General features: G+C 60.7%; 112 protein-coding genes, 1 tRNA gene and 4 pseudogenes (1 of these 117 running past the window's edge). 89 read left to right on the forward strand and 28 right to left on the reverse strand.

Annotation, left to right across the window (positions count from 1 at the left end; translation table 11 throughout):
- On the forward strand, positions 1–602 hold the 3' portion of the coding sequence (locus QOS90_RS09610; protein ID WP_027592700.1) for an SLC13 family permease. Its footprint begins 1228 nt before the window's first position; the window shows 602 of its 1830 coding nt (coding positions 1229–1830); its start codon lies off the left edge, out of view; it ends in the stop codon at positions 600–602.
- A gap of 138 nt (positions 603–740) precedes the next feature.
- Positions 741–2165: a GGDEF domain-containing protein gene (locus QOS90_RS09615; protein ID WP_027592701.1), complete on the forward strand. Its 1425-nt coding sequence runs from the start codon at positions 741–743 to the stop codon at positions 2163–2165.
- Between the two features lies 1 nt (position 2166).
- Here QOS90_RS09615 and QOS90_RS09620 read toward each other — a convergent pair whose 3' ends face one another.
- Entirely contained in the window at positions 2167–2928 is a 762-nt protein-coding gene (locus QOS90_RS09620) for a sulfite exporter TauE/SafE family protein (protein WP_027592702.1), read from the reverse strand.
- Positions 2929–3026: 98 nt separating this feature from the next.
- Here QOS90_RS09620 and QOS90_RS09625 point away from each other — a divergent pair, with 98 nt between their 5' ends.
- A complete protein-coding gene (locus QOS90_RS09625) occupies positions 3027–3932 on the forward strand; it encodes a LysR family transcriptional regulator (protein WP_027592703.1) in 906 nt (301 codons plus the stop codon).
- Positions 3933–4064: 132 nt separating this feature from the next.
- On the opposite strand, the gene QOS90_RS09630 is transcribed toward QOS90_RS09625, so the two are convergent.
- Both QOS90_RS09630 and QOS90_RS09635 read right to left on the reverse strand, forming a co-directional pair.
- Positions 4065–4259 carry a hypothetical protein gene (locus QOS90_RS09630; RefSeq protein WP_027592704.1) on the reverse strand — a complete coding sequence of 65 codons (195 nt, stop codon included), beginning with the start codon at positions 4257–4259 and terminating at the stop codon, positions 4065–4067.
- A 417-nt stretch (positions 4260–4676) separates the two neighbouring features.
- Positions 4677–5030: an SH3 domain-containing protein gene (locus QOS90_RS09635; protein ID WP_085273059.1), complete on the reverse strand. Its 354-nt coding sequence runs from the start codon at positions 5028–5030 to the stop codon at positions 4677–4679.
- Positions 5031–5239: 209 nt separating this feature from the next.
- On the opposite strand from QOS90_RS09635, the gene QOS90_RS09640 reads away from it, so the two are divergent.
- The 5 genes from QOS90_RS09640 to QOS90_RS09660 all read left to right on the forward strand — a co-directional run bounded on the left by QOS90_RS09640 (position 5240) and on the right by QOS90_RS09660 (position 7639).
- Positions 5240–6286, forward strand: a complete 1047-nt coding sequence (locus tag QOS90_RS09640; protein ID WP_097151330.1) for an alpha/beta fold hydrolase — start codon at positions 5240–5242, stop codon at positions 6284–6286.
- A gap of 335 nt (positions 6287–6621) precedes the next feature.
- Positions 6622–6807 carry a hypothetical protein gene (locus QOS90_RS09645; protein ID WP_027592707.1) on the forward strand — a complete coding sequence of 62 codons (186 nt, stop codon included), beginning with the start codon at positions 6622–6624 and terminating at the stop codon, positions 6805–6807.
- Positions 6808–6897: 90 nt separating this feature from the next.
- Complete coding sequence (locus tag QOS90_RS09650; protein ID WP_027592708.1) at positions 6898–7104, forward strand: DUF6434 domain-containing protein; 207 nt, start codon at positions 6898–6900, stop codon at positions 7102–7104.
- Positions 7105–7189: 85 nt separating this feature from the next.
- Positions 7190–7405: a hypothetical protein gene (locus QOS90_RS09655; protein WP_256577383.1), complete on the forward strand. Its 216-nt coding sequence runs from the start codon at positions 7190–7192 to the stop codon at positions 7403–7405.
- A 54-nt stretch (positions 7406–7459) separates the two neighbouring features.
- Positions 7460–7639, forward strand: coding sequence for a hypothetical protein (locus tag QOS90_RS09660; protein ID WP_085273057.1), 180 nt, complete (start codon positions 7460–7462; stop codon positions 7637–7639).
- Positions 7640–7847: 208 nt separating this feature from the next.
- Here the strand turns inward: QOS90_RS09660 and QOS90_RS09665 are convergent, their stop codons facing one another.
- The 5 genes from QOS90_RS09665 to QOS90_RS09685 form a co-directional block, all read right to left on the reverse strand.
- The gene (locus QOS90_RS09665) at positions 7848–9119 is read right to left on the reverse strand and encodes an OprD family porin (protein ID WP_085273056.1); all 1272 of its coding nucleotides are present in this window, start codon (positions 9117–9119) and stop codon (positions 7848–7850) included.
- A 401-nt stretch (positions 9120–9520) separates the two neighbouring features.
- Positions 9521–10216: a hypothetical protein gene (locus QOS90_RS09670; protein WP_085273055.1), complete on the reverse strand. Its 696-nt coding sequence runs from the start codon at positions 10214–10216 to the stop codon at positions 9521–9523.
- 16 nt (positions 10217–10232) lie between these two features.
- The gene (locus QOS90_RS09675; RefSeq protein ID WP_027592712.1) at positions 10233–11126 is read right to left on the reverse strand and encodes a fumarylacetoacetate hydrolase family protein; all 894 of its coding nucleotides are present in this window, start codon (positions 11124–11126) and stop codon (positions 10233–10235) included.
- A 3-nt stretch (positions 11127–11129) separates the two neighbouring features.
- Entirely contained in the window at positions 11130–11930 is an 801-nt protein-coding gene (locus QOS90_RS09680) for a 2-keto-4-pentenoate hydratase (RefSeq protein WP_027592713.1), read from the reverse strand.
- Positions 11931–11935: 5 nt separating this feature from the next.
- Positions 11936–12730 (reverse strand): IclR family transcriptional regulator, encoded by a 795-nt coding sequence (locus QOS90_RS09685; protein ID WP_027592714.1) that lies wholly within the window; start codon positions 12728–12730, stop codon positions 11936–11938.
- A gap of 363 nt (positions 12731–13093) precedes the next feature.
- On the opposite strand from QOS90_RS09685, the gene QOS90_RS09690 reads away from it, so the two are divergent.
- From QOS90_RS09690 to QOS90_RS09705, 4 genes are all read left to right on the forward strand, one after another.
- Positions 13094–14524, forward strand: a complete 1431-nt coding sequence (locus QOS90_RS09690; protein ID WP_085273054.1) for an MFS transporter — start codon at positions 13094–13096, stop codon at positions 14522–14524.
- A gap of 160 nt (positions 14525–14684) precedes the next feature.
- Entirely contained in the window at positions 14685–15509 is an 825-nt protein-coding gene (locus QOS90_RS09695) for a shikimate dehydrogenase family protein (protein WP_085273053.1), read from the forward strand.
- A 302-nt stretch (positions 15510–15811) separates the two neighbouring features.
- Positions 15812–16810: a Gfo/Idh/MocA family protein gene (locus QOS90_RS09700; RefSeq protein WP_027592717.1), complete on the forward strand. Its 999-nt coding sequence runs from the start codon at positions 15812–15814 to the stop codon at positions 16808–16810.
- A 29-nt stretch (positions 16811–16839) separates the two neighbouring features.
- Positions 16840–17634, forward strand: a complete 795-nt coding sequence (locus QOS90_RS09705; protein ID WP_027592718.1) for an IclR family transcriptional regulator — start codon at positions 16840–16842, stop codon at positions 17632–17634.
- A gap of 80 nt (positions 17635–17714) precedes the next feature.
- Here QOS90_RS09705 and QOS90_RS09710 read toward each other — a convergent pair whose 3' ends face one another.
- Entirely contained in the window at positions 17715–18524 is an 810-nt protein-coding gene (locus QOS90_RS09710) for a sugar phosphate isomerase/epimerase family protein (protein ID WP_027592719.1), read from the reverse strand.
- 20 nt (positions 18525–18544) lie between these two features.
- Here QOS90_RS09710 and QOS90_RS09715 point away from each other — a divergent pair.
- The 4 genes and pseudogenes from QOS90_RS09715 to QOS90_RS09730 form a co-directional block, all read left to right on the forward strand.
- Positions 18545–19249: pseudogene (locus QOS90_RS09715) on the forward strand (SDR family NAD(P)-dependent oxidoreductase); the annotation flags it as partial.
- Positions 19250–20543: 1294 nt separating this feature from the next.
- A complete protein-coding gene (locus tag QOS90_RS09720) occupies positions 20544–20762 on the forward strand; it encodes a hypothetical protein (protein ID WP_256577382.1) in 219 nt (72 codons plus the stop codon).
- Positions 20763–21234: 472 nt separating this feature from the next.
- Positions 21235–22605: an AlbA family DNA-binding domain-containing protein gene (locus QOS90_RS09725; protein WP_085273052.1), complete on the forward strand. Its 1371-nt coding sequence runs from the start codon at positions 21235–21237 to the stop codon at positions 22603–22605.
- A 51-nt stretch (positions 22606–22656) separates the two neighbouring features.
- Complete coding sequence (locus QOS90_RS09730) at positions 22657–23925, forward strand: PIN domain-containing protein (RefSeq protein WP_085273051.1); 1269 nt, start codon at positions 22657–22659, stop codon at positions 23923–23925.
- A 51-nt stretch (positions 23926–23976) separates the two neighbouring features.
- Here QOS90_RS09730 and QOS90_RS09735 read toward each other — a convergent pair whose 3' ends face one another.
- Positions 23977–25014, reverse strand: coding sequence for a phage portal protein (locus tag QOS90_RS09735; RefSeq protein WP_085273050.1), 1038 nt, complete (start codon positions 25012–25014; stop codon positions 23977–23979).
- Positions 25014–26768: a terminase ATPase subunit family protein gene (locus tag QOS90_RS09740; protein WP_085273049.1), complete on the reverse strand. Its 1755-nt coding sequence runs from the start codon at positions 26766–26768 to the stop codon at positions 25014–25016. The genes QOS90_RS09735 and QOS90_RS09740 overlap by 1 nt, the downstream gene beginning before the upstream one ends.
- A gap of 151 nt (positions 26769–26919) precedes the next feature.
- On the opposite strand from QOS90_RS09740, the gene QOS90_RS09745 reads away from it, so the two are divergent.
- From QOS90_RS09745 to QOS90_RS09875, 27 genes and pseudogenes are all read left to right on the forward strand, one after another.
- A complete protein-coding gene (locus QOS90_RS09745) occupies positions 26920–27774 on the forward strand; it encodes a GPO family capsid scaffolding protein (RefSeq protein WP_085273048.1) in 855 nt (284 codons plus the stop codon).
- A 43-nt stretch (positions 27775–27817) separates the two neighbouring features.
- The gene (locus tag QOS90_RS09750; protein ID WP_085273047.1) at positions 27818–28834 is read left to right on the forward strand and encodes a phage major capsid protein, P2 family; all 1017 of its coding nucleotides are present in this window, start codon (positions 27818–27820) and stop codon (positions 28832–28834) included.
- 4 nt (positions 28835–28838) lie between these two features.
- Positions 28839–29540, forward strand: coding sequence for a phage terminase small subunit (gpM, locus tag QOS90_RS09755; RefSeq protein ID WP_085273046.1), 702 nt, complete (start codon positions 28839–28841; stop codon positions 29538–29540).
- Between the two features lie 101 nt (positions 29541–29641).
- Positions 29642–30103, forward strand: coding sequence for a head completion/stabilization protein (locus tag QOS90_RS09760; RefSeq protein WP_085273045.1), 462 nt, complete (start codon positions 29642–29644; stop codon positions 30101–30103).
- Positions 30103–30315, forward strand: coding sequence for a tail protein X (locus QOS90_RS09765; protein WP_085273044.1), 213 nt, complete (start codon positions 30103–30105; stop codon positions 30313–30315). The genes QOS90_RS09760 and QOS90_RS09765 overlap by 1 nt, the downstream gene beginning before the upstream one ends.
- Positions 30316–30348: 33 nt before the next feature.
- Entirely contained in the window at positions 30349–30663 is a 315-nt protein-coding gene (locus QOS90_RS09770) for a phage holin, lambda family (protein ID WP_085273043.1), read from the forward strand.
- On the forward strand, positions 30660–31499 hold the full coding sequence (locus QOS90_RS09775; protein ID WP_085273042.1) for an N-acetylmuramidase domain-containing protein: 840 nt from the start codon (positions 30660–30662) through the stop codon (positions 31497–31499). Before QOS90_RS09770 ends, QOS90_RS09775 begins: the two co-directional genes overlap by 4 nt.
- Complete coding sequence (locus QOS90_RS09780; protein WP_085273041.1) at positions 31496–31708, forward strand: hypothetical protein; 213 nt, start codon at positions 31496–31498, stop codon at positions 31706–31708. Before QOS90_RS09775 ends, QOS90_RS09780 begins: the two co-directional genes overlap by 4 nt.
- Positions 31705–32082 (forward strand): annotated as a pseudogene (locus QOS90_RS09785) (hypothetical protein); the annotation flags it as partial. The gene QOS90_RS09780 and the pseudogene QOS90_RS09785, both read left to right, overlap by 4 nt.
- A complete protein-coding gene (lysC, locus tag QOS90_RS09790) occupies positions 32003–32269 on the forward strand; it encodes an Rz1-like lysis system protein LysC (RefSeq protein WP_218190599.1) in 267 nt (88 codons plus the stop codon). The pseudogene QOS90_RS09785 and the gene lysC, both read left to right, overlap by 80 nt.
- Positions 32253–32702 (forward strand): phage tail protein, encoded by a 450-nt coding sequence (locus QOS90_RS09795; RefSeq protein WP_085273039.1) that lies wholly within the window; start codon positions 32253–32255, stop codon positions 32700–32702. Before lysC ends, QOS90_RS09795 begins: the two co-directional genes overlap by 17 nt.
- Positions 32695–33150: a phage virion morphogenesis protein gene (locus tag QOS90_RS09800; protein WP_085273038.1), complete on the forward strand. Its 456-nt coding sequence runs from the start codon at positions 32695–32697 to the stop codon at positions 33148–33150. The genes QOS90_RS09795 and QOS90_RS09800 overlap by 8 nt, the downstream gene beginning before the upstream one ends.
- A 61-nt stretch (positions 33151–33211) precedes the next feature.
- Entirely contained in the window at positions 33212–33784 is a 573-nt protein-coding gene (locus QOS90_RS09805) for a phage baseplate assembly protein V (protein WP_085273037.1), read from the forward strand.
- Positions 33781–34125, forward strand: a complete 345-nt coding sequence (locus QOS90_RS09810) for a GPW/gp25 family protein (RefSeq protein ID WP_085273036.1) — start codon at positions 33781–33783, stop codon at positions 34123–34125. Before QOS90_RS09805 ends, QOS90_RS09810 begins: the two co-directional genes overlap by 4 nt.
- A complete protein-coding gene (locus QOS90_RS09815; RefSeq protein WP_085273035.1) occupies positions 34122–35039 on the forward strand; it encodes a baseplate J/gp47 family protein in 918 nt (305 codons plus the stop codon). The genes QOS90_RS09810 and QOS90_RS09815 overlap by 4 nt, the downstream gene beginning before the upstream one ends.
- Positions 35036–35671 carry a phage tail protein I gene (locus QOS90_RS09820; protein WP_256577381.1) on the forward strand — a complete coding sequence of 212 codons (636 nt, stop codon included), beginning with the start codon at positions 35036–35038 and terminating at the stop codon, positions 35669–35671. The genes QOS90_RS09815 and QOS90_RS09820 overlap by 4 nt, the downstream gene beginning before the upstream one ends.
- Positions 35661–37655 (forward strand): sialate O-acetylesterase, encoded by a 1995-nt coding sequence (locus tag QOS90_RS09825; protein WP_085273034.1) that lies wholly within the window; start codon positions 35661–35663, stop codon positions 37653–37655. Before QOS90_RS09820 ends, QOS90_RS09825 begins: the two co-directional genes overlap by 11 nt.
- A gap of 24 nt (positions 37656–37679) precedes the next feature.
- On the forward strand, positions 37680–38504 hold the full coding sequence (locus tag QOS90_RS09830) for a hypothetical protein (protein ID WP_085273033.1): 825 nt from the start codon (positions 37680–37682) through the stop codon (positions 38502–38504).
- Positions 38505–38515: 11 nt separating this feature from the next.
- Positions 38516–39715: a phage tail-collar fiber domain-containing protein gene (locus QOS90_RS09835; protein ID WP_085273032.1), complete on the forward strand. Its 1200-nt coding sequence runs from the start codon at positions 38516–38518 to the stop codon at positions 39713–39715.
- Positions 39712–40236 carry a phage tail assembly chaperone gene (locus QOS90_RS09840; protein ID WP_085273031.1) on the forward strand — a complete coding sequence of 175 codons (525 nt, stop codon included), beginning with the start codon at positions 39712–39714 and terminating at the stop codon, positions 40234–40236. The genes QOS90_RS09835 and QOS90_RS09840 overlap by 4 nt, the downstream gene beginning before the upstream one ends.
- A gap of 90 nt (positions 40237–40326) precedes the next feature.
- Entirely contained in the window at positions 40327–41496 is a 1170-nt protein-coding gene (locus QOS90_RS09845; RefSeq protein WP_085273030.1) for a phage tail sheath protein, read from the forward strand.
- Positions 41497–41511: 15 nt separating this feature from the next.
- Entirely contained in the window at positions 41512–42027 is a 516-nt protein-coding gene (locus QOS90_RS09850) for a phage major tail tube protein (protein ID WP_085273029.1), read from the forward strand.
- 24 nt (positions 42028–42051) lie between these two features.
- Complete coding sequence (locus QOS90_RS09855; protein WP_085273028.1) at positions 42052–42432, forward strand: phage tail assembly protein; 381 nt, start codon at positions 42052–42054, stop codon at positions 42430–42432.
- An 8-nt stretch (positions 42433–42440) separates the two neighbouring features.
- Complete coding sequence (locus tag QOS90_RS09860; RefSeq protein WP_085273027.1) at positions 42441–42560, forward strand: GpE family phage tail protein; 120 nt, start codon at positions 42441–42443, stop codon at positions 42558–42560.
- The gene (locus tag QOS90_RS09865; RefSeq protein WP_085273026.1) at positions 42550–45180 is read left to right on the forward strand and encodes a phage tail tape measure protein; all 2631 of its coding nucleotides are present in this window, start codon (positions 42550–42552) and stop codon (positions 45178–45180) included. The genes QOS90_RS09860 and QOS90_RS09865 overlap by 11 nt, the downstream gene beginning before the upstream one ends.
- A 6-nt stretch (positions 45181–45186) precedes the next feature.
- Positions 45187–45627: a phage tail protein gene (locus QOS90_RS09870; RefSeq protein ID WP_085273025.1), complete on the forward strand. Its 441-nt coding sequence runs from the start codon at positions 45187–45189 to the stop codon at positions 45625–45627.
- Between the two features lie 29 nt (positions 45628–45656).
- Positions 45657–46895 carry a phage late control D family protein gene (locus QOS90_RS09875; RefSeq protein WP_085273207.1) on the forward strand — a complete coding sequence of 413 codons (1239 nt, stop codon included), beginning with the start codon at positions 45657–45659 and terminating at the stop codon, positions 46893–46895.
- A gap of 338 nt (positions 46896–47233) precedes the next feature.
- Here QOS90_RS09875 and QOS90_RS09880 read toward each other — a convergent pair whose 3' ends face one another.
- Together QOS90_RS09880 and QOS90_RS09885 are read right to left on the reverse strand one after the other, a co-directional pair.
- Positions 47234–47704: a hypothetical protein gene (locus QOS90_RS09880; RefSeq protein ID WP_085273024.1), complete on the reverse strand. Its 471-nt coding sequence runs from the start codon at positions 47702–47704 to the stop codon at positions 47234–47236.
- An 81-nt stretch (positions 47705–47785) separates the two neighbouring features.
- Positions 47786–48109: a helix-turn-helix domain-containing protein gene (locus tag QOS90_RS09885; RefSeq protein WP_085273023.1), complete on the reverse strand. Its 324-nt coding sequence runs from the start codon at positions 48107–48109 to the stop codon at positions 47786–47788.
- An 85-nt stretch (positions 48110–48194) separates the two neighbouring features.
- Between QOS90_RS09885 and QOS90_RS09890 the strand changes: the two genes are divergently transcribed.
- From QOS90_RS09890 to QOS90_RS09945, 12 genes are all read left to right on the forward strand, one after another.
- Positions 48195–48395: a DNA-binding protein gene (locus QOS90_RS09890; protein WP_085273022.1), complete on the forward strand. Its 201-nt coding sequence runs from the start codon at positions 48195–48197 to the stop codon at positions 48393–48395.
- Positions 48396–48424: 29 nt separating this feature from the next.
- Entirely contained in the window at positions 48425–48907 is a 483-nt protein-coding gene (locus QOS90_RS09895) for a YmfL family putative regulatory protein (protein WP_085273021.1), read from the forward strand.
- Positions 48904–49206, forward strand: a complete 303-nt coding sequence (locus tag QOS90_RS09900; protein WP_085273020.1) for an Ogr/Delta-like zinc finger protein — start codon at positions 48904–48906, stop codon at positions 49204–49206. The genes QOS90_RS09895 and QOS90_RS09900 overlap by 4 nt, the downstream gene beginning before the upstream one ends.
- Positions 49203–49571, forward strand: a complete 369-nt coding sequence (locus QOS90_RS09905) for a hypothetical protein (RefSeq protein ID WP_085273019.1) — start codon at positions 49203–49205, stop codon at positions 49569–49571. Before QOS90_RS09900 ends, QOS90_RS09905 begins: the two co-directional genes overlap by 4 nt.
- A 77-nt stretch (positions 49572–49648) precedes the next feature.
- The gene (locus QOS90_RS09910) at positions 49649–49891 is read left to right on the forward strand and encodes a hypothetical protein (RefSeq protein WP_085273018.1); all 243 of its coding nucleotides are present in this window, start codon (positions 49649–49651) and stop codon (positions 49889–49891) included.
- An 11-nt stretch (positions 49892–49902) separates the two neighbouring features.
- Positions 49903–52632 carry a toprim domain-containing protein gene (locus QOS90_RS09915; RefSeq protein ID WP_085273017.1) on the forward strand — a complete coding sequence of 910 codons (2730 nt, stop codon included), beginning with the start codon at positions 49903–49905 and terminating at the stop codon, positions 52630–52632.
- Positions 52633–52681: 49 nt separating this feature from the next.
- Positions 52682–53494, forward strand: coding sequence for a hypothetical protein (locus QOS90_RS09920; protein WP_085273016.1), 813 nt, complete (start codon positions 52682–52684; stop codon positions 53492–53494).
- Positions 53495–53555: 61 nt separating this feature from the next.
- On the forward strand, positions 53556–54143 hold the full coding sequence (locus tag QOS90_RS09925) for a Mu-Gp12 family protein (RefSeq protein WP_085273015.1): 588 nt from the start codon (positions 53556–53558) through the stop codon (positions 54141–54143).
- A complete protein-coding gene (locus tag QOS90_RS09930; protein ID WP_085273014.1) occupies positions 54140–54505 on the forward strand; it encodes a hypothetical protein in 366 nt (121 codons plus the stop codon). The genes QOS90_RS09925 and QOS90_RS09930 overlap by 4 nt, the downstream gene beginning before the upstream one ends.
- Positions 54506–54564: 59 nt before the next feature.
- Positions 54565–54843, forward strand: coding sequence for a hypothetical protein (locus QOS90_RS09935; protein ID WP_085273013.1), 279 nt, complete (start codon positions 54565–54567; stop codon positions 54841–54843).
- Positions 54833–55072 (forward strand): hypothetical protein, encoded by a 240-nt coding sequence (locus QOS90_RS09940; RefSeq protein WP_085273012.1) that lies wholly within the window; start codon positions 54833–54835, stop codon positions 55070–55072. The genes QOS90_RS09935 and QOS90_RS09940 overlap by 11 nt, the downstream gene beginning before the upstream one ends.
- A 142-nt stretch (positions 55073–55214) precedes the next feature.
- Complete coding sequence (locus QOS90_RS09945; protein WP_085273011.1) at positions 55215–56384, forward strand: site-specific integrase; 1170 nt, start codon at positions 55215–55217, stop codon at positions 56382–56384.
- 121 nt (positions 56385–56505) lie between these two features.
- Here QOS90_RS09945 and QOS90_RS09950 read toward each other — a convergent pair.
- Positions 56506–56593, reverse strand: a tRNA-Ser gene (locus QOS90_RS09950).
- 133 nt (positions 56594–56726) lie between these two features.
- Between QOS90_RS09950 and QOS90_RS09955 the strand changes: the two genes are divergently transcribed.
- From QOS90_RS09955 to QOS90_RS09990, 8 genes are all read left to right on the forward strand, one after another.
- Positions 56727–57398 carry a Bax inhibitor-1/YccA family protein gene (locus QOS90_RS09955; protein ID WP_003251184.1) on the forward strand — a complete coding sequence of 224 codons (672 nt, stop codon included), beginning with the start codon at positions 56727–56729 and terminating at the stop codon, positions 57396–57398.
- Positions 57399–57577: 179 nt separating this feature from the next.
- Positions 57578–58957, forward strand: coding sequence for a nucleobase:cation symporter-2 family protein (locus tag QOS90_RS09960; protein WP_085273009.1), 1380 nt, complete (start codon positions 57578–57580; stop codon positions 58955–58957).
- A gap of 117 nt (positions 58958–59074) precedes the next feature.
- Positions 59075–59467, forward strand: a complete 393-nt coding sequence (tusD, locus tag QOS90_RS09965; RefSeq protein WP_085273008.1) for a sulfurtransferase complex subunit TusD — start codon at positions 59075–59077, stop codon at positions 59465–59467.
- 1 nt (position 59468) lies between these two features.
- Entirely contained in the window at positions 59469–59828 is a 360-nt protein-coding gene (gene tusC, locus QOS90_RS09970) for a sulfurtransferase complex subunit TusC (protein ID WP_027592722.1), read from the forward strand.
- On the forward strand, positions 59828–60124 hold the full coding sequence (gene tusB, locus QOS90_RS09975) for a sulfurtransferase complex subunit TusB (protein WP_085273007.1): 297 nt from the start codon (positions 59828–59830) through the stop codon (positions 60122–60124). The genes tusC and tusB overlap by 1 nt, the downstream gene beginning before the upstream one ends.
- On the forward strand, positions 60121–60456 hold the full coding sequence (locus QOS90_RS09980; RefSeq protein ID WP_085273006.1) for a TusE/DsrC/DsvC family sulfur relay protein: 336 nt from the start codon (positions 60121–60123) through the stop codon (positions 60454–60456). Before tusB ends, QOS90_RS09980 begins: the two co-directional genes overlap by 4 nt.
- The gene (locus tag QOS90_RS09985; protein WP_085273005.1) at positions 60453–61454 is read left to right on the forward strand and encodes a glycosyl transferase family protein; all 1002 of its coding nucleotides are present in this window, start codon (positions 60453–60455) and stop codon (positions 61452–61454) included. The genes QOS90_RS09980 and QOS90_RS09985 overlap by 4 nt, the downstream gene beginning before the upstream one ends.
- A 94-nt stretch (positions 61455–61548) precedes the next feature.
- Positions 61549–62511, forward strand: coding sequence for a glutathione S-transferase family protein (locus tag QOS90_RS09990; RefSeq protein WP_085273004.1), 963 nt, complete (start codon positions 61549–61551; stop codon positions 62509–62511).
- A 115-nt stretch (positions 62512–62626) separates the two neighbouring features.
- Here the strand turns inward: QOS90_RS09990 and cysG are convergent, their stop codons facing one another.
- From cysG to QOS90_RS10020, 6 genes are all read right to left on the reverse strand, one after another.
- Positions 62627–64018, reverse strand: a complete 1392-nt coding sequence (gene cysG, locus QOS90_RS09995; RefSeq protein ID WP_027592727.1) for a siroheme synthase CysG — start codon at positions 64016–64018, stop codon at positions 62627–62629.
- Positions 64019–65299: a serine--tRNA ligase gene (gene serS / locus QOS90_RS10000; RefSeq protein ID WP_085273003.1), complete on the reverse strand. Its 1281-nt coding sequence runs from the start codon at positions 65297–65299 to the stop codon at positions 64019–64021.
- Between the two features lie 30 nt (positions 65300–65329).
- A complete protein-coding gene (crcB, locus tag QOS90_RS10005; RefSeq protein ID WP_085273002.1) occupies positions 65330–65704 on the reverse strand; it encodes a fluoride efflux transporter CrcB in 375 nt (124 codons plus the stop codon).
- Positions 65701–67026, reverse strand: a complete 1326-nt coding sequence (locus QOS90_RS10010) for a replication-associated recombination protein A (RefSeq protein WP_085273001.1) — start codon at positions 67024–67026, stop codon at positions 65701–65703. The genes crcB and QOS90_RS10010 overlap by 4 nt, the downstream gene beginning before the upstream one ends.
- A 12-nt stretch (positions 67027–67038) precedes the next feature.
- Complete coding sequence (lolA, locus tag QOS90_RS10015; RefSeq protein WP_027592731.1) at positions 67039–67662, reverse strand: outer membrane lipoprotein periplasmic chaperone LolA; 624 nt, start codon at positions 67660–67662, stop codon at positions 67039–67041.
- A gap of 61 nt (positions 67663–67723) precedes the next feature.
- Complete coding sequence (locus QOS90_RS10020) at positions 67724–70135, reverse strand: DNA translocase FtsK (RefSeq protein WP_172960345.1); 2412 nt, start codon at positions 70133–70135, stop codon at positions 67724–67726.
- A 403-nt stretch (positions 70136–70538) separates the two neighbouring features.
- On the opposite strand from QOS90_RS10020, the gene aat reads away from it, so the two are divergent.
- The 3 genes from aat to infA all read left to right on the forward strand — a co-directional run bounded on the left by aat (position 70539) and on the right by infA (position 72304).
- Positions 70539–71219 carry a leucyl/phenylalanyl-tRNA--protein transferase gene (aat, locus tag QOS90_RS10025; protein ID WP_085272999.1) on the forward strand — a complete coding sequence of 227 codons (681 nt, stop codon included), beginning with the start codon at positions 70539–70541 and terminating at the stop codon, positions 71217–71219.
- A 56-nt stretch (positions 71220–71275) separates the two neighbouring features.
- Positions 71276–71983 carry an arginyltransferase gene (locus tag QOS90_RS10030; protein WP_027592734.1) on the forward strand — a complete coding sequence of 236 codons (708 nt, stop codon included), beginning with the start codon at positions 71276–71278 and terminating at the stop codon, positions 71981–71983.
- A 102-nt stretch (positions 71984–72085) separates the two neighbouring features.
- Positions 72086–72304 (forward strand): translation initiation factor IF-1, encoded by a 219-nt coding sequence (infA, locus tag QOS90_RS10035; RefSeq protein WP_002553999.1) that lies wholly within the window; start codon positions 72086–72088, stop codon positions 72302–72304.
- A 169-nt stretch (positions 72305–72473) separates the two neighbouring features.
- On the opposite strand, the gene clpA is transcribed toward infA, so the two are convergent.
- Entirely contained in the window at positions 72474–74744 is a 2271-nt protein-coding gene (gene clpA / locus QOS90_RS10040) for an ATP-dependent Clp protease ATP-binding subunit ClpA (protein WP_027592735.1), read from the reverse strand.
- A 30-nt stretch (positions 74745–74774) separates the two neighbouring features.
- Positions 74775–75137, reverse strand: coding sequence for an ATP-dependent Clp protease adapter ClpS (clpS, locus tag QOS90_RS10045; RefSeq protein WP_003251220.1), 363 nt, complete (start codon positions 75135–75137; stop codon positions 74775–74777).
- Positions 75138–75367: 230 nt separating this feature from the next.
- On the opposite strand from clpS, the pseudogene cspD reads away from it, so the two are divergent.
- Positions 75368–75626, forward strand: a pseudogene (cspD, locus tag QOS90_RS10050) (cold shock domain-containing protein CspD); the annotation flags it as partial.
- A gap of 71 nt (positions 75627–75697) precedes the next feature.
- On the opposite strand, the gene icd reads toward cspD, so the two are convergent.
- Positions 75698–76954: an NADP-dependent isocitrate dehydrogenase gene (gene icd / locus QOS90_RS10055; protein WP_027592737.1), complete on the reverse strand. Its 1257-nt coding sequence runs from the start codon at positions 76952–76954 to the stop codon at positions 75698–75700.
- A gap of 414 nt (positions 76955–77368) precedes the next feature.
- Between icd and QOS90_RS10060 the strand changes: the two genes are divergently transcribed.
- The 14 genes from QOS90_RS10060 (at position 77369) to QOS90_RS10125 (ending at position 93549) form a co-directional block, all read left to right on the forward strand.
- Positions 77369–79594 carry an NADP-dependent isocitrate dehydrogenase gene (locus QOS90_RS10060; protein ID WP_027592738.1) on the forward strand — a complete coding sequence of 742 codons (2226 nt, stop codon included), beginning with the start codon at positions 77369–77371 and terminating at the stop codon, positions 79592–79594.
- 200 nt (positions 79595–79794) lie between these two features.
- A complete protein-coding gene (locus QOS90_RS10065) occupies positions 79795–80235 on the forward strand; it encodes an NUDIX hydrolase (protein WP_027592739.1) in 441 nt (146 codons plus the stop codon).
- A 59-nt stretch (positions 80236–80294) separates the two neighbouring features.
- Complete coding sequence (gene mnmA / locus QOS90_RS10070; protein WP_027592740.1) at positions 80295–81419, forward strand: tRNA 2-thiouridine(34) synthase MnmA; 1125 nt, start codon at positions 80295–80297, stop codon at positions 81417–81419.
- A complete protein-coding gene (gene hflD / locus QOS90_RS10075) occupies positions 81416–82042 on the forward strand; it encodes a high frequency lysogenization protein HflD (RefSeq protein ID WP_027592741.1) in 627 nt (208 codons plus the stop codon). The genes mnmA and hflD overlap by 4 nt, the downstream gene beginning before the upstream one ends.
- A 236-nt stretch (positions 82043–82278) precedes the next feature.
- Positions 82279–83649, forward strand: coding sequence for an adenylosuccinate lyase (gene purB / locus QOS90_RS10080; protein WP_085272998.1), 1371 nt, complete (start codon positions 82279–82281; stop codon positions 83647–83649).
- An 81-nt stretch (positions 83650–83730) separates the two neighbouring features.
- The gene (locus tag QOS90_RS10085; protein ID WP_027592743.1) at positions 83731–84897 is read left to right on the forward strand and encodes a ribosomal protein uL16 3-hydroxylase; all 1167 of its coding nucleotides are present in this window, start codon (positions 83731–83733) and stop codon (positions 84895–84897) included.
- On the forward strand, positions 84890–85318 hold the full coding sequence (locus QOS90_RS10090; RefSeq protein WP_027592744.1) for a GNAT family N-acetyltransferase: 429 nt from the start codon (positions 84890–84892) through the stop codon (positions 85316–85318). The genes QOS90_RS10085 and QOS90_RS10090 overlap by 8 nt, the downstream gene beginning before the upstream one ends.
- A gap of 167 nt (positions 85319–85485) precedes the next feature.
- Positions 85486–87444: a DNA topoisomerase III gene (locus tag QOS90_RS10095; protein ID WP_027592745.1), complete on the forward strand. Its 1959-nt coding sequence runs from the start codon at positions 85486–85488 to the stop codon at positions 87442–87444.
- Positions 87445–87608: 164 nt separating this feature from the next.
- Positions 87609–88898, forward strand: a complete 1290-nt coding sequence (locus QOS90_RS10100) for an NAD(P)/FAD-dependent oxidoreductase (RefSeq protein WP_085272997.1) — start codon at positions 87609–87611, stop codon at positions 88896–88898.
- Entirely contained in the window at positions 88891–89442 is a 552-nt protein-coding gene (locus QOS90_RS10105; RefSeq protein ID WP_027592747.1) for a helix-turn-helix domain-containing protein, read from the forward strand. The genes QOS90_RS10100 and QOS90_RS10105 overlap by 8 nt, the downstream gene beginning before the upstream one ends.
- 15 nt (positions 89443–89457) lie before the next feature.
- The gene (locus QOS90_RS10110) at positions 89458–90804 is read left to right on the forward strand and encodes a glutamine synthetase family protein (RefSeq protein ID WP_027592748.1); all 1347 of its coding nucleotides are present in this window, start codon (positions 89458–89460) and stop codon (positions 90802–90804) included.
- Positions 90805–90993: 189 nt separating this feature from the next.
- A complete protein-coding gene (locus tag QOS90_RS10115) occupies positions 90994–91824 on the forward strand; it encodes an alpha/beta fold hydrolase (RefSeq protein ID WP_085272996.1) in 831 nt (276 codons plus the stop codon).
- 145 nt (positions 91825–91969) lie between these two features.
- Entirely contained in the window at positions 91970–92719 is a 750-nt protein-coding gene (locus QOS90_RS27585) for an RHS repeat-associated core domain-containing protein (protein ID WP_081717451.1), read from the forward strand.
- 50 nt (positions 92720–92769) lie between these two features.
- Positions 92770–93549 (forward strand): TSUP family transporter, encoded by a 780-nt coding sequence (locus QOS90_RS10125; RefSeq protein ID WP_027592751.1) that lies wholly within the window; start codon positions 92770–92772, stop codon positions 93547–93549.
- Here the strand turns inward: QOS90_RS10125 and nudC are convergent.
- Both nudC and QOS90_RS10135 read right to left on the reverse strand, forming a co-directional pair.
- Entirely contained in the window at positions 93517–94347 is an 831-nt protein-coding gene (nudC, locus tag QOS90_RS10130) for an NAD(+) diphosphatase (protein WP_085272995.1), read from the reverse strand. The genes QOS90_RS10125 and nudC overlap by 33 nt on opposite strands.
- 34 nt (positions 94348–94381) lie before the next feature.
- Complete coding sequence (locus tag QOS90_RS10135; protein ID WP_085272994.1) at positions 94382–95194, reverse strand: crotonase/enoyl-CoA hydratase family protein; 813 nt, start codon at positions 95192–95194, stop codon at positions 94382–94384.
- A 150-nt stretch (positions 95195–95344) separates the two neighbouring features.
- Here QOS90_RS10135 and nhaB point away from each other — a divergent pair, with 150 nt between their 5' ends.
- The 5 genes and pseudogenes from nhaB to QOS90_RS10155 all read left to right on the forward strand — a co-directional run bounded on the left by nhaB (position 95345) and on the right by QOS90_RS10155 (position 99291).
- Positions 95345–96847, forward strand: coding sequence for a sodium/proton antiporter NhaB (gene nhaB / locus QOS90_RS10140; RefSeq protein WP_027592754.1), 1503 nt, complete (start codon positions 95345–95347; stop codon positions 96845–96847).
- 92 nt (positions 96848–96939) lie between these two features.
- On the forward strand, positions 96940–97491 hold the full coding sequence (locus QOS90_RS10145) for a lipocalin family protein (RefSeq protein ID WP_085272993.1): 552 nt from the start codon (positions 96940–96942) through the stop codon (positions 97489–97491).
- 82 nt (positions 97492–97573) lie between these two features.
- Positions 97574–97873 (forward strand): annotated as a pseudogene (locus QOS90_RS27590) (NIPSNAP family protein); the annotation flags it as partial.
- Entirely contained in the window at positions 97868–98314 is a 447-nt protein-coding gene (locus QOS90_RS27595) for an NUDIX hydrolase (protein WP_027593177.1), read from the forward strand. The pseudogene QOS90_RS27590 and the gene QOS90_RS27595, both read left to right, overlap by 6 nt.
- A gap of 17 nt (positions 98315–98331) precedes the next feature.
- Complete coding sequence (locus QOS90_RS10155) at positions 98332–99291, forward strand: ribonuclease Z (RefSeq protein WP_085272992.1); 960 nt, start codon at positions 98332–98334, stop codon at positions 99289–99291.
- A gap of 340 nt (positions 99292–99631) precedes the next feature.
- Here the strand turns inward: QOS90_RS10155 and QOS90_RS10160 are convergent, their stop codons facing one another.
- Both QOS90_RS10160 and QOS90_RS10165 read right to left on the reverse strand, forming a co-directional pair.
- On the reverse strand, positions 99632–100915 hold the full coding sequence (locus tag QOS90_RS10160) for a Zn-dependent hydrolase (RefSeq protein ID WP_027592757.1): 1284 nt from the start codon (positions 100913–100915) through the stop codon (positions 99632–99634).
- Positions 100916–100945: 30 nt separating this feature from the next.
- Positions 100946–102436, reverse strand: a complete 1491-nt coding sequence (locus QOS90_RS10165) for an NCS1 family nucleobase:cation symporter-1 (RefSeq protein WP_085272991.1) — start codon at positions 102434–102436, stop codon at positions 100946–100948.
- 625 nt (positions 102437–103061) lie between these two features.
- Between QOS90_RS10165 and hydA the strand changes: the two genes are divergently transcribed.
- The 3 genes from hydA to preA all read left to right on the forward strand — a co-directional run bounded on the left by hydA (position 103062) and on the right by preA (position 107251).
- Complete coding sequence (gene hydA / locus QOS90_RS10170; RefSeq protein WP_027592759.1) at positions 103062–104501, forward strand: dihydropyrimidinase; 1440 nt, start codon at positions 103062–103064, stop codon at positions 104499–104501.
- A 107-nt stretch (positions 104502–104608) separates the two neighbouring features.
- The gene (locus tag QOS90_RS10175; protein WP_085272990.1) at positions 104609–105976 is read left to right on the forward strand and encodes an NAD(P)-dependent oxidoreductase; all 1368 of its coding nucleotides are present in this window, start codon (positions 104609–104611) and stop codon (positions 105974–105976) included.
- Positions 105977–107251: an NAD-dependent dihydropyrimidine dehydrogenase subunit PreA gene (gene preA / locus QOS90_RS10180; RefSeq protein ID WP_085272989.1), complete on the forward strand. Its 1275-nt coding sequence runs from the start codon at positions 105977–105979 to the stop codon at positions 107249–107251. It abuts the gene before it with no gap.
- A gap of 80 nt (positions 107252–107331) precedes the next feature.
- On the opposite strand, the gene QOS90_RS10185 is transcribed toward preA, so the two are convergent.
- Positions 107332–107589 (reverse strand): hypothetical protein (locus QOS90_RS10185; protein ID WP_283600547.1); only part of this gene is annotated, 258 nt, incomplete at its 5' end.

Here is a 107589-nt window from a genome sequence, read left to right on the forward strand (position 1 = left end):
TCGCCCCGGCCCGCACTCGCGCGCCGCAGGCCTTGTTGAGCCTGGCGGTGATGGTCGGGCTGATGGTCAGCGGCGCGGTGCCCAATGTGATCGCCGCGCTGATCGGCTGCCTGCTGATGGGCGCAGGCCGGTGCATCGACATGAACAGCGCCTACCGGGCAATCCATTGGCAGAGCCTGGTACTGATCGTCGGCATGCTGCCGTTCGCCCAGGCCCTGCAAAAAACCGGCGGCATCGACTTGGCCGTGACCGGGCTGGTCAGTGTGCTGGGCGGGGCCGGCCCCAGTGCCATTCTTGCCTGCCTGTTTGCCGTGACGGCGGTGATCGGCCTGTTCATTTCCAACACCGCCACTGCCGTGCTGATGGCGCCGGTGGCAATCAGCACGGCCACGCAACTGGGCATGTCGCCCTACCCCTTCGCCATGACCGTGGCCCTCGCCGCATCGGCTGCGTTCATGACGCCCGTTTCGTCACCGGTCAACACCCTGGTGCTGGGCCCGGGGCAATACCGGTTCGGTGATTTCGTCAAAGTCGGCGTGCCATTCACCTTGCTGGTGATGCTGGTGACTGTGGTGATGGTCCCGTGGTTCTTCGGCTTGTAAGGAAATCGACTGGGGATACCGGCAATTTGGCATTATCTTGCAGGATCGCGGCAGATTGACATCAAGTACCCTGTCGAAACACACTGACACGTAATTGCCCCAGGTGCTTCAAGCCGTTGTCCTGGATTTCGTTTCCGCTTGCCGGTCGAGTTCATGGTTTTTCCAGCCCAATCGCGCTTGTTGCCCTATGTCGCGCTGCTTTGCCTCACGTTTGCCCTGACCCTCGGCGGCATCCTGGCACGCCCCATCGAGTCCCTCTCCCTGTTCTGGCCGGTGAATGCGGTATTGGTCGGCGTGCTGTTGCGCTACCCCCGCCAGGCCAACGCCCTCGGCTTCATGCTGGTGTGGCTGGCCATGGTGCTGGCCGACCTGCTGTGCGGCAGCGCCTGGAAGCCGGCGTTGTGGTTCAACCTGTGCAACCTCGGCATGGTGTTCACCGTGTGGCAGTTGTTGTCACGCGTGCCGCGCCTGCACCGACGCATGCGCAGCCCGCATGGCGTACTCAGTGTGTTTGCCGCGTGCGCCGCTGGCGCAATGGTTGCCGCGAGCCTGGCCTCGGTGATGGCCGCACCGTGGTTCGAGCAATCGCTGCAGGCCACCTGGCTGGCCTGGTTCAGTGAACAGTTCTCGACCGGCGTACTGGTGCTACCGGTGCTGCTGTCGGCGCCCTCGGTGCGGGCGATGGTGCGCAGTGGCGCCCAGGCAGTGCGTTTGCCGCCGCTGCTGGTGCTGCTTGGCTCGCTGGCCTTCAGCATCGCCTTCGGTGGGCCAGGGGCGATTGCCTTCCCGATCGCCGCCCTGCTGTGGTGTGCCTGGACCTACCCGCCGTTTCTGGTCTCGATGCTGACGCTCACCGCCGGCAGCACCCTCATCGTCGCAGTCGCGCAAAACCTCATGCACTTCAGCGTGCCGCAGAGCGAACCCGGGGTCACCACCCTGATGTCGGCGCGCTTGGGCATCGCCATGCTGGTGCTCGGGCCGCTGGTGGTGGCCTGCGTCAGCCAGGCCAACCGCAGCCTGATGGCACGCCTGGCGCACCAGGCCACCATCGACCACCTGACCGGGGTACTGACCCGCAGCGCGTTCACCCGCCGCGCCAATGCACTGCTCGACAGCCGCCAGCAACATGCCCAAGCATTGCCGCTGACCTTGATGATGCTAGATATCGATCACTTCAAGGCGATCAACGACGCGCATGGCCACGCTATCGGTGATCAGGTACTGCGCCAGTTCGCCCGCACCCTGCAAGACCAGTTGCACGAAGGCGAACTGTTCGCGCGCATGGGCGGCGAGGAGTTCGTCGTGATCCTCCCAGGCCTTGCGCCAGATCGCGCCAAATTCACTGCCGAACGCCTGCGCCGGGCCGTACAGGACCTGCACGTGGTGCACGCCGACCATCGCCTGCAGATCACCGTGAGCATCGGCCTGGACGGCTGCGCCGCCGACACCCCGGCGCCGAGCCTGGACGAGCTACTGGCGCGCGCTGACCAGGCGCTGTACCGGGCCAAGGCGCATGGCCGCAATTGTGTTGAACAGGCCGAGGCACAGCGCCAGGTGGTCTGACTCAACCGGCCAGCAAATCCCAGGACAGCTTGGCAATCAGTACGCACAGCAAAATCAGAAACAGCCCACGCACGAAACCTGCGCCCTTGCGCACCGCCAGCCAAGTGCCGGTCAATGCACCGAGGATGTTGCAGGCCGCCATGGGCAAGGCGATGGCATACAGTACGTTGCCCGACGGCACGAAGAACACCAGCGCCGCCAAGTTGGTGGCGATGTTCACCACTTTGGCCGAAGCCGAAGCGTGCAGGAAGTCCAGGGCAAAAAAACGAATGAACAGGAAGATCAGGAAGCTGCCGGTCCCTGGCCCGAACAGGCCATCGTAAAAACCAATGGCCCCACCGATCAGCACCGCCAGGCATTGCTCCTTGCGGCCGATCTGCGTGGGCTTGTGCAACGTGCCGAAGTCCTTTTTGCAGAACGTATAGATCGCCATCAGCACGATCATCACCAGCACGGCCGGGCGCATCACGCTGGGCGGCACCAGCGATACCGTGGCGGCGCCGGCAAACGACATGACAAAGGCACTGAGCGCCGCGGGCACGATCAGCCCCCAGTCCAATGTGACCTTGCGGATGAACGAGCGAGCCGCAAAGGCAGTGCCGCACACCGAGGCCAGTTTGTTGGTGCCCAGCAAGGCCGCCGGTTGCGCGGTGGGCAGCACGTTGAACAGCGCCGGGATCTGAATAAGCCCGCCACCGCCTACGGCGGCATCGATCAAACCGGCGGCAAAGGCGAACACAGAAAGTACAGCGATATCCATCATGACGCGGCTCCAGGCAGTAAGACAGGCTGCAAGGCTAATCAAAGTGCCGCGCTTGTGTTGAAATGCCACATTGCGAAAACTGCAATGAGGAGCAGGCAATGGCCTTGGACATGCTGCGGGAGATTCAGGCGTTCGTCAGTGTTGCCCACAAGCGCAGCTTCGTCGCTGCGGCACGCGCCCTAGGGCGTTCACCCAGCGCAGTAACCCGAGCGGTGCAAACGTTGGAGGACAACGCCGGCAGTAAACTGCTCAACCGCAACGCCAACGCGGTGACCCTGACCGAAGCTGGCGAGCGCCTGCTCCCCCATGCCGAACGCTTGCTGGATGTGCAACGTGATGCAGTCGACGAGTTGGCCGCGCTAAGCGGTAGCGCCCAAGGCTGGATCCGTTTCGCCGTGCCGCAATTGCTCGGTGAGCATGTGTTGCCCCGGGTACTCGCTGAGTTTTCCCAGCGTCATCCACAGGTGACCCTGGACGTGCAGTACAGCGATGCCGCCCTGGACCCGCTGCTGGACAAGTTCGACTTCGTGGTGCGCGGCGCCTTTCCGCAATCCAGCGAACTGATCGGCTATCCGCTGTGGGGTTACCAACGCCATCTGTATGCAAGCCCTGCTTACCTGGCCAGCACCGGCAACCCGCAACACCCAGAAGACCTGGAGCGCCATGCACTGATTCTGCATACCGCCCCACGCATACTCAAAGCCTGGCATTTCTGCCGAGATGGCCAGATCACCAGCCTGCGCCCAACGCCACGGCTTCGGCTGGGTTCTGGCGATGCGGTGTACCACAGCACACTGGCCGGGGCCGGTATCGCCCGCCTGGCGGCCTGGGTGGGCGAAACTCAGGTCAAGGCCGGGCGCCTGGTGCGGGTGTGCCCGCAATACCGCTTGACCTCAAGCACCGGCCAAGACCCGCAAATGCACGCGCTGTACCCGGCCGGCGAGTTGCCCGCGCGGGTTCGTGAACTGCTGCAGGCCCTGCGCCGCGCCGGCCTGTCGGCGTGACGGCGAGGACTCAAAAGGACTGTTCAAATTCTGCTCAATTTAACAGAGCCCGCTTCCGGCTTGGCTTGCAGCATTTTATCCACAGACCTACCCACGTTTTTTGTGGACAGATTTCCCAGCGCAAAGAACGACTTATCGCACATGCAGCAACGCTGTATTGGCCAGCCTGACCAACTCGATCCACTCAAGCGTGCTGATCTCACCCGCCTGTTCCAATACGCCTGCGCTTCGCAGTGCCTCGTCGTACGCGTCCTCATCGAGCGTGCCTTCAGCGAGAAAACGGCTACGCCACTCCAGCATGGCTGAAGTGCCTTTCTTGCATTCCATGTGTGTTTCGACTCCAAGGCAAAAGACCGGCCCATCAACGTGGGCCGCAGGACGGCGGCGGGAGATTACACGAGCCATTCGCACTTGAGAATTACTTGCAGGTACCACTGATCAGTCATGGTGAATGAACGGGGTAGCCGGGGGCGCAGGCGGGTGGGCCCATCTGGCGAATCAGACGGGCCGCGAAGGGAGGAGTCGGGTGAAAGTCAGCTTGGCGGAATGGTGCCCAAAATACCTATCAGAATGGTCAGGAGCAGAAAACCACCCAGGAACAGCGTCAGCTTGCCCATCGGAACCTCTACAGTGTGATGCGGGGATGGGCCTATTGTCGGTCCATGGCTGATACGGTTACAGATGCAGGTTTGTAGAAAAAAAGCGGATCAGATGCCAGTGATCAGCACCGTGGTGCGCCCCACCTCAACTCAGTTGCTCCAGTTTTGCCAGCGGCAACCAACCGAACTCATCATCGTCATGGCGCCGGCACCACATCCAGCCATTGAGCGAGCGCACCTTCTGCACCAGTTGCCCGGGGTCGGCATCCAGCTCATGGGCCGAGTAGTGATCAAGCGCCCTGCCTTTCTCCACACTGAACCGCTCGATCAATTGCGCCGGCACCCACCCCGGCTCCTGCCCAGGGCATGAACACAAGTACCAGTCCTGCCAGCCCGGCTCCCCTTCATAGCGCGGGCCGATATCCAGCAGCGTGCCCTTGGCAAAACGAATCGGCCTTGGGTATTCGCTGCGGTGGCGCTCAATCACGACGTAATGCATAGGGCCTCTCCTTGGCCTGGGGAAATTATCGATCGTAGCAGAAGCGGTCTGACACGCTGCGACGGCATGGTTGTATCTTTATGTGTACAAACTGAGACCTGATACACAAGAACGTTTCCTACAGCTAAATCGGACATACCCTTGATACAGAGGTCCTCTTTACTGGCTTGCATCAACCCATACCTGCGGCCTTGCCAAGGAGATGCATGATGCTTGCCCACCCCTCGACACCTTCAAGCCACCCAACACGCCGCATCCGCCACCTCCTCGCCTGTGCCCTTCTTCCCCTTGGCCTGATGGCGACTGCCGCCTGTTCGGCTGCGTCAGCACCGGCTCAGGCAACGGCCACCCCAGCGGAGCGCTTCGGCCCACTCAAGCACGTTGAAGCTGGCGTTCTCGATGTGGCCTATGTCGAGCAAGGCCCAGCCGATGGCCCTGTGGTCATCTTGCTGCATGGGTGGCCCTACGACATTCACAGTTTCGAGGCGGTGGCACCGAAGCTCGCCGCAAAAGGCTACCGCGTGCTCGTGCCGTACGTACGGGGCTATGGGCAGACCCGCTTCCTTTCAGCGCAGACCCTACGCAATGCCCAGCCCTCGGCCCTGGCCAGCGACGTCATCGCCTTCATGGATGCCCTTCACATCCAGCACGCCGTACTCGCCGGTTTCGACTGGGGCGCCCGTACTGCCGACATCGTCTCGGCCCTGTGGCCCGAGCGGGTCAAAGCACTGGTGTCAGTCAGTGGCTACCTGATCAGCAGCCAGGAAGCCGCCAAGGCGCCGCTCCCGCCCAGTGCCGAACTGCAATGGTGGTACCAGTACTACTTCGCCACCGAGCGCGGCCAAGCCGGTTATGACAAGAACCGCCATGCGTTCGCCAAGCTGATCTGGCAAACCGCCTCACCCAAGTGGACCTTCGATGACACCACCTTCGAGCGCAGTGCCAAGGCGCTGGACAACCCCGATCAGGTTGCCATCACCGTGCACAACTACCGCTGGCGCTTGGGGCTGGCACAAGGCGAGGCCCGCTACGCCCCACTGGAAGCGAAACTGGCCACCTTCCCCAGCATCAGTGTGCCGACCATCGCCTTGGAAGGTGATGCCAACGGAGCACCGCACCCATCGGCAGAAAGCTATGCACAACGCTTTACCGGCAAGTACGCGTACCGCCTGATCAGTGGCGGCATTGGCCACAACCTGCCCCAAGAAGCCCCCGATGCGTTCGCTCAAGCAGTGATCGACGCGGACCACCTGTAGTCACCGACGTGTTTCCCGCGTCAGCAGCCCCTACTTCAGGGGCTGTAATTGCTACATAAGGTTTCACAACGTTCGGTGACCCTGCTTTACACCGCTGCTGGCGACGGCGCGACCTAAATTGCTCGAAACCCTTGAGCCTGGGGCGTTGAGAACCTTATGCAGCACACGATTTGAAACGGTCAGATGCGAAGTTTGTAGGATCTTTACCCGTACATCGTAGGAGAAATCCAAGCAGTGGCATTTCCCTGTATGAAACATCAGTTTCATCGGCAAAATCGAGCTGCTACGGTCCCATTTTCCTACAACGGCACGGATGCCCACCGCATGAGAAAAGCATGGACCCGTTCGACGCCTCGGCCCTGAAACTGCAAAAGAACCTGCTCAACCTGCGACAGTCGCGTGATCGATTTAGAAAGGAGGGCTATGACAAGGAAGCCGATGACCTTGATAAGTCGATCGCGCGAATAGAGGCGGTGTTGAGCAAGATGTCGGGCACCGTCAAACCACCGACCTTGCAGTAGCCCCTGTTCAGCCAGCGGCCAGCGCATGAGTGATTTGTAGCGTCTGCGCGGGTAAGCTCTTTGCTCATGCCTTCATACAGGAATAAGGAAATGAGCGTTGACTGGCACGCAGGGCCGATCACCAGAAGCACCCCACTGGACAAACACTACCGGAGCACGCAAAAAGTTCGACGGTTCCTAACGGATGAGTGCGGAAGCGCATTCAAGTTTGATCGCGCCTTCATGGCCTGGATCAAGAGCGGCGAGCCGTTGACGATGGGCGACGTGGCTGACGGGTGGATACGTACCCATCTTTGAAGCTGGCGCGCTGAGGGTGAGGGGTTAACTCAAGCAGATGTGTTCGGTAACTTGCGGCAATACACCAATGCCAGGTGGCGTCTTCGTGGGCCATTTCTTCGGCCTGAGGCACAGCTGGGCGAGCCAAGTGCAGATGTCATTTCAAAGCGTGGAAGACGTTCGGCGGCTTTCAGAGGGGCTTGAGGTTATCCTGTTGCGTGAAACGGAATCCCCTATGATCATCGATTCTGAATCCGTGAATTGGCATCGGATTGATGTGATCGTGCGCAAGGTGCATTCCGCCAAGGCTGACCAAGCCTAATGACCCGAACCGTATGCCCTTTACGCCTTTTGTCGTTCTCTGCTGGAAGCCCTAATGAACAAATTGATCCTGCCTGTCGCCATCTTCTTTAGCGTACTCATCGCTGGGAAAGCCTCCGAGCATTTCGGGCTGGAGGGCAGCTGGAAAATCGGCCTGCTCTGCGTTGTAGCGGCTGCCGTGCAGATCGCCGTGACCCGTTTCCAGCGCCTGCAACAGCAAAAAGTGCAACGCTGACCCTGCGACGGAACCGCCCTAGCCCGCCTTGGCGGGCTTTGTTTTGCCCGTTGAAATCAGAATCGATATCCCCGGTTCGCGAGAGCAAACAAAAGGGAATTGGCCTCACCATCAACCCAACTGTCTGCCTCAGCACCCGCACAGCCGGATGATCGCGGATCCATTTTGTACGTTCATTTCTCGAATGACGCCCACTGCTTTACGCAAATCAAAACAACGAAAGCGGGTAGTTAATGATTAGGCGGTTTTCATTGAAACTCGTATTAGTCCCCCACGCTCGACGCAGTGTCGAATTTCGCCATTTGACGTTCAGGTCTTTAAGTGCGCCAGATTGAAAAACATAAGCCAGTTCACTCTCCCTGCCCCACTCCTTGGCGTCAGTCTCAGTACCCACATGGATACCGCTTCCCTTGATGTACCGGTTCATAAGGGTCAGCCCGGGCACACCCAGTGCCGTGAAATTATAATCATGTCGCAACTGCCAAGAGCGCTCATTAGCATTTTCGTAGCTAGAGTTAAAGCTGTCATTGGCCAGTGAGCCACCCGACGTGCCGTTAACTTTCATCCAACCGTCCTGGCCAGAGACCTTTTGCAACCCGATATAAAATGTGTTTGCACCATACTTGGCGAAAAACAAACCAGATCCTGTACGGTTATCAAGATCTCCCGCCAGAGATCGCCCCTCATCCTTACCAGTGAACCATTGTAAATTGGCACCCAGCGTCCAGTCGCCAACGGATTGGCTATGGGTGAGCTGCACCATCTGCTGACTATAGATATCTTTCAACTCAGCCCCCCACACGCCGAGCATCGTCCGCTTGTCATTGAACGTATACTCGCCACCCAGGAAGTTGAACCGATCAGAGGTGACGCCCGGTTTCTGCGCGAGGAACATATCCTCCATGCTGGCATCATTTCGCGGGCTGTTAGCACGGAATTGCCCGCCGTAGAGGGTAACATTTTCGATTTCTCGAGAAGTAATCTGTGCACCGCGGAACGTCTGGGGTAACGACCGGCCGTCATCTGAACGCAAGATTGGCAGCGTGGGCATCCATTCGCCGACCTTGAGCTCTGTAGAAGAGAACCGCGCTTTACCTGCAATTGCCAAACGCCCGTAATCATCGGCCGCGCGGCCATCGTCATGAATGGGCAGCAATTGTGTTCCTCGGGTGCCACGCCCACTGTCTAACTTCACGGCGAACAGCCCCAGGGCGTCAACGCCAAAGCCCACCGGCCCCTGGGTAAAGCCCGACTTATAACTCATGATAAAAGCTTGACTCCACTCTTCTGCTTTGCCTTGAGTGGCAGAGTCGCTTACAAAGTTACGGTTAATGTAAAAATTACGTAGCGCCAGCGCAGCAGTTGAATCCCCTATAAATCCAGCCTCGGTTGCCTGCACGCAGACTGCCGTACTGAGAAGCGGCAGAACAAAAAATATCTTTGCGTTATTGTAAATATATTCGGATGCGCGGATTTTCATTTTTTATTATTTCCATCACAGACATTTAATATAAACGCAGCTTGTCACGCCGAGCATTCATTCAACGAGGTTTTGTACAACGCTTTCTATTAATTGACGCCCCCTTTAAGCAGAGGGTTCTTCCGTTTTCTATGAATAGCGCAAGCCTGCATGACCTCAGGCTTATTACTGCGCCTCCGTGGCGCAGCGCGTGGCTAAGAGCGGCGCGCTATTGTTGCGACATCCAGCAGACGGCGACGGCCGAGCCCGTTAATTCGTGAGCGCAGGCCAAACTCCCAGTACCCTCTATAAAGTCAAAACATGAGCACGCCAGAGACAAAGCGCATGACACTTGGCGAGGCGCGCCCAGAAGAGGAAAACGATCAAGCACTACCTGCAGTGTCGCTGCAGGTCAGCAAATCTCAACCCGCGCTGGAAGGTGTCTTGCAGCGGGTGTATTCCAGTTGGTAAAGCGTGGTGGCGAGCTGCTGCTCAGGGTCGTCCAGCAGGTTGCTCAACTCCGCGACCAGTCGCTCTCTGGTATGTCCGACATAGTCAGCGGCGCAACCTTCGATCATGATGATCCAGGATGGAATTTCAGTGCCCTCTGATCGGGCCTTCTTCTCCGCAGTTTCAACCTTGCTGACGGCTTCATCAGCGGTGCAGAAGTGGACACCGGTGATCCCTTGTGCATCGACCAGCGGGGGCAACATTCGATCGCGCAATGCTTGCAGAACGTCCGTGTAGCGCTCGACAGCGACATTGAAGCGCAGGGTCACCAAATAAGCGCCATTACCCACACCGGCCGTGTAATGAACGTCGCAAATCGATCGAGCGACATTACGGTATGACTGCACGACTTTCTGTGTCCATGGCGTCGGCGCATTTAGGCGAGCCAGGTAATCTGCCCCCCCCAGCACCTCGACAGAATCAGCCTCGTACAGATTGAAATAAGCAGGCCCAGCATCGAGCGCGATGTATCGTCGCCCCCGCTGAAATCCCGGAATCGCCGCGCGCTCTGGCATGTGTTCACGGTTATGCCATTCGTAGAACTCATCCCGCGCGTCGGGCACAAGATCATGCCAAATTGCAACCACACCTGTTCCTGCAAAGCTCATGTCTCATTCTCCGGCATTAATCAACGTTAGGATGACGGCCCGCAACCCAGGCAGCTCCCATTTCCGCTACATACGGCACTACCGCCTGAGACTGTTCGCCCAGCCCTGTGCCCCCTACGCGCATGACGTCACCCGCCTTGAGAAACACATTTGGTTTCTGTCCAAGCCCAACACCTGGTGGTGTCCCGGTGATAATCACATCACCCGGCATGAGCGGCATGAAACGGCTCAGGTAAGAAACGATGTGCGCGACACTGAAAATCATGGTCCGAGTGTTACCGTTCTGATAACGCTTGCCGTTCACTTCCAGCCAGAGGTCGAGGTTCTGCGGATCGGCGATTTCATCGCGAGTCACCAACCAAGGGCCAAGTGGCGCGAAGGAAAAGCTGCTCTTACCCTTGGTCCATTGCCCTTCGTACTCAAGCTGATAGGCACGTTCGGAGACATCGTTAGCCAGGCAGTATCCGGCCACATGATCCAGCGCCTTGCTTTCTTCTATGTGCCAGGCGGGTGAACCAATCACGATGGCCAGTTCAACTTCCCAGTCGAGCTTCTTAGAATCACCCGGCAGAATCACAGGGTCGTTTGCACCGCTGATAGAGCCTGTGTGTTTATTGAATACAACAGGCTGGCTCGGAATAGGCGTGTTGGTCTCGGCGGCGTGGTCAGAATAATTGAGGCCGATGCAGATCAGGTTCGGCACACTGCCCACACACGGCCCTAGACGCGATCCCGCAGGCGCGAACGGCAGACGCTCAATGTCGACACCGCGCAGCTTCTCGATGCTGGACGGCGACAGCGCCGCTGCATCGATATCATCGACGATGCCAGTGAGATCCCTGACCTGTCCTTGAGCATCCAAAATTCCAGGCAGTTCTTGTCCAGGCAAACCGAAACGAACCAAGCGCATACGTTACTCCTCAAGCGTTGAAAAAAAGACAGACAGTGAACCTGCCTCGCCGAACTGGATGTCCAGCGGCTGGTGAGTGGGAACTTCGAGTACCCCTGCATAGGAGCCGGTGATCACGACCTGACCCGCTTGCAGATCAATGCCCCGTGCAGAAAGAAAATTGGCAAGCCAGACGATCGGCGAGACGGGGTCTTGATCCGGGTGAGTGCCGGCAACGCTCACAGGCTCGACACCCGGATGACTAAGCGTTACATCAAGGTGAGTGGGCAAATTGTTCGAGGTTAGTGAAACGGCACGTGCCCCCAGGACTAGCCCCTGGTTGAACAACCCGTCAGCCAGCAACTGCTCAAACGTAACTTTTTGCGGATCGGTGTACCGACTGTCGATCACCTCCAGCGCAAGGTGTACCTGGCTGATAGAGCGCGTTATATCGTCGGCCGTGTAAGGCGCCGCGCGGGCAGGAAGGCCGGCCCCTAACACGCATGCAAGCTCAGGTTCGATTCGCACCTTGGAAGTTGCGAAGCCCAGGGAGTATTGGTCGCAGCTCACGATGCTATCGGTGTAGATAGGCGCGACTATCCACTTGCCGGGCTTGGGCAATGCGCATTTCCATCCGCCCACTTTTTTCCCGGCCAGCACACCGACATGCTGCTGTATCTCGAAGCCTTGCTCTAGGCTCAGTGAAATCTCATTGCATGGCAGGGCATCTAATTTATTACCCGTTTGGCGTGCGTTCACGAGGTGCGCGGCGGCTTGCAGAAGGATGGATTCAGGCGCATCGGCTGATTGACTGAACTTATCCATGCACTTCATCCCTGCACACTGGATTGCCGAGGCCATACCGTACCGAGCTTGTTCGCAGCATCCTCGAGCAATGCATGCAAATCCTCGTAGCGGTCTGGATGCATGCGCAACACCGGACCGGCGATACTCATGGTCCCGACCACAATTCCAGATGGGATGAGCCTCACCGGAACCGCGATTGCCCACACGCCGGCCTCAGCCTCTTCCACAACGAGTCCATAGCCCCGTGCTCTGGTCGCCGCCAAGTCGGAAAGTAAGCGTTCGACCGTATTGATAGCCCGAGGACCCTTGCCTGTACCCTGGTCTTTGCCCAGACCGTCGCGGATAGCAATCTCGACAGCTTGCTCGTCAGGCATAGATGCAAGCCAGGCTTTGCCATTAGCGGTGGTGTACAGATTGATAGGCTGATCCATGGCGGGCGAGTACATCAACCCAGGTGCAGCGCCTTGAGCCGAGGCCAGCCAGGACAAGCCGCCCTCGCAGACGACAGTCAGGCGTACCAGCTCATGGGATAAAGACGCTACATTTTCAATGATCGGCTGAACAAGCTCCGGCAATCCGATGCCGTTCAGATAACGCTGCCCCAAAAGCGCCAATTTGAGTGTCAGACGGTATTGGGACGTCGCCTCATCCTGCTCGGCCCACCCTTGCTCCACCAACTGCGCAAGCACACGGTGCGCAGGCCCCTTTTCCATCCCCAATTCACCTGCAATATCGGACATTCGCATCCAGCGGGCCTCACGAGCCAGCAGCTCGATAGCCTCAAGGCAACGATCAACAGCACCTTTAACGACTCTCATGGGATTATTCTCAGCTGGTTTTGAGCAGCGCCGACAAAAATGTCACGCCGTTCTATCTGGAACACAGTTACAATAGTAATCATCACGTGATCGTCAAGTCAACGCAAATACGTTCACTCGCTGGCCCGTCCCCTACTCCTTATCTATACCCGGCTCACTAGAAGTACAGCGATGAGGCTGCAACTCACGCTGGCGGGCCTACCGCTCCCATAAACAATGAATGGCTCGTGAACAGCCAGCCCAAGGGCTGGCCGACTCATGAACCTGAACCGTGCCAGCACGCTTGACAAAGGCAATGCGCGGGAACAACATTACAAATGGAACGACGTTACAATAACAAAATTACGGTACCGGAGACACTTCATGAGCCATGGCATCCCGAGCGATCCACACTCCAAGCGTCAGTCAAGGAAGGCCGCAGCTAGCGGCTGGATCGGCTCGGCGTTGGAGTACTACGACTTTTTCATTTATGCGACTGCCGCTGCCCTGCTTTTCCCGCAACTGTTTTTTCCAACGGACGATCCAACCGTAGGAATCATCGTTTCACTCGCTAGCTTCGGCGTTGGGTACATCGCACGACCTATAGGAGCAGTGGTGCTAGGGCACTTGGGTGACCGCCATGGCCGCAAGACAGTATTGGTCTACTGCATGTTCTTGATGGGCTTCTCGACCATGTGCATTGGCTTACTCCCGACCTACCAGCAGATTGGCGTGTGGGCTCCCGCAATACTGATTATCTTGCGCCTGATCCAAGGGTTCGCGGTTGCCGGTGAAGTGTCTTGCGCAAGTTCTATGACCATGGAGCATGCACCTGACGGGCGCCGTGGTTACTTCGCAAGCTTTACCCTTCAAGGCGTGCAAGCCGGGCAACTGCTCGCGGCGGCGGTTTTCCTGCCGCTCGCCCAATTCATGCCTGCGGATGACTTTGCGTCATGGGGTTGGCGAATTCCCTTCTTGCTTAGCGCTGTGGTGCTTGTGGTCGGATGGATCATCCGCCGCGAAGTACATGAGGCACCAGTCTTTGCTGAGGCGCGAGCACAGGACAAGCCTCGTAAATTGCCAGTAGTCGAGGTACTCACCGAAAGCTGGAAGGATGTGTTGCGTGTCATCTGCATGGCACTCTCTGCAGTACTTGCAATCCTCGCGTCCGTGTTCGGCGCCACCTATGCAGTCCAGCCAGCTTACGGTATTGGTTTTCCCTCCGGCTTGTTCATGTGGATTCCTGTCCTGGGCAATTTGTGCGCTGTGATACTTATCCCATTCGTCGGTAAACTCTCTGACAGAATTGGCCGTCGCCCCCCGGTGATCGTGGGCGTGCTCTGCGGCGGTCTCTTGTCGTTTGGGTACCTCTATGCAATCAGTATCCACAATCTCTGGCTGTCTTTGATTCTCTCGCTTCTGATGTGGGGCGTGGCCTACCAAGGGTTCAATGGTGTTTTCCCAAGCATGTTCCCTGAGTTGTTCCGCACACGGGTACGCGTCACTGGTATGGCCATCGGTCAAAACATCGGCGTGGCATGCACTGCGTTTCTGCCAGCCCTGTTCGTATCCGTTGCGCCGCCTGGCACCGAAAATATCCCCCTGAAAATTGGAGCGCTGACTTTCGGTATCTGTGCAATCTGCGCCATTGCAGCGTTTACTACCCGCGAAACGTTCCGTATTCGTCTGAGCGAACTGGGTGAACCCAACGCTGTGCCAATGTCGAAGGAGGAGTACGAACTGCTGCGGGAAAAATCCAATCCCAGATCGAGCACTAGCACCCCCAATCAAGCGCTCAAAAATCAACTCCAGTGATGCCCGACTGACAACCAGACCCATCACTCTCAACGTGTTGCGCAGTTGCTCTGCGCAGCACGTTAAGCACCCCGGCGATAAACGTGTGCGCCGCCAGCAAGAAAGTCCAACAGCTGCGAGCTGGCAATTGGCGTGCCCCCGTCAACTACAGTAGGTTCACATGCATCCACTCATCACCGGCACAACGCGCATCTATGGATTGATAGGTGATCCGCTCAAGAGCGCCAAATCCCCGATGCTGCTGAATAGGCTATTCGCCGAAGCACAGTCTGACGCCGTCTGCATTCCATTGGAGGTCGGTACGCAGGGCCTGGCCGAGTTCGTAAAAGGCGCGCGCACAATCCGCAACCTCGCTGGACTACTGGTCACCATGCCGCACAAGCAAACCATGCTTGAAGTCGTAGACATTCTTCACCCTACCGCGCGCCAGATCGGCGCAATCAATGTGGTTCGCTGCGACAAGGACGGTCGCTGGGAGGGAGCTGTGTTCGATGGGCTCGGCTGCGTACTGGGCATGCAGCGTCAGGGTGTTTCTCTACACGGGAAATCAGTTCTCCTGGTCGGAGCTGGGGGCTCGGGAAGGGCCATCGCTTTCGCCGTTGCCGCTGCTGGCGCTCGCTCACTGACCATTTCAGATTTGGATCCGCTCCGCGCCACTGACTTGGCGCAAAACGCTGGCAAAGAAGGGGCGTGCAACGTACAAGCAGGGCCTCCAGACCCTACAGGTCATGACATCGTTATCAATGCTACCCCGCTTGGCATGAACCCTGATGATCCGATGCCAATAGAAGCAGCGCGGCTGAACCCAGCTACGGTGGTGGTCGACATCATCACTCGAGCCGAGCCGACCGCTTTATTAATTGAGGCACAAACACGCGGATGCAAAACCCTTGACGGCCAGCCCATGCACGTAGGCCAGGCCTTGCTGGCTCTTAGTTTCCTGGGTTTTGAAGACATCGAGCGCCGCTACTCGACGGGATTGTAGCCTCCCATACCCCTCCCCTGACTGCCAGCCCGCACCCTCTTCATCACTCCAATCAGAACATTCCACGATGCGCATGCTTTCGGCATGCGCGCACCCCTCACGCCGACTGCTATTGCTCCACAGCGCCGGCACAGCGCTCAGCGACCGATCAAAACGTAACTTACTTCCGTTCATAACAGGGTCGTGATAGGCTGTTTTGCAACCTCAAAAATGTAGCTTGCGCGCTATTCTTTCGCGGTTCGATCCGTAACCTCCATGGCACCGCAGGTTTGTCAAACATACTTATTTATAAAGGTGGATGTTTGAAAGTCGTTCTCCTAGAAGTCAGCCACTGGCACACCCCGCTCTATCTCGATGCGCTTGAGCGCTTGCCTGATGTAACGGTCACGGCGGTGTCCGACGCAACGGGGTCGCGGGGCCCCGCTCTCGCCCAGCGTTTCGGAGCGCAACTTTACGATCACTGGGAAACCCTGCTGGAAAACGAGGAAGCCGATTTTGCCTTCGCCTTTGGCCCGCATGATGAGCTGTATGCCATGGGCGAGGCATTGATCGAGCAAAAGGTCCCCTTCGCGATGGAAAAGCCTTGCGGGCTAACCCAGCATGAGGTGCTGGACCTTTACCAACGCACCGAAGCCAACGGTCTGTTCGTGGCGGTGCCGTTGATATGGAGGCACAGTGAATTACTGAACCGCCTAAAACAAGAAGCCAGGCAGAGTGAAGCCAAGTGGAGAACCCTGGCGTTTCGGTTCAACGCTGGCCCGCCTGGACGTTACCTGGCTAACAGTTGCTCTTGGATGCTTGAGCCGAAACGATCGGGGGGCGGATGCACGATCAATCTCGCCCCTCATTTCGTCGATCTGGTTGAGGAAATCTCCGGAGAGGCGATTCGCAGCGTGTCGGCAGTGATGTATCGCGATTCGCTACTGACAGCAGTAGAGATCGGCTCGTTGATGACCCTGGTGACCGAGAGTGGCTGCATCTGCACTATCGAAACGGGGTACAATTATCCCGCCAATACACCCGAGCAACGGGAGTATTCATTTTCAATGTCAACTGATCAGTTCTATGCGCGCTCTACCGCTGACGGCTTGCGACTGGTCGACGCGGCCGGGCAGGCAAGTGACCTGCACATGAGCTTGAACTCTGACGTGTATTACGACAACTTCGTAACCGACATCCTCGCGCCTGACCGAGACGTTGCTTATACAGGCGCCGGGCTAGCAACCATGCACCGCGTCATGCGTATCATCGAGGCGGCCTATGAGTCAGATCGCCTGGGTGGCGCCCCCATCACCCTATAATGCCCTGACGCGAAACAAAGGACTAAAAATTGTCACATATAGGCCGCTACTTCAATACTCTGGAACTGCTCCTTTCCCATCCAGGCGGCCTCGCCCTGTCTGAAATCAGTGAACAGACTCAAGTGGCGATGGCCACGGCTCACCGTATATTGAGCGCCCTGCGGGAAAGAGGCTACGTTTACCAGGACGAGCAGGACCATTACTGCCTGACGCTGAAAATTCCCAGCATGGGCGTGAACTACATCACTGAAACTGGGTTTGCCAGGATCATGCAACCTTTGCTCAACGAACTAGCCAGCGAAACCGGCGAGCATGTTCGCCTGGCGGAAGTTGCAGAGGATCATCTGACTTGGGTACTGCAGGCCACGAAAAATACCAGGGGCCTTCAATACCGCCGCGCCCTAGACGAAAAAATCATTCCCCATACCACTGCGGCAGGCAAAGCATGGCTCTCCACTATGCGTGATGAGCGCGCCATGCGCATTCTCGCCGCCTGGGATATCGAGAATAGCCGAGAATATGCAGGGCCCAACGCACGCGTTTCGATTCGCGACATTTTTGATGACATCGCACTGATCCGCAAAGAGGGGCATGCGGTAGTACGAGAAGAAGGCGAAGTGGGCGTGTGCGTCGTGGCAGTGCCTGTATTCGACCCCTCACGATCAAGCAACTCGGCCCCGGTGGCAACCCTAAGCATCGCCGGCCCCATTGCACGCATGCGCGAGGAAACCTTGGATGCTCATATCGAACACTTGAAACGATCGGCCACAAGGGTGGGAGAGTGCTGGTCCCTGTGGACTTCTGTCAGCGAGGGAGACTTGTAAGCTGCGCGCTAACGCTCTAACTTGCACCTGGGCCCATTGCGGGCCTCAGGGCTACGGAGACGACGAGCGATAGGAGGCAACTACGAAATATTCCAACCCTTCTCACGCAGGTCCTGGACACCTTTATTCAGTTCATATAAGGCGTTTTCTTCGCGGATGATTTCGAGCACGCAGTTTTCAATACCGCAGGTCGCGTGAACGGCCTCACCCAATCCGATGAAGTCTACGACTCCGGTGCCAACTGGGTCATGCCCCCACACATCCGTGCCGGTGTCGGATACATGCACAAAGTCGATAGCACTGTGGTAGGCCAGCAAACTCGCTACTGGGTCCTCACCTATGTAAGCAGCGTTGGCGATGTCATAAACGACTCTGACGACATCATCATTGACAGTATCAACAACCTCAGCCAGCTCCCGCATTGTAGGGGTGAAGCAATACGGGGTATTTTCTAGCAGCAAGCGCACACCAGCCTGTTTCGCCAGCGGCGTCAGAGCCGCCAGGCTCTCGTACATCCAATCAAAAGTCTTTTCGAGCGGTGGAGAAATCATCGGGCGCCGCGTGCCAGGAGATATCACCACCTCCTGGGTATCCCAAGCGACAGCCAGGTCAATCACCGCCTTAATGTGATCAATGCTCTTCTGACGCATGTTGGCGGCGGGACTAGCCAAGTTGACGTCATAGCCGCCGGCATTGAGCGACCTGATCTTGGCATCGTACTGACGCAGACGCACGCTTGCAGCAGAACGCTCTGCAGTCGACATTTCCACCGGCCAGCAATGTGGCGAACTTACGGGCACCTCGAACACACGGTGCCCATGCTCAGAGAGCTGCGCAATTGCATCGATTGCCGTGGATGACCACAGATAAGAAAACGTGCTGATGATCAAAGGCTGCGCTTGCCCGGGGCTCGCAGCCGAAAATTGCCGTTTGTGGGCAAGCCCCAAACGCAACCCAGGATGAAATCGTTCGAAAAATCATGGCCATGGGTGGCGTCGCGATCTCATTGTCTGGTGATCTCGGCGATCCTGCGGTGCCTGACCAACTGGTAGCAGCTGCAGTAGCCGAATTCGGCGGGCTTGACACGCTGGTTGCGAATGCTGGCGTCGCCAGCCCCGGCGCGATCTGCAATTTGTCCATTGAGGATTGGGACGACATGTTCGCCGTCAATCTTCGCGGCGCCTGGTTGCTTGCCAAAGCAAGCTACCCGCATCTTCGCGAGAGCCGAGGCTCAGCGTGCTTTACCTCGTCGATGTCTGGCCAGCTTCCGCACGCCGGCTCTGGCGCCTACAGCCCCACCAAGGCAGCATTAACAATGCTGGCGCAAACTCTCGCTCTGGAGTGGGCACCTGAAGGCATTCGGGTCAATATCGTGTCGCCAGGCATGACACATACACCCATGTCTGAAAAAATGTACGCTGATCCGCAGATCAAGAAAGCACGAGAAGCGATCATTCCACTGGCCAGAATCGGCGAACCGCTAGACATCGCAAACGTGATCGAATTTCTCATTAGCCCGCTAGCCGGCTATGTCACGGGGCAGGATATCTGTGTCGATGGCGGGTTCTCCAAATCGATCCTTAGCCATATTCCAGGTCGCCCAAGCTCCAAATGATTATCACGGCTGCGGATTGAGCCCTATACAGAAAGAGTTAAATCCAAACCCTCTACAAGATACTAAAATGGGGCCGTCCGACCTTGCGTTGTGTCGTGCGGCTTCGACCGAAGCTGTATCCTCGCGAGCTTCTACTCGCACTTACCTGCGCCTCCTGGCCTTTTAAGCCCCTCCCCCTAAAACTCAAGCCCGCCGACCTACTCGGGCGGGGCGGCCTTAGCATCGATGGCGACAACATCTACAAGCAGTTGATCTGCGACGCAGCAGTGGGGGGATGGCGGTCGGCAAACAAAGCATCAACCGACCGTCGAGGGGCGCGGGGTCAGCACCTCTGAGCTATTGGCCAGGCCGAGGGCGAGCCACAAAACGAGCTCATAGACTCGCTGAAAAGGTCACCTACTACCGGCGCAAGCGCACCAGCAAGCGCAGGAAGAACCCCGGCAAGGAATGAATCAACTATTTCTACCTGGACAAGTCAGCTAAGCCGAGCCCCTTAGGCAGCGATCTGAGCTTGGCTCGACTGAAGCGGGGCGAACTCGAAGCGAAGGCGAGCAGCTAAGGTCCTAGTCATGTTGGGGCCGAGGTAGGCAGTTGCTCGACATCTTCGAGAAGGCGCCAATCGACGGGCTCAGACCTACGGACGTATCAGAAGCGCTTCCGAGATAAACCATTCCCAAGGGTGTTTCCATGGGTAGTTTTTCTACGCCCCAAAAACGCAAAAAGCCCTGAATAATCAGGGCTTTGAATATGGCGGAAGCGTAGAGATTCGAACTCAACAAAACGACGCCGGCCAGGCTGGAGGCCTTGATTTCCCAGAGGTACAGAGCGCCTATGCAAGTGTTTTTGTTCCCAGAGTGTTCCCAGGGTGGGTGTGTAAGTCACCTCGCCAATCCCATCCCAGTGGGGAAATGGCATTTCAGGTTGACCCATCAAAAAATGGTAATTTTGGTAATTCAATCTCGGGAAAGCGCTGGAACCATGATGGATAAAGGGCTGCAGCGATTTTGAAAAAGGTAATTTTTTGGTAATTGAAAGGTAATCGGATTACCTAAAAGAAGCGTTAGAAGCCAAAAACATGAAACCCTTTAAAATCAGCATGTTATGAAAAAATTACCTTTCTCCTTACCTATGATTACCTTTTGAGGTAATCGCTCAAAGCCTTGTACCACAAGGGCTGTAGCCTTGTTCTACTTCCTCCTAACCAGAATTACCTATTTTTGATGGGCATCCTGAAAATGGTCTGAAGTGCTTCAACATCAGCTTCTACAATTGATAGGCGTCGTTGGAGACCCCTATGAAAAAAATCGATGGAAAACGTCTGCATGAGGCGATGATTCAGGGCGAACCGCTGATGCAGAAGGCAATGGACGCTCTCCGCAAGTTTCATGAGGCTCAAGGGGTGCTCCCTGCCGACCAAGTCGAGGTGCTGCGACTGGAGGCCGAGTTCCTATTCCAGGCCGTCAGTGCCTATCAGCTCCGAGTATTGGGCGGCGCGGCCCCTACCCTTCAATGAAGGGTCTCCTGCAGGGATTCGCAGGGTCGATCGCTCCTACTTAAGTGCCATCGGCCCCAGCCACAGCTCGCCTTCATCGCTCCGCAGGGCTGCGGAAATTTTCACACGTTTAGCCCGCAGGCGTGGCGGGGGGACGAGGGCGCGCCAGTGATCATTGGTTGCGAGACCACAAACCAATAGCCACACTACGCTCCTGGCCCTCGCTTACAACGCCGAAGGCGCTACGATGATTGAAGGGAACGACATGAAAGCTGTCGGCGTTGCCGTGTCACAATCAGGAGAGCTCAATTAAGTGGGAACACTAAAAGTTTCAAGCCTGCAGCTAACTACAAACTCAAACAACAAGCATGAAAGACTCGAAATAAAATTTTAAACCACCTCTCAGGTGCTGACAGCCCCACTTAAACAGCGCAACACCAATTACAAAGCTTAAGCCCTTGACTTTACTACAACTCCTCCCGGACCAAGCCACATGCCGCACTTCACACCATTTAACAAAAACCTAGATGAACTCGAAGCACTTGACTTAATTTCTTTAAAACAAATTAGTGAAGGTTGGTATATTGAATACAAAAGCCAACTTTCAAAGGCTTCCGATATTGCCAAATCTATCTCAGCACTAGCCAACACGTATGGCGGCTGGGTTTTCTATGGCATAAGTGAAGAAAGCAAAGAAAATTCTGTTGCCGGTGCGTTTCCAGGCATAGATATCTGCGAAATAGATTCTGCTCTCCAACGGATCAGACAAGCTGTCGCAAACTTAATCAGCCCAGCATGTCATTATGATACTTGCGTAATCAAAGGGCCATGTGAAGAACTGGCGCTTGAAGCTGGGAAATGCATCATTTGCGTAGCGGTTCCAGAAAGTATTGAAGCGCCTCATGTTCATCACCGAGGGGCAATTTATAGAAGAATTGGGGACGGCTCTGAGCCTTTGGCTGAAACGGACCGACAGATGATTGAGAAAATGTTTCAACGATCAAGTGAAAGAATTGAGCATCTTGCGCACTGGATTTCTAGCGACCCAGAGCTATCGAACGACGAAGATGAAATCCCTTTCATACGAATTATGATAGTGCCAAATATCTGGGGGATGCCCCGCAAGCCTTATAAAGCCACTATAAAATCTGTTAAATCCGCGCTCAACCTAACTGAAGGCAGAGCGTCCTTTATACCTTTTGACACGATATATAAAAGCGCAAACACGGTAATAGCTCGCCAGTGCGGAACCGAGGACCCTATTCGAGCTCGATTGACTTGGAGTGTACACCAAGATCTTAGCAGCGAAATATTAGTGCCTCTTAGAGTATACAAAGGATCGCCCGATGTAACTGAATATCATTTACGTGAACGACAAAATATCGAAGCGTATTGCGATAGACTTAGACTAACTGAAGCCGAAAACTTTGACATTATCGATTTAAGCATTCTCTATAACGTTCTGCATGGAGTGATCGAATCACAGCGAGAATTGCAACGCCAAGCTGGCTGGCCATTAGACTTCGAAATAAAAGTCAAAGTAATTAACGCTTGGAGAACCATCCCCTACTTAGACACGGAGTTTTTTATTGACCTAATAAATGAGAACGGCATTCCTGTGAACCTTAATGAAGAATGCGTATCACCTACTGGGTCTCATCCTGAAACGTTTTGGTCAGTACCCGACAACTCGAACAATCTTGAATCTGGCATCGGGGCAGGAATACAAACAATTATTGCCTTCTGTCCAATCGCCGAAGCATTTGGCATTCCTCTCCCCGAACTCCTCAGTGAGGAAGGGCGTTTAGAGCTAATTCGTACACAGCTTACCGAAGCGGGAATACAAGCAGCACTCAAGCAGTAAAGCTTCACTCGAACCCTGATTAAATCATGCTATTTAAGGTCGAATTGTAGAATGACATCAAAATTCATAAAAACAGCAAAATACCCTGATCCCTCTGGGACTTTTTCATTCAATCTTGCACCCAAAGATAGAATTATAGACACCTGCCTTTTTATACTCGATGCCAACGTACTACTACTCCCTTACACTGCCGACGCTAAAAGCCTAAATGAAATCAGAAAGGTTTACGAAAAACTTGTCAAACAAAACAGGTTGTATGTACCAGCGCAAGCAGCCCGAGAATTCTTAGACAACCGGGCCACTAAACTATCAGAAGTACATGACTTCATATACAAGAAGCAAAATCAGTCATTCACATTCATAAAAGGCTTTCCACTCCTAGATGAGATCAATGAATTCAAAGAGCTTGTAGGAATTGAAAACCAAATTAAAGAACTTCTAAAAAAATATAGAGATTCCGCAGCAAAGACCCTAAATATCATCAAGTCATGGGGGTGGGACGATCCAGTAAGCAAAATATATCACGAAGTTCTATCTAGCGTGATACTCGACGACTCTGATACTGACGAGAACAAGCTGGAAAAAGACCTTGAGTTTAGAAACAAAAACAAAATACCTCCAGGCTACAAAGACGGGGGAAAGAGCGACAATCAAATCGGGGACCTTTTAATTTGGCACGAACTTCTGAATATTGCAAAAACCAGACAAGAACATGTAGTTTTCGTATCTGGCGATGAAAAAAACGATTGGTGGCATCAAAGCAGCGGCAAGGGATTATATCCACGATTCGAGCTCGTCGATGAATTTAGACGCTCGGCACATGGAAAGTCATTCCACATAATAAGTCTCTCTGAGTTACTTGAAAAATTCAATGCCAACTCCGCTGCTGTTGCTGCCGTAAAAACGTCAGAGGAGCAAGCATCCCAACCAGTAGCTAGCGATGGCTTCATCACAACTGCAAAGAACTGCTTGAATCTCATAAAGTTCTTCCGCGACCTACTAGCCTCACACAAAAATGAACAACAGCACATCCTTATAAATCGACAGAAAAATGATATGCATGACTTTTTTGACCCAGCGCTAGAAGATTACCCATTTAGCAACTTCGGCAATAACGCTTCGACAAAAAACTTAATGAGCACCTACGAAGCCCACAAGATAGACATAATTATTATGCGTGAAACCCTACTCGAAAGCCTGCCTCACCTGCGCAACGACGATATGGACTTTTACTACAGCAGACCAACAAATCCGATAGGCGTTGAATCTGTTATTGACGACTTCGAACGAATCGTAAAGACAGCTCTGCTCAATAGATAATCACAGACATCAATAGCGGCGAAGCGAGCGCTCAAGTGAACTCCATATGAGCTATAGTGAAAACCTCACTACCTCTTCGCCAACCCAATCGTTAATCAAAGAGATTCGTGTTTGAATCGGCTTCAACTCGTTTTCAATCCAAATCTCAGTCGCTTCCTTAATCGAACCAAAACCACCGGAATTTTGAGGAACAATCCCCATTAATTGCGGTGGTATCCGCAAAGCAGCAAGCAGATCATCACGACTGATGTTCTTGATCGCCGCAAAGTCATCTTTTGCTGCCACCTCGCTGATAGGCAGCAGTTGAATACCGTCCTTCTTCCCACCAGGTGCGTACATGAACAGATTCCGGAAGTTGCCCGGACCTTTACTGTTTTTCATGGCGTCCCGCAGGTCATCGACAAATTTCTCGTTCTGAGCCGCGTCCGTCATGTAAAGGATGAATCCGGCATGACTACCGTTCTGGTAGTACTTACGGCGGAACAGTGTCGCACTTTCATTGAGCAAGGCGCTCTGGAGGGCAGCCAGCCATTCGGGCAGGCCATAGACCTCCTGGTTGATGTCCGCTTCGCGGATGTGGCAGATGCTGCCGGCCTTGAATTCGTGCTCGTCCTTCCAGCCCCGCACCTGGAAGTAGGTGTCCAGGTTAGTGCCACGCCGCATGTATTTGGCCAGACAAGGCTGCAGGCCGAGTGCTCGGCCAAGCATGTTGTCGTGCTTCTCCAGATAGAGGTTGCCGCACCATCCCCAGTCCATGACGATCTGCTCAAAGGCCTGCCGGCTCAGCAGCTTATGGGGGATGAAGCTGCGTACAAGCATGTTGCGCTTGAACATGAGTCCTGACTGCAGGTAAACGCTGGCTCTGGTGGATCGGGCCAAACCGTCGAGGTTGACTGGTGGCTCATACCAGCGGCCATTAGACCAACACTCTAGGTAATCCAGGATCTCGCGCCCATCCAGCACCGGTACTGGCTCACCAAAACTGAACGCTACGCTCTTGCCACCCTCCCCCTTGGTCAGCAGCTCACCTTCGGGCGGCTCCACTACCTGGTCAGCGCCGGCAGGTCGACGATTGCGCGATTTTTTCATTAGTAGATCTCCATGATTCCGGTGTTGGCCGTGGTCTGACCTTCCAGCGGCTCGTTGTGAAGGGCGTGGAAAAGGGCCCAGGCCAAGTCGGCGTGGCCCGTGCTGTCATTACGGCCAGCGGTGTAGGTGAACTGCCGACCGCCTGGGGTGATGGTCTTCCGGATCGCCATAAGGGACTGGGCAAGGTCGGTCCAACCTGCGTCGAATTCGAGCCGGCCTTTCGAGATAACGTCCCACGCCTTCATGACCAGGCGCGTTTTCACTTCGGGGTTGTAGTTGAACGTGCGCACCCCGGGGAAGAATTGACGTACCAGCTGCGCCACGGCGCTGCCCATGCCCGTGGTGTCGATCCCGATGTATGTCACCCAGTATCGCTCAGTGACCTTTCGAATCGTCTCGGCCTGTGAAGCAAAGTCCATCCCGCGGAACTGATGCCGCTCTAGGACCCGAAATTTGCCACCCGGGACAAGCGGAGGAGCCACTACGACTAGGCCGGCCGTGTCGCCAGTCTCTGCCGGGTCATACCCCACCCAGACCTGCCTATCGGCGAATGGGCGGGCCGCGAATGGCTTGTAGTCCTCCCAGTGTGTCCAGCTGTCGATCATGCAAGGCTGAAGGGCGGCGAGCGGGAAAATACTGGCCCCATCATCGACGAACTCGCACATCAGCAGGTTCTGGAAGGCCGCCGCGTCATACTCCAAGCGCAACTCATCCAGATCGAATAGGTCGCAGCCCCGCTCTTCAGCATCCATGATCGTGACGATCTGCCGCCAGACCCGGTCCTCACACAGGCGCCCCATCTGCAGGGCACTGTGCCCCACATCCAGTTTGATGTGCTGGGCGGTTGGCTTGCCCTTGTTGAAGCGCTCTCCGGTCCAGAACGTGTAGGCCTCATGGGCCATAGAGCTCGGGGTCGAGAAGTAGGTGCGACGGTATTGCTTCTGCATCGCCATGCCCGAGGCGACCTTGTTCAGCTCCCTGAACTTGAAGGTCCAGAAGAACTCGTCGAAGTAGAAGTTACCGTGGTAACCCTGGGCGGTACGTGCGTTGGTACCGAGGAAATGCAGCTCGGCGCCGTTGGCCAGGATGATCGGATCACCTGTTAGATCAACACCGATAGTGTCGCGAGCAAATGCCTGGATGTAAGCCTTGAAAATATGGGCCTGAGCCTTGCTGGCTGAGAGGAAGATCTGGTTGCGGCCAGTGGTCAGCGCGTCAATCAGGGCTTCCCGAGCAAAGTAGAACGTCGCACCGATCTGACGGCTCTTGAGGATTGCGCGCGTCCGCTGGCTACCAGCGCGATACCAGTCTTTCTGGTAGTCGAAGCAACCATCCAGAAAAGCTTCGAGCAGCTTCTCGACCTGCTCTTCACCGATGTCATTCCGCTTGGGCTTCTTCTTCGGCCCTTCGTTGCGCTTGGCCAGCTCGGGGTTGAGGTCAGTCTCGGTACCGCCCGCTTTGTACCGCTCGATCCGCGCCTGACGCTCCAGTTGGCGGTGCAGCACGTCGATCTCTTTGAAGTCGGTACCTGTTTTGGGGTCCTTCAGGAGCAGCTGCACCAAGCGTGCTTCGGTGGCCGCTTGGATGCGCTCAAGCGGAGAAGCCCGGTCCCATTCGTCGCGGGCTTTCCAGCTGTGCAGGGTTTTTTCTTTTTCGCCGATCAACTCGGCGATCTCGCAGACACGGTAACCCTGCCAATACAGGTGCTTGGCGTGGCGGCGGTGATCGGTAGGCAGGTCGACGATATTGTTCATGGCGCCGATGCTGCCGCTCGCGCGCGTGATCCCCTATCAGCGCCCCCTGTAACGCCCGCGCCTACAACTGCACCGCGTTGCCGTTAAACGGCGGGGTGCGGACCATGCCCCCATCGCCAGGCACAACGCCACCGCCATGAGGATTCCCGGCATGTCCGAAAGCACCAAAGCCCCCGCCAAGAAATACCGCTCCAAGTGGACCCGCATCGCCGTCGAAGGCGCCACCACCGATGGCCGCAACATCGAGCGCAGCTGGATTGAGGACATGGCCAGCACCTACAGCCTCAATACCTATGGTGCACGCATCAACTGCGAACACATCAAGGGCTACTGGCCGGGCGGTGAGTTCGGTGCCTACGGCGACGTTGTCGCCTTGAAGGCAGAGGAAGTTGAAATCGCGGGCGTCAAAAAGCTCGCTCTGTTCGCCCAGCTGGAACCGAACGACGCACTTCTGGCGCTGAACAAGGCAGGCCAGAAGGTTTACACCTCGATCGAGGTACAGCCGAAGTTCGCCGACAGTGGCAAGGCGTACCTGGTCGGCTTGGCGGTTACTGACACCCCGGCCAGCCTCGGTACCGAAGCGCTGTCGTTCAGCGCCCAGCACGGCACGCTGGCCAACCGCAAAAAGGACAAGGACAACTTGTTCTCGGCGGCCGAAGAAACCGCCCTCGAATTCGAAGAGTTCACCGACGCCCCGGGCATGTTTGCCTCGCTGGGCAAAAAGGTGAGTGAGCTACTCGGCATGAGCAAGGAAAAGGAAGGCAAGGATGCCGCCAACTTCACGGCCCTGGGCGAGCTGATCGAGCAGCTGGCCACCCATGGTGCCGAGCAGGCCGAAGCCTTGAGCAAGTCGCAAAAGGCTTTCACTGACCTGGACGACAAGTTCAGCAAGCTCAGTACCGCCTTTGACGATCTGGTCAAGCGCCTGGGCGACACCAAAGACCACACCCAGAAGGATCGCCCGCCGGTTTCCGGCGGTGGCGGCAACGCTGTCACCGACTGCTGATCCCACACGGAATTGACCCAGCCACGGACTACCGGAGAACACCATGCGTAACGATACCCGGGCCCAATATGCGGCCTACCTTGAACAGATCGCCAAGCTCAACGGCGTCAGCGACCCGACCAAAACCTTTACTGTTGCGCCCGCTGTGCAACAAAAGCTCGAATCCCGCATGCAGGAGTCCAGCGACTTCCTGTCCCGTATCGGCATGATCGGCGTGGACGAACTGAAGGGTGAAAAGATCGGTGTCGGTGTAAGCAGCACCATTGCCGGTCGCACCGATACCACCGGTGACGGCGTCCGTATCCCCCGCGATGTGTCCGGTCTGGACAAACAGGGCTACGAGTGCGCTCAAACCGACTTCGATACCGCGATCCGTTACGCCCAGCTCGATGCGTGGGCCCGTCACAAGGAATTCCAGACCCTGCTGCGCGATGCCATCCTGCGCCGCCAGGCCCTGGACCGAATCATGATCGGTTTCAACGGTACATCGGTCGCCCCAACCACCAACCGCAATACCAACCCGCTCCTTCAAGACGTGAACATTGGCTGGCTGGAGCAGTACCGCCTCAATGCGCCTGCCCGCGTACTCAAAGGCGGCAAGGTCGATGGCAAGGTTGTGATCGGCTCGGGCGCGAACGCTGACTACAACAACCTCGACGCCCTCTTCTACGACGTGATCGCCAACCTGATCGACCCATGGCACCGCAAGGACCCGGGCATCGTAGTTATCCTGGGCAGCAACCTGGTGCACGACAAGTTCTTCCCGCTGGTGAACAAGGACCAGCCAGCGTCCGAGAAGATCGCTACTGACTTGATCTTGTCGCAGAAACGCGTGGGCGGTAAGCAACCGGTGGAAGTTCCGTATGTGCCGGACGGCTCCGCGTTGGTCACCAGTCTGGAGAACTTGGCGATCTACTGGCAGCTCAATGGTCGTCGCCGCTACACCCAGGAAAACCCAAGCAAGAACCGCGTCGAGAACTTCGAGTCGAGCAACGACAGCTATGTCATCGAAGACTACGGCCTCGGCTGCCTGGTCGAAAACATCGAGCTGGAGTCCTGATGCCATGGCCCTGAGCCCAGCTAAACGCCACTTCATCAACGCAACCGCGGCCTTGGAGGCCGCGGCCACTGCACCTGCAGCGCTCATGCAGGGTCTGAACGGCTACGAAATCCAGCTTGCGCAGCTGCAGCAGGACATGCTGAGGCTGTCGAATATCCAGTCGCTAGAAGCCAAGGCTCAGCTCAAAGTGGCCCTGCTGCCTACCTATGAGCCCTACATCGAGGGTGTTCTCAGCTCCGGCCGCGGTGCGCAAGACGATGTCCTGGTCACCGTGATGGTATGGGCGTTCGACGCCGGCGCCTGGAAGACCGGCCTTGATATCGCTGAGTACGTCCTTCAGCACGGCCTCAAGATGCCCGATCGCTTCAATCGCAAGACCGCTTGCGCGGTTGCCGAGGAGGTGGCCGAAGGCGCATCCAAGGCCCTGAATGCTGGAAATGCTTTCCCGATCGAAGTCCTCACTCGCACCGCCACGCTCACCAGCGACGAAGACATGCACGACCAGGTGCGATCCAAGCTGATGCGCGCTCTCGGCAGGGCAACCTTGTTCGGTCTCGACGAGGAAAACCCTGGTCAGCCTGGTCAGGTGCAAGCCGGCATCGAGCTACTCAACCGCGCTATCGAGCTGTACGACAAGTGCGGTGCCAAGAAAGAACTGGAGGCGGCCGAACGCCTGCAGAAGAAACTTGCCGACAAAGTCGGCTAACCGAGCGTCCCCGCGCACCCCGGCGGCTCGGGGCGGATCAGCGGCCATTGGCTCAGCTGTGAAGCCCCGACCACCGCCGACCTATTCCAGAGCACGCGATCATGAGTGGATTTATTGCCGGCGCCCCAGTGGCCGCGGGCCTGATCAGCAGCGACCCGTTCTGGCCAGGGATTGACCTGGACGAGCTGCGGGCAACCCTGCGCATCGACTCCAGCGTCTCCCTGGCCCGCCTCGAAACTGCGGTCGTTGCCGCAATTATCAACGTCAATCGCGAGTTGAGCGCCTGGCGCCTCGGGAAACAGGCCCAAGGTATTGCAGCCCTGGTGGATGTCCCAGGCGAGAAGATCCAGAACAAGTCCGAATACGAACACCTGTACCTCCGTGCAGTCCAGGCAGCAGCTGGGGCTGAGGTGTGTGAGCGGTACCGCGGCTACGACACCACCGCCAGCGGCTCCAAAAATGCCGACGAAATCACCCCAACGATCGACGATTACCGGCGCGATCAGCGCTGGGCCATCCGGGACTTCCTGGGAAAATCGCGAACAACAGTAGAGCTACTGTGATGGCTGAGCAGAAGCGCACCCAGCAAAACGACACCGTCGACGCCCTCTGCTGGCGGCACTACGGCCGAACGGCCGGTGTGGTCGAGGCCGTGCTCAATGCCAACCCCGAGTTGGCCAACCACGGTGCCGTGCTGCCCGCCGGCCTGCTCATCACCCTGCCCGATATCCAGACATCGGCGCCCGAGCGCCAGATGGTGAGCCTATGGGACTGATCGTACCCCCCACTTCACCAAGGAAGGAAAACCATGCCTGACCGTCCCGATACGTGGGCGTTTTTCGCCACCTGGCTTGAGCACAACTGGCCGAGCCTGTACGCCGGCGCGCTTGCCATCGTCATTGCTTCGCTGCGGGTGATCTACGGCGGCGGAAAGCTCCGCCAGCTGATCATTGAGGCTCCGCTATGTGGCGCCCTCGCACTGTCCGCCAGCAACGGCCTGTCGCTAGTTGGCATTCCCCTAACTGCCGCGCCGTTCTTCGGCGGCCTGATCGGTCTGCTGGGCGTCGAGTTCATCCGGGCTGCAGCAAAAAGGTTCTTCATGCGTAAGGAGCAACAGTTGTGATCACTCTTCGCCACGGCGACCGCTCCCAGGCGGTTCGCGAGTTGCAGCGCAAGCTGAATGCCAACGGCGCCAAGCTGGTCACCGACGGTGACTATGGCGATTCCACTGAAGGCGCCGTGCGCGCCTACCAGTTGAAGGTTGGTCTGGTATCGGATGGGGTGGCCGGGCCCAAAACTCAGGCCAGCCTGATGGGACTGGATGTCCAGAAGCTGCTGAAACACTCCGATCTGGTCAAAGCATCCCAGCGCCTCGGTGTTCCAGTAGCCGCGGTGTACGCCTTGAACGAGGTCGAATCCCAAGGCTGTGGCTTCTTCGACAACGGCAAGCCGGCCATCCTGTTCGAGCGCCACGTCATGTACGAACGCCTCCAGGTTGCGCGAAGTGGGGCGGATGACCAGGAGCAGTTGCGCCGGCGCGCCGCCGACCTGGCCAAGCAAGCGCCCAACCTGGTCAACCCCAAGGCTGGCGGTTACATCGGCGGTACCGCCGAACACCAGCGCCTGGCGCAGGCCATCCAGTTCGACGAGCAGGCAGCTTTGGAGTCGGCCAGCTGGGGCGGCTTCCAGGTGATGGGCTACCACTGGAAAAGGCTCGGTTACCCCACTCTGCAAGACTTCGTGGCAGCAATGCGGCGCAGCGAAGCGGAGCAGTTGGAGGCATTCGTCCGGTTCATCGAAACCGATCAGGTGCTACACAAGGCGCTGAAGTCCTTGAAGTGGGCCACTGTGGCGAAGCTCTACAACGGTCCCAACTACCAGCGAAACCTGTACGACGTGAAGCTTGAGCGCGCCTTCGAGCGTCACCAGGACCGTGCGCTTGCGCAGGGGGCCGCATGACCTACAAAGAGCTGCTCGAAGGCCTCGCGGTGCACCGTCTCCAACCGAACGATGTCCTGGTCTTACCGGAAGATTTCGACCAGGGCCATTTCGAAGAGCTTCGGAAAGCCCTGCACCAGCTCAAGGCCTCGCCTTGCCTGATTGTCATCGGTGATGTGGAGAAGCTGGACGAGTCCGACATGAACGCACTGGGCTGGTACCGGAAATGATCGACCTGCGCCCTGCCCCGTTCCTGCTCGCCGGCGCGATTGCAATACCGCTCGTTCTCACCCTGGCGGTCTGGGGCATCGACCAGTATCTGGATGCCAGCGATGCAAAGACCAAGCTCCTCGAGGAGCAGATCGGCGCCGCGCAGACGACGGCAGAGCGCAATCTCGCCAACATCAACGAACTGATAGCCACCCTGACGACCGTCCGCGACGGCCAGGCCAAGCTGCTGATGCTCCAGGGCGAGCTGCGCACGGGCCTGGCGCAGCGCGAGCGCCAGATCGAGGACCTCAAGCATGAAATCAAGGAACTGCAGGAGTGGGCTGACCGCCCTCTGCCTGGCGCTGCTCGCCGGCTGCGCGAAAGACCAGCCATCATCGGCGCCGACGCTTACCGTAAATGGTTGTCCGGTAGTGGTGCCGTGCACCCTGCAGGCGACAGCCCCGACCAGCAACGGCCAGTTGCTGACTGACCAGGAGCGCACCGAGCTGGCCTGGGCCGAATGTGCCGCCCAGGTCGACCTCATCTATCAGCACCAGGTGAAGCATGAACAAACCCGATAGCTTGCGTAAGCACCTGCTGGAAGCCGTGCCCGGGCTGGCCAACAACCCGGACTGCCTGCTGATGTTCATCGACGAGGGCAAGGTCCGCTCAATCGCCACGGCGGCGCTGTCCTTCGAGTACGGCTATAACCTGCAAATCATCCTGACCGACTATGCCGGCCACCCCGATAGTGTCTTCATCCCGCTGCTGGCCTGGATCAGGATCAATCAGTCGGAGCTGATGGAGAACCTGAGCAAGTCGGCCGATGGAGTGAAGTTCGAGGCCGACATCCTGGACAACAGCAAGGTCGACTTCAGCATCTCACTGGCCCTGACCGAGCGGGTGATAGTGAAGGATGTAGACGGCGTGCAGACGGTGAAACACGCCGGCGAGCCGCAGCGCAACCCGAACTGGCCGGGTGAAGGCCCGGAATGGATCGTGCCGAATGTCTGACCTTAACGCCTTAGAAGACTGGGCCGGTCCGATCCTGCGCCGGCTGGAGCCTGCGGGCCGGGTCAAGCTGGCACGCTCCCTGGCGCAGCAACTGCGCCGCAGCCAACAGCAACGGGTGGCCGCCCAGCGCAATCCTGACGGCTCGGCCTTCGCCCCGCGCAAGCCCCATAAACTGCGTGAAAAGGCAGGCCGGGTGAAGCGCAAGGCCAAGATGTTCCAGAAGATGCGCACCGCGGCCTACCTGAAGGCCAGCGGCGACGGCCGCGCGGTGACGGTTGGCTTCGTCGGCCGGATCGCCAAGATCGCCCGCGTTCACCAGTACGGCCTGCGCGATCGCGTGGCACCCCGCGGCCCTATGGCCAATTACGAAAAACGGCAACTGCTGGGCCTGAGCAGCGCCGACCTCGATCTCATCCGCGACGGCATGCTCGCGCATATCAGCCTGTAACCCCCCTTCCTACAAGCCGGCCAGGCTGCGCCCGCGCGCGTGTAGCGCGATCCTCGCCGGCATGAACGACATCGCCGAACTCAACCGCCTCGTAGAAAACCTGATCCGCCTTGGCACCATTGCCGAGGTGCAGTTCTCGCCGCCCCGGGTAAAGGTGAGTACCGGCGGCATCATGACAACCTGGTTGCCCTGGATTGCCCTGCGCGCCGGCGCCGACCAGGTGTGGGACCCGCCCACCGCCGGCGAGCAGGTTCTGCTGTTCTCCCCCAGCGGCCAGCTGGCCAACGGCGTGGCCGTTAGCGGGCTGTTCAGCGACAAAATTCCCGCCAACGGTAACCGCGCCGGCCTGTATCGCCGGACTTTCGCCGACGGCGCCGTGATCGAGTACGACAGCGAGGCCCACCACCTGAGCGCCGTGCTGCCCGAGGGCGGCACCACCAGCCTGATCAGCAAGGGCGGCATCCGCATTGAAGGGCCGATTACCCACATTGGCGACTACACCCAGACCGGCAACCAGGACATCACCGGTGAGGTGACCGTGTCCGTCGATGTAGTGGCCGCCGGCATCAGCCTGGTCGAGCACACCCATGGCGGCGTCATGCCAGGCCCGGGTTCCACAGGGCGCCCCCAATGAACGTCTTCACCGGTGGCGCAATAGCCAACAGCGAGCATATCGCCCAGTCGATCGCGGACATCCTCACCACGCGTATCGGTACCCGCGTTATGCGCAGGGAGTACGGCAGCCTGCTGCCCGACCTGGTCGACCACCCATCCAACGACGTGACCCGTCTGCGGGCTTATGCCGCCACCGCCATGGCGCTGATCCGCTGGGAGCCGCGCATCCTGGTTCACCGCGTCCAGCTGCAGAGCGCGACCCTGCAGGGCAAAGCCGTGATGGACATCGAGTGCACCGTCGTTGACTCGAATGAACCCCTGAGCCTGAGCATTCCGCTCCAACTGGGAGCCATCGTATGAGCACCTGGACGCCGATCGACCTTTCCCTACTGCCCGAACCCACTGTCGTTGAGATCCTGGACTTCGAGGCGATTCTCGCCGAGCGCAAAGCCTACCTAGTGAGCCTGTGGCCCGAGGCCGAACAGCCTGACATCGCCCGCCGCGTCGAGCTGGAATCCGAGCCGCTGGCCAAGCTGGTCCAGGAGAATGCCTACCGCGAGCTCATCTGGCGTCAGCGCGTCAACCAAGCAGCACTGGCAAACCTACTGGCCTACGCAACCGGCAGTGACTTGGAGCAGCTGGCAGCCAACTTCAACGTCGGGCGCCTGCTCGTCACCCCGGCCCAGCCCAACGCCCTCCCGCCAGTATCCGCCGTCTGGGAGACCGACGACGCCCTGCGGGAGCGGACCCAGATGGCCATGGAGGGGCTCAGCACCGCCGGCCCGCGCAACGCCTACATCCTCCACGCCCGCAACGCATCCGGCCGAGTGGCCGATGCCAGTGCAATCAGCCCGGCGCCGGCCTGTGTCACCGTCAGCGTGCTGGCCGTGGATGGGGACGGCACGCCAGATGAAGAGCTGCTCAACCTGGTGCGCGTTGCGCTGAATGACGAAGACGTGCGCCCCCTGGGTGACCGGCTCACCGTCCAAGCCGCGCAGGTCCTGCCCTACACCATCAACGCCACCATTCACATGGGCAGCCTGACCGCCGAGGCCGAACTGATTGAAGTACAGGCGCGGGAGCGGCTCACCAAGCTGGTAACGCAACGCCGCCGCTTGGGCCTGGACATCCGCCGCTCTGCCCTCGATGCCGCCATGCACGTCGATGGTGTCCGTTTCGTTGAGTTGCCCGGCTGGGCCGACATCGTGCCAAACGAGACCCAGGCGCCCTGGTGCACAGCCATCAACCTCACTGTGGTTGAGGTCGGCTTGTGAGTACCTACGAGCCATTGCTGCCGAGCAACGCCAGCTTGCTGGAGCAGCGCGCGGCTGAGGCCCTGGCCGAGATCCGCCGGGTGCCGATCCCGTTGCGTGATCTGCTCAACCCGCAGACCTGCCCCGAGCACTTGCTGCCCTACCTGGCCTGGTCGTTCAGCGTCGATCGCTGGCATGCCGACTGGCCTGTCGAGACCAAGCGCAAGGCGATCACCGACGCCTACTACGTCCACGCCCACAAAGGGACCATTGGCGCGCTGCGCAGGATCGTCGAAACCCTCGGCTATGCGCTGGAAATCAACGAGTGGTGGCAGCAGGAGCCACAAGGCACACCCGGCACCTTCTACATCGGGATCGACCAGCGCGATCAGCCGATGCCTGACAGTACCCAGCGTGAGCTGCAGCGCCTGGTTGAAGACACCAAGCCAGTCAGTCGGCAATTCGACCACATCACCATCAGCGGCCGCCTGCTCGGCCCTGGCGACATGGCTGCTGCACTGAGCAGCTCCGATGCCGCCGACCTCATCTACCCCAAACGATTCGTGACCGAGGTGGCGCCGCGTGAACGTCCGCTGCTGCGGTTTCACGCCTTCGTCAACAAGACCCTACCCGAGGCAGTAAATGGCAAATAACGAGACGATCCCCGAACGGGAAGAGACCATGGTCGCCAAAGCCGAGGCTGCGACAGCCCTGTTTGAGACTTTCGTGCACGGTGATGAAAACACGCGTGTCGATACCGAAGGGGGCGCCGTCCCCAGCATTGCCATGCAGGCCAAGGCCACCAAAGAATCGGTCATGGCTGCACTGGAGAACGTGGCCGCGCAGATGGCCGGGGCGATGGTCTACAAGGACATCGCCGCCGGCCTGCTCGGTACTGTCGACGGCGCTTTCTTCAGCGTGCCATCGGCGAACGACCTGGAATACCTGATCCTCTACCAGAACATGAACGGCGTAGAGGAAGAGCGGGCACGCTATCCAAGCGCGGCTGCAGCGATGAATGCCCTGATCATGGCCAGGGTCGCGTTCGGCATGTCGATCTCGGAGTCCATCGACCCAGAGATGCCTTGGGGTGTGTTTGGCAAAGGCTTCAAGCCAATCCTGGGGGTGAACGCAAACGGCACGGTGCACGCGATTCTGGACAAGATGCCCGGTTTGGATGGCCTGGGTGACTGGGCTTTCTCCATGCGCGGCAAGAACGATGTCGTTCTGTTCGGTATCCGCTACGACGGCTATGTCCACATCCATGGGGCACTTTCCACAATCCCCCTGGCTTTCCTCGACGGACCAGTAGGCGGCAAAGATGTCTTCGTGCTGGTTGGCGGCGAGCCTTACCAGGTCACCTCTACGGGCGACAACTTTTCGGTGATGTCGACCTCTGACGTGGTCAATTACATCTCTCGGGAGGGCGGTATATCGCAGAAGAGCGCGCCATTCCCCATGCCCGGCTCCGTGGCGTCGTTCGTCAAGAACCTGGTGCACGTCCTCGGTTACGGACAATCGCTGTCCATGGGCGATACCAGCACGGTGGTGACCAAGCAGCCGCCGGCGGCAAACCGATTGCTGACCATCCAGGATGGCGTTCGCCTGACCGATCAAGAGAAGGTGCTTACCAATGACATGGTCGTGCCATTCAAGCCGATGGTCAGCAAGGACAGCGAAGTGCCGGTGGTCCAGCTTTCCGCGCAACTGAACCGCACGCGCAGTCTTCGGGGCGACGTAGGCCTGCTGACCAGCGCGCATGGCCGGAATGGTCGGGCGATCGCCAGCCTGAGCAAGGGCACGAAGTACTACCAGAACCTTCTGACCGCAGTGGCTTCGGCAAAAGCTGAGGCAACCCGCCTGGGGTTGGGCTACCGCGTCCCGTTTGTCGATTGGATTCAGGGCGAGGCTGATAGCCGGATGACCCTGCAGCAATACCTGACGCCGCTGCTGCAGCTGCAAAGCGACCTCGATGCCGACATCCGCGCCATCAAAGGTGACGATGAACCGGTGCGCCTGCTGCTCGACCAGGTCAGCAACTTCACCAACTACAACCTAGAAACCGGCTACGTACCGCTAGCCCAGCTGCAGGCCGCGCTCGACTACCCCGAACGCGTCGTCTGCGCTGGTCCGAAATACTGGGTACCGACCAACACCGATGGCACGCACCTGACCGGCGACAGCTACACCCGTATCGGTGCAATGCACGCCCGGGCGGCCAGTGCGCTGATCAACGGCGGCACTTGGCTGCCAACCCATGCCGTGTCGGCGAAGCGAAACGGTGCCACCGTCATCGTGCACTTCCATACGCCACAAGGCCCGCTGCAAGCCGACACCATCAGCGTGAAAGACCCTGGCAACTGGGGGGTTCGCTACTTCGACGACAGCGACAGCGCTGAAGTCGTGCGCGTGCGCCTGATCGGCGACAACAGCGTCGAAGTCACCCTCAACCAGGTTCCGACCGGGCAGAGCCAGATGATCGGCATTGCCGACGCAGGCCTGGCCGGCCAGCACGGCGGACCTGACACCGGTGCCCGCGCCTGCCTGCGCGACAGCAGTCCCGACCTCGATGCCTATGGCCGCCCGGTCTTCAACTGGGCCTGCCACCAGCAAATCACCGTTCAAACCATCGCTTAACCACAGACTTCAAGGACTCACACCATGCCAGGTCAATTCATCTACCTGCCCGACGTCGAACCAGCAGCAACCGCCAACTCGCCGCGGATTATCCAGACGCTGGCGGATTCCATCGCGCTCAACACCCCGGGGCTGAAGCATGTGGTCAGCGCCCGTGCGATGACTGTGGGAGCGACAGGTATCCAGGCCCGCTGCCGATACACTGGCGCCGCGCTGTCTGCTCGGGGGCTGAACGCTGATCGCTTCGAGATCACCACGGTCAATGGCATGAAGGCATTGGGCTCCGGCCCTGCCGCCTCAGGCGGCCAAGGCGCGATTGCCGGCCTCGCCCTGCCGGTGGGCAGTTTGACGCCGTCGTATACCCAAGTCCTGGTGCTCAACCTGGATGACCTGGACCGCCAGGGCAACTACCTCACCAACGTGCTGTGCGGATTCAACGGCGAGACCTATATCCGCCGAGTGCTCCGCCACTACGGCGTCCTCTACGAGAACCCGGCCGGTGCTGGCAAGTTCAACATCGGCGCCAGTGACAACTATGTCATCACCATGGACCCGCCTGCTGGCCCGTGGATGGTCATCGTGCTCGACTTCGATAGCTCAACCCGCAGGATGTCGATGGCGATCAACCAGGCCGAGGTATTCAGTTCGGCGATTAACACCACGGCATTCACCCCTCCGGACGAAACGGCTTACCTGGAGCTCGGCTACCACGTCAGCAACCGAGGCCTGCGCAATTCGAAGATCGGCGACCTCTACACCTTCGGCGAATCGCTGCTGGCAAACGCCATCACCAGGCAGCAGCTGCAGGCGCTGGTAGAGGCGCTGGTTGATGAATACTCCATTGCATAGCGAGAGGCGCCATGTCTGATTACTTCTGCCTTTTGACGCCCGCCGGGCGGACGAAGCTCGCCCAGGCCGCTCTGTTGAATCAGCCCCTGCTGATCACCAGGATGGCTGTCGGTGACGGCAACCCCCTGGAGGAGCCGCCGACTGAAGAGCAAACTGTCCTGGTGCACGAGGTTTACAACGCGCCGCTGAACAAGCTGTACGCGCCGGTGGAAGACGGCTCAGTGGTGATCGCCGAAATGGCGATCCCCACGAACGCTGGGGGCTGGCACGTAAACGAGATCAGCCTTGAAGACGACACCGGCACCGTCATTGCGATCGGCAACTACCCCCTGACGTGGAAGCCCCCCTACTCTAGCGGTACCGGCCGGGTGCTGCTGATCCGCATCATGCTCGATGTCAGCAATGCCGAGGACATCGCCCTGATCATCGACCCGGCGGCCGTGATGGCGACAGAGCTGCACGTACGCCTGGTGGTGGAGGATCTGCGGCAGCACGTCGACGAGCCGACCGGTGTTGCCGCCGGCACCTACACCAAAGTCCAAGTCAATGTCCGCGGCCAAGTGGTGCAGGGCTGGAACCCGACGACTCTGGCGGGCTACGGCATCCAGGATGCCTACACCCAGGCCGATATCGACTGGCTGTTGTCGAAGAAGGCCAACAACGCGATAACTCTGGCCGGCTACGGCATTGGCGATGCCTACACGAAAGTTGAGGTGAACGGCTTCCTGGACACCAAACAGCCGAACCTGGGCTACACCCCGGTTCAACAGGGCGGCGGTACCAACCAGGGCAACACCAAGATCTACCTGGGATGGGCGACCGACCACCTGCGGGCGCAGGCGGGAACGCAGGACCTGGGGCGGGTGTGGACTGAGGTCAACCGACCGAAGAACACAGCGGCCTTTGGCAACCCGGCCTGGTGGCGCTGTGCTGACACCGGTACCGTCCGCCAGCGCGGCGTGGCGCCGATCATGACCAACGTCATGGAGCAGCGGGTTACCTTCCCGGCAGCCTTCGCAGAGACGCCGGTGATCACGCTCGGCGGGGTGACCTCGACCGCCGACGTTAACCCCAGCATTGAGAACAAGACCGAGATACAGGCCAGCATCGTGGCGTACGACAACACCGGATTCACCCTGGCCAGCCGCCGCCTGGGCGGATCTGACGTGGACTACGTCACTGTGATGTGGCAAGCAGAGGGCCGAGCATGAGAATTTTCTACCGTGCCATTGATGGCGGTTTCTACTTCGAAGAGTGGTTTGGCCCGCGTGAGATCCTGGTACCGGACCCGGAATGGCAGGGCGAGGGCGACGACCAGATCGCGCCCCTCGTCGTCATTGCCAACCCAGACTGCCGACTGCCTGCAGCTGACGAACTGGTGGAGATCAGCGCTGAATTACACCAGGAGCTGCTGGCCGGCGAGCAAATCGGCCTGGTGATCAGAGCAGATGAGCAAGGTTTCCCGGTCAGTGACTCAGCAGATCCGGCCTCTGCCGAGCAACTGGCCGAGCTCGAACGCCTTTGGCGCGATACGATCCTGACCGCGACCGATGCCCTGGTGCAGCGACACCGGGACGAAGTCGAAGCTGGCAGCGACCCCACGCTGACGCCCGAGCAGTACCAGGAGCTGCAGGCCTACCGGCTCGCGCTCCGTGACTGGCCGGAAAATGAAGCATTCCCGTCGAAGCTGGATCGACCGGCGGCACCGGCCTGGCTGGCCGGCCAGTTGTAAAGCCCCCGCCTACAAGCCGCCTTGCTCGTCTCGGGCGCGCGCGTGCAGCAGCCTGTGCAGGTATCCCACTCCACTGCACAGGCACTTCCCATGGCCGACTACCTCCACGGCGTCCGGGTCATCGAGCTCACCGATGGCACTCGCCCGATCCGCACCATCCCCACCGCTGTTATTGGACTGGTCTGCACCGGCGAAGACGCTGATGCAGCTACCTTCCCCCTGAACACACCAGTTCTGGTCACCAACGTGCAAACCGCCGTGGGCAAGGCCGGAACCACCGGCACGCTGAAGAGCAGCCTGCAGGCCATTGCCGACCAGACCAAACCCTACGTCATCGTCGTGCGCGTCAAGGAAGGCGCAACCGAAGCCGAAACCACCAGCGCTTTGGTAGGTACCACCACGGCGGACGGCAAGTACACCGGCATGAAAGCGCTGCTGACCGCCAAGGCCAAAGTCGGCATGGTGCCGCGCATTCTCGGTGTACCCGGCCTGGACAGCCTGGCCGTGGCCACCGCTTTGGTCTCGATCGCTCAGGACTTACGCGCCTTCAGCTACGTCAGCGCCTGGAACTGCAAGACCAAGGAAGAGGCGGTTGCCTACCGCGAGAACTTCGGCGCCCGTGAGGCGATGGTGATCTGGCCCGACTTCGAGAACTGGGACACCACCGCCAACGCCCAGACCAAAGCCTCGGCAGTGGCCCGGGCCCTCGGACTGCGCGCCAAGATCGACCAGGAGGTCGGCTGGCACAAAACCCTGTCCAACGTCGCCGTCAACGGCGTGACCGGTATCAGCGCCGATGTGTTTTGGGACCTGCAGAATCCGGCCACCGACGCCAACTACCTCAACTCCAACGAGGTCACCACCCTCATCAACGAAAGCGGCTATCGCTTCTGGGGCAGCCGGACCTGCTCGGAAGACCCGCTGTTCGCGTTTGAGAACTACACCCGCACCGCACAGATCCTGGCCGACACCATGGCCGAGGCGCACATGTGGGCTGTGGACAAACCAATGACCCCCACCTTGGTCAAGGACATCATCGAGGGCATCAACGCCAAATTCCGCGAGCTCATCACCGCGGGCTATCTGATCGGTGGCAGTTGCTGGTACGCCGAGGAAGCGAACGGCAAGGACACGCTGTACGCCGGCAAGCTGACGCTGGATTACGACTACACCCCGGTTCCACCTCTGGAAGACCTGACCTTCCGCCAGCGCATCACAGACAGCTACCTGATGCAGTTCGCCAGCAGCATCAACGCCTAATCGGAGATAACCAGCATGGGTATGCCCAGCAAACTCAAGAACCTCAACATGTTCAACGACGGCAACAGCTACCTGGGCGTAGTGAAGACCGTCACCTTGCCGCCCCTCGGCCGGAAAATGGAGAGCTACCGCGGCGGCGGCATGAACGGCCCCGTGAAGGCCGACCTGGGCATTTCGGATGACGGCATCCAGCTCGAATGGACCACGGGCGGTCTTGACCTGGTCTCGCTGCGTCAGTTCGGTGCCATCGGTGCAGCGGCCTTCGGCCTGCGCTTCTCGGGCGCGTACCAGCGCGACGACACGGGCGAAGTCTCCACCGTCGAGGTCGTGGTGCGCGGCCGGCACGAAACCATCGAGATGGGCGAAGCCACTCCTGGTGAAGACACCGAACACTCCATCAGCACCACCTGCAGCTACTACAAGCTGGTCGTCGACAACGAAGACATCATCGAGATCGATCTCTTGAACTTCATCGAGAAGGTCAACGGCGTCGACATGCTCGAAGCCCAGCGCCGCGCCATCGGCCTCTAACTCCTCCGCACACAAGGAATCACCATGGACACCGTCGACAACAACGCCGAAAACCTCGAATCGCAGGGCCAAGCCACCGGCCAAACCACGGTCGAGGTCGAAGCGAACGCAGCACCCGCCAACCCGAACACCGTCCGCCTGGACACCCCGATCAAGCGTGGTTCGCACTTGCTCGAAGAAATCACCCTGCGCAAACCGGCCTCGGGCGAGCTGCGCGGCATTCACCTGGCCGAGCTGCTCAACATGGACGTCACCAGTCTGATCAAGCTGCTGCCGCGCATTACTCAGCTGACCGCCCCTGAAGCAGCCCAGCTCGACCCTGCCGACCTGGTGGCCATCGGGGTGAAAGTCACCGGTTTTTTGCTGCAGAAGCAAACGAAGACGGACGCCTCCCTGCTTGCGTAGAAGACGCCATGGCCGATCTGGCCGTGGTTTTCCACTGGGGGCCGGCAGACATGGACCTGCTGAGCATCACCGAACTGATGGATTGGCGCGAGCGTGCGCGGGTTAGGAGCGGCAACAATGGCAAATGATCTACGGCTGAGGGTGGTGCTGGACGCGGTCAACAAGGCCACCGCCCCACTGCGGGAGATCAACCAGAGCGGGCATCAAACCGCCCAGGCGCTCAAGGCCACCCGCGAGCGCCTCAAAGAGCTGAACGCACAGCAAAAGGACGTCAGTGCGTGGCGTCAGCAGCACGCCCAGGCACGCCAGACCGCTCAGGCCCTGGATGAAGCCCGGGCAAAGGTCCGGCAGATGGGCAAGGACATGTCCGCTGTCGAGAACCCCACCAAACAGATGACGGCCGAGTTTCAGGCCGCCATCAGGGCCACCAATGCGCTGAAGCAACGGCAGCAGGAAGAGCAGGAGGCGCTGCGGGGATTGCAGCGCCGGCTCGGCGAAGCCGGTATCAGCACGCGCAACCTGAACCAGCACAATGCGGCCATGCGCCAGGGAATGACGCAGGCCAATCACGCGATCGAGCAGCAAGAGGCCAAGCTCAAGCAACTGGCGGCAACTCAGCGCAGAGCGGCCGAGGCCAAGGCCCGGCTGGAGAAAACCCAAGGACGGGCCGCCAGCATGGCCGGTGCCGGTGCAGTAGGGATCGGCGTCGGCGTTGGGATGGGCATGGCCGGGGCAACCCTCATGGCGCCCCAGATGGAGCTTGCCCGGCAGGGATCGCTGGTCGCAGCTCAGTCCGGAGATTCACCCGAGCGTGCCGGCCAGTACGCACAGATCATGCGCAACATCCGCACTGACGGCCAAAGCACCGACATTGCCGAGATCAGTGAAGCGGTATCGGCAGCAAAAAGCACGCTTGGCTCGCTGGGCACACTGGGTGATCAGGAGCTTGATGCTGCCTCTCGGAAAGCCCTGGACCTCTCCAAAATCATGGGCATCGACGTAGCCGAAAGCATTCAGATGGTCGGCATCCTGATGAAGAACGGCCTGGCCAAGAGCAGCGACGAAGCGTTCGACCTGGTCGCCGCCGGCATGCAGAAGGTCTCGACGCAAATGCGGGGGGAGATCCCCGAAATCTTGCACGAATACTCGACTCACTTCCGTGGGATGGGCTTCAGCGGATCGGAGGCAATGAGCCTGCTGGTGAAGATGTCCCAACAGGGCAAGTTCGCCCTGGACAAAACCGGAGACGCGATCAAAGAGTTCTCGATCCGTGGCTCCGACATGTCGAAAACCAGCACCGAGGCCTACGCCTCGATCGGGCTCAACGCCGGGAAGATGTCCACTGCGATCGCCAAAGGTGGCGACGACGCCCGCCAGGCGCTGCAGAAAACCGCACAAGCGCTGCTGCGCATCAAAGATCCGGCCGAGCGTTCCAACGCGGCCATCGCATTGTTCGGCACGCCGGTTGAGGACTTGGCAATCGACCAGATTCCGGCCTTCCTCCAGGCGCTGGCAGCAACCCAGTCTTCGCTGGGCGAGACCGCCGGCGCCGCCGATAAGATGGGAAAGACCTTCCGCGACAACCTGTCGGGCGACCTGGACAAACTCACCGGCAGCTGGGGTGCGCTTATAGGCACGCTGATGGACGGCCAGAATGGTCCACTGCGAGAAATGGTGCAGTCAGTGACGGAAGTCACTGGCACGGTACGCACCTGGATCGAAGCGAACCCCGAGCTGGCTTCGGGTATTGCCAAAGGTGCAGCAGCGCTAGCCGTTCTCGTCACTGGCATGGGTGCACTCACCATTGCCCTGGCCAGCATGCTGGGACCATTTGCGATGGTCCGGTACGGAATGACGCTGTTCAGCATCAAAGGGGCCTCGATGCTTCCGGTGCTTGGCAAGCTGGCAACTACGCTGCGCGGCGGGCTGCTTACGGCAATTCGAGCGGTAAGCATCGCCTTATGGGGGCTTTCGGCCAACCCGGTGGCAATTGCCATTGCCGCAGTCGTGGCCGCGCTGGCCGGGGCTGCCTATCTGATCTATCGCAACTGGGACCAGGTGAAGCAGTACTTCACCAGTTCCTGGAACGAGATCCGTACGGGCTTCAGTGCAGGCATTGGCGGCATTCTCAGCGTGTTGGCGAATTTCAGCCCGATCGGCTTGATCTACCAGGCATTTGCCGGCGTATTGAGTTACCTAGGCGTAGACCTGCCAGCCCGGTTCACCAGCTTCGGCGGGATGATCGTCAGCGGACTGGTCAATGGTCTGGTCGCCGGTATGGGGCAGATCAAAGAGACCATCAGCTCACTCGGCGAGTCGACCATCGGTTGGTTCAAGGAAAAGCTAGGCATCCACAGCCCATCTCGGGTGTTTGCGGAGCTGGGCGGCTTTACAACTGAGGGCTTGGCCATCGGCCTCGATGCCGGCGCAAAAGCGCCGATCGACGCGGTCACCCGCATGGGCCGGCGGCTATCCCAAGCCGGCAGCTTCGACCTGAATGCGGCGGTACCGGAGCTGGCGAATAACCCGGGCGTATCGGCCGCCGGCGGCATCACCATGGACAACCGGCCACCGATCGGTGCCGCCCCGCCTGTGGTCAACGACAGTCACGACACCTACCACATCACAATCCCCGCGCCGGCCGGGATGGACCCACAAGCCATCGCCCGGGCCGTGGGGCTGGAACTGGATCGCCGCGACCGCGAGAAATCCGCCCGCCGGCGCAGCAGCCTATACGACCAGGAGTAACCAACCATGATGCTTGCCTTGGGCATGTTCGTATTCAGCCTGGACACCCTGGCCTACCAGGAGATGAACCGGCAAACCGATTGGCGGCACGCCAGCAGCAACCGGGTAGGAGCGCAGCCAGCCCGGCAGTTTGTTGGCCGCGGCGATGACAGCGTGACCCTACCGGGTGTGTTGCTGCCCGAGCTGGCGGGCGACATCACCTGCCTGGATGAACTCAGGGGGATGGCTAACACGGGCAAGGCCTGGCCAATGGTCGACGGCACAGGCCGTATGCGCGGTCTGTACGTCATCGAGAGCCTGAGCGAGGGACAAACGCTGTTCTTCCAGGACGGCACCCCACGCCGTATTGACTTCACCCTTTCCCTGCAGAGAACGGATGAGGGCCGTGTAGACCTGCAGGAAGGTACGGCCAACCGCAATTCCCGCATCCTGAGGCAGCTATCGTGACCGAGGAAGAACAACGCGTCGCCTCAGTCATGCGGGAAGCCCGGACTGCGCTCAAGCGGGATACAGCCTACCCGGCTCCCGCTTTCCGGCTGACAGTAGATGGCAAGGACATCGCCAAGCTCATCAGTCCGCGGCTTATCTCTCTACAGTTGACGGATAACCGTGGCATCGAGGCCGATCAGTTCAGCCTGAGCCTGAGCGACCACGACGGCCTGTTGGAGATACCGCCGAAAGGCGCGACGATTCGCCTGTGGCTGGGCTGGAGCGATACAGGCCTGGTCGACAAAGGCACCTACACCGTCGACGAAACCGAGCACAGCGGGTCACCGGATACGCTCAACATCCGGGCACGCTCTGCCGACCTGGGCAAGGGTTTGAAGACCAAGCGCGAGCGCAGCTGGAACAGCACCACGCTTGGCCAGGTGCTCACCGACATCGCCCGTGCCAGCGGCCTCAACACCAACATCGCGCTGGCGGTAGCTGAACGTGCAGTGAAGCACCTGGACCAAGCCAACGAGTCTGACGCAAACCTGCTCACCCGCCTCGGCGAGCTGCACGACGCGGTCATCACAGTCAAAGCTGGGAAGCTGCTGTGCTTACCAGCTGGTGGCGGTAAAACACCCAGCGGCTTGGCGCTTCCTCATGTGACGCTGACTCGGGCCGATGGCGACGGCCACCGGTTCCTGCAGGCCGATCGGGACAGCTATGACGGGGTGAAAGCCTTCTACTACGACGTGGGCAGCACGAAAAAGCAGGAAGCCATTGCCGGCGGCGGCGACAAGATCAAAGAGTTGCGTCACACGTATAGCGATCGGGACTCGGCACTCCGGGCTGCACGCTCGGAGCTCAATCGCCTGCAGCGCGGCAGTGCAACGCTTAGCTACAACCTGGCCAAGGGCCGCGCCGACCTGATCCCGGAACTGACCTACAGTCTGCACGGCGTAAAAGCGGAGATCGGCGCCATTGTCTGGTACGGCGGGAACGTACAGCACAGCCTCACAGCTGACGGCGGCTTCACCACCAGCCTGGAGCTGGAAAGCAAGCTGCCAGAGGATAGCGTTGCAGGCCTGTACGAAGAGCCAAAAGATGGGGGGTATACAGGAGCGGTGGCGTTTTACAAGGACAAGGCCACGGGTAAGGAGATCTCGGTAGTGGCGGGCGACGCGTCAAAACCAAAGCGCCTCTCGCGGGTTTACTCCACAAGGGAAGCGGCTCAGAAAGCAGCTGATCAATCGTGGACGAAACTCCAAGAAGCAAAAGAGAAGTAATGGCCCCCGGTTTCAGCCGGAGGCCACGGGCGCTTTAGGAATTATCTTGCTGCTCGAAGGCCTCGAGAATCATGGTGATTTGTCGTCTCTGCTCTGGCTTCCTGCGGCAGAACAGCCACACCAAACGAAACACGTCCTTAAAAGTTGGGCTCTTGCGATCCAGCATAGACACTCCATTACAAGCGCTCGGCACCACCATGGCACCGGACTAAACGCTTGGGAGTCACCTATTCTCTGCATGCCAGCGCGTGCCACCAGCCCAAAGTGATGGCCGCATGCCACTATTTTATGACTTCAACTTTTTGGCGCGCCGAGAGAATTCAACGAAAAGCGCTCAATCACTTGTCAGTGACAAACTCCTGTACAAATTCGGCGCGGGACGCTGCATTGTCATGCTGCTGGATAAATTGCTCTCGCCAGGCGCCAGGGTCGGATTTTAGGGCTGAAAGACTGATGTCGTAGTGCTGCTCAACTTGCGCTCTGCTCACGTCCAGAGTCTGTGCCTTGTGCGGCCTCGGTATGGTCATGGTGATCCGGTCCATGCCGGGCATGTCACGGAGTACCCGTACAGACTCAACAGCGAACACCTTGTTAGCCTTGTCACCCGTCTCGAAATAGTCCGGCTGACGATCGGGAATTTTGAACTCAATCGCCCCGGTCGAACCCGACTCCTTGGCAGATTTGACAACAGAAGACGAGAAGATCCGCTCTACCTTGTCGCTGAACTCGTCAGCCCAGGCATTCCCCGCCGACAATGCGATAACAGCTACCGCAGTGCCTTGTGCCAAAGCACGCTTGAAGAAATTCATTCCATGGATTCCATGCGCCCGCAGCCACCGGCCTGCGAACGCCAGAGATATATGGGCCGGCGCCCGCTTAAAGCTCGATCACTACTTGTGGAAGACTGCCAAGGCTTCACTAACCGAGTTCACCGTGGCCTTCGCTTCGGGGGTCATGCTTCGGTAGCGCTCAACAAGTAGGGCCTCATCGGCGGCAAGGCTGCCTGAACTCTGAGGCTTTCGTTCGCCAGTGACGACGTAAAGCACGTCCACACCCTTCTCGGCAACGGCCGACAGGTAGCTCGCATCAGGGCTTCTTTCACCCTTTTCGTAATTTATTTGCGTGGTTTTCCCCACGCCGCCTGCAGTCGCCAAGTCCGTCTGGCTAACGCCAAGACGCGACCTTTCTTCCTTCAGCCGATCGCCGATGGCCATTTTTTTAAACCTTAGGCATTGACTGGTCCAAATTATTGAACCATCATCACCGCTACATGAACACGTTTGAACACAGATGAACACTATGCCCGCCCCCCTTACGTTGGATCAAGCACGCGAAAAGCTCGATCGAGCCGGCATCTCCATCGCCGAGTTCAGTCGCAAACACAACCTCAACAAAAACCTGGTCAGTGACCTCCTCAACGGCCGTAAAAAAGGCCGGTTCGGAGAGGCCCACCGCGCAGCTGTTTTGCTCGGTATCAAGATCGGCGATATCGAAAAGTAATCACCCTGGCCCAAGGAAGAAACCAGAACATGAAGACCCCCGTTCTAGAAACCCTGCGCCAGGTTGTCAGCGCCGTTGTGTGCGCTTACCCGGGCGGCCGTGAGTGCGCTGCTGCACGCCTCGGATTCCAGCTGAAGCAGTTCGACAACCGTGTGTATGAAAACGCCGGCAGTCGCCCTTTGAGCTATGACCAGATCCACCTGCTCGAGCAGGTAGCCAACACTACTCACCTACCTGAGTTCATCGCTCGACTTTATGGCGGCATGTTCGTGCCACTGAGCAAAACAGAGGACCTGGACAACGTCGAGCTGTTCCGCCGATCGCTGAAGACCGACGCCAAGCTAGGTCACATCGATCAGCTCATCGCTGCAGCGATCGAGGACGGCGTTATCGACCCCTCTGAGGCGATGACCATCATCCAGGCCCTGACTCGCTACTTCGCCGCCCGCACCGCTGAAGTCGCTGCAACTATCCAGCTCTACAGCCCAGTAAATGCAAGGGGTGCGAAGTGAGCAGCGCCTACAAACTCGTATGCCCCCACTGCAACAGCAAGATGCGTATTCGGACCAGCGAAGGCACCCACATTTTCCTGCGCATTGCCTACCTGCAGTGCGTGAACGAGGCCTGCGGCTGGTCAGTACGGGCCCAGTTCGAAATGACCCATGAAATGAGCCCGAGCGGCATGCCGAACCCGTCTGTGCAGCTTCCCGTGGCGCCTGTCGCAATTCGCCGCCAGGCCATGAAATCCGCTTCATCCGACAACCAACCCGATTTGCTCGACCAGTTGGACATGGAGGCAGTAACCGCATGAACGCCATTGCCCTGACCACCAATCACGAAACCGACTACCGGGACGCCATGCAATGCGCTGCCGTGGCTTACCTCTTCCGGCGCGAAGGCCTGCACCTTTCTGGCGACCACCAGGTGCTGGATATCTGCAGCACGTACCTGGCCCAGTCGCTGGAGGTTCCAGCTCACCTGGTGCAACGCATCGCTGAGCTGGCTGTAGCTGAGTTCGAAAGCAAGACCACCAAGCGGCTGCAGATGATTGGGGTGTGCGCATCCAGTGGGATCTTCCGTCCAAGGCTCATCCTGTTGGACACGATCACCCAGCACCGATACCAGGTGCCGGCACGCTATTTACCGCGCCGCATGCTCCACCACCGCAACACCTGAAGTAACCCCGAACAACCCCCTTCCCTATGCCCCGTCCTGCGTGGGTAAGGGGAAACTGCATTCAATTGGTGGCAACCATGACCAAAATCACCATCCAGCTGGAGCTGGACGAGCAGCAGGCAGAGCGGTATCTGCAATGGCTCAACACCCAGTACAGCAGCACCATGGCCGAGGTTTGGCACTCGGATCGCTATCGCCACGTCCCAAGCGGCGAGCGCGGGCCCAAGGTACTTCGGGATGTTCCTCACCTGGTCGGGATTGGCCGCACCTGCCGCGAGCTGAAGAAGCAACTTGCATGTACTGGGGAGCGTTTCCAGTGAGCCGCCAGCCAATGGAACACAGCCTGCGCGCCGAGCTGCTGCGTCGCCTGCAGGATGACTACGGCCTCAGGCCAATCGCGAACACCGATTACATGCGCAAGGGCAAGTGCCCAACCTGCGGAAAGCCCGAACTCTACTCGCGCCAAGATGAGCCATGGTTCATCAAGTGCGGCCGGGGTAAGTGCGGCGATCAGTGGCACGTCAAGGAACTGTACGACGACCTGTTCGACGACTACAGCAAGCGCTACCCAACAACCCAAGAGGCACCGCGCGCCTCAGCTGATGCCTACATGCAGTACGCTCGCGGCTTCGACCTGAGCATGGTCAAGGGGTGGTATAGCCAGGACAACTACTGGGATCGGCCTCTCGGGATCGGTAGCGCCACAGTGCGTTTCAAGCTTGAGCACGGCGAGTACTGGGAGCGCCTGATCGATCAGCCTCACCGTTTCGGCAAGAAGAAGGCACGATTCGCCCCGGGCCAATCGCCGCGCGGTTACTGGTGGTGCCCGCCTTGCGTTGATCTGACCGAGGTAGATGAGCTGTGGATCGTCGAGGGCATTTTCGACGCCATTGCACTGGTGCACAACAACGTCGACGCCGTGTCTGCTATGAGTTCGGGCGCCTTCCCGTTCGAATCACTCAAGGCGCTGGCCCAGCAACGCAGAGACGCCGGCCAGAAGCTGCCTCGCTTAGTCTGGGCGCTGGATAATGAGCCTGGAGCCCACCGCTACACACGCAAGCATGCCGCAATGGCGCGCGACCTGGGCTACACCTGCCTGGCGGCGCAGATTCCCCAGAAGGGTCGAAAGGTCGACTGGAACGACCTGCACCAGCGCTGGCACTTCCTCGACACCGATAAGCGCCAAGATCAAGTCGACAAGGACCTGCGCGAGGCCCGTTATAACGGCAGCCTGCTGCTGGCCGACAGCGCTGCAGAAAAAGGCGTGCTGATGTACGACTGGCGAGAGCGCCAGGAATTTCACTTCTCGTTCGAGAACCGCCTGTATTGGTTCAAGATGGACGTGGAGAAATTCAACAAGGCGCAGCAGCAGCTGGACGAATCCGAGCGGCAGGAAGACCTGGTGCTCACAGATCGCCAGCGCCGCGACAAAGCACTGCGTCAATGCGGGGCGGTGATCGAGATCGCCAACTGCTTCCCGCAGGCCCTGTACTTCCAGCGCAATGAAGTGACGGATGAGTCCTGGTACTACTTCCGCGTCGACTTCCCGCACGATGAACCGAGCGTGCTGAACACCTTCACCGGTGGCCAGGTCGCAGCGGCAAGCGAGTTTAAGAAACGCCTGCTGGGCATGGCGGCCGGTGCTGTATTCACCGGGACCGGCTCCCAGCTCGATCGCATCATGCAGCATCAGCTATTCGGCCTGAAAACCGTCAAGACCATCGACTATGTCGGGTACAGCAAGGAACACAGCTGCTACGTGTTTGGCGACCTGGCCGTGCGCGGTGGCGTGCTGGAGAAGGCCAACGCCGAGGACTACTTCGAATTCAAAGGGCTGCGTCTAAAAACGCTGCAGAAGTCGATCCGCCTGGAGATCAGCCAAGACGCCACAAGCTACCGCCCGAACTGGTTCAACTGGCTGTGGACCTGCTTTAGCACCCAAGGAACCATCGCTCTCGCCTTCTGGTTTGGCTCTCTGTTCGCCGAGCAGATCCGTGCCGAGTTCCAGTCTTTCCCGTTTCTGGAGGTGACCGGCGAGGCCGGCGCTGGCAAGTCCACGCTGCTGATGTTCCTGTGGAAGCTGCTCGGCCGGCAGGACGAGGAAGGCGATGACCCGATCAAGATGACCAAGGCCGGCTTGCGACGCTGGCTGAGCCAGACTTCGGGCATGCCGGTGGTGATGTTGGAGGCCGATCGGAGCGATGCGGAAACTGGTGCAGCCAAGTCGTTCGACTTCGACCAGTTCAAACCGCTGTTCAACGGTCGAGGCCTTGGCCTGACTGGCGTCAAGAACGGGGGCAACGACACCAATGCCCCGCCCTTCCGCGCCACTCTGGTTTTCAGCCAGAACGCTCCGGTAGTCGCGTCTGAGGCAATCCTGACGCGGATCGTGAAGCTGCACTTTGTACGCCCTGACGTGACCAGCGAAAGCCGCTCGGCCGCTGACAACCTCAATCACCTGCAGGCCAGCGAAGTGAGCCACTTCCTGCTGATGGCCGCCAAGGCAGAACACAAGGTCATGGAAACCTTCCGCGCCCAGGTGAAGGTGCACGAGCAGGCCCTGCGTGAGCAACGCGAAATCCGCATCGAACGGATCATCAAGAACCACGCACAGATGATGGCCCTGGTCGACGCGCTGCGTGTCGTGGTGCCAATGAGCGACCGCCAACACGAAAGCACACTGCGCGAACTGCGAGCCATGGCCGTGGGCCGTCAGCACGCAGTGAACGCCGACCCGAAAGAAGTGGCCGAGTTCTGGGAAGTGTTCGACTACCTGCAATCGCTGAGCGAAGACCCGGTGGTGGACCACAGCAAGAACGCCGAGCTGATCGCCGTCCATCTCAACGAGTTCTGCGAGCGCGCGGCCGAGCACAAACAAAAGCTGGCTGACGCCACCACCCTGCGCACCTTGCTGCGCAACAGCAAGTCACGCCCCTTCGTGAGCAATAACCACGCCGTAGACAGCGCCGTGCGAGCGACATTCAACAGCCGCACAACGGCAGCGAACCTGCGGCCGACCACTGTGAAGTGCTGGACCTTTAAGGCCGCCAAGGCCGGATGAACCAATACCCGGTGCTGCAACACCGGGCTCAACCCCAAGGAGAAACGACATGCAACATCAAACCCCTCGATGGCTCACCCTGTTCGTCGATGCCCACGGCACAAAAGGTGTGATTGCGCTGGCCTGGTGGGTCGGCGCTCGCCATGCAGTGGATATCAGGGATCTGGACGGTTCATTCCCCTTCCTGCAGGTACTACCTTCTGGTCCACAGCCATCCGCTCTACTTGCAACACTCTCGATCCTTTCCGGCGTGCCTGAGACACCGATGATCAGCACTGCTGCATGTACACCGTCTGCCCTGAATCGGACCCTGTTTGCTGAAACGGGTATTCCGCTGGTGATCGAGGAAGTGGCGCAACCTGCTAGTTCCGCCTTCGACTGGGATTCGCTGAAACCGCTGTTCAACAACTGCATCTGGGGCGCGATCAGCCGAAGCGTTGACCCACATCGGGCAGGAAAGAGATTTGTTCGAGCCGTTGCGATCTTGACCTCTGAGATCGGTAGCCCAGCGCTGCAGGCAAGGACGGTTCAGCTGCATGCTGACCAAGTAGAGCAGATCCGCCCCAGTGAACTCGCCTTCCAACTGCTGCAACAGCTGGGATCTTGTGCAGATGCCCTGTCGCTCTCTCCTTTGGCCCAGCGCCAGTTGATCTATCGGGTCGGTGGCACACAACGCCATATCGACATGCTTCAGGAAGAGCTGGGAAATCGCCTGCCCCATCGCCACGCAAAGAACTACGCCCAACTGATCTCTCTGGTTCATGCCGTCAACGACATATTCCATCTGCCAGAGGGAGAGTGCTCAAGGGCAGTACAAGCGCTCATCGACATGGCCGATGCATCGGCCGAAGTTCCGTTCTGACCTGAATTCAAGAGTGCCGGGCAGCTGCAACTGGCCGGCGATCAGCCCAAGGAGAAACGACATGCATCACTACTACAAATCCGACGCCGGCGACGTGGTGGCCATCGTCCAGGAGTTCTACCAGGCCAAAGGTCTGCTGAATGAGCGCCTGGTCGCGCTCGGCAAACTGTTCGGCGGGCCTGTCGCCCCGATGCGCGACATCACCTCGCACTTCGCCGGCGGCGTGAAGCTATCCGCCAGTCGCGAACTGGACGCCCACTGGTGCCGTCCTGACGAGCACGGATACCGAGGCCTCCGTCAGAAGGCCGTGCCACCCAAGGGCATCACCAAGGAACAACGTGCAGCAGTTCGGGCCGAGCATGAGCGCCTGCGTGAACTGTGGAAAACAAACTGCCCGCCCCGTCTCGACGCCCACGGGTACTGGAATCGGCTAAACGTGAACACAGGCAATCTGCTGCTGTGCGGTGGAGTCTTGTTCGAGCACCAGGGAATCGCCTTCTTCGCCCTCGGCTTCGAGATCAACAAAGCCAACTATGAAGAGCAGATTGCAGCGGGCAAGCCAACGGCTGGCTGGATCAATGGCGCCGTCGAAATCCTGCCCAGCGACTATGAAGCCGCGCGCCAGGCAAAAGTTGGAGGCGCCGCATGAGCAGCTTGGATCTCGACACCCTGAACATGGCTCTCGGCTTCCAGACTTGGGCGGAAGAGCGCGGCTTTGACATCCAAGCCAACCCCGACGGGACCTTCGTCAACCTCGAAACTCGCGCCGCCTGGCTCGGCTTTGAAGCGGCACATGGCCCTGACGGCTGCGGCCCTACGGGTCAGCAGCTCCATGCGCGAATCAAGAAAACCAGCGAATACGCGCACCAGACCGACAAGATGTTCCCAGTGCGCGTGGGTAAATCGACCCCTGCGGACTACGTGGTTCACGGTGGTCCAGGTGGCGTGTATCGCATGAAGGATGTGGAGCTTTACGTCATCGATGACGGCAAACAGTACCGCCTCAAGTAACAAGGTGGCGCCGAGGAGCTGCAACTCCCCGGCGCCGACCAACCCCAAGGAGAAACGACATGCAAGTAGAAACCCTTGAAGCCGGCGGCGAGAAGGCTAACACAGCCAACCACGACGCCCTGCCTTCTAAAAAAGCGGATAAACAAACGCGCCCACGCTTGGCCAGCCACTCGCTTGACCTGCCCAACCACTGCGACATCTGCAACAAGGCGCGCTCCACCAGGAAGCACCAGCGCTGCAGCCAAATCCGTCAGCAGCGGAAATCTCTTGAATGGGAGGCCTACATGGCAAACGTCCAAGCAAAGAAAGCACAACAGGGGCGCCGATATGCTCGCTAACCAACCCACAAAGCCGGACCTGGTTATCAGTGTTCGTCTCAGCGCCGGCACCTACACAGCCCGGGCACGGGGCGAAAAGACCACCGCCAGCAGCACCATCAGCGCCGCTGCAGCAGCACGCGCCTTGGCGAGCAAGTTAGGGGCCGTGATGGCGCAGCCCGATCTGTTCGCTGCCAACCGCTGCAGCACCGACCCACACGTTCAATTCACCGCACAGCGTAGCAACTGACCGGTTTGATTGGCTTCTGCCATGGCTGATTCCTGCCAGTGCGGTGCCCCAAGAATAGGCATCTAAATCTTCTAGGTTCGGCAACGAGCTAAACACTTGTCACGGCCCATACACTGGGCCGTACTTTTTTGAGTGACATTGAATGGCAGCTGGAGTCGAAGTACGCGGCAACCACGTCCGCGTGTATTTCCGTTACCAGGGTGAACTGTGCCGGGAAACCATCCCCGGCGATGCCTCGCCCGCAAACTTGGCCAACGCTGAGCGTCTGGTCGGTATCATCAACTACGAGATCGAGGCCGGCACGTTCAACTATGCCCGGCACTTCCCTGAATCTCCACGCGTCAAGACCAACACCCTCGGCCATTACATCGATCTGTGGTTGGAAATAAAGGGCAATCAGATGGCAGCCAGTGGCTTCGCGATGTACCGCAGCCGCACTGAGAAGCACATTCGCCCACGCTGGGGCGATCAACAGGCCGACCGGATCGATCACCTGGACATCCAGCATTGGGTGCAAACCGTGTTGATGCCCAAGCTGCACAACAAGACCGTGCGCGAAATCGTCAGCCACCTGCGCCAGATCTTCCAGCTATACCGCACCAGGAACCGCTTCGCCTTCGACCCCACCGATGGAATCACCATCTCACTGCCCGACGCCGATGACCCGGACCCGTTTACCCGGGAGGAAATCACGGCGATCCTCACCCAGCAGACTGACCGAGAGCAGGAAATCAACCTGACGGAGTTCATGATCTGGACTGGGCCGCGTGTCAGCGAAGCGATGGCCCTTGCCTGGGAGGACGTCGACCTGGTGGCTGGTACAGTGGAGATTCGCCGCGCGCGGGTGGCCGGCCAGTACAAAGTGACCAAGACCCGGCGCTCAACACGCAAGGTCAAGCTGCTCGCTCCAGCCCTGCGCGCCCTGCAGGCGCAAGCCAAGTTCACCCAGAACCTGCCAGCAGAACTGATCGAGGTCGTCGATCGCGACAATCGGACGGTGCGAGAGCAGCGCGTGCGCTTTGTCTTCCACAACAGCGCCACCAACGAGCCGTACCGCTCTTCCGATGTTCTGCGACATGGTTGGTGGATCACGCACCTGGAGAAAGCCGGCGTTCGCCAGCGCGGGCCGAACACCTGCCGGCACACGTTCGCCAGCCAGATGCTGAGCAGCGGTATCGCTACGCCTGAGTGGATTGCGGACCAGATGGGGCACACGTCGACGGCGATGATCTTCAAGCACTACGCGAAGTGGATCAGCGAGGACGGCCCGGATGTGGTGGGATTGTTGAATCAGGCGCTCAGGTTGATCTGAACGCACAAAAAAAGGGGCCGCAAGGGCCCCTTTCTTCTGCCTGTCATTCCCAAAGTGTTCCCAAAATGCTCCCATTTGAGGGTAAAGCAGCGGCGAACATCAATGAAATCAAGCACTTGTATGGCGGAAGCGTAGAGATTCGAACTCTAGGATAGTTGCCCATCGACGGTTTTCAAGACCGTTGCCTTAAACCACTCGGCCACGCTTCCAGCTCGTTTTGCGGCCGCCATAATACCGTAATGAAACACGCTGTCAAACTCTCTGTGTCGCGGGTTGCAGGACGTCTGATAGACTCCTAGCATCTGAACGTCTGAAACCACAGGTTTACCAAGGAGCCTCGCCATGCGCGAACAGGATTACGCCGTACACCACGGCCAGCAGGTCGAGCAGCAGGAGATCAGCAAAGTCCTGCGCAACACGTACAGCCTGCTGGCACTCACCCTCGCCTTCAGCGGTGTCATGGCCTTCGTGGCCCAGCAGATGCGCGTCGGCTACCCGAACGTGTTCGTGGTGCTGATCGGCTTCTACGGGTTGTTCTTCCTCACCAACAAACTGCGTGATTCGGCCTGGGGCCTGGTGTCCACCTTCGCCCTCACCGGTTTCATGGGCTTCATCCTCGGCCCTATCCTCAACCGTTACCTGGGCATGGCCGGTGGCGCTGAAGTGGTCAGCTCGGCATTCGCCATGACCGCACTGGTGTTCGGTGGCCTGTCGGCCTATGTGCTGATCACCCGCAAGGACATGAGCTTCCTCAGCGGCTTCATCACGGCAGGCTTCTTCGTGCTGCTGGGTGCGGTGGTTGCCAGCTTCTTCTTCCAGATCAGCGGCCTGCAACTGGCGATCAGCGCTGGCTTCGTGCTGTTCTCGTCGGTCTGCATTCTGTTCCAGACCAGCGCGATCATCCATGGCGGCGAGCGCAACTACATCATGGCGACCATCAGCCTGTATGTATCGATCTACAACCTGTTCGTCAGCCTGCTGCAGCTGTTCGGCATCATGGGCCGCGACGACTGATACTGCGCCTCATGGAAAAGCCCGCTTCGGCGGGCTTTTTTGTGCGCCAAAGACTGACTTAAAAGTCAGCTTATTGAGCGAACAGACACCGATCATGCTGCCATCGTGCTTGCCACTACCCCAATTGCGCTTCAGCCCGTAGAATGCGCTCCTTTTTTCTTCCGGGGCGGCTTTCTGCAATGAGCTCACACGAACACAGCCCAGGCGCATCGGCGCCTGCCAATGAACTGGTGCTGGGTCTTGAGGACAAGCCACGGCTGCTGATCGGCCTGCTGGCGGCGCTGCAGCACCTGCTGGCGATCATCGTGCCGATCGTGACACCTGGCCTGCTGATTTGTCAGGCGTTGGGTGTTTCGGCGCGGGACACCAACCTGATCGTATCCATGTCGCTGGTGATCTCCGGCATCGCCACCTTCGTTCAGTGCAAGCGCTTCGGGCCGTTTGGCGCGGGGTTACTGATTGTTCAGGGCACCAGCTTCAACTTCGTCGGGCCGTTGATTGCTGGCGGTGCATTGATGGTCAAGCAAGGCACGCCGGTAGAAGGCGTAATGGCGGCCATTTTTGGCGTGGTGATCGCAGGCTCCTTCGTGGAGATGGGCGTGTCGCGTATCCTGCCGTTCGTCAAACGCCTGATCACGCCACTGGTGACCGGCATCGTCGTGCTGATGATCGGCCTGACCCTGATCAAGGTCGGCCTGATCAGCATGGGCGGCGGCTTTGGCGCGATGGCCAACGGCACCTTCGCCAATGGCGAAAACCTGCTGCTGTCGGGCGTGGTGCTGGCGATCATCGTCATTCTCAACCGCATCCCGGTGGTATGGATGCGCAGCTGCGCTATCGTCATCGCCTTGGCGGTGGGCTATGCGCTGGCCGGCTACCTCGGCCGCCTGGACTTCACCGGCATGCACGAGGCTGCGCTGTTCCAGGTGCCCACGCCGCTGCACTTTGGCCTGAGCTTCTCGTGGGCGCTGTTCATTCCGATGCTGGTGATCTACCTGGTGACATCGCTGGAAGCCATTGGTGACGTTACCGCCACCAGCAAGGTCTCGCGCCAACCGGTCGAAGGCCCGGTGTGGATGCAGCGGATCAAAGGCGGCGTGCTGGTCAACGGCGCCAACTCGCTGCTGGCCGGCTTGTTCAACACCTTCCCCAGCTCGATCTTCGCCCAGAACAACGGCGTTATTCAGCTGACCGGCATCGCCAGCCGCCATATCGGCATCTGGATCGCTGTGATGCTGGTGCTGTTGGGCCTGTTCCCGACGGTTGCTGGAGTGATCCAGGCGGTACCGGAGCCGGTACTGGGTGGCGCGGCCATGGTGATGTTCGGCGCGGTAGCGGCCTCGGGTATCAACATCCTGGCCAGCACGCAGCTGGACCGTCGCGCCCTGCTGATCATTGCTGTGTCGCTGGCCTTGGGCCTGGGCGTGGCCCAAGTGCCTGAGTTCCTGGCCCACATGCCGGCGGCAATCCGCAATGTGCTGGAGTCGGGCGTCGCCACCGGCGGTATCTGCGCCCTGGTGCTGAACTGGTTCCTGCCAGAGAGCAAAGAGCGCGCCTGACCCTTCAACGCCTCGCTGAACAGCCCACCCCCTCTGCACAAGGCTACGAGGTCCTTGTATGAGCGGGGATGGGCTTTTTTGCTTTATCATGGCGGCATTCCTTTGCATGAGTTGTCCATGAAATTCGCTATCGCGGTTTTTTCCCCGGCCCATGCGCCCTCCTCGCGCCGCGCCCTGCGCTTTGCCGAGGCGGTGCTGGCCGGCGGGCATGAGGTTGCCCGGTTGTTCTTCTATCAGGACGGGGTACACAGTGCCTCGGCCAACGTGGTAACGCCCCAGGATGAGCTGGATGTCGCGGCCCAATGGCGCACCTTCATCGACCAGCACCAGTTGGACGCGGTGGTGTGCATTGCCGCTGCGTTGCGCCGTGGCGTGCTCGACGAGGCCGAAGCCAGCCGCTATCAACGGCCGGCCGCGAACTTGCCCAAGCCCTGGGAGCTGTCCGGGCTCGGCCAACTGCACGAGGCGGCGCAGAGTGCCGATCGGCTGATCTGCTTCGGAGGCGATTGAAATGGCCAAGTCCTTGTTGATCATCAGCCGCCAGGCACCCTGGAACGGCCCATCGGCCCGTGAGGCGCTGGACATCGCACTGGCCGGTGGCGCGTTCGACCTGCCGCTGGGCATGCTGTTCCTGGACGATGGCGTATTCCAGCTCGCCCCGGGCCAGCAACCCGCAGCCCTGCAACAGAAGAACCTGGCGGCCAACCTGCAGGCTTTGCCGATGTTCGGCGTCGAAGCGCTCTTCGCCTGCAGCCATAGCCTGCGCCAGCGCGGCCTCGCCGCCGACACCCTGGCGCTACCGGTGCAGGTGCTAGACGACGCGGCACTGACCGCATTGATCGCCCGTTTTGACCAGGTGGTAACGCTGTGATGACAACCCTGCATGTAATTGCCCACTCGCCCTTCGGCGACGACCGCCTGGCCAGTTGCCTGCGCCTGCTCGGCGCCGACGATGCACTGCTGCTGTGCGGCGACGCGGTCTATGCACTGCACGCCGACAGCGAGCCCCAGCAGCTGCTGCAAGCCGCCGCGCTCGAGCAGCGTTTGTTCGCCCTCGAAGAAGACCTGCACGCCCGCGCGGTCGCCAACGACCTGGCCAAGCCTGTGGACTATGCTGCATTCGTAGAGCTGTCGCTGCATTACGACAAGGTCAACAGCTGGCTATGAGTACGCTGAACGTTGGCGATCAAACGATTGCCCTGGACAAGGACGGCTTTCTGGTCGACCTGCAAGACTGGTCCCCTGCCGTCGCCGATGCCCTCGCCACACGTGAAGGCATCCCGCTGACCGCTGACCACTGGGAAATCCTCGAGCTGCTGCGCCAGTTCTACCAGGAATTCCAGCTTTCGCCGGCCACACGCCCGCTAATCAAGTACACCGCGCTGAAGCTGGGCCCTGAAAAGGGCAACAGCCCGCACCTGAACCGCCTGTTCAACGGCACTCCTGCCAAACTTGCCGCCAAGCTGGCGGGCCTGCCCAAGCCGACCAACTGCATATGATCGAACCACGCCCGCTCACCCTGGAAACACCCGCCGAACACCCGTTCGCCGAATTCGTGCGCATCCTTGGCAAAGGCAAGCGCGGCGCGCGCGGCCTGACCCGCGAAGAAGCCCGCGCGGCCATGACCTTGCTGCTGGAAGGCAAAGTCGAGGACACCCAGCTCGGTGCCTTCCTCATGCTGCTGCGGCACAAGGAAGAAAGCGCCGATGAACTGGCCGGTTTCACCGAGGCCCTGCGCGCGCACTTGCAAGCGCCGCACATTGCCGTGGACCTGGACTGGCCCACGTACGCGGGCAAGAAGCGCCACCTGCCCTGGTACCTGCTGGCGGCCAAGTGCCTGGCCAACAACGGGGTGCGCATCCTGATGCATGGCGGCGGCGCCCACACCGCCGGGCGCATGTTCACTGAACAACTGCTCGAACAGCTGCAGATTCCGCTGTGCCGCGACTGGGCGGCTGTCAGCACCGCGCTCGACCAGCAGCGGCTGGCGTTTTTCCCGTTGCAGGACTGGGCACCCCAGTTGCAACGCATGATTGACCTGCGCAACACCTTGGGCCTGCGCTCGCCAATTCACTCCTTGGCTCGGGTACTGAACCCGCTGGGTGCGCGCTGCGGCCTGCAGAGCATCTTCCACCCTGGCTACCAGGCGGTGCACCGTGAAGCTAGCCGCCTGCTCGGCGACCATGCCGTGGTGATCAAGGGCGATGGCGGCGAGATCGAGGTCAATCCCGATGTCATCAGCCATCTCTATGGCACTACAGCGGGCGAGGCCTGGGATGAAGAGTGGCCAGCCCTGAGCGAACGCCGCCATGTCAAACCACCGAGCCTGCAGCCGCAGCAACTGCTCGCCGTGTGGCAGGGCGAAGCCGAAGACAGCTACGGCGAAGTGGCCGTGGTCGCCACCATGGCCCTGGCCTTGCGCGGGCTGGGGCAGAACCGTGACGACGCCTTCGCCACAGCGCGTCGCTACTGGAGCGAACGCAACGCATCGATTTAATCGATTAAAGACCCCGAGTCTTTGCGCTATTTATTCGAACGATATTCCCTAGACTGGGCTCCAACGACAAACAACTTTGTTCCAGGAGCTCAACATGGGCCTTTTGATCGACGGACGCTGGCACGACCAGTGGTATGAAACCGGCAAAGACGGGGCCTTCAAACGCGAAAACGCCCAGCGCCGCAACGCGTTGCCCGCACCCGAGGCCGGCCGTTATCACCTGTACGTGTCACTGGCTTGCCCATGGGCGCACCGCACCCTGATTTTCCGTGCACTCAAGGGCCTGTCGCCGCTCATCGATGTGTCGGTGGTGAGCTGGCTGATGCAAGAGAATGGCTGGACCTTCGACCAGCAGCAGGGCTCCACCGGCGACCACCTCGATGCACTCGAATTCCTGCACCAACGCTACACCCAGGATGACCCGCACTACACCGGGCGCGTTACCGTGCCGGTGCTGTGGGACAAAAAAGAGAAGCGTATCGTCAACAACGAATCGGCCGAGATCATCCGCATCTTCAACAGCGCCTTCGACGAGCTGACCGGCAACCGCCTGGACCTCTACCCCGAGCCCTTGCGCCCGGCGATCGAAGCGCTGAACGAACGGATCTACCCCGCAGTGAACAATGGCGTCTACCGCGCAGGCTTCGCCACCACGCAAGAGGCCTACGAGGCCGCGTTTGACGACGTGTTCAATGAGCTGGATTATCTGGAAGACGTGCTGAGCCGCAATCGCTACCTTGCTGGCGAGTACCTCACCGAGGCGGATGTACGACTGTTCACTACGCTGGTGCGCTTTGATGCGGTGTACCACGGGCACTTCAAGTGCAACCTGCGACGCCTGAGCGACTACCACAACCTGTCAAACTGGCTGCGCGAAGTGTACCAGTGGCCGGGGGTGGCGCAGACGGTGGATATGGAGCATATCCAGAAGCATTACTACATGAGCCACAAGACCATCAACCCGAATGGGATCGTGCCTAAAGGGCCATTGCAGGACTTTGGTCTGGCGCATGATCGGGAGCGGTTGGTGGGCCAGGGAATCTGGGTTAACCGGTGACACAGCGGGGCTGCTTTGCAGCCCTTCGCAGCACAAGGCTGCTCCTACAGCTCCGGCGCACGCCTGTGTAGGAGCAGCCTTGTGCTGCGAAGGGCCGCAAACGGCCCCACCCGTTTCAGCTATGTTGCGAACCTTCAAACCACGCCAGCTTCTCACGCAACTGCACCACTTCCCCCACAATCACCAGGGTCGGCGCATGCACTTCATGCTGGGCGACAAGCGCCGGCAAATCCGCCAGGGTACCCGTAAACACCCGTTGATTGCGCGTAGTGCCTTGCTGCACCAGCGCCGCTGGCGTACTGGCCGCACGCCCATGACGAATCAGTTCGGCGCAAATGGTCGGCAAGCCTACCAACCCCATGTAGAACACCAGGGTTTGCGCCGGTGCCACCAGGTCATCCCAAGGCAAATTGCTGGTGCCATCCTTGAGGTGCCCGGTCACGAAGCGCACCGATTGGGCGTAATCGCGATGGGTCAGCGGGATGCCGCCATAGGCTGAGCAACCACTGGCCGCGGTAATGCCGGGCACCACCTGGAAGGGGATGCCCTGCTCGGCCAGCTGTTCGATCTCCTCGCCACCACGGCCAAAGATGAACGGATCGCCACCCTTGAGGCGCAGCACGCGCTTGCCCTGCTTGGCCAAGTCGACCAGCAGGCGGTTGATCTGATCCTGCGGCACGGCATGGTCAGCGCGGCGCTTGCCGACGTAGATACGCTCGGCATCACGCCGGCACATGTCGATGATGGCCGGGGCCACCAGGCGGTCGTACAGCACCACATCGGCCTGCTGCATCAGGCGCAAGGCGCGGAAGGTCAACAAGTCCGGATCGCCCGGCCCTGCCCCCACCAGATACACCTCACCGCCCTGCTGCACCGGCGCGCCATCGACCATGGCCTGCAACAGGCGTTCGGCCTCAGCACCCTGCCCGGCCAGCTGACGCTCGGCAATCGGGCCCTGGAAGACATTTTCCCAAAAGCCGCGACGCTGGTTGACGTCTGGGTACAGGCGTTTGACCTGGTGCCGGAACCGCGCCGCCAGCCCGGCCAGTTCGCCGTAGGCCGAAGGGATCCACGCTTCCAGCTTGGCGCGAATCAAACGCGCCAGCACGGGCGCATCACCCCCACTGGAGACTGCCACCACCAACGGCGAGCGGTCGACGATGGCCGGGAAGATCACCGTGCACAGGGCCGGCGCGTCCACCACGTTGACCGGCAGGTTGAGCGCCTGGGCATCGGCCGACACCTGGGCGTTCAGCCCAGCGTCATCAGTGGCCGCGATCACCAGCCGGCAGCCGACCAGGTCGGGCGCCTGATAGCCGCGCACCAAGACCTCACCGCCACCTTCCCGGGCCAGTGCGGCCAGTTGGCCGTCAACCTCGGGCGCCACCACGCGCAGCGCGGCGCCGGCATCCGCCAGCAGGCGCGCTTTGCGCAAGGCAATTTCACCGCCGCCGACGACCAGTACCCGGCCGCCCTGCAGCTTGTGGAACAGTGGCAGGTAATCCATTTAGCGGATGACCTCGACACCACCCATGTACGGCTTGAGCACCTCAGGCACACGGATCGAACCGTCGGCCTGCTGGTAGTTCTCCAATACCGCCACCAGGGTGCGGCCTACTGCCAGGCCGGAACCGTTGAGGGTATGCACCAGCTCTGGTTTGCCGGTTTCCGGGTTGCGCCAGCGGGCTTGCATGCGACGCGCCTGGAAATCACCGCAGTTGGAGCAGGAGCTGATCTCGCGGTACTTGTCCTGGCTCGGTACCCACACTTCCAGGTCGTAGGTTTTCACCGCACCGAAGCCCATGTCGCCGGTGCACAGCGCCAGTACCCGGTAGGGCAGTTCCAACAGCTGCAGCACGCGCTCGGCGTTGCCGGTCAGGCCTTCGAGGGCTTCCATCGACTTGGATGGCTCGACTACCTGGACCATTTCGACCTTGTCGAACTGGTGCTGGCGGATCATGCCACGGGTGTCACGGCCCGATGCGCCGGCTTCACTGCGGAAGCAAGGCGTGTGGGCGACCAGCTTGAGCGGCAGTTGCTTGGCATCAAGGATTTCACCGGCAACCAAGTTGGTCAGCGAAACCTCGGCGGTTGGGATCAGGTAGAAGTCAGCTTCGCCTTCGCGGCTGATCTTGAACAGGTCTTCCTCGAACTTCGGCAGCTGGCCGGTGCCCTGCAGGGCCGGCGCTTGTACCAGGTACGGGGTGTAGTGCTCTTCGTAGCCGTGCTCGCCGGTGTGCAGGTTGATCATGAACTGCGCCAGGGCGCGGTGCAGACGGGCAATCGGGCCACGCAGCACGGCAAAGCGGGCGCCAGACAGCTTGGCTGCCGCTTCGAAGTCCAGGCCACCGCTGATTTCGCCCAGGGCGACGTGGTCTTTGATTTCGAAGTCGAAGGCCTTAGGGGTGCCCCAGCGGCGTACTTCAACGTTGTCGTCTTCGCTGGCACCAACCGGCACGCTGGCGTCCGGCAGGTTAGGAATGGTCAGCAGGATGCCATCCAGCTCAGCCTGGATGCCGTCCAGCTCGACTTTGCCTGCGGCCAGCTCATTGGCCATGCGCTCGACGTCGGCCATCAGCGGCGCGATATCTTCGCCCTTGGCCTTGGCCTGGCCGATGGACTTGGAACGGGCGTTACGCTCGGCCTGCAGTTGCTCGGTGCGCGTCTGCACGGCCTTGCGGCGCTCTTCCAGTGATTCGATGCGCGCGACATCCAGGCTGAAGCCACGGGAGGCCAGGCGATCCGCCACTTCCTGAAGTTGGCCGCGTAACAGTTTGGAATCGAGCATATCGTTCTCTCGTTATGTGTAGGTGTTGGTTCAGAATCGGGTCAAGGACAGGCCGGCCCACGTCGCGAGCAGCCCGCCCACCACGCTGATACCGGTATAGCCCAAAGCCAGGGGCATCTGCCCGCTTTCCATGAGGCGTACGGTATCGAGCGAAAAGGAGGAAAACGTGGTTAAGCCGCCCAGGAAACCGACGATCAGGCCCGCGCGCAGCTCGACCGGCACCATGGGCTTGTGCAAAAACAGGCCATACAGCAGGCCGATCAACAAGCAGCCGATCAGATTGACGGCCAGCGTACCGAGATAGAAGTGCCGTGGCCAGTGGGCGACCACCCAGTTGGTGGTCGCAAAGCGCAGCAAAGTACCCGCGATACCGCCTGCACTGACGGCAGCGATCAGTGCAATCATGGTTTTCTCCGTTGCCGGGGGCTGCTGCGATCCAGCTCGGCCAGGTGCCGTAGCTTCTCGCCGATCTTCAGCTCCAGGCCGCGGGGCACGGGTTGGTAATACTGGCGAGGCTCGAGTTGGTCAGGGAAGTAGTCTTCACCTGCCGCGTAGGCATCGGGCTCGTCATGGGCATAGCGGTATTCGTCGCCGTAGCCCAATTGCTTCATCAACTTGGTCGGGGCGTTGCGCAGGTGCAGCGGCACTTCCAGCGAACCATGCTCGGCCGCCTCGCGTAGGGCAGTCTTGAAGCCCATGTACACTGCATTGCTCTTTGGCGCACAGGCGATGTAGGTGATGGCCTGGGCCACGGCCAGCTCACCCTCGGGGCTGCCCAGGCGCTCTTGCACGTCCCACGCCGACAGGCACAGGCTCAGGGCACGAGGGTCGGCGTTGCCGATGTCTTCGCTGGCCATGCGCACCACGCGGCGGGCGATGTACAGCGGGTCGCACCCCCCATCGAGCATACGCGCGAACCAGTACAGCGCGGCATCGGGGTTGGAGCCACGCACCGACTTGTGCAACGCCGAGATCTGGTCATAGAACGCCTCGCCGCCCTTATCGAAGCGCCGACGGCTGTCACCGAGCAGGCTTTGCAGCAGCTCGACGCCAATTTCGCTGCCATCTTCAGCCAGGTCCGAGGCGTTTTCGAGAAAGTTGAGCATGCGCCGGCCATCGCCGTCGGCGGCAGCCATGAGCATCTTGAAGGCCTCGTCGCCCACCTGCAGGTTGTGCTTGCCCAGGCCGCGCTCTTCGCTCAAGGCACGGTCGACGAGCTTGCGCAGCGCCGGCTCGTCCAAGCTCTTGAGCACGTACACCCGCGCGCGCGAAAGCAACGCATTGTTGAGCTCGAAGGACGGGTTTTCGGTGGTGGCGCCAATGAAGATCAGCGTGCCATCTTCCACGTAGGGCAAAAAGGCGTCCTGCTGCGACTTGTTGAAGCGGTGCACTTCGTCGACGAACAGGATGGTGCGACGGCCATACTGGGCCGCCTGCTGCTTGGCCACCTCGACCGCCTGGCGAATCTCCTTGACCCCTGCCAGTACCGCCGAGACCGTTTCGAAGTGCGCGTCACAGAACTGCGCCAGCAGCCGCGCCAAGGTGGTCTTGCCCACCCCGGGCGGCCCCCAGAAGATCATCGAGTGCAACGCCCCCTGCTCCAGCGCCTCGCGCAGCGGCTTGCCGCGCGCCAGCAGGTGCTCCTGGCCAACGTACTCGTCCAGGTTGGACGGGCGCAGGCGAGCAGCCAGGGGCTGGGCGACGGGTTCGCTTCGAAACAGGTCCATCACGGGCTCCGGTTACTCCTGGATGATATCCGCGCCTTTCGGGACATCGAACTTGAACTTGCTGTCAGGCACCGCCTGGTTGGCCTTCACCCCACTGAACAGGATGTTTGTCCGCTGGCCGACGCTGTCGATCAGCTGCATGTCATTGATCAGGCCCTTGCGGAACGACACGCGCAGGGAGTCGAACAAGGTGTCCTTGGTTTTCGGCTTCAAGGTGAAATCCATGACTTCGCCCTGCTCCTTGGACGCGATGTCGAAGCTTTGGCTGATCTTCGACACGTCACCGGACAGCAGCAGCGCCGGGGTCTGGTTCAGGCGTACATCAAGCTTCTTGATGGTGGCCTGCTCAAGGTCCGGGTCCCACAGGGTGACCATCTTGCCATCAGACACCACCACCTGCTCCTGCGGGGCATCGGTGTGCCAGTAGAACAGGCCCGGGCGCTTGACGGTCATCTGGCCCTTGGTCTCCTGCAGGCTGGTGCCGTCGGCACCCAGCGTCAGCTGAGAGAAATTGGCATCGATCGTCTGCGACTTTTCCAGCAACTGGGTCAGGCGCTTCACGTCCAACTCGCCGGCATGGGCCGACACAGAGCCCATGGCCAGGGCAGAAACCAACAGCATGCGAATCGCGCGCATGGAAATCCTCGTAGGACAGTAAATGAGCCAGGCGCCGATCAGGCGCCCGGCAAGGTGTTCATCAATCGCGCGGGCCGCCTGGGGCTATCACTTCCCGCGAGCCGTTGCTGTTCATCGGGGTGACCACGCCGGCCATCTCCATTGCCTCGATCATGCGTGCGGCACGGTTGTAGCCGATCTTCAGCTTGCGCTGCACAGCGGAAATGGAGGCACGGCGGCTCTCGAGCACGAACTGCACGGCTTCATCATACAGTGCATCGCTTTCCGAATCGTCGCCGTCACCACCACCGCCGCCACCTTCGAAGCCGCTGCCGGCCTCTTCGACGCCGTTGAGGATGTCGTCGTTGTAGTCCGGCGCGCCACGCAGCTTCCAGGCTTCCACCACGCGGTGCACTTCGTCATCGGAAACGAACGCACCGTGCACGCGGATCGGCAGGCTGGTACCGGGCGGCATGTACAGCATGTCACCGTGACCGAGCAACTGCTCGGCGCCACCCTGGTCGATGATGGTGCGGGAGTCGATCTTGCTCGACACCTGGAACGCCATGCGCGTCGGGATGTTGGCCTTGATCAGGCCGGTGATCACGTCAACCGACGGGCGCTGGGTGGCGAGGATCAGGTGAATACCGGCGGCCCGCGCTTTCTGGGCGATACGGGCGATCAGTTCTTCGACCTTCTTGCCGACGATCATCATCATGTCGGCGAATTCGTCGACCACCACCACGATGGTCGGCAGGGTCTTCAGCGCGGGTGGCTCGTCGTCCATGCTCTCGCGACGGTACAGCGGGTCGTGGATGACCTCGCCGGCCTCCTGAGCGTCCTTGATCTTGCGGTTGAAGCCGCCCAGGTTACGCACGCCCATCGCGGCCATCAGCTTGTAGCGGCGCTCCATCTCGGCGACGCTCCAGCGCAGCGCGTTGGCGGCGTCCTTCATGTCGGTGACCACCGGGCACAACAGGTGCGGGATGCCTTCGTAGATCGACAGTTCGAGCATCTTCGGGTCGATCATGATCAGCCGCGCGTCTTCCGGGCCGGACTTGAACAGGATCGACAAGATCATCGCGTTCACACCCACCGACTTACCAGAACCGGTAGTACCGGCCACCAGCAGGTGCGGCATCTTGGCCAGGTCGGTGATCACCGGTTTGCCACCGATGTCATGGCCCAAGGCCAACGCAACCGGCGACTTCGACTCGTCGAACTGCGGCGACGAAAGCACTTCAGAGAAGCGCACCATCTGCCGATTTTCGTTAGGGATCTCGATACCCACGGTGGTCTTGCCCGGGATCACCTCGACCACGCGCACGCTGGTCACCGCCAGCGAGCGCGCCAGGTCCTTGGCTAGGTTGGCGATACGGCTGACCTTGACCCCTGCCGCGGGCTGGATTTCGTAGCGGGTAATGACTGGGCCTGGGTGGATGGAGTCCACCGAGACTTCCACGCCGAATTCCTTGAGCTTGATTTCCAGCAGCTGGCCAACACCGGCCAGGGATTCTGGCGAGTACTCGATCTTTTTCTGCTCGGCCGGATCGAGAATGGAGATCGACGGCAACGTGCCTTCCACAGCGCTGTCGACGAAAAGCGGGGTCTGTTTTTCCTTCATCACCCGCTTGCTCGGCTCTGGCGCCTTGGCCGGGGCTGGCGGGATGATCACTGGCGCCGCAGGTTGCTCGCGGGGCACCACTGTCTCGCGCGCCACCACGGGTTCGCGTGTTGGGGCAGGCCGGGCGGGCGCCTCTTCGCGCTCGACGCTACGCTCACGCAGCTGAGGTTTGACCGGCTCGCGCTTCTGCGCAGCCGCTGGCGCGGTGTTGAAACTCGGTTCATCCACCTCACGCAACTGCGCCTCCAGGCGCTTGCGCTCGTTGCGGGCTTCCCACCAGCGGTTGGCGGCGCCTTGCACCAGCTCGAACAGGTCGAGGGTGATCTTGCCGGTAAGGTCCATCACTTTGAACCAGGACAGGTCGGTGAACACCGTCAGGCCAAACAGGAACAGGGCAATGAACATCAACGTGCTGCCCTGCACGTTCAACAGGCTGCGCGCCAGTTCGCCCAGGCTTTCGCCGAGGGCACCGCCCGCGGAGAACGGAATGCTCGCCGGCGGGTGGAAATGGATATGCGCCAGGGCTGCGCCCGACAGCACCAGGAACACCAGCCCGATCAGGCGCCAGGAGAACAGCCAGCCGCTCCACTCCCAGGGTTGGTGGCGCTCGCGGAAGATCTGCCAAGTCTTGATCGCCAGCAACAGCGGGAAGATGTAGGCGAAATAGCCCAGCACCATGAACAGGATGTCGGCGAAGTAGGCCCCTGCTCGCCCGGCGGCGTTTTGCACCTGGTCAATGTTGCTGGTGTGGCTGAAGCCAGGGTCGGAAGTGTCGTAGGTCAGCAGCGCCATCCACAGGTACAGGCACAGGGCGCCGACAGCGATCAACGCACCTTCCTTGAGACGATAGTGCAGCTGCTGCCGCCACATAGGCACTGGCAAGGGAGCTGGAGTTGCGGTGGATTTCTTCAAAACGCGTCTATTCCTGCGCGTGCTGCGCGTCCAATAGTGATCGGCCGGTGTTTGGCCAATGAACCACTACTTTTAACATTACTGCCCGCCAGCCGCCATGGCGGCGCGCCGCACATGGGCTTGAGGGGGCTGCTTTCACTTAGCTGCAATTTGAGCATGCATTTTCTTTTGTGACAAAGGCTTATGCTGTGTTTTTGCACAGGTGTGACAGCAAATGTCCCGGATGGTGCCTGAGGCCTCATGAATGTGTAGGAAAATGCCTAAAGGGCTGCCTGCGGTATGGCGAATGAACCGCAGTGATTGACCCTGCTTTTCAGCCACGCCATGCTGACCACTCCCCTCCCCCACCGCACGATAGACCATGCTTACCTGGCTGACCCGCGACTCGCTGACCTTTCCGCCCCTGGAAAAGGCCCTGCACGAACCCAACGGCTTGCTCGCCGCCGGCGGCGACCTGAGCCCCGAGCGCCTGGTGCAGGCCTATCGCCACGGCTGCTTCCCCTGGTACCAGGACGGCCAGCCGATCCTCTGGTGGTCACCCAACCCTCGCACCGTGCTGCTGCCAGACGAACTGCACGTCTCGCGCTCGCTGGCCAAGTTCATGCGCCAGGGCCACTACCAGGTCAGTTTCGACACCGACTTCGCCGGCGTGATCGCCGCCTGCGCCGCGCCGCGTGACTACGCCGACGGCACTTGGATCACCGACACCCTGCGCGCGGCCTACTGCGAGCTGCACCGGCTCGGCTACGCCCACTCGGTGGAGGTGCGCCAGGACGGTGAGCTGGTCGGCGGCCTGTACGGCCTGGCCATGGGCCGCCTGTTCTTCGGCGAATCGATGTTCAGCCGCGCCGACAATGCCTCCAAGGTCGGCTTCGTGACGCTGGTCGCACACCTGCGCCAGGCCGGTTTTGTGCTGATCGACTGCCAGATGCCGACCAACCACCTGCACAGCCTGGGCGCGCGCGCCATCAGCCGCGCCGACTTTGCCGACTACCTGGCACGCTACCTCGACCAGCCCAACAGCGCTACCTGGGTTCCCTAGGCGAGTTCTCAGAGCTGGCTTACACTTAAGGCAAAGTCTCACCGAAGGGGTTGATCATGACAGAGTTGGCGCGGTTGAAGTTTTATGCCACTCAACCCCACTCCTGCAGCTACCTGCCCGAGGAGCAGGCAACCACGCTGTTTCTCGACCCCAGCCAGCCAATGGACGTGAACGTGTACGCCGACCTGTCGGAGATGGGTTTTCGGCGCAGTGGCGATCACCTGTACCGCCCCCATTGCCAAAACTGCAACGCCTGTGTGCCAGCACGCATTCCGGCGGCGCGCTTCATCCCCAACCGCCAGCAACGGCGCATTCTCAAGCGCAACGCCGACTTGACCGTGACCGCCGCACGCCCGGCGTTCAAGGAAGAGTATTTCGACCTGTACCGGCGCTACATCGAAACCCGTCATGCCGACGGCGACATGTACCCGCCCAGCCGTGATCAGTTTTCCACCTTCCTGGTACGTGACCTGCCCTTCTGCTGGTTCTACGAGTTCCGCCTGGCAGGGCGCCTGCTGGCGGTGGCGGTATGCGACCTGCTGCCCAACGGCTTGTCAGCGGTCTACACCTTCTACGAGCCCGACGAAGAGCGCCGCAGCCTGGGCCGTTTCGCCATCCTCTGGCAGATCACCGAAGCCCTTCGGCAGAACCTGGAGGCGGTTTACCTCGGGTACTGGATCAAGAACTGCAAGAAGATGAACTACAAGACCCAGTATCGCCCCATCGAGCTGCTGATCAACCAGCGCTGGGTCACCCTCAACTGAAAGCATTGGCTTGAAATACTATTTTCCGGCATAATCCACGCCACTTTTTTGCCCGGTGCGGTTATGCGTCGGGCCAACACTGGACACCGAGGGCTCAACTGCATGTCGAAAGAAGACAGCTTCGAAATGGAAGGTACTGTCGTCGACACCCTGCCCAACACCATGTTCCGCGTGGAGTTGGAAAACGGGCACGTCGTAACCGCGCACATCTCCGGAAAGATGCGCAAGAACTACATCCGTATTCTCACTGGCGACAAGGTCCGCGTCGAACTGACACCTTACGACCTGAGCAAAGGCCGCATCACGTATCGTGCGCGCTAAGCCCAAGCCATGAAAAAGCCCGGCCAAGTGCCGGGCTTTTTTGTGCCTTCAAGAATGGCTGGGGCTGCTTTGCAGCCCATTCGCAGCGCAAGGCTGCTCCTACCTGGGAATGTGACACCCTGTAGGAGCAGCCTTGCGCTGCGAATGGGCCGCAAAGCGGCCCCCGCTGTCACGCCACCTCAGCCGTGGTCTCGAAGTCGAACACCAACTCGCCATCGCGCAAGTCGACGTGCACCACGCCGCCATGCTCGGCCAGCTCACCGAACAGGATCTCTTCAGCCAGCGGCCGCTTGATCTTGTCCTGAATCAGCCGCGCCATCGGCCGTGCACCCATCTGCACATCGTAGCCCGACGCCGCCAGCCAGCCGCGCGCTTCATCACTGACCTCCAACAGCACACGTTTATCTTCCAGCTGCGCCTGCAGTTCGATAAGGAACTTGTCGACGATGCTCTTGATGGTTTCGTGGCTCAGGCGGCCAAACTGGATGATGGTGTCCAGGCGGTTGCGGAACTCCGGCGTGAAGCTCTTGCGAATGACTTCCATCGCATCGGACGCATGGTCCTGATGGGTAAACCCGATCGAAGCCCGCGCCGCAGTCTCGGCCCCGGCGTTGGTGGTCATGATCAGGATCACGTTACGGAAGTCTGCCTTGCGCCCGTTGTTGTCGGTCAGCGTGCCGTGGTCCATCACCTGCAGCAGCAGGTTGAAGACTTCAGGGTGCGCCTTCTCGATTTCGTCCAGTAGCAACACGCAATGCGGCTGCTTGGTGATCGCCTCGGTCAACAGGCCACCCTGGTCGAACCCGACATAACCTGGCGGTGCACCGATCAAGCGCGAAACGGTATGCCGCTCCATGTACTCAGACATGTCGAAGCGCACCAGCTCCACACCCAGCGCCTTGGCCAACTGCCGCGCCGCTTCGGTCTTGCCGACACCGGTAGGCCCGGCGAACAGGAACGAACCCACCGGCTTGTCGGGCGCCTTGAGCCCCGCACGGGACAGCTTGATCGCCGTCGCCAGCGAGTCGATGGCCGCGTCCTGCCCGAACACGGTCAGCTTCAGGTCACGCTCAAGGTTGCGCAGCAGCTCCTTGTCGGAACTGGTGACATGCTTCGGCGGAATCCGCGCGATCTTGGCGACAATGTCTTCGACTTGTGGCACTTCGATACGCTTGACTCGGTTTGCCTCAGGCTGCAGGCGCTGGTAGGCACCCGCCTCGTCGATCACGTCGATGGCCTTGTCCGGCATGTGCCGGTCGTTGATGTAGCGCGAGGCCAGCTCTGCAGCGGCGCGCAGGGCTTCATCGCTGTACTCGATGTTGTGGTGGCTCTCGAACCGGCCCTTGAGCCCGCGCAGGATCCCCACGGTGTCTTCCACCGAAGGCTCGCTGACATCGACCTTCTGGAAACGCCGTGCCAGGGCACGGTCCTTCTCGAAGATGCCGCGGAATTCCTGGAAGGTGGTCGAACCGATGCAGCGAATGTCGCCAGACGACAGCAGCGGCTTGAGCAGGTTGGACGCATCCATGACCCCACCGGAAGCCGCACCGGCGCCGATGATGGTGTGGATCTCGTCAATGAACAGGATCGCCTGCGGGCGTTTGCGCAGTTCGCCGAGCAGCGCCTTGAAGCGCTTCTCGAAGTCGCCGCGGTACTTGGTACCGGCCAGCAGTGCACCCAGGTCGAGGGAATACACCACGCTCTGGGCCAGCAGGTCAGGCACCTGGCCGTCGACGATACGCTTGGCCAGGCCTTCGGCGATGGCGGTCTTGCCCACCCCGGCCTCACCGACCAGCAGCGGGTTGTTTTTGCGCCGGCGCGCCAGGATCTGCGCAACACGCTCGACTTCCTGCTCACGCCCCACCAGCGGGTCGATGCGACCGGCACGTGCCAGTTCGTTCAGGTTGCTGGCATAGGCATCCAGCGGGTTGCTCGACGATGACGTTTCGCCACCGTCCTCGTCCTGCATCTCCTGGTCGCCTTCGGTGTTGGGGCCATGGCCCGGCACCTTGGAAATACCGTGAGCGATGTAGTTGACCACGTCGATACGGGCCACGCTCTGCTGCTTGAGCAGGAACACGGCCTGGCTTTCCTGTTCGCTGAAGATCGCCACCAGCACATTGGCGCCGGTCACTTCGCGCTTGCCGGAGCTCTGCACATGGAACACGGCACGCTGCAGCACACGCTGGAAGCCCAGGGTAGGCTGGGTTTCGCGGTCTTCGTCGTTAACCGGAATCAGGGGTGTGGTGGAATCGATGAACTCTTGCAGGTCGTGCTTGAGTTTGTCGAGATTGGCGCCACAGGCGCGCAGAACGGTCGCAGCAGCCTCATTGTCAAGGAGTGCCAGCAGCAGATGTTCGACGGTCATGAACTCATGACGCTTCGAACGAGCCTCCTTGAAGGCCAGATTGAGGGTGACTTCGAGCTCGCGGTTTAACATAGCTTCACCTCATACCCAAGTGGTCGGCGATTAACCGTCCTTCTCGATTTCACAGAGTAGCGGATGCTGGCTTTCCCTGGCGTATTGGTTGACCTGCATGGCCTTTGTTTCGGCGATGTCACGGGTAAACAATCCGCACACTGCCCGCCCCTCGGTATGGACGGTCAGCATGATCTTGGTCGCCAGCTCGCGGTTCAGACTGAAGAACGTCTCGAGCACTTCGACGACGAAATCCATTGGTGTGTAGTCATCGTTGAACAAAACCACCTTGTACATCGGTGGCGCCTGCAGGATCGGCTTGGCTTCCTGGACAGCAAGACCTGAGCCGTCGTCCTCATTCGATTGCGGGCGATCCTGATTGAATGTTAGTCGAATCTCACTAGGTGCATGCATGGAAAGAATTTCATCATGATCGACAGGTTAAAGTTGTGGGTTGAGCGCAAAGTCAGCCTCCGGCGCACGCGCCGCATGACCTTGACTATCGGCAAAACGGTGTTACAACCAATAAGAACCCACCGTGGTCGATAAAGATCCGCGCAGTCAACCAGATTTTTCGCATGGTTCGTATGCGGATGAAGTGGATGATACTCCAGTGATGGAGTCCTTTGCAGAGGGACATAGGGATGGCAAGCGGTAAAGTCAAGTGGTTCAACAATGCCAAGGGCTACGGATTCATCAACGAGGAAGGTAAATCCGATGACCTTTTCGCTCATTACTCGGCCATCCAGATGGACGGATACAAGACGCTGAAGGCTGGCCAGTCCGTGGAGTTCGACATCATCCAGGGCCCCAAAGGCCTGCACGCGGTCAACATAAAGGACGCCGCTGCCGCTGCGGCTGCCAAGGCCCAAGGCCAGACCGCAAGCGAAACCGCCAGAGCCTGACCACTGCTCCGTGTGGGTATACGAAAAAACCGGTCGCCTCTTTAGCCAGGCGACCGGTTTTCTCTTGCCTCACATATGCTTGATCATCTCATCGCCAAAGCCCGAGCTGCCCACCAACGTCGCCCCGTCCATCAGGCGTTCGAAGTCATAGGTCACGGTCTTGGCGGCAATCGCGCCATTGGTGCCCTTGATGATCAGGTCGGCCGCCTCGGTCCAGCCCATGTGGCGCAGCATCATCTCTGCAGACAGAATCACTGACCCCGGGTTGACCTTGTCCTGCCCGGCGTACTTGGGCGCGGTGCCGTGGGTGGCCTCGAACATGGCCACGGTATCCGACAGGTTGGCACCCGGCGCAATGCCAATACCACCCACCTCTGCCGCCAGGGCGTCGGACAGGTAGTCGCCATTGAGGTTGAGGGTGGCGATCACGTCGTATTCAGCTGGGCGCAGCAGGATCTGCTGGAGCATGGCGTCGGCGATGGCATCCTTGACGATGACCTCACGCCCAGTCTTGGGGTTTTTGAACGTCATCCAGGGGCCGCCGTCGAGCAGCTCGGCAGCAAACTCGTCGCGGGCCACCTCGTAGCCCCAATCCTTGAAGGCCCCTTCGGTGAACTTCATGATGTTGCCCTTGTGCACCAGGGTCAGCGACTCGCGGTCGTTGTCCACCACGTATTGCAGAGCCTTGCGCACCAAGCGCTTGGTACCCTCGCGGGAAACCGGTTTGACGCCGATACCGCAGTCCTGGTCGAAACGGATCTTGGTGACGCCCATTTCCTCCTTGAGGAACTTGATCACCTTGTTCGCCTCAGGCGAGCCGGCTTTCCATTCGATGCCGGCGTAGATGTCTTCGGAGTTTTCGCGGAAGATCACCATGTCGACATCGCCCGGTTTTTTCACCGGGCTCGGCACGCCCTGGAACCACACCACCGGGCGCAGGCACACGTACAGGTCAAGCTGCTGGCGCAACGCCACGTTCAGCGAGCGGATACCGCCCCCAACCGGCGTGGTCAGCGGGCCCTTGATCGACACCACGTACTCGCGCACCGCATCGAGGGTTTCCTGCGGCAGCCAGGTGTCCTGGTCATAGACCTGGGTGGCCTTCTCGCCCGCGTACACCTCCATCCAGGCAATCTTGCGCTTGCCGCCGTAGGCCTTCTGCACGGCGGCGTCCACGACCTTGATCATCACCGGCGAGACATCGACGCCAATCCCATCGCCTTCGATATAAGGAATGATGGGGTTATCGGGCACATTGAGCGAATGGTCTGCATTGACGGTGATCTTGGTGCCGTCGGTCGGAACCTTGATTTTCTGGTATCCCATGCTTGCACTACTCCGCTTTCGGGTGTGATTGGACATCCTGCAATCCAATGAGCCTAAACCACATCTGCTGACCTGCAAGGGCTGCGACATCGCGCCACATTGCCCCTACGTCTTTGGTCTTATAAATGGCGCCGATGTCACTTGGCCTTGCTGATTAGCCCAAAGGGTTTGATATACTCCGCCGCGACCGAAGGGTCATTGGGGCGATCCCTAGGAAAATGCGGCTCGCCCTTGGCCAAGAACGGCCACAAAGCCTGGGCTGTTACCGCAGCTCAGCACTTGACGCTCGACTGATGCATCCACCATCACCGCTCGCAGCCTCTCGACTTTCCGCTCATGGCGTCGCCAGGGCGAAGCGCCTACCCTGCGCACCTCGAGACTCGAGTACGCTCAGCACATAGAGAGTTAACCCGCATGCCCACCCGTTCCAAGATCATCTATACCTTCACCGACGAAGCCCCCGCCCTCGCCACCTACTCGCTGCTGCCGATCGTCGAAGCGTTCACCGCTTCCGCTGACATCGCCGTCGAAACTCGCGACATCTCCCTGGCCGGCCGTATCCTCGCGGCATTCCCGGAGCAACTGGGCGCCGAGAAGCAAGTAGGCGATCACCTGGCGGAACTGGGCCAACTGGCTACTACGCCTGAAGCGAACATCATCAAGCTGCCGAACATCAGCGCCTCGGTACCGCAGCTCAAGGCCGCGATCAAGGAACTGCAAGGCAAGGGCTTCAACATCCCTGACTACGCCGATGAGCCGTCCACCGAGGCCGAAAAAGAATCTCGCGCCCGTTACGACCGCATCAAAGGCAGCGCCGTTAACCCGGTACTGCGCGAAGGCAACTCTGACCGCCGCGCGCCGCTGTCGGTCAAGAACTACGCACGCAAGCACCCGCACAAGATGGGCGCCTGGGCTGCCGACTCGCAGTCGCACGTTGCCCACATGACCCAAGGCGACTTCTACGGCAGCGAAAAGGCCGCCCTGATCGAGGCTGACGACAGCCTGCGCATCGAGCTGGTCGCCAAAGACGGCACCACCACCGTCCTGAAAGCCAAGACCGCGGTCAAGGCTGCCGAAATCGTCGACTGCGCGACCATGAGCCGCAAAGCCCTGAAAGCCTTCATCGCCGAGCAGATCGCCGATGCCAAGGCCTCCGGCGTGCTGCTGTCGGTGCACCTGAAAGCCACCATGATGAAGGTCTCCGACCCGATCATGTTCGGCGTCATCGTCGAAGAGTTTTATAACGACGTGCTGGCCAAGCACGCCGCTGCACTGGCTGAAGTAGGCTTCAACGCCAACAACGGCATCGGCGACCTGTACGCCCGCATCAAGGACCTGCCAGCTGACAAGCAGGCCGAGATCGAAGCCGACATCCAGGCTCTGTACGCCGTTCGCCCGGCCCTGGCCATGGTCAACTCCGACAAAGGCATCACCAACCTGCACGTACCGAGCGACGTCATCGTCGACGCCTCGATGCCGGCCATGATCCGTGACTCGGGCAAGATGTGGAACACCGCCGGCGAGCTGCAAGACGCCAAGGCGATCATCCCGGACCGCTGCTACGCCGGCATCTATCAGGCCACCATCGAAGACTGCAAAGTCAACGGTGCCTTCGACCCGACCACCATGGGCAGCGTACCGAACGTTGGCCTGATGGCGCAGAAAGCCGAAGAGTACGGCTCCCACGACAAGACCTTCCAGATCCAGGCCGATGGCGTGGTTCGTGTGGTCGATGGCAAAGGCCAGGTCGTGCTGCAGCAGAACGTCGAAGCCGGTGACATCTTCCGCATGTGCCAGACCAAAGACGCGCCGATCCAAGACTGGGTCAAGCTGGCCGTCAACCGTGCCCGCCTGAGCAACACCCCGGCGGTGTTCTGGCTGGACCCGGCTCGCGCCCACGACGGCGTGATGATCGAGAAAGTCCAGAAGTACCTGAAGGATCACGACACCGCTGGCCTGGACATCCGTGTCCTGGCACCGGTCGATGCCATCAAGTTCTCCCTGGCTCGCATCCGCGAAGGCAAGGACACCATCTCGGTGACCGGCAACGTGCTGCGCGACTACCTGACCGACCTGTTCCCGATCATGGAGCTGGGCACCAGCGCCAAGATGCTGTCGATCGTCCCGCTGATGAACGGCGGTGGCCTGTTCGAAACCGGCGCTGGCGGTTCGGCACCGAAGCACGTGCAGCAGCTGGTTGAAGAGAACTTCCTGCGTTGGGACTCGCTGGGTGAATTCCTGGCCCTGGCCGCTTCCCTGGAGCACCTGGGCAACACCTACGACAACCCGCGCGCCAAAGTCCTGGCCAACACCCTGGACCAGGCCACCGGCAAGTTCCTCGACACCAACAAGTCGCCTTCGCGCAAAGTCGGTGGTATCGACAACCGCGGCAGCCACTTCTACCTGACCCTGTACTGGGCCGAGGCCCTGGCTGCTCAGGCTGACGACGCCGCCCTGCAGGCGCGCTTCGCACCGCTGGCAAAAGCCCTGGCCGAGAACGAAGCGACCATCGTCGCCGAGCTCAACGCCGTTCAAGGCAAGCCGGCCGACATCGGTGGCTACTACGCCCCGAATGCCGAGCTGACTGCCAAGGTGATGCGCCCAAGCCAGACCTTCAACAGCGCCATTGCCGCCCTGTAAGGTCCGCTTGAAGTAACCCCACAAACCCCGGCCACGCACCGGGGTTTGTGCTTTCTGGATCTTGGGGGCTGCTTTGCAGCCCATCGCCGGCAAGCCACCACAGGCAATGTGCATACCCTGAGATGTATGCATCACCTGTGGGAGCTGGCTTGCCGGCGATGGACCGCAACGCGGTCCCGGCAATCGACAAGGACACTTCAATGACCTGGCAACCCCACATCACCGTCGCCACCCTCGTCGAGCACGAAGGTAAATTCCTGTTCGTCGAAGAATTCAAAGCCGGCCAGCACGTCTTCAACCAACCCGCCGGCCACCTCGAACCCAACGAAACCCTGCCCCAGGCCGCCCTGCGCGAAACCCTCGAAGAAACCGCCTGGGAAGTCGAACTGACCGGCGTGGTCGGCATCTACCTGTACACCGCCCCCAGCAATGGCGTGACTTATCAGCGCATCTGCTTCGCCGCCCGCCCCGTGCGCCACCATGCCGACCTGGCACTGGACAGCGACATCGTCCGCGCCGTCTGGCTGACCCGCGACGAGCTGCTGGCCGACCCCACCCGCTGGCGCAGCGAGCTGGTGCCGCGCTGCCTCGACGACTACCTCGCCGGCCCGCTGCACAGCCTCACGCTGCTGCGCGACTGACGTGCAGCCTCGGGTTTGATAGAATCGGCGTTTTTCCCCTCTGATACACATCGGTAGCCATGACCAGCCCAGCACTCAAAGACCCCGCCAAGACCCGCGTCATCGTCGGCATGTCCGGCGGCGTGGACTCCTCCGTCTCCGCCCTTCTGCTCATGGAGCAGGGCTACCAGGTGGAAGGGCTGTTCATGAAGAACTGGGAAGAGGACGACGGCACCGAATACTGCACGGCCCGCGAAGACCTGGCCGACGCCCAGGCCGTGTGCGACCGCATCGGCATCAAGCTGCACACCGCCAACTTCGCCGCCGAGTACTGGGACCACGTCTTCGAGCACTTCCTCGAAGAGTACAAAGCCGGCCGCACGCCCAACCCGGACATCCTCTGCAACCGCGAAATCAAGTTCAAAGCGTTCCTCGACTACGCCCTGTCGCTGGGCGCCGACCTGATCGCCACCGGCCACTACGTGCGCCGTCGCGACACCGGCGCGCTCACCGAGCTGCTCAAGGGGCTCGACCCGAACAAGGACCAGAGCTACTTCCTGCATGCGGTTGGCGGCAAAGAAATCGCCCGCACCCTGTTCCCGGTCGGCGAACTGGAAAAGCCAGAGGTGCGCGCCATTGCCGAAAAGCATGGCCTGGCCACCGCCAAGAAGAAAGACTCCACCGGTATCTGCTTCATCGGCGAGCGCCGTTTCAGCGACTTCCTCAAGCAGTACCTGCCAGCCCAGCCCGGTGAAATCCAGACCACCGACGGCGAAGTCATCGGCCGCCACCATGGCCTGATGTACCACACCATCGGCCAGCGCCAGGGCCTGGGTATCGGCGGCCTGAAGGACGCTGGCGACGAGCCGTGGTACGTGCTGCACAAGGACCTGGCCCGTAATGTGCTGGTGGTCGGCCAGGGCAATGAACACCCTTGGCTGTTCTCCCGCGCCCTGCTCGCCTCGGAAATCTACTGGGTCAACCCGATCGACCTCAGCAGCCCGCGCAAGCTCACGGCCAAAGTGCGCTACCGCCAGAGCGACCAGCACTGCACCCTGGAACTGACCGAGAGCGGTTACCGCGCCGTGTTCGACGAACCGCAACGCGCGGTCACCCCAGGCCAGTCGGTGGTGTTCTATGACGGTGAAGTGTGCCTGGGCGGCGGCGTGATCGAGACTGCCGAGCCCTGGAGCCCGCGCGCATGAGCAACCTGCAGGAGCAATTGATTGCCCTGGGCGGCGTGTTCCAGGCCGCCGTGCTGGTCGACCGCATCGCCCGCACCGGCCAGGCCAGCGAGGCCAACATCGGCTGCATGCTGGGTAGCCTGCTGGTGCGCGACCCCAAGGACACCCTGGAGGTGTTCGGCGGTGACGACCTCAACCTGCGGGACGGCTACCGCGCCCTGGTCGGCGCCCTGGAGCGCGACCCCAGCAGCCTGCAGCGCGAGCCCCTGCGCTATGCCCTGTCCATGTTGGGCCTGGAACGCCAACTGGCCAAGCGCGGCGACCTGCTCGACACCATCGGCAACCGCCTGCCGCAGATCCAGTCACAGGCCGACCATTTCGGCCTGGTTCATGAAAACGTCATCGCCTCCAGTGGCGCCTTGTACCAGGACACCCTGAGCACCTTGCGCCAGCGTATCCAGGTACACGGCGACATGCGCTTCCTGCAGCAGGCCAGCAATGCCTCCAAAATCCGCGCCCTGCTGCTGGCCGGCATCCGCGCCGCGCGCCTGTGGCGCCAGCTGGGTGGCCATCGCTGGCAGCTGGTGTTCAGCCGTCGCAAGCTGCTGAACGAACTGTACGACATGATGCGTACGCCTTCCTGAAGGCAACGCCGACCCTTGTAGGAGCAGCCTTGTGCTGCGAATGGGCTGCACAGCAGCCCCAGCCTCTCAAAGATTGCCGGGGCTGCTGCGCAACCCTTTCGCGACACAAGGCCGCTCCCACAAAGGCACTGCGAGATGTTTTTATAGGCCCGACCTTTGGTCAGCCACCCGACCCGGGCGCTTTTTTCATGTATGATATGCGCCCTTCCAAAAGCCTGACTGTCCGAGAACACCCCATGCAGCTTTCCTCGCTCACTGCGGTTTCCCCTGTAGACGGCCGTTATGCCGGCAAAACCCAGGCCTTGCGCCCCATTTTCAGCGAATACGGCCTGATCCGTTTCCGCGCCCTGGTCGAAGTGCGCTGGTTGCAGCGCCTGGCCGCCCACCCGCAGATCGGCGAAGTGCCGGCGTTCTCCGCCGAAGCCAACGCCCTGCTGGACACCCTGGCCACCGACTTCAAGCTCGAGCACGCCGAACGCGTCAAGGAAATCGAGCGCACCACCAACCACGACGTCAAGGCCATCGAGTACCTGCTCAAAGAGCAGGCTGCCCAACTGCCTGAGCTGGCCAAGGTTAGCGAGTTCATCCACTTCGCCTGCACCAGCGAGGACATCAACAACCTGTCCCACGCCCTGATGCTGCGCGCTGGCCGCGACGACGTGCTGCTGCCGCTGATGCGCCAGATCGCCGACGCGATCCGCGCCCAGGCCCACGCCTTGGCCGACGTGCCGATGCTGTCGCGCACCCACGGCCAACCGGCTTCGCCGACCACCCTGGGTAAAGAGCTGGCCAACGTCGTGTACCGCCTGGAGCGCCAGATCGCCCAGGTAGCCGCCGTGCCGCTGCTGGGCAAGATCAACGGCGCCGTGGGCAACTACAACGCCCACCTGTCGGCCTATTCGCAGATCGACTGGGAATCCAACGCCCGCGCCTTCATCGAAGACGAGCTGGGCCTGCAGTTCAACCCGTACACCACGCAGATCGAGCCGCACGACTACATCGCCGAGCTGTTCGACGCGATCGCCCGCTTCAACACCATCCTCATCGACTTCGACCGCGACGTCTGGGGCTACATTTCCCTGGGCTACTTCAAGCAGAAGACCGTCGCCGGTGAAATCGGCTCGTCGACCATGCCGCACAAGGTCAACCCGATCGACTTCGAGAACTCCGAGGGCAACCTGGGTATCGCCAATGCGCTGTTCCAGCACCTGGCCAGCAAGCTGCCGATCTCGCGCTGGCAGCGCGACCTGACCGACTCCACCGTGCTGCGCAACCTGGGCGTGGGCTTCGCTCACAGCGTCATCGCCTACGAAGCCAGCCTGAAGGGCATCGGCAAGCTGGAAGTCAACACCGCACGTATCGCCGCCGACCTGGACGCCTGCTGGGAAGTCCTGGCCGAGCCTATCCAGACGGTCATGCGCCGCTTCAACATCGAGAACCCGTACGAGAAGCTCAAAGAGCTGACCCGTGGCAAGGGCATCACCCCTGAGGCGCTGCTGACCTTCATCGACGGCCTGGACATGCCAGCCGACGCCAAGGCCGAGCTCAAGCAGCTGACCCCTGCCACTTACATCGGTAACGCGGCAGCGCAGGCCAAACGCATCTAAGCTGACCGACGCGTTCAACGCCCGGCTTAGCCGGGCGTTTTTATTCCCGTACGAAAATTACGTTTTTTCAATAGGTTGAACATGAATCCTGATACTCCACTGCAGCTGCTGGGCGGCATCTCGGCCCGCGAATTCATGCGCGACTACTGGCAGAAGAAGCCCCTGCTGGTACGCCAGGCCTTCCCCGACTTCATCAGCCCGATCGAGCCCGACGAACTGGCCGGCCTGGCGCTTGAAGAAGAAGTCGAATCGCGCCTGGTGCTCGAACACGGCGAGCGCCCGTGGGAGCTGCGCCGCGGCCCGTTCGAAGAAGAAGTCTTCGCCACCCTGCCCGAGCGTGACTGGACCTTGCTGGTACAGGCGGTGGACCAGTTCGTCCCGGAAGTGGCCGAACTGCTGGAAGAATTCCGCTTCCTGCCCAGCTGGCGCATCGACGACGTGATGGTCAGCTTCGCCGCCCCGGGTGGCAGCGTCGGCCCGCACTTCGACAACTACGACGTGTTCCTGCTGCAAGGCCACGGCAAGCGCAACTGGAAGATCGGCCAGATGTGCAACAGCGACAGCCCGCTGATCGAGCACGCCGACCTGCGCATCCTCGCCGACTTCGAACAGAGCGGTGAGTGGACCCTGGAACCTGGCGACATGCTCTACCTGCCGCCGCGACTGGCCCACTACGGCGTAGCCGAAGACGACTGCCTGACCTACTCGGTCGGCTTCCGCGCGCCAAGCGCTGCCGAAGTGCTGACCCACTTCACCGACTTCCTCGGCCAGTTCCTGCCGGACGAAGAGCGCTACAGCGACGCCGACGCCCAGCCGGTCAGCGACCCGCACCAGATCCAGCACGACGCCCTCGACCGCCTCAAAGGCCTGCTCGACAAGCACATGGGTGACAAAGACCTGCTGCTGACCTGGTTCGGCCAGTTCATGACCGAGCCGCGCTACCCGGAGCAGGTCGTGGGTGAAGAGCTCACTGAGGAGCAACTGATCGAAGCGCTGGAAGATGGCGCCATCCTGATCCGCAACCCAAGCGCGCGCATGGCCTGGTCCGAGCTCAACGACGACCTGATGCTGTTCGCCAGCGGCCGCAGCTGCCCATTGCCGGCCAAACTGCGTGAGCTGCTGAAGCTGGTCTGTGCTGCCGATGCGTTACACATCGAAAACCTTGCAGAGTGGCTGCAGGATGAAGATGGCCTTATGCTGGTACAGCAGCTGATCAAACAAGGAAGCCTGGGATTCGCCAATGAATAAGATTCGTGTGCGCCTCGCCGACTGGCATAAGGACAACGCCGACATCCGCCGCATCCGTGAGGCGGTGTTCATTGCCGAACAGCACGTACCACCGGAGCTTGAGTGGGATTCGGACGATCCGACCGCGGTGCACTTCCTGGCCCTGGAGGGTGACTACCCGATCGGTACCGCCCGCCTGCTGCCTGACGGCACCATTGGCCGGGTCTCGGTACTCAAGGACTGGCGCGGCCTGAAGGTTGGCGATGCACTGATGAATGCGGTCATCGTCGAGGCCCAGAACAGCGACCTGAAGCAGCAGATGCTCAGTGCCCAGGTACACGCCACGCCGTTCTACGAGCGCTTGGGCTTTCGCGTAGTCAGCGAAGAGTTCCTTGAAGCCGGCATCCCGCATGTAGACATGGTGCGCGACTCGCGCGCCTGATCTTTCACCTGCACTGGCCTCTTCGCGGGCAAGCCCGCGAAGAGGCCGGCACAGGCTGAAGACACTTCCCCTGAAAAAAACCTGTACATCCATCCAGATAAAACTTGCCTCTGCGCCCCTGCTTGCGCATCCTACTGCCCATCACCCCCGATGAAGCGTGCTCGGCCATGCGCCTGTTCCTCTGCGAAAAACCCTCCCAGGCAAAAGACATCGCCAAAGTGCTCGGCGCCAACCGCAAGGCCGACGGCTGCTGGCAAGGCACCGACGTCTGCGTCACCTGGTGCATCGGCCACCTGCTCGAAACCGCCCCGCCCGACAGTTATGACGAACGCTACAAGCGCTGGAACCTCGCCGACCTGCCGATCATTCCCGAAAAATGGAAGATGCTGGTCAAGCCTAAGACCGCCAGCCAGTTCAAGGCTGTCAAACGCCTGCTAGGTGAGGCGCGCGAGCTGGTCATCGCCACCGACGCCGACCGCGAAGGCGAAATGATCGCCCGCGAACTGGTCGAGCACTGCCGTTACCGCGGGCCGATCCAGCGCCTGTGGCTGTCGGCCCTTGATGACGCCTCCATCCGCAAGGCCCTGGCACGCCTGCTGCCGGGCCAGGAAACCTTCAGCCTTTATCACTCGGCGCTGGGCCGCTCCCGCGCCGACTGGCTGATCGGCATGAACATGAGCCGGCTGTTCACCTTGCTCGGGCGCCAATCCGGCTACCAGGGCGTACTGCCGGTTGGCCGGGTACAGACCCCGACGCTGCGCCTGGTGGTGGACCGTGATCGGAGCATCGCCGACTTCGTCCCGGTACCGTTCTGGGCCATCGACGTGCAACTCGAACAGGCTGGCCAGGGCTTCAATGCCCAGTGGCGGGCCCCGGAAGATGCCTGTGACGACCAGGGCCGGTGCCTCAACCAGGCGCTGGCGCAACAGGCTGCCGCCGACATGGGCAATGCGGGCACTGCCCGCGTGGCCAAGGTGGCGACTGAACGCGTACGCGAAGCCGCCCCCCTGCCCTTCGACCTGGGCACCCTGCAGGAGCTGTGCTCAAAGAAGTTCGGCTTCGGCGCCCAGGAAACCCTCGACATCGCCCAGGCCCTGTACGAAACCCACAAACTGATCACGTACCCGCGCAGCGACTGTGGTTACCTGCCGCTGAGCCAGCACGCCGAGGCCCCCGCCATCCTTGCCGCCCTGCAGCGCGCCGATGGCAGCCTAGCGCCGCTGCAGGCTCACCTGGAGCCCCAGCGGCGCTCCCGCGCCTGGAATGACGCCAAGGTCAGTGCCCACCACGGCATCATCCCCACTGCCGCGGCCAGCGACCCCTCGCGCCTGCCCGCCAAGTACAAGGCGGTCTATACCCTCATCCGTGCCCGTTACCTGGCGCAGTTCCTGCCCAACCACGAGTACGACCGCACCCAGGCCGATTTCGACTGTGCAGGCCATGCCTTGCGTGCCGTGGGTAAGCAAATCGTCGAGCCTGGCTGGCGCCGTGCCTTGCCCGAGGCGCTGGCCCCGGCCAAAGGCCGCGAGGCGCCGCCGGCCCAGGTTCTGCCAGCCCTGCGCGAAGGCCAGGACTGCAACGTTCAAGGGCTGCAACTCAAGGACATGTGGACCCAGCCACCCAAGCCCTTTACCGAAGGCGACCTGATCAAGGCCATGAAAAACGTCGCCAAACTGGTAGATGACCCGCGGTTGAAGCAGAAGCTCAAGGAAACCACCGGCATCGGCACCGAAGCGACACGGGCCAGCATCATCCAGGGCTTGCTCGACCGTGGTTATCTGGTCAAGAACGGCAAGGCTTTGTCCGCGACGCCCGCAGCCTTCAGCCTCATCGACGCCGTACCCAGGGCCATTGCCGACCCTGGGACCACGGCCATCTGGGAGCAGGCCCTGGACATGGTGCAGAGCGGCGAAATGAGCCTGGAAGAGTTCGTCGCCCGGCAGTCGGCCTGGATGGGCAAGCTGGTCGAGCGCTGCAGCGGCATGCGCATGACCATTACCGCGCCAGCGGCCGGCGCCGCGCCACCTTGGAAAAAGAAGCGCCGGGGCGGCGGCAAAAGTAAAGCCACTGGAAGCAAACCGACCGCAGGCAAGCCAAGGCAGCCTCGTAAAAAGGCAGCGACCTGAAGCCTGCGCTGTATCTGTAGGAGCGGGCTTGCCCGCGAAAGGACCAGCACAGGCACCACCAAAACACAGGTAAACCATAAAACCCGACCAACGCACTGGCGCCGTGAAATTTACCTGCTAAATTTTCATGAAAATAATCACAATAATTTTCATGAGGCACCGGCATGTTCAAGCAATCCGCGCAACACATCGCCAGCTATTACGCCCAGACCTACCCCACCCACATTCCCCTGCGCCCCACCCTGCAAGGCCGCCACGACACCGACATCCTCATCGTCGGTGCAGGTTTCAGCGGCCTGCACACCGGCCTGAGACTAACCATGGCCGGCAAGCGTGTCACGCTGCTGGAAGCAAGCCGTGTGGCGTGGGCCGCTTCCGGGCGCAACGGCGGCCAAGCGTTGCTGGGCTGGTCGTGCGACATGCCACCGCTGGAGAAGGCCCTTGGCGTAGAACGCACCCGGCGCCTGTGGGACAGCATGTGCTGGGCGGCCGATGAAATGCGTGAGCTGCCACAGCGCCATGGCTTCGATATCGACTACCGGCTTGGCAGCTTGTGGACAGCCGTGCTGCCGCGCCGCGTAAAAATGCTTGAAGAAGCCCTGCACGACGCCGAAACCAAATGGGGCTATGACGCCCTGCGCCTGATAGGGCGCGACGAGCTACCCCAGTGGATCGACAGCCCACGCTACCAAGCCGCGCTGTATGACGCCAAAGGCGCCCACCTCAACCCCCTCAAGCTCGCCCAAGGCCTTGCCAGCAATATCGAGGCAGCCGGTGGCCATATTTTCGAGCAAAGCCAGGTGCTCGGCTACCAGCAGACTGGCAACGGTTATGTGACCCGCACTGAGCATGGCGAGGTACACAGCCAAATTCTGGTACTGGCCTGCAACGCGTACATCGACCGCCTCGACCCGGCCCTGTCGCGCCGCTTGCTGCCCGTCGGCTCCTACCAGGTCGCCACCGCGCCCCTGGAAGCTGACGTCGCCAAGTCATTGTTGCCGCGCAACAGCTGCGTGATCGACAACCAGTTCGTACCCGACTATTTCCGCCTTACCCCCGACAACCGCCTGCTGTTTGGCGGCGGCTGCACCTACCTGGGCGGCATCCCCAAGGATGTGGCCAGCGCCACCCGCCCTTACCTTGAACGGGTGTTCCCGCAGTTGGCCGGCGTGGCCATCGACTATGCCTGGGGCGGCCACATCGACTGCAGCATCCAGCGCACCCCCGACATCGGCCGGGACGGCGAGCGCTATTGGTTACAAGGCTTCTCGGGCCACGGCGTGCTGCCGACCCTGGCCGGGGCGCGGGCGGTCAGCGATGCGATCCTTGGCAACGATGACCTGCTGGCGCTGTACCAAGGTATCGATAACGGCCGCTTCCCAGGCGGCGACTTGATGGCCGCACCGCTGGAAGCCGCAGCCAAAGCCTGGTACAGGTTGCGCGACCATGTCTGATGAAGTTCAAACACTGGCGCTGCTGATTCGCGACCTGCGCAAGCACCGCGGGCTGACGCTCGACGAGCTGGCCGGTAAGGTCAAGCGCTCACTGGGGTTTCTGTCCCAGGTCGAGCGCGGCTTGTCACGGCCGACCGTGGCCGACCTGACCGCAATCAGCGAAGCCCTGCACGTACCGACCACCTACTTCTACCAGGCCGGCCAACCCCGGCCGCTGGACTGGGTTACCCGACCAGGTGAGCGGCGCACCATTTACTACGCCGAAGGCATCAGCGATGTGCTGGTGTCGCCTACCTTGAATGGCGGCTTTTCCATGCTCGAAAGCCACTTGGCGCCCGGCGCCAGCAGTGGCGAGGGGCACCTGAATGACAGTTCCGAGCAAGGCGGTTTCGTCCTGGAAGGTGAGCTGACGCTGTGGCGCGATGGCCACGCCGAGGCCGTCACGCTCCGGCGCAACGACAGCTTTCAGCTGCCGCCGCACAGCCAGTTCCGCTACGCCAACCTGACCGACCAGACGACCCGGGTTCTCTGGGTCTTCCGATGAGAGCACAGCATGACCATCACAACAGGTTTTCCCGATCTGCTCAGTGAAGTACGCGCCTTCCGTGCCCGCTACCCCGAAGTACGCCATGTCGACCTGCTGAGCCTGGACATCCCCGGGCATTTCTACGGCAAGCGCTACCCCGTCGACATGCTGGAAAAGGTCGCCGCCGGCAGCCCGCTGAAACTGCCGCAGAACTGCGTGTTGCTAGGGGTACAGGGCGGGCTGTTCCCGATTGGTGACTACTGTTTCAGCGACGGCGACCCGGATGCCGTGCGGCGCCTGATCCCCGGCACCCTCAAGCCAGTCACCTGGGAGCGCGAGCCGCTGGGGCAGATGTTGATCAGCTCCGACGGCACCGCCGCGCCCATCGAGTTCGAGCCCCGGGAAGTGCTCGCCCGCGTACTGCAACGCCTGGCGCGGCGTGGCATTCGCCCGGTGGTGGCGTTCGAGCTGGAGTTTTACCTGTTCGAACGGGCACTCAAGGAAGGGCTGCCGCAGTTCCCCCGCGACCCGTTCAGCGATGACCCGGACGATCAGCCCAACATGCACATCGAGCGCCTGTCACGCTTCAGCGACGTGCTGCGCGACATGGTCGAAACAGCCAACGCGCAAGGGGTGGATGCCAACGTCATCACGGCCGAGCTGGGGCCGGGCCAGTTCGAGATCAATTTCGGCCACTGCGACGACGGCCTGCGCGCCGCCGACTGGGCTGCCCTGTTCTGCCGCAGCACCCGTGGCGTGGCGCTCAAGCACGGGCTGCGTGCTTCGTTCATGAGCAAACCCTACCTGCACGCCCCTGGTAGCGGCATGCATGTACACGTCAGCCTGTACGACAACGACGGCAACAACCTGCTGGCTGCCGATGGGCAACGCCCGCTGCGCCATGCGGTGGCGGGCTGCCTGGCGGTCCTGCCGCACTGCATGCCGATCTTTGCAGCCAACCACAATGCGTTCCGTCGCTACGGCGCCATGGTCAACGCCGCCAGCCGTGCGAGTTGGGGCTATGAAGACCGCGATGCGTGCATACGCATTCCCGAGTCCGATGTGCGCAACTTGCGCATTGAGCATCGTCTGGCTGGCGCGGACGCCAACCCCTACCTGGTGCTGGCGGCGATCCTGTGCGGGATGGAGCATGGCCTGGATGCGGCGCAGGAGCCGATCACACCGCTGAACGAAGACCGCGGCAGCGGCATCGACTTCCCCAAGGACATGCTCAGCGCAGTCACCGCGATGCGCAGCCACCCCGCAGTGAATGAGGGGCTGGGGGAAGAATTCGTGATGGTGTATTGCGAGAACAAGCGGCAAGACCACCTGGCATTCATGCAAGAAGTCAGCGCCAGGGAGTACCGCTGGTTCCTGTAAAGGCTTGACTGCCAGTGCCGACCCTTTCGCGGGGCAAGCCCGCTCCCACAGGTTTACTACCAGGTTAAAGACGGTGGTATACCTGTGGGAGCGGGCTTGCCCCGCGAAGAGGCCGGTACTGACAACACAGAAATCTCTCCTATTCTCAATAGCTCACTTGGCAATCCCCTGCACAGAGGAGACGCAACCATGAGCTACGTAACCACGAAGGATGGCGTTCAGATCTTCTACAAAGACTGGGGCCCGCGCGATGCGCCGGTCATTCACTTCCACCACGGCTGGCCGCTCAGTGCCGATGACTGGGATGCCCAGTTGCTGTTCTTCCTGGCCCAGGGCTTTCGCGTAGTCGCCCACGACCGCCGCGGCCATGGGCGCTCCAGCCAGGTGTGGGATGGCCATGACATGGACCACTACGCCGATGACGTAGCCGCCGTGGTCGACCACCTGGGCATCCAGGGCGCCGTGCATGTCGGCCATTCCACGGGGGGCGGCGAAGTGGTGCGCTACATGGCACGCTACCCCGGCGACAAGGTGGCCAAGGCGGTACTGATTGCTGCAGTGCCACCGCTGATGGTGCAGACACCGGCTAACCCAGGCGGCCTGCCCAAGTCGGTCTTCGACGGCTTCCAGGCCCAGGTCGCGAGTAACCGGGCGCAGTTCTACCGCGACGTGCCCACGGGGCCTTTCTACGGTTACAACCGGCCCGGGGCCAAACCGTTGGAAGGCATCATCGGCAACTGGTGGCGCCAAGGCATGATCGGCAGTGCCAAGGCGCACTACGACGGCATCGTGGCGTTTTCGCAGACCGACTTCACCGAGGACCTCAAGCGCATCACACAACCGGTGCTGGTCATGCACGGTGACGATGACCAGATCGTGCCTTACGAGAACGCGGGCCCGTTGTCGGCCAAGTTGCTGCCTAATGCCACGTTGAAGACCTACAAAAGGTATCCGCACGGCATGCCGACCACCCATGCCGATGTGATCAATGCGGATTTGCTGTCGTTTATTCGGAGCTGAGATTTTTCAGGCCGATTGCTTGTTAAATGAAGCATCGCAACCGGCCTGTACTCTACACCTTCAAGCAACTGGTAAAATTATCAGTTGTGCATCTATAGCCTCTGGCTGAAAGTAGTCTGAACTGTACCCATCCCAGAGGTCGGCCATGCAGGACTCCCTTCAACACCAGCGCACCGTAAAAGGCCGGCACCCCAGCGAACGCTTCAATACGCTTGTTTATACAGCTTATGGTTACATCAATAAGCCACCCCCAGCCGTTTACCTTGGTTTCACTGGGCAGCACTATGATAGCTTCACGAACTGCTATCTCCTCGGCGAGGGTTATCGCGCTTACAGCCCTTCACTGGCGCGTTTCTTATCTCCAGATAACCTAAGCCCATTTGGACAAGGAGGGCGAAATGCATATGCTTACGGTGCAAACGACCCAATTAATCATGTCGACCCCTCGGGTCATATCCCTAGCAAAAAAACCACAAACGATGGTTATGTGAATTTTTCTACCTCTAAGCAGGCATACCTGGAAAAGAAATTAGTGTATCGGTCGAGCAAAGCCTTGCATAAAAAAAGCGACACGGAGCTAGTAAGTCTCGCACGTGACGCGACGCAAAGCATCGCAGGGCTAGAGGAAGTTGACTGGGGCCGTCCATCCATGCCGAGGAAGTACCTTATACGAGCCGCCGAACTCCCTCTGAGAAAGCAGCTTGTAAAGCTAATACCTCAATATGATTCAGACGAGACAGAAGCGGACCTGAAATTTTATTACAACCAACATGTCGAAAACTTCGAGAAAAAGCTGATAGAGAAAAATTTATTAAAAAAGTCAACATCCACGTCGACCTTGGAAACATTGCTGAGCGATTCAAATTCAGACATCCGGCAGGCAGGGTTTACCTAGCAACGTAGCTGAAGCAGAATTCCACTTCCCGTTTACTTTAGTCCCCCAAAATGCCCTTCGAACTCACCGTAGAACCCCTCACCTTACTCATCCTGGCCCTGGTTGCCTTCGTCGCCGGTTTCATCGACGCCATCGCCGGCGGCGGCGGCCTGCTCACCACCCCCGCCCTGCTCACCGCCGGCATGCCGCCACACCTGGTGCTGGGCACCAACAAGCTCAGTTCCACCTTCGGCTCGGCCACGGCCGGCTTCACTTACTACAAGCGCAAACTGTTCCACCCCGCGCAGTGGCGCCCGGCGTTGTTCGCCACCCTGGTAGGCGCCTCGCTGGGCGCGGTGATCGCCCACTACCTGCCCGCCGAATGGCTGAACAAGATGCTCCCAGTCGTGGTCTTCGCCTGCGGCGTCTACTTGCTGTTCGGCGGCACGCCCAAGGCGCCGCTGGATGCCGACGCACCGATCAAGAAGAAATGGCAGGTCCCCCAAGGCTTCACCCTGGGTTTCTACGATGGCGTGGCGGGCCCCGGCACTGGCGCGTTCTGGACCGTGAGCACCCTGCTGCTGTACCCGATCGACCTGGTGCGCGCCAGCGGTGTGGCGCGCAGCATGAACTTCGTCAGCAACATCGCGGCGCTGACGGTGTTCATCATTTCCGGGCAGGTGGATTATGTCGTCGGCCTGTGCATGGGCCTGTCGGTGATGGTGGGTGCGTTCTTCGGCGCACGCACGGCGATCAGCGGCGGCAGCAAGTTCATCCGCCCGGTCTTCATCACCGTGGTGCTGGCGCTGACCGTGCGCCTAGCGTGGCAGCACTGGTTCGGGCAGGCCTAAGCGTTCAGCCACGTACAAATCGATCAGGTAACGGGCGATGGAGCGCCCGGCCGGCAGCGGCGGCAGGTCATGCACGCTGAACCACTGGGCATCCTCGATCTCGTCGGGCTGCATGACGATCTCGCCGCCCGCGTACTCGGCATGGAACCCCAGCATCATCGAATGCGGGAACGGCCAGCACTGGCTGCCGACGTAACGGATGTTCTGTACCTTGACCGCCACCTCTTCGCGCACTTCGCGCACCAGGCAATCCTCGGCCGACTCGCCGGGCTCGGCAAAGCCCGCCAAGGTGCTGTAGACACCGGTGACGAAACGCGGCGAGCGCGCCAGCAGAATCTCGTCACCGCGGGTGACCAGCACGATCATGCTCGGCGAAATGCGCGGGTAGCTGCGCAGGTCGCACGGCTGGCAGTACATCGCCCGCTCCCAGCGGATTTGCGTCATCGCCTGGCCGCAGCTGCCGCAAAAACGGTGCTCGCGTGCCCAGGTACCGATCTGCGCGGCATAACCCAGCACCTTGTACAGGTCGAAGTCGCCTTCGAGCATGAACGCCCGCAGGCCACGCCAGCTGCAACCCGGCAGGTCGGTGGCGCTGCGCAGCTCAAGCAGGAACACCGGTTCGCCATCGAAGTGACCGATACCATGCTCGCACAGCACGTCCAGGTCCTGGCGCTTGAGCCATTCGCGGGGGAACAGCGCGCCATTGTCGTCCACCAGGAACCCTTCCGGGCTGCGGGCGACGGCCAAGCCCCCGGTGATCTGCGGGTCGAGTACTGCGGTAGTCCAGCGTGCTGACATGTCGGGGTTCCTTGCTGCGCGCCCCCCGACCCAGTCAGTCGGCGAACGTCGGTTTCTGTTTGCTCATGTGCGCCGCCACGGCCACGCGCAGGTCTTCGGACTGCAGCATCGCGGCGTTCCAGGTGGCGATGTATTCAAGGCCATCGTCAATGCGATGGTCACGCATGTAGCTGAGCATTTCCTTGGTGCCGGCCACGGCGATCGGCGATTTTGCGGCAATCTCACGGGCGATGGCAAAGACCCCGTCAAGCAGCGCGGCCTGATCATCATAGACCCGGTTGACCAGGCCGATGCGCAGCGCCTCATCGGCCTCGACGTTGCGCCCGGTGAATGCCAGCTCGCGCATGATGCCGTCGCCAATGATACGTGGCAAACGTTGCAGCGTGCCGACATCGGCGGCCATGCCCATGTCGATTTCCTTGATCGAGAACTGCGCATTTTGGCTGCAGTAACGCATGTCGCACGCCGAGATGAGGTCGATGGCGCCCCCAATGCAGTAGCCCTGGACGGCCGCCAGCACCGGCTTGCGGCATTTGTCGACGGCGTTGAACGACGCCTGCAGGCGCAGGATGGTGCTGCGCAGCAAGCGCGCATTACGGCCAACGTCCTTGCCCAACTGGCCGGCCAGCGAGGCCAGCATCATCAGGTCGATGCCGGCAGAGAAATGCTTGCCCGCACCGCTGATGACGACGGCGCGCACCGCATCGGTGTCGTCGACCCACTGGAAGATGTCGATGATCTCCTCCCAGAAGGCAGCATTCATCGCGTTGACTTTCTCGGGGCGGTTGATCTGGACGTGGGCAATGCTTTCAGTCAGTTCAACCTTGAACGCGCTGTACTCGGTCACGGGCGGCACTCCTACTGGGAAAGGGTCATAACGCAGGATGTTAACCCAGCCAGGAGGCCGCACTTGTGCCAAAAGCAGGACGGCAAATCTTGCCTAAGTCGGCACGATCCGGCACCGTGCGCCATCGCTGAATCATAAGGATACATATTCATGCCCCGCTCCCTGCCCGGTGCGCTCGCCCACAACTTCCTGGGCCAGTCACCGCTTTGGTACAAGGCTGTCATCGGCCTGTTCTTGGTGCTCAACCCCTTGCTGCTGCTGACTGCAGGCCCGGTCACGGCGGGCTGGGTGCTGGTGATCGAATTCATCTTTACCTTGGGCATGGCGCTGAAGTGCTACCCGTTGATGCCTGGCGGCTTGTTGCTGGTCGAAGCACTGCTGCTCGAGATGACCACCCCGCAGGCCCTGTACGAGGAGCTGCTGCACAACTTTCCGGTGATTCTGCTGTTGATGTTCATGGTCGCCGGCATTCACTTCATGAAAGAGCTGCTGCTGTTCCTGTTCTCGCGGATCTTGCTCGGTGTGCGCTCGAAGGCGGCCCTGTCGCTGCTGTTCTGCGTGCTGTCAGCGTTCCTCTCGGCCTTTCTGGATGCGCTGACAGTCACGGCGGTGATCATCAGCGCTGCCGTGGGCTTCTACGCGGTCTTTCACCGCGTTGCCTCGGGCGCCAACCCGCGTGAAGAAAGCGCGCTCGACAGCGACCAACATATCCCGCAACTGCACCGCGAAGACCTCGACCAGTTCCGCGCCTTCCTGCGCAGCCTGTTGATGCACGGTGCGGTCGGCACTGCATTGGGCGGCGTGTGCACGCTGGTGGGCGAACCACAGAACCTGCTGATCGGCCATGAGATGGGCTGGCACTTCGCCGACTTCTTCCTCAAGGTCGCCCCGGTGTCGTTGCCGGTGCTCGGCGCCGGGCTGCTGACCTGCGTAGCGCTGGAAAAACTACGCCTGTTCGGCTACGGCACACTGATGCCTGAACGCGTGCGCCAGGTGCTGGCTGCCTACGCCGCCGAAGATGACGCCGCCCGTACGCCGGCCCAGCGTGCCGCGCTGTGGGTACAAGGCAGCGCCGCGCTGATCCTGATCATCTGCCTGGGGCTGCACATTGCCGAAGTGGGCCTGATCGGCCTGCTGGTGATCGTGTTGATCACTGCGTTCACCGGCATCACCGACGAACACCGCCTGGGCCGCGCCTTCCAGGATGCCATGCCGTTCACCGCGCTGTTGGTGGTGTTCTTCGCCGTGGTCGCGGTGATCCATCAGCAGCAGTTGTTCAGCCCGCTGATTGCCTGGGTACTGGCACTGCCTGCCGAACAACAACCGGGCATGCTGTACCTGGCCAACGGTTTGCTGTCGGCGATCAGCGACAACGTGTTCGTCGCCACCATCTACATTACCGAGGTCAAGCAGGCCTTCATGAACGGCGGCATGAGCCGCGAGCATTTCGAGACGCTGGCGGTGGCGATCAATACCGGCACCAACCTGCCAAGCGTGGCGACGCCGAATGGGCAGGCGGCGTTCTTGTTCTTGCTGACCTCGGCGATTGCACCGCTGATTCGCCTGTCGTATGGGCGCATGGTGTGGATGGCGCTGCCCTATACCGTGGTCATGGGTGGGCTGGGCTGGTGGGCGGTGACTTACTGGCTGTAAAACCTGGCGGCGTGGGGATATTCGATACAACTTTTCCCGCACGCCCGCATCGAAGCAAAGGTAAGTCCCCATTCGCTTCAAGGAGGTTCGCTATGGCGATGCGCACGGCACTGATGCTTTCCTGCATAACCCTTGCCCTGCTCGGCTGCGCGGGTTCGAACGATGAACACCGCACGCCGCCGACCACCCAGCAGGTCGACCTGCAACGCTACCAGGGCACCTGGTATGAGCTGGCGCGCCTGCCGATGTTCTTCCAGCGCAACTGCGTGCAATCCGAAGCGCGTTACGGCCTGCGTGAGGACGGGCGCATTGACGTCAACAACCGCTGCAAGGAAAAGGACGGCCAGTGGAACGAGGCCAAGGGCATCGCCGAAGCCCAGCAACCGGGCAAGACCGACAAGCTCTGGGTGCAGTTCGACAACTGGTTCAGCCGGCTGGCTCCGGGCCTGACCAAGGGTGAGTACTGGGTGCTTTACCACGACAAGGACTACCGCGTGGCCCTGGTCGGGCACCCCAACCGCGAGTACCTGTGGTTGCTCTCGCGCACGCCGGCAATCACCGACCAGGAACGCGAGCAACTGCTGTCGATTGCCCGCAAGCAAGGCTACGACACCAGCAAGCTGATCTGGCGCCAGGAAGGCTAGCCCGCTGCACGGCTGGCACGTCGACGACGCGGGGCAATCAGGCTAAGGTGTGCGCCCCGCCTCCCCTCGAAGGAACGAGCCGTTGATCACCTGCCACGTCAAATACACCGTCGACCCTTACCAGCTGCCGGCCTTCGAAGCCTATTCGCGCCTGTGGATGCGCCTGGTCACGCGCATGGGCGGCAAGCACCATGGCTATTTCCTGCCTGCCGAAGGTGCCAACAACATCGCCTACTGCCTGTTCAGTTTTTCAAGCCTGGCCGCCTACGAGCAGTACCGCAAGCAGGCAGAGACCGACCCGGAATGCATCGCTGCAGTCGCCCTGGCCACTGAGCAACGGTTCATCCTCAGCTATGAACGCAGCTTCCTCAAGCCGCTGCTCGAACCGCGCATTCGCTCGCTGGCGCTGTGCGTTTTCCATCACCAAGGGAAGATTCTGGTCAACGTCTTCGACGACCCGGTGACGCAGCAGACGCTGTGCCGCCCACTCGGGGGTGGTATCGAGTTTGGTGAGCGGGGCCGTGACGCCATCGCCCGGGAAATCGAAGAAGAATTGGGGCAGTCGATCAGCGATGTGCGGTTGCTCGGCACGCTGGAGAGCCTGTTCCACTATGCCGATACGCCGGGGCATGAGATTGTGCAGGTATTCGATGCACGCTTGGACGACGCCAGCCTTTACCAGCAGCCCTGGGTAGAAGGCCGCGAGTCCGACGGCAGCCCCTTCCGCGCCCGGTGGTGCGATAGCGCCGACTTCGAGCGCATCGGCCCGCTTGTGCCGCAGGGCCTGCAAGCGTTGTTGCGCGACCTGTCGCTGCTGGGCTGAAGCAAAGGAGCCTGATCATGGACCTGCTGTTTCTAGGCACCAGTGCCGGGGTGCCGACCAAGGCCCGCAACGTCAGTGCCACGGCCCTCATCGAGGCCAGCGGCAGCCACTGGTACCTGATCGATTGCGGCGAAGGCACGCAGCATCGGCTGCTGCAGACGCCGCTGTCGATACGCGACCTGCGCGGCATCTTCATCACCCATGTACACGGCGACCATTGCTTCGGCCTGCCCGGCCTGCTGGCCAGCGCCGGGATGAGCGGGCGTACCCAGCCGCTGGATATCATCCTGCCCGCCGCCCTGCATGACTGGGTGCGCCTGGGCTTGACCGCCAGCGACACTTACCTGCCTTTCGAGGTGCGCCTGCTCGCCGTTGAAAGCCTGACTGACTGGCGTAGCGAGACGCTGCAGGTCAGTACTGTGCAGCTGTCGCACCGGGTGCCGAGCGTGGGCTTCGTGTTCACCGAGCTCAACCCCGAACCGCGCCTGGACGTGCAGCGCCTGGATGCCGAAGGCATTCCACGCGGGCCGTTGTGGGGCGACCTGGCCAAAGGGCTGTCGGTCGAGCATGAGGGGCGGACCCTGCACGGCCAGGACTACCTGCGCGCATCGCGGCCGGCGCGACGGGTGATCGTGTGCGGTGACAACGACAACCCCGAGCTGTTGGCGGAGGCGGCCAAGGGCGCGGATGTGATGGTGCACGAAGCGACCTTTACCCAGGCGGTCGTCGAGCGCACGGGGACTACCTTCGGCCACAGTACAGCGGCGCAAGTGGCACGGTTTGCCGAGGCGGCGGGTGTGCGCAACCTGGTGCTCACGCATTTCAGTGCACGCTACCAGGGCGATCCGCGGCGCAGCCCGTGCATCGACGATATACGTGTGGAGGCCCTGGCGCATTACAGCGGGCATCTGACCTTGGCGCAGGACCTGCAGCGGTATCACATTGGGCGGGATGGGTGTCTTGTGGTGGTGGGGTAGATAGGGTTGCGGCTGATAGGTGCATGCCGTTAGGGCTGTGGCGCCTATGAGATCGAGCGCCGCCCGCGCGGCGCTTCGCAGCACAAGGCTGCTCCCACATCTGTTTCGGGCCAGTTATTCCTGAGGCATGGGCGCGCGGCCCCTTGGTGCCCACCTTGATATCGAGTCGGACCAACAAGGCGGTCGCGCGCAGACTTCACAGGCCTCACTGGCCCGAAACAAATGTGGGAGCAGCCTTGTGCTGCGAAGCGCCGCGCGGGCGGCGCTCGATCTCATAGGCGATGAAAACCTCCCGCCAGGCACCTGTCAGCCGCCCCCCATCCCTCAAGACATACCGCCCCTACGCCGCCAACCGCCCACTGGCAATCGCCTCCGACGCCGCCAGCATCGCCCGCAACAACACCGCACACCCCGCCGCCAGGTCCTCCGGTGTGGCGTTCTCGATTTCGTTGTGGCTGATGCCATTCTCGCAAGGCACGAAGATCATCCCCGCTGGCCCCAATTCGGCCAGGAAGATCGCGTCATGCCCGGCTCCACTGACGATATCCATGTGCGGCAGGCCCAGCGCACCTGCGGAATCGCGCACGGCATCGACGCAGGCCTTGTCGAAATACAGCGCCGGGAAATCCGCCGTAGGGATCAGCTCATGCGCCAGGCCATGCTTGGCGCAGGTGCTTTCGATCACCCCGCGCACTTCGGCAATCATCGCGTCCAGTTGCTCGCCTTCAAGGTGACGGAAGTCCAGGGTCATGCGCACCTCACCCGGGATCACGTTGCGTGACCCCGGGTAGGCCTGCAGGCAACCCACCGTGCCACAGGCATGTGGCTGGTGCCCAAGGGCCGTACGGTTGACTGCCTCGACCACGGCGGCAGCGCCCACCAAGGCATCCTTGCGCAAGTGCATGGGCGTTGGGCCGGCATGGGCTTCGACCCCGCGCAAGGTCAGGTCGAACCACTTCTGGCCCAGCGCACCCAACACCACGCCGATGGTCTTGGCCTGGTCTTCAAGGATCGGCCCCTGCTCAATATGCGCTTCGAAATAAGCCCCCACTGGGTGGCCGAGTACCGCGCGCTGGCCGGCGTAGCCGATAGCATCGAGCGCCTCGCCAACACTCACCCCTTGTGCATCACGCTTGGCCAGCGTCTCTTCCAGCGTGAACTTACCGGCGAACACCCCAGAGCCCATCATGCAAGGGGCAAAGCGCGAGCCCTCCTCGTTGGTCCACACCACCACTTCCAGCGGCGCTTCGGTTTCAACGCAGAGGTCGTTGAGGGTGCGGATCACCTCCAGCCCGGCCATCACCCCATAACAGCCATCGAACTTGCCGCCGGTGGGCTGGGTATCAATATGGCTGCCGGTCATCACCGGTGGCAGCTTAGGGTTGCGCCCTGGGCGGCGGGCGAAAATATTGCCGACCGCATCGACACTCACAGTGCAACCGGCTGCCTCGCACCACTCGACGAAGAGGTCGCGGGCCTGACGGTCGAGGTCGGTCAGCGCCAGCCGGCAGACACCGCCTTTGGCTGTGGCGCCGAGGCGGGCAAGGTCCATCAGCGATTGCCACAGGCGTGCGCTGTCAACGTGGCGGGCGGTGGTCTTGAGGATATCGTGGACTGGAGTCATGGGTTTTCCCTCAGGCTTTTTTGTTGTTTATCAAGGCAACGGCTTGGCCACCCGCGCCGGGCTGCGCGCCGCCAAGCCACCCAGGACGTAGTACAACGCCCCACCCAGCAGCGAGCCGGTGAACCAGCCATAGTCGTAGAACCAGCTGAAGCTGCTGTTGCCGATCGACATCACGGTCAGCGCCACCGGGACGCCGAAGGCGGCAAACCCAGCCCAGTTCCAGGCCGGATACACGTCATCGCGGTACAACCCGGCCAAGTCCAGGCGCTGGCGACGGATCAGGAAGTAGTCCACCACCATGATCCCGGCAATCGGCCCGAGCAGGCTCGAGTAACCCAGCAACCAGTTCGAATAAACGCTTTCCAGGCTCAGGTCCGAGACAATCCAGCCCAGCTTCTTGAGCAGTTCATGGCCCATCAGCGCCAAGCCGATAAACCCGGTCAGCCACACCGCGCGGCTACGCCCGATCAGGCGCGGCGCGATGTTCTGGAAGTCGTTGGTGGGCGAGACGATGTTCGCCGCCGTGTTGGTCGACAACGTGGCGATCACGATCAACGCCATGGCCAGCGCCACCCAGCCCGGGCTTTGGATCTTGCCGATCAGGCTGACCGGGTCAGACACCGTTTCACCCACCAGCGACGCGGAGGCTGCAGTCAGCACCACGCCCAATGCCGCGAACAGGAACATGGTCAGCGGCAGGCCGAAGATCTGCCCCAGTATCTGGTCCTTCTGGCTTTTGGCGTACCGGCTGAAGTCGGGAATGTTCAGCGAGAGCGTGGCCCAAAAACCGACCATGGCGGTGAGCCCGGCACAGAAGTAGCTGACCACACTGGCGCCCTCTGGCCGCTTGGGCGGCTGCGCCAGCAACTCGGTCATCGACATGTGCGGCAGTGCCCAGAACAGCAAGCCCACGCCCACCGCCACCAGCAACGGCGCCGAAAGCGTTTCGAGCCACTTGATCGACTCCGCCCCGCGCAATACCACCCACAGGTTGAGGGCCCAGAAAATCATGAAGCCGATCACCTCCCCGGTGCCCTCCAGGGCGTTCCAGCCATCGAACATCGAGCCGAGGAACAGGTGAATGGCCAGGCCGCCGAACATCGTCTGGATACCGAACCAGCCGCAGGCCACCACCGCGCGAATCAAGCACGGCACGTTCGAGCCGAGGATGCCAAACGAGGAACGCAACAGCACCGGAAACGGGATGCCGTACTTGGTGCCAGGGAACGCGTTGAGGGTCAGCGGGATCAGCACGATGAGGTTGGCCAGCAGGATCGCCAGCAGCGCCTCGCCCACGCTCAGGCCAAAGTAGGCCGTGAGCACGCCGCCGAGGGTGTAGGTGGGCACGCAGATGGACATACCCACCCACAGGGCGGTGATGTGCCATTTGTTCCAGGTGCGTTGGTGCACCTTGGTGGGTGCGATGTCGTGGTTGTAGCGCGAGCTGTCGAGCACGTCAGTGCCTGCGTCCAGCTCGAACAGGCCATCCTGCTCGATCACTTGCGATCTGCTCTGTTGCATGGGGCCTTCTCCAGGTTTTTCTAATTGTTTGCTCATCGGGCTAAAGCGATGGCCGGAGTACACACACCACCAGTACTGCTCCTCCGGTCCGGCCTGGCGGTTGTGGCCGTACTCAAATTACGTGCCGGGTTGGCCTGAGCCGTCCCGGGTGGCCGCCGCCGACCGGAGGTAATCAACTGAACTGCAAGGCATTTATCGACGCAAGGCGAAAGCACGGTTATCCCTTCGCCTGCCTGTTGCGCCCGCTCAAGCCAGGCTTGCGCCCGGCGCGTGTTTCAAACCGGTGCAGCCTGTTTTTTCAACCGCGCGGCAGGCGTCTTCTGGCCCGCTATCAAGCAGCTGATTTTGCATGGAAAATCTTGACCAATTTGGCTTCTTGTCAAGTGCGTCAAAATGGTGAAAGGCCTCACCATTTTGGTGATTCAAACAATAATTATCTAAATATCAATAAGTTACGAAAGTTATAAGCTCATAAATTATTTTCTTGAACAATCCCAAATCACCATCTAGATTCCATTCTTGTCAGGTCTGACAGGATTGTAGGCTACCCTTCGATCACCGGCAGTCACTGGCGTATAACAATTCAAGAACCGGCCCAGACCGGTCAGCCTGCGAGGAAGACGGCATGTCCCTGTTGATCCGTGGTGCCACCGTGATCACCCACGAAGAGCGTTACACCGCCGATGTACTGTGTGTCGATGGCCTGATAGCGGCCATAGGCGCAAACCTCGAACCGCCCACCGACTGCGAAATCCTCGACGGCAGTGGCCAGTACCTGATGCCCGGCGGCATCGACCCGCACACCCACATGCAGCTGCCCTTCATGGGCACCGTGGCCAGCGAAGACTTCTTCAGCGGCACCGCTGCCGGCCTGGCCGGTGGTACCACCTCCATCATCGACTTCGTCATCCCCAACCCGCAGCAATCATTGCTGGAGGCCTTTCACACCTGGCGTGGCTGGGCGCAAAAGAGTGCCTGCGACTACGGCTTCCACGTCGCCATCACCTGGTGGAGCGAGCAGGTCGCAGAAGAGATGGGCGAGCTGGTGGCCAACCACGGGGTGAACAGCTTCAAGCACTTCATGGCGTACAAGAACGCCATCATGGCGGCCGACGATACCTTGGTCGCCAGCTTCGAGCGCTGCCTGCAACTGGGCGCGGTGCCTACCGTGCATGCCGAGAACGGCGAGCTGGTCTACCACCTGCAGAACAAGCTGCTGGCCCAAGGCCTGACCGGGCCAGAGGCACACCCGCTGTCGCGCCCTTCGCAGGTCGAAGGCGAGGCGGCCAGCCGTGCTATCCGTATTGCCGAAACCATCGGTACGCCGCTGTATGTGGTGCACATCTCGAGCCGCGAAGCCCTGGACGAGATCACCTACGCTCGGGCCAAAGGCCAGCCGGTGTATGGTGAGGTACTGCCAGGCCACCTGCTGCTCGACGACAGCGTCTACCGCAATCCGGATTGGGCCACGGCCGCAGGCTATGTAATGAGCCCGCCCTTCCGCCCGCGGGAACACCAGGAAGCCCTGTGGCGCGGCCTGCAGTCGGGCAACCTGCACACCACCGCCACCGACCACTGCTGCTTCTGCGCCGAACAAAAGGCCATGGGCCGCGATGACTTCAGCCGCATCCCCAATGGCACCGCCGGTATCGAAGACCGCATGGCGGTGCTGTGGGATGCCGGAGTCAACAGTGGGCGCTTGTCGATGCAGGAATTCGTCGCGCTGACCTCCACCAACACGGCCAAGATCTTCAACCTGTTCCCGCGCAAGGGCGCGATTCGCGTCGGTGCCGACGCTGACCTGGTGCTGTGGGACCCGCAGGGCACGCGGACGATTTCGGCGCAAACCCACCACCAGCGCGTGGACTTCAACATTTTCGAAGGCCGCACCGTTCGCGGCATCCCCAGCCACACCATCAGCCAGGGCCGTGTGCTGTGGGCCGATGGCGATTTGCGCGCCGAACCTGGCGCCGGTCGTTACGTGGAGCGCCCGGCCTACCCCTCGGTGTACGAGGTGTTGGGCCGCCGCGCCGAGCAACAGCGCCCGACCCCCGTTCAGCGCTGAGCATTACCCGCACTGCACCTGCACTGCCGTACCGGCCCTGAAGAGGCCGGGCGGCGCCGTATTGCCGTTGACTGCCACATCCAAAAAAGAAAAGAGAGGCTACAACCGTGATCGATGCCCTGAACCACTTGCCGCGCCCCCGGGCCGGCGCCGACCAGCTGGCCGAGCGCTTCGGCGATCTCGCCCCTCCCCTCACCGCCCGCCAGGCCGCCGTGGAGAGCGCACGCTGCCTGTATTGCTACGACGCGCCCTGCGTCAATGCGTGCCCCAGCGAAATCGACATTCCCTCGTTCATCCACCGCATCAGTGACGAGAACCTGCAAGGCGCCGCCGAACGCATTCTCTCGGCCAATATTCTCGGCGGCAGTTGCGCCCGTGTCTGCCCGACCGAAATCCTCTGCCAACAGGCCTGCGTACGCAACAACGCCCAAGAATGCGCACCGGTGCTGATTGGCCAGTTGCAACGCTATGCGCTGGACAACGCGCACTTCACCGAGCACCCCTTCACCCGGTCCCCCGCTACCGGCAAGCGCATCGCCGTGGTCGGCGCCGGCCCTGCGGGGTTGTCCTGCGCGCATCGCCTGGCCATGCATGGGCATGACGTGGTGGTGTTCGAAGCCTGCGAAAAAGCCGGTGGCCTCAACGAATACGGTATCGCCCGCTATAAACTGGTAGACGACTACGCCCAGCGCGAAGTGGAATTCCTGCTGGGCATCGGTGGCATCGAAATCCGCCACGGCCAACGCCTGGGGGACAACCTTGGCCTGGGCGAGCTGCGCGATCAATACGACGCGGTGTTCCTGGGCCTGGGCCTGAATGCGGTGCGCCAGCTCGGCTTGGCCGATGAAGAGGCTCCTGGGGTGCTCGCCGCCACGCAATACATCCGCGAACTGCGCCAGGCCGATGACCTGAGCCAACTGCCGCTGGCCGACCGCTGCCTGGTGATCGGCGCCGGCAACACCGCCATCGACATGGCCGTGCAGATGAGCCGCCTGGGCGCCCGTGACGTCAACCTGGTGTACCGCCGCGGCCACGCCGACATGGGCGCCACCGATCACGAGCAAGACATCGCCAAGGCCAACCAAGTGCGCCTGCACACCTGGGCACGCCCCGAAGCGGTACTGCTGGACGATGCCGGCCAGGTGCGCGGCATGCGCTTTGCCCGCACCGAGCTTGCCGACGGGCGCCTGCGCGACACCGGCGAAACCTTCGAGCTGGCCGCCGATGCGATCTTCAAGGCCATCGGCCAACGCTTCGATGACGCCAGCCTCGCCGACCCCGTGGCGGCGCAACTGGCCCGCGAGGGTGAACGCATTCGCGTCGATGCGCACATGCGCACCAGCCTGGCGGGCGTCTACGCGGGCGGCGACTGTACCGCCCTGGGCCAGGACCTCACCGTCCAGGCTGTGCAGCACGGCAAGCTGGCCGCTGAAGCCATCCATGCCCAACTCATGCTCAACGTGGAGGCAGCGTAAATGGCCGACTTGTCTATCGAATTTGCCGGCATCAAGGCACCCAACCCGTTCTGGCTCGCCTCGGCGCCCCCCACTGACAAGGCCTACAACGTGGTCCGCGCCTTCGAGGCTGGCTGGGGCGGTGTGGTCTGGAAAACCCTGGGCGAAGACCCGGCGGCGGTCAACGTGTCGTCGCGCTACTCGGCGCACTACGGCCCTAACCGCCAGGTGCAGGGGATCAACAACATCGAACTGATCACCGACCGCTCGCTGGAGATCAACCTGCGCGAGATCACCCAGGTGAAGAAGGACTGGCCCGACCGTGCGCTAATCGTGTCGTTGATGGTGCCGTGCGAGGAAGAATCCTGGAAGTTCATCTTGCCCCTGGTGGAGGCCACGGGCGCGGACGGTATCGAGCTGAACTTCGGCTGCCCCCACGGCATGCCTGAGCGCGGCATGGGCGCGGCAGTCGGCCAGGTGCCGGAGTATGTGGAAATGGTCACCCGCTGGTGCAAGACCTATTGCGCCCTGCCGGTGATCGTAAAGCTCACACCCAACATCACCGACATTCGCCAGTCGGCCCGCGCCGCGCACCGTGGCGGGGCGGATGCGGTGTCGTTGATCAACACCATCAACTCGATCACCAGCGTGGACCTGGACCGCATGGTGGCCCACCCCATTGTCGGCGACCAGAGCACCCACGGCGGCTATTGCGGTTCGGCGGTCAAGCCGATCGCGCTGAACATGGTCGCGGAAATCGCCCGCGACCCGGAAACACGCGGCTTGCCCATCTGTGGCATCGGCGGCATCGGCAACTGGCGAGACGCTGCCGAGTTCATTGCCCTGGGCAGTGGCGCCGTGCAGGTATGCACGGCAGCGATGCTGCACGGCTTCCGCATTGTCGAAGACATGAAAGATGGCCTGGCGCGCTGGATGGACCAGCATGGGCACCGCAACCTGGAAGCGTTCAGAGGCCAGGCGGTGGGGCACACCACCGACTGGAAGTACCTGGACATCAACTACAAGTCAGTGGCGCACATTGACCAGGACGCCTGCATTGGGTGCGGTCGCTGCCATATCGCCTGTGAAGATACCTCGCACCAGGCCATTGCCAGCACGGCCAAGGCCGACGGCACCCACGTCTACAGCGTGATCGAGGAGGAATGCGTGGGCTGCAACCTGTGCCAGATCACTTGTCCGGTGGAAAACTGCATCGACATGGTGGCGCAGGATACCGGCAAGCCTTACCTGAACTGGACACAGGATCCGCGTAACCCCTATCGCGAGGCGAGCTGAGGCTGAAAAAGCCGGGGCCGCTGCGCAGCCCTTCGCGGGGCAAGCCCGCTTGTATGGTTAGACTTGAAGGGGTGGTGGGACTAAATGCCCGATTCTGACTGTTCGCAGCAGTACAGACCGTGGGAGACATCGCCCCACCCCTTCCACCAAAGCGCCGATAAAGAATGCATCGTTTGCAAGCGACGATAGAAGCAAGCCAGCGCCTCTTGGTGAAACCCCTTCAAGCCTAAAAACCTTAACGTGGAGTACGGCCCATGGCAATGCAGGCAGGTAGATTGATCGTGGGTGCGGACGTTGCAAAAGCTGAGCTGGTTATCCATCACGACAGCAGTGATGAG

Source organism: Pseudomonas sp. LAIL14HWK12:I10, assembly GCF_900184205.1.
Taxonomy (GTDB): domain Bacteria; phylum Pseudomonadota; class Gammaproteobacteria; order Pseudomonadales; family Pseudomonadaceae; genus Aquipseudomonas; species Aquipseudomonas kermanshahensis.

Bases quoted from the DNA above. Each gene is read 5' to 3' on its own strand.
- QOS90_RS09620 (WP_027592702.1), bottom strand. From the start codon at position 2,928: ATGATGGATATCGCTGTACTTTCTGTGTTCGCCTTTGCCGCCGGTTTG.
- QOS90_RS09625 (WP_027592703.1), top strand. From the start codon at position 3,027: ATGGCCTTGGACATGCTGCGGGAGATTCAGGCGTTCGTCAGTGTTGCC.
- QOS90_RS09630 (WP_027592704.1), bottom strand. From the start codon at position 4,259: ATGGAATGCAAGAAAGGCACTTCAGCCATGCTGGAGTGGCGTAGCCGT.
- QOS90_RS09635 (WP_085273059.1), bottom strand. From the start codon at position 5,030: ATGCATTACGTCGTGATTGAGCGCCACCGCAGCGAATACCCAAGGCCG.
- QOS90_RS09640 (WP_097151330.1), top strand. From the start codon at position 5,240: ATGCTTGCCCACCCCTCGACACCTTCAAGCCACCCAACACGCCGCATC.
- QOS90_RS09645 (WP_027592707.1), top strand. From the start codon at position 6,622: ATGGACCCGTTCGACGCCTCGGCCCTGAAACTGCAAAAGAACCTGCTC.
- QOS90_RS09650 (WP_027592708.1), top strand. From the start codon at position 6,898: ATGAGCGTTGACTGGCACGCAGGGCCGATCACCAGAAGCACCCCACTG.
- QOS90_RS09660 (WP_085273057.1), top strand. From the start codon at position 7,460: ATGAACAAATTGATCCTGCCTGTCGCCATCTTCTTTAGCGTACTCATC.
- QOS90_RS09665 (WP_085273056.1), bottom strand. From the start codon at position 9,119: ATGAAAATCCGCGCATCCGAATATATTTACAATAACGCAAAGATATTT.
- QOS90_RS09670 (WP_085273055.1), bottom strand. From the start codon at position 10,216: ATGAGCTTTGCAGGAACAGGTGTGGTTGCAATTTGGCATGATCTTGTG.
- QOS90_RS09675 (WP_027592712.1), bottom strand. From the start codon at position 11,126: ATGCGCTTGGTTCGTTTCGGTTTGCCTGGACAAGAACTGCCTGGAATT.
- QOS90_RS09680 (WP_027592713.1), bottom strand. From the start codon at position 11,930: ATGGATAAGTTCAGTCAATCAGCCGATGCGCCTGAATCCATCCTTCTG.
- QOS90_RS09685 (WP_027592714.1), bottom strand. From the start codon at position 12,730: ATGAGAGTCGTTAAAGGTGCTGTTGATCGTTGCCTTGAGGCTATCGAG.
- QOS90_RS09690 (WP_085273054.1), top strand. From the start codon at position 13,094: ATGAGCCATGGCATCCCGAGCGATCCACACTCCAAGCGTCAGTCAAGG.
- QOS90_RS09695 (WP_085273053.1), top strand. From the start codon at position 14,685: ATGCATCCACTCATCACCGGCACAACGCGCATCTATGGATTGATAGGT.
- QOS90_RS09720 (WP_256577382.1), top strand. From the start codon at position 20,544: ATGAAAAAAATCGATGGAAAACGTCTGCATGAGGCGATGATTCAGGGC.
- QOS90_RS09725 (WP_085273052.1), top strand. From the start codon at position 21,235: ATGCCGCACTTCACACCATTTAACAAAAACCTAGATGAACTCGAAGCA.
- QOS90_RS09730 (WP_085273051.1), top strand. From the start codon at position 22,657: ATGACATCAAAATTCATAAAAACAGCAAAATACCCTGATCCCTCTGGG.
- QOS90_RS09735 (WP_085273050.1), bottom strand. From the start codon at position 25,014: ATGAAAAAATCGCGCAATCGTCGACCTGCCGGCGCTGACCAGGTAGTG.
- QOS90_RS09740 (WP_085273049.1), bottom strand. From the start codon at position 26,768: ATGAACAATATCGTCGACCTGCCTACCGATCACCGCCGCCACGCCAAG.
- QOS90_RS09745 (WP_085273048.1), top strand. From the start codon at position 26,920: ATGTCCGAAAGCACCAAAGCCCCCGCCAAGAAATACCGCTCCAAGTGG.
- QOS90_RS09750 (WP_085273047.1), top strand. From the start codon at position 27,818: ATGCGTAACGATACCCGGGCCCAATATGCGGCCTACCTTGAACAGATC.
- gpM (WP_085273046.1), top strand. From the start codon at position 28,839: ATGGCCCTGAGCCCAGCTAAACGCCACTTCATCAACGCAACCGCGGCC.
- QOS90_RS09760 (WP_085273045.1), top strand. From the start codon at position 29,642: ATGAGTGGATTTATTGCCGGCGCCCCAGTGGCCGCGGGCCTGATCAGC.
- QOS90_RS09765 (WP_085273044.1), top strand. From the start codon at position 30,103: ATGGCTGAGCAGAAGCGCACCCAGCAAAACGACACCGTCGACGCCCTC.
- QOS90_RS09770 (WP_085273043.1), top strand. From the start codon at position 30,349: ATGCCTGACCGTCCCGATACGTGGGCGTTTTTCGCCACCTGGCTTGAG.
- QOS90_RS09780 (WP_085273041.1), top strand. From the start codon at position 31,496: ATGACCTACAAAGAGCTGCTCGAAGGCCTCGCGGTGCACCGTCTCCAA.
- lysC (WP_218190599.1), top strand. From the start codon at position 32,003: ATGAAATCAAGGAACTGCAGGAGTGGGCTGACCGCCCTCTGCCTGGCG.
- QOS90_RS09795 (WP_085273039.1), top strand. From the start codon at position 32,253: ATGAACAAACCCGATAGCTTGCGTAAGCACCTGCTGGAAGCCGTGCCC.
- QOS90_RS09800 (WP_085273038.1), top strand. From the start codon at position 32,695: ATGTCTGACCTTAACGCCTTAGAAGACTGGGCCGGTCCGATCCTGCGC.
- QOS90_RS09805 (WP_085273037.1), top strand. From the start codon at position 33,212: ATGAACGACATCGCCGAACTCAACCGCCTCGTAGAAAACCTGATCCGC.
- QOS90_RS09810 (WP_085273036.1), top strand. From the start codon at position 33,781: ATGAACGTCTTCACCGGTGGCGCAATAGCCAACAGCGAGCATATCGCC.
- QOS90_RS09815 (WP_085273035.1), top strand. From the start codon at position 34,122: ATGAGCACCTGGACGCCGATCGACCTTTCCCTACTGCCCGAACCCACT.
- QOS90_RS09825 (WP_085273034.1), top strand. From the start codon at position 35,661: ATGGCAAATAACGAGACGATCCCCGAACGGGAAGAGACCATGGTCGCC.
- QOS90_RS09830 (WP_085273033.1), top strand. From the start codon at position 37,680: ATGCCAGGTCAATTCATCTACCTGCCCGACGTCGAACCAGCAGCAACC.
- QOS90_RS09835 (WP_085273032.1), top strand. From the start codon at position 38,516: ATGTCTGATTACTTCTGCCTTTTGACGCCCGCCGGGCGGACGAAGCTC.
- QOS90_RS09840 (WP_085273031.1), top strand. From the start codon at position 39,712: ATGAGAATTTTCTACCGTGCCATTGATGGCGGTTTCTACTTCGAAGAG.
- QOS90_RS09845 (WP_085273030.1), top strand. From the start codon at position 40,327: ATGGCCGACTACCTCCACGGCGTCCGGGTCATCGAGCTCACCGATGGC.
- QOS90_RS09850 (WP_085273029.1), top strand. From the start codon at position 41,512: ATGGGTATGCCCAGCAAACTCAAGAACCTCAACATGTTCAACGACGGC.
- QOS90_RS09855 (WP_085273028.1), top strand. From the start codon at position 42,052: ATGGACACCGTCGACAACAACGCCGAAAACCTCGAATCGCAGGGCCAA.
- QOS90_RS09860 (WP_085273027.1), top strand. From the start codon at position 42,441: ATGGCCGATCTGGCCGTGGTTTTCCACTGGGGGCCGGCAGACATGGAC.
- QOS90_RS09865 (WP_085273026.1), top strand. From the start codon at position 42,550: ATGGCAAATGATCTACGGCTGAGGGTGGTGCTGGACGCGGTCAACAAG.
- QOS90_RS09870 (WP_085273025.1), top strand. From the start codon at position 45,187: ATGATGCTTGCCTTGGGCATGTTCGTATTCAGCCTGGACACCCTGGCC.
- QOS90_RS09875 (WP_085273207.1), top strand. From the start codon at position 45,657: ATGCGGGAAGCCCGGACTGCGCTCAAGCGGGATACAGCCTACCCGGCT.
- QOS90_RS09880 (WP_085273024.1), bottom strand. From the start codon at position 47,704: ATGAATTTCTTCAAGCGTGCTTTGGCACAAGGCACTGCGGTAGCTGTT.
- QOS90_RS09885 (WP_085273023.1), bottom strand. From the start codon at position 48,109: ATGGCCATCGGCGATCGGCTGAAGGAAGAAAGGTCGCGTCTTGGCGTT.
- QOS90_RS09890 (WP_085273022.1), top strand. From the start codon at position 48,195: ATGCCCGCCCCCCTTACGTTGGATCAAGCACGCGAAAAGCTCGATCGA.
- QOS90_RS09895 (WP_085273021.1), top strand. From the start codon at position 48,425: ATGAAGACCCCCGTTCTAGAAACCCTGCGCCAGGTTGTCAGCGCCGTT.
- QOS90_RS09905 (WP_085273019.1), top strand. From the start codon at position 49,203: ATGAACGCCATTGCCCTGACCACCAATCACGAAACCGACTACCGGGAC.
- QOS90_RS09910 (WP_085273018.1), top strand. From the start codon at position 49,649: ATGACCAAAATCACCATCCAGCTGGAGCTGGACGAGCAGCAGGCAGAG.
- QOS90_RS09915 (WP_085273017.1), top strand. From the start codon at position 49,903: ATGGAACACAGCCTGCGCGCCGAGCTGCTGCGTCGCCTGCAGGATGAC.
- QOS90_RS09920 (WP_085273016.1), top strand. From the start codon at position 52,682: ATGCAACATCAAACCCCTCGATGGCTCACCCTGTTCGTCGATGCCCAC.
- QOS90_RS09925 (WP_085273015.1), top strand. From the start codon at position 53,556: ATGCATCACTACTACAAATCCGACGCCGGCGACGTGGTGGCCATCGTC.
- QOS90_RS09930 (WP_085273014.1), top strand. From the start codon at position 54,140: ATGAGCAGCTTGGATCTCGACACCCTGAACATGGCTCTCGGCTTCCAG.
- QOS90_RS09935 (WP_085273013.1), top strand. From the start codon at position 54,565: ATGCAAGTAGAAACCCTTGAAGCCGGCGGCGAGAAGGCTAACACAGCC.
- QOS90_RS09940 (WP_085273012.1), top strand. From the start codon at position 54,833: ATGCTCGCTAACCAACCCACAAAGCCGGACCTGGTTATCAGTGTTCGT.
- QOS90_RS09945 (WP_085273011.1), top strand. From the start codon at position 55,215: ATGGCAGCTGGAGTCGAAGTACGCGGCAACCACGTCCGCGTGTATTTC.
- QOS90_RS09955 (WP_003251184.1), top strand. From the start codon at position 56,727: ATGCGCGAACAGGATTACGCCGTACACCACGGCCAGCAGGTCGAGCAG.
- QOS90_RS09960 (WP_085273009.1), top strand. From the start codon at position 57,578: ATGAGCTCACACGAACACAGCCCAGGCGCATCGGCGCCTGCCAATGAA.
- tusD (WP_085273008.1), top strand. From the start codon at position 59,075: ATGAAATTCGCTATCGCGGTTTTTTCCCCGGCCCATGCGCCCTCCTCG.
- tusC (WP_027592722.1), top strand. From the start codon at position 59,469: ATGGCCAAGTCCTTGTTGATCATCAGCCGCCAGGCACCCTGGAACGGC.
- tusB (WP_085273007.1), top strand. From the start codon at position 59,828: ATGACAACCCTGCATGTAATTGCCCACTCGCCCTTCGGCGACGACCGC.
- QOS90_RS09980 (WP_085273006.1), top strand. From the start codon at position 60,121: ATGAGTACGCTGAACGTTGGCGATCAAACGATTGCCCTGGACAAGGAC.
- QOS90_RS09985 (WP_085273005.1), top strand. From the start codon at position 60,453: ATGATCGAACCACGCCCGCTCACCCTGGAAACACCCGCCGAACACCCG.
- QOS90_RS09990 (WP_085273004.1), top strand. From the start codon at position 61,549: ATGGGCCTTTTGATCGACGGACGCTGGCACGACCAGTGGTATGAAACC.
- cysG (WP_027592727.1), bottom strand. From the start codon at position 64,018: ATGGATTACCTGCCACTGTTCCACAAGCTGCAGGGCGGCCGGGTACTG.
- serS (WP_085273003.1), bottom strand. From the start codon at position 65,299: ATGCTCGATTCCAAACTGTTACGCGGCCAACTTCAGGAAGTGGCGGAT.
- crcB (WP_085273002.1), bottom strand. From the start codon at position 65,704: ATGATTGCACTGATCGCTGCCGTCAGTGCAGGCGGTATCGCGGGTACT.
- QOS90_RS10010 (WP_085273001.1), bottom strand. From the start codon at position 67,026: ATGGACCTGTTTCGAAGCGAACCCGTCGCCCAGCCCCTGGCTGCTCGC.
- lolA (WP_027592731.1), bottom strand. From the start codon at position 67,662: ATGCGCGCGATTCGCATGCTGTTGGTTTCTGCCCTGGCCATGGGCTCT.
- QOS90_RS10020 (WP_172960345.1), bottom strand. From the start codon at position 70,135: ATGTGGCGGCAGCAGCTGCACTATCGTCTCAAGGAAGGTGCGTTGATC.
- aat (WP_085272999.1), top strand. From the start codon at position 70,539: ATGCTTACCTGGCTGACCCGCGACTCGCTGACCTTTCCGCCCCTGGAA.
- QOS90_RS10030 (WP_027592734.1), top strand. From the start codon at position 71,276: ATGACAGAGTTGGCGCGGTTGAAGTTTTATGCCACTCAACCCCACTCC.
- infA (WP_002553999.1), top strand. From the start codon at position 72,086: ATGTCGAAAGAAGACAGCTTCGAAATGGAAGGTACTGTCGTCGACACC.
- clpA (WP_027592735.1), bottom strand. From the start codon at position 74,744: ATGTTAAACCGCGAGCTCGAAGTCACCCTCAATCTGGCCTTCAAGGAG.
- clpS (WP_003251220.1), bottom strand. From the start codon at position 75,137: ATGCATGCACCTAGTGAGATTCGACTAACATTCAATCAGGATCGCCCG.
- icd (WP_027592737.1), bottom strand. From the start codon at position 76,954: ATGGGATACCAGAAAATCAAGGTTCCGACCGACGGCACCAAGATCACC.
- QOS90_RS10060 (WP_027592738.1), top strand. From the start codon at position 77,369: ATGCCCACCCGTTCCAAGATCATCTATACCTTCACCGACGAAGCCCCC.
- QOS90_RS10065 (WP_027592739.1), top strand. From the start codon at position 79,795: ATGACCTGGCAACCCCACATCACCGTCGCCACCCTCGTCGAGCACGAA.
- mnmA (WP_027592740.1), top strand. From the start codon at position 80,295: ATGACCAGCCCAGCACTCAAAGACCCCGCCAAGACCCGCGTCATCGTC.
- hflD (WP_027592741.1), top strand. From the start codon at position 81,416: ATGAGCAACCTGCAGGAGCAATTGATTGCCCTGGGCGGCGTGTTCCAG.
- purB (WP_085272998.1), top strand. From the start codon at position 82,279: ATGCAGCTTTCCTCGCTCACTGCGGTTTCCCCTGTAGACGGCCGTTAT.
- QOS90_RS10085 (WP_027592743.1), top strand. From the start codon at position 83,731: ATGAATCCTGATACTCCACTGCAGCTGCTGGGCGGCATCTCGGCCCGC.
- QOS90_RS10090 (WP_027592744.1), top strand. From the start codon at position 84,890: ATGAATAAGATTCGTGTGCGCCTCGCCGACTGGCATAAGGACAACGCC.
- QOS90_RS10095 (WP_027592745.1), top strand. From the start codon at position 85,486: ATGCGCCTGTTCCTCTGCGAAAAACCCTCCCAGGCAAAAGACATCGCC.
- QOS90_RS10100 (WP_085272997.1), top strand. From the start codon at position 87,609: ATGTTCAAGCAATCCGCGCAACACATCGCCAGCTATTACGCCCAGACC.
- QOS90_RS10105 (WP_027592747.1), top strand. From the start codon at position 88,891: ATGTCTGATGAAGTTCAAACACTGGCGCTGCTGATTCGCGACCTGCGC.
- QOS90_RS10115 (WP_085272996.1), top strand. From the start codon at position 90,994: ATGAGCTACGTAACCACGAAGGATGGCGTTCAGATCTTCTACAAAGAC.
- QOS90_RS27585 (WP_081717451.1), top strand. From the start codon at position 91,970: ATGCAGGACTCCCTTCAACACCAGCGCACCGTAAAAGGCCGGCACCCC.
- QOS90_RS10125 (WP_027592751.1), top strand. From the start codon at position 92,770: ATGCCCTTCGAACTCACCGTAGAACCCCTCACCTTACTCATCCTGGCC.
- nudC (WP_085272995.1), bottom strand. From the start codon at position 94,347: ATGTCAGCACGCTGGACTACCGCAGTACTCGACCCGCAGATCACCGGG.
- nhaB (WP_027592754.1), top strand. From the start codon at position 95,345: ATGCCCCGCTCCCTGCCCGGTGCGCTCGCCCACAACTTCCTGGGCCAG.
- QOS90_RS10145 (WP_085272993.1), top strand. From the start codon at position 96,940: ATGGCGATGCGCACGGCACTGATGCTTTCCTGCATAACCCTTGCCCTG.
- QOS90_RS10155 (WP_085272992.1), top strand. From the start codon at position 98,332: ATGGACCTGCTGTTTCTAGGCACCAGTGCCGGGGTGCCGACCAAGGCC.
- QOS90_RS10160 (WP_027592757.1), bottom strand. From the start codon at position 100,915: ATGACTCCAGTCCACGATATCCTCAAGACCACCGCCCGCCACGTTGAC.
- QOS90_RS10165 (WP_085272991.1), bottom strand. From the start codon at position 102,436: ATGCAACAGAGCAGATCGCAAGTGATCGAGCAGGATGGCCTGTTCGAG.
- hydA (WP_027592759.1), top strand. From the start codon at position 103,062: ATGTCCCTGTTGATCCGTGGTGCCACCGTGATCACCCACGAAGAGCGT.
- preA (WP_085272989.1), top strand. From the start codon at position 105,977: ATGGCCGACTTGTCTATCGAATTTGCCGGCATCAAGGCACCCAACCCG.